At 56.3% G+C, this 113,165-nt stretch carries 109 protein-coding genes, 3 pseudogenes and 1 riboswitch (1 of these 113 only partly in view); of the genes and pseudogenes, 34 read left to right on the top strand and 78 right to left on the bottom strand.

The features are described 5' to 3' along the window. The 22 genes from tssH to ACOTXF_RS00955 form a co-directional block, all read right to left on the bottom strand. Positions 1-2,335, bottom strand: partial view of a type VI secretion system ATPase TssH gene (gene tssH / locus ACOTXF_RS00850; RefSeq protein ID WP_232926595.1) — the 5' portion only. The gene continues 281 nt to the left of window position 1, outside the view; the window shows 2,335 of its 2,616 coding nt (coding positions 1-2,335); the start codon lies at positions 2,333-2,335; the stop codon falls past the left edge of the window. Between the two features lie 38 nt (positions 2,336-2,373). Next, positions 2,374-3,417 (bottom strand): type VI secretion system baseplate subunit TssG, encoded by a 1,044-nt coding sequence (gene tssG, locus ACOTXF_RS00855; protein WP_047747416.1) that lies wholly within the window; start codon positions 3,415-3,417, stop codon positions 2,374-2,376. After that, on the bottom strand, positions 3,414-5,285 hold the full coding sequence (gene tssF / locus ACOTXF_RS00860) for a type VI secretion system baseplate subunit TssF (protein WP_032663308.1): 1,872 nt from the start codon (positions 5,283-5,285) through the stop codon (positions 3,414-3,416). The genes tssG and tssF overlap by 4 nt, the downstream gene beginning before the upstream one ends. A 2-nt stretch (positions 5,286-5,287) precedes the next feature. Continuing rightward, positions 5,288-5,851, bottom strand: coding sequence for a type VI secretion system baseplate subunit TssE (gene tssE / locus ACOTXF_RS00865; protein ID WP_024909842.1), 564 nt, complete (start codon positions 5,849-5,851; stop codon positions 5,288-5,290). Beyond that, positions 5,844-6,656: a type VI secretion system accessory protein TagJ gene (locus ACOTXF_RS00870; RefSeq protein ID WP_008502635.1), complete on the bottom strand. Its 813-nt coding sequence runs from the start codon at positions 6,654-6,656 to the stop codon at positions 5,844-5,846. Before ACOTXF_RS00870 ends, tssE begins: the two co-directional genes overlap by 8 nt. A 9-nt stretch (positions 6,657-6,665) precedes the next feature. Then, on the bottom strand, positions 6,666-7,664 hold the full coding sequence (locus ACOTXF_RS00875; protein ID WP_047747415.1) for a hypothetical protein: 999 nt from the start codon (positions 7,662-7,664) through the stop codon (positions 6,666-6,668). A 16-nt stretch (positions 7,665-7,680) separates the two neighbouring features. Continuing rightward, positions 7,681-8,478 carry a PP2C family protein-serine/threonine phosphatase gene (locus ACOTXF_RS00880; protein ID WP_232926593.1) on the bottom strand — a complete coding sequence of 266 codons (798 nt, stop codon included), beginning with the start codon at positions 8,476-8,478 and terminating at the stop codon, positions 7,681-7,683. After that, complete coding sequence (gene tagH, locus ACOTXF_RS00885; protein ID WP_008502638.1) at positions 8,475-10,235, bottom strand: type VI secretion system-associated FHA domain protein TagH; 1,761 nt, start codon at positions 10,233-10,235, stop codon at positions 8,475-8,477. Before tagH ends, ACOTXF_RS00880 begins: the two co-directional genes overlap by 4 nt. Positions 10,236-10,316: 81 nt before the next feature. Further along, the gene (locus ACOTXF_RS00890; protein WP_008502639.1) at positions 10,317-10,724 is read right to left on the bottom strand and encodes a putative T6SS immunity periplasmic lipoprotein; all 408 of its coding nucleotides are present in this window, start codon (positions 10,722-10,724) and stop codon (positions 10,317-10,319) included. A gap of 67 nt (positions 10,725-10,791) precedes the next feature. Continuing rightward, on the bottom strand, positions 10,792-11,274 hold the full coding sequence (locus tag ACOTXF_RS00895; protein ID WP_008502640.1) for an Hcp family type VI secretion system effector: 483 nt from the start codon (positions 11,272-11,274) through the stop codon (positions 10,792-10,794). A 180-nt stretch (positions 11,275-11,454) separates the two neighbouring features. After that, entirely contained in the window at positions 11,455-11,904 is a 450-nt protein-coding gene (locus ACOTXF_RS00900) for a T6SS amidase immunity protein Tai4 family protein (protein WP_232926590.1), read from the bottom strand. After that, entirely contained in the window at positions 11,889-12,383 is a 495-nt protein-coding gene (locus tag ACOTXF_RS00905; protein WP_021240383.1) for a T6SS effector amidase Tae4 family protein, read from the bottom strand. The genes ACOTXF_RS00900 and ACOTXF_RS00905 overlap by 16 nt, the downstream gene beginning before the upstream one ends. Continuing rightward, a complete protein-coding gene (locus ACOTXF_RS00910) occupies positions 12,380-12,811 on the bottom strand; it encodes a Rap1a/Tai family immunity protein (RefSeq protein ID WP_021240384.1) in 432 nt (143 codons plus the stop codon). The genes ACOTXF_RS00905 and ACOTXF_RS00910 overlap by 4 nt, the downstream gene beginning before the upstream one ends. Positions 12,812-12,891: 80 nt before the next feature. Next, a complete protein-coding gene (gene tssC, locus ACOTXF_RS00915; RefSeq protein ID WP_021240385.1) occupies positions 12,892-14,391 on the bottom strand; it encodes a type VI secretion system contractile sheath large subunit in 1,500 nt (499 codons plus the stop codon). A gap of 3 nt (positions 14,392-14,394) precedes the next feature. Continuing rightward, a complete protein-coding gene (tssB, locus tag ACOTXF_RS00920; protein ID WP_008502644.1) occupies positions 14,395-14,919 on the bottom strand; it encodes a type VI secretion system contractile sheath small subunit in 525 nt (174 codons plus the stop codon). A 75-nt stretch (positions 14,920-14,994) separates the two neighbouring features. Continuing rightward, complete coding sequence (tssA, locus tag ACOTXF_RS00925) at positions 14,995-16,011, bottom strand: type VI secretion system protein TssA (protein ID WP_047747414.1); 1,017 nt, start codon at positions 16,009-16,011, stop codon at positions 14,995-14,997. An 11-nt stretch (positions 16,012-16,022) separates the two neighbouring features. Further along, entirely contained in the window at positions 16,023-16,739 is a 717-nt protein-coding gene (tagF, locus tag ACOTXF_RS00930; protein WP_232926588.1) for a type VI secretion system-associated protein TagF, read from the bottom strand. 16 nt (positions 16,740-16,755) lie between these two features. After that, a complete protein-coding gene (tssM, locus tag ACOTXF_RS00935) occupies positions 16,756-20,376 on the bottom strand; it encodes a type VI secretion system membrane subunit TssM (protein ID WP_048962844.1) in 3,621 nt (1,206 codons plus the stop codon). A 3-nt stretch (positions 20,377-20,379) separates the two neighbouring features. Then, positions 20,380-21,618 carry a DotU family type VI secretion system protein gene (locus ACOTXF_RS00940; RefSeq protein ID WP_008502648.1) on the bottom strand — a complete coding sequence of 413 codons (1,239 nt, stop codon included), beginning with the start codon at positions 21,616-21,618 and terminating at the stop codon, positions 20,380-20,382. Between the two features lie 17 nt (positions 21,619-21,635). Continuing rightward, positions 21,636-22,979, bottom strand: coding sequence for a type VI secretion system baseplate subunit TssK (gene tssK / locus ACOTXF_RS00945; RefSeq protein WP_047747412.1), 1,344 nt, complete (start codon positions 22,977-22,979; stop codon positions 21,636-21,638). 28 nt (positions 22,980-23,007) lie between these two features. Next, positions 23,008-23,511: a type VI secretion system lipoprotein TssJ gene (gene tssJ / locus ACOTXF_RS00950; protein WP_023344389.1), complete on the bottom strand. Its 504-nt coding sequence runs from the start codon at positions 23,509-23,511 to the stop codon at positions 23,008-23,010. Between the two features lie 23 nt (positions 23,512-23,534). Beyond that, positions 23,535-24,029: a hypothetical protein gene (locus ACOTXF_RS00955; protein WP_039266581.1), complete on the bottom strand. Its 495-nt coding sequence runs from the start codon at positions 24,027-24,029 to the stop codon at positions 23,535-23,537. 1,004 nt (positions 24,030-25,033) lie between these two features. Between ACOTXF_RS00955 and ACOTXF_RS00960 the strand changes: the two genes are divergently transcribed. Further along, on the top strand, positions 25,034-27,322 hold the full coding sequence (locus ACOTXF_RS00960) for an FdhF/YdeP family oxidoreductase (RefSeq protein WP_048962843.1): 2,289 nt from the start codon (positions 25,034-25,036) through the stop codon (positions 27,320-27,322). 21 nt (positions 27,323-27,343) lie between these two features. Beyond that, positions 27,344-28,240, top strand: coding sequence for a LysR family transcriptional regulator (locus tag ACOTXF_RS00965; protein WP_023294033.1), 897 nt, complete (start codon positions 27,344-27,346; stop codon positions 28,238-28,240). Here the strand turns inward: ACOTXF_RS00965 and ACOTXF_RS00970 are convergent. Together ACOTXF_RS00970 and ACOTXF_RS00975 are read right to left on the bottom strand one after the other, a co-directional pair. Then, entirely contained in the window at positions 28,219-28,977 is a 759-nt protein-coding gene (locus ACOTXF_RS00970) for a phosphate/phosphite/phosphonate ABC transporter substrate-binding protein (protein ID WP_232926586.1), read from the bottom strand. The genes ACOTXF_RS00965 and ACOTXF_RS00970 overlap by 22 nt on opposite strands. Continuing rightward, positions 28,970-29,941, bottom strand: a complete 972-nt coding sequence (locus ACOTXF_RS00975; protein WP_232926585.1) for a fatty acid desaturase — start codon at positions 29,939-29,941, stop codon at positions 28,970-28,972. Before ACOTXF_RS00975 ends, ACOTXF_RS00970 begins: the two co-directional genes overlap by 8 nt. 148 nt (positions 29,942-30,089) lie before the next feature. Between ACOTXF_RS00975 and ACOTXF_RS00980 the strand changes: the two genes are divergently transcribed. Together ACOTXF_RS00980 and gap are read left to right on the top strand one after the other, a co-directional pair. Then, a complete protein-coding gene (locus ACOTXF_RS00980; protein ID WP_232926584.1) occupies positions 30,090-31,070 on the top strand; it encodes a GlxA family transcriptional regulator in 981 nt (326 codons plus the stop codon). Between the two features lie 78 nt (positions 31,071-31,148). Further along, positions 31,149-32,159, top strand: coding sequence for a type I glyceraldehyde-3-phosphate dehydrogenase (gene gap / locus ACOTXF_RS00985; protein ID WP_021240396.1), 1,011 nt, complete (start codon positions 31,149-31,151; stop codon positions 32,157-32,159). 41 nt (positions 32,160-32,200) lie between these two features. On the opposite strand, the gene ACOTXF_RS00990 is transcribed toward gap, so the two are convergent. Beyond that, the gene (locus tag ACOTXF_RS00990) at positions 32,201-33,388 is read right to left on the bottom strand and encodes an MFS transporter (protein WP_023325486.1); all 1,188 of its coding nucleotides are present in this window, start codon (positions 33,386-33,388) and stop codon (positions 32,201-32,203) included. 115 nt (positions 33,389-33,503) lie between these two features. On the opposite strand from ACOTXF_RS00990, the gene ACOTXF_RS00995 reads away from it, so the two are divergent. Together ACOTXF_RS00995 and ACOTXF_RS01000 are read left to right on the top strand one after the other, a co-directional pair. Beyond that, a complete protein-coding gene (locus ACOTXF_RS00995; protein WP_047747407.1) occupies positions 33,504-34,460 on the top strand; it encodes an AraC family transcriptional regulator in 957 nt (318 codons plus the stop codon). A 102-nt stretch (positions 34,461-34,562) separates the two neighbouring features. Then, a complete protein-coding gene (locus ACOTXF_RS01000) occupies positions 34,563-36,248 on the top strand; it encodes an alpha,alpha-trehalase (protein WP_021240398.1) in 1,686 nt (561 codons plus the stop codon). Positions 36,249-36,312: 64 nt separating this feature from the next. On the opposite strand, the gene ACOTXF_RS01005 is transcribed toward ACOTXF_RS01000, so the two are convergent. Then, entirely contained in the window at positions 36,313-38,409 is a 2,097-nt protein-coding gene (locus tag ACOTXF_RS01005) for a TonB-dependent siderophore receptor (RefSeq protein WP_232926582.1), read from the bottom strand. A 112-nt stretch (positions 38,410-38,521) separates the two neighbouring features. Next, positions 38,522-38,776, bottom strand: coding sequence for a GlsB/YeaQ/YmgE family stress response membrane protein (locus ACOTXF_RS01010; RefSeq protein ID WP_008502662.1), 255 nt, complete (start codon positions 38,774-38,776; stop codon positions 38,522-38,524). A 208-nt stretch (positions 38,777-38,984) separates the two neighbouring features. Here ACOTXF_RS01010 and ycgR point away from each other — a divergent pair, with 208 nt between their 5' ends. Continuing rightward, positions 38,985-39,716, top strand: coding sequence for a flagellar brake protein YcgR (gene ycgR / locus ACOTXF_RS01015; protein WP_234115188.1), 732 nt, complete (start codon positions 38,985-38,987; stop codon positions 39,714-39,716). A gap of 38 nt (positions 39,717-39,754) precedes the next feature. Here the strand turns inward: ycgR and emtA are convergent, their stop codons facing one another. After that, positions 39,755-40,366, bottom strand: a complete 612-nt coding sequence (emtA, locus tag ACOTXF_RS01020) for a membrane-bound lytic murein transglycosylase EmtA (RefSeq protein WP_008502664.1) — start codon at positions 40,364-40,366, stop codon at positions 39,755-39,757. Between the two features lie 107 nt (positions 40,367-40,473). Between emtA and ldcA the strand changes: the two genes are divergently transcribed. Together ldcA and ACOTXF_RS01030 are read left to right on the top strand one after the other, a co-directional pair. Further along, the gene (gene ldcA, locus ACOTXF_RS01025; protein ID WP_047747404.1) at positions 40,474-41,388 is read left to right on the top strand and encodes a muramoyltetrapeptide carboxypeptidase; all 915 of its coding nucleotides are present in this window, start codon (positions 40,474-40,476) and stop codon (positions 41,386-41,388) included. A 97-nt stretch (positions 41,389-41,485) separates the two neighbouring features. After that, positions 41,486-43,219, top strand: coding sequence for a potassium/proton antiporter (locus ACOTXF_RS01030; RefSeq protein WP_032675016.1), 1,734 nt, complete (start codon positions 41,486-41,488; stop codon positions 43,217-43,219). Here the strand turns inward: ACOTXF_RS01030 and ACOTXF_RS01035 are convergent. From ACOTXF_RS01035 to ACOTXF_RS01045, 3 genes and pseudogenes are all read right to left on the bottom strand, one after another. After that, positions 43,160-43,354: pseudogene (locus tag ACOTXF_RS01035) on the bottom strand (hypothetical protein); the annotation flags it as partial. The gene ACOTXF_RS01030 and the pseudogene ACOTXF_RS01035 overlap by 60 nt on opposite strands. Next, complete coding sequence (dadX, locus tag ACOTXF_RS01040) at positions 43,315-44,385, bottom strand: catabolic alanine racemase DadX (RefSeq protein WP_008500515.1); 1,071 nt, start codon at positions 44,383-44,385, stop codon at positions 43,315-43,317. The pseudogene ACOTXF_RS01035 and the gene dadX, both read right to left, overlap by 40 nt. Positions 44,386-44,394: 9 nt before the next feature. Next, the gene (locus ACOTXF_RS01045; protein ID WP_008500514.1) at positions 44,395-45,693 is read right to left on the bottom strand and encodes a D-amino acid dehydrogenase; all 1,299 of its coding nucleotides are present in this window, start codon (positions 45,691-45,693) and stop codon (positions 44,395-44,397) included. A gap of 321 nt (positions 45,694-46,014) precedes the next feature. Between ACOTXF_RS01045 and ACOTXF_RS01050 the strand changes: the two genes are divergently transcribed. Continuing rightward, complete coding sequence (locus tag ACOTXF_RS01050; RefSeq protein ID WP_023293929.1) at positions 46,015-47,547, top strand: SpoVR family protein; 1,533 nt, start codon at positions 46,015-46,017, stop codon at positions 47,545-47,547. A gap of 109 nt (positions 47,548-47,656) precedes the next feature. Here the strand turns inward: ACOTXF_RS01050 and fadR are convergent, their stop codons facing one another. Further along, positions 47,657-48,376, bottom strand: coding sequence for a fatty acid metabolism transcriptional regulator FadR (fadR, locus tag ACOTXF_RS01055; protein WP_008500512.1), 720 nt, complete (start codon positions 48,374-48,376; stop codon positions 47,657-47,659). Positions 48,377-48,577: 201 nt separating this feature from the next. On the opposite strand from fadR, the gene nhaB reads away from it, so the two are divergent. Beyond that, a complete protein-coding gene (gene nhaB / locus ACOTXF_RS01060) occupies positions 48,578-50,116 on the top strand; it encodes a Na(+)/H(+) antiporter NhaB (protein ID WP_047747401.1) in 1,539 nt (512 codons plus the stop codon). A 143-nt stretch (positions 50,117-50,259) separates the two neighbouring features. Continuing rightward, a complete protein-coding gene (gene dsbB, locus ACOTXF_RS01065; protein ID WP_028015880.1) occupies positions 50,260-50,790 on the top strand; it encodes a disulfide bond formation protein DsbB in 531 nt (176 codons plus the stop codon). A 116-nt stretch (positions 50,791-50,906) separates the two neighbouring features. Here the strand turns inward: dsbB and ACOTXF_RS01070 are convergent, their stop codons facing one another. The 3 genes from ACOTXF_RS01070 to ACOTXF_RS01080 all read right to left on the bottom strand — a co-directional run bounded on the left by ACOTXF_RS01070 (position 50,907) and on the right by ACOTXF_RS01080 (position 52,423). Continuing rightward, on the bottom strand, positions 50,907-51,347 hold the full coding sequence (locus ACOTXF_RS01070; protein ID WP_008500509.1) for a YcgN family cysteine cluster protein: 441 nt from the start codon (positions 51,345-51,347) through the stop codon (positions 50,907-50,909). A 93-nt stretch (positions 51,348-51,440) separates the two neighbouring features. After that, positions 51,441-52,100 carry a fumarylacetoacetate hydrolase family protein gene (locus ACOTXF_RS01075; RefSeq protein ID WP_008500508.1) on the bottom strand — a complete coding sequence of 220 codons (660 nt, stop codon included), beginning with the start codon at positions 52,098-52,100 and terminating at the stop codon, positions 51,441-51,443. A 47-nt stretch (positions 52,101-52,147) separates the two neighbouring features. Next, on the bottom strand, positions 52,148-52,423 hold the full coding sequence (locus tag ACOTXF_RS01080; RefSeq protein WP_008500507.1) for a YcgL domain-containing protein: 276 nt from the start codon (positions 52,421-52,423) through the stop codon (positions 52,148-52,150). A 123-nt stretch (positions 52,424-52,546) separates the two neighbouring features. Between ACOTXF_RS01080 and minC the strand changes: the two genes are divergently transcribed. The 3 genes from minC to minE are packed head-to-tail and all read left to right on the top strand — an operon-like array spanning position 52,547 to position 54,363. Next, positions 52,547-53,254, top strand: coding sequence for a septum site-determining protein MinC (minC, locus tag ACOTXF_RS01085; RefSeq protein ID WP_008500506.1), 708 nt, complete (start codon positions 52,547-52,549; stop codon positions 53,252-53,254). 23 nt (positions 53,255-53,277) lie between these two features. Beyond that, complete coding sequence (gene minD / locus ACOTXF_RS01090) at positions 53,278-54,090, top strand: septum site-determining protein MinD (protein WP_008500505.1); 813 nt, start codon at positions 53,278-53,280, stop codon at positions 54,088-54,090. Between the two features lie 3 nt (positions 54,091-54,093). Further along, entirely contained in the window at positions 54,094-54,363 is a 270-nt protein-coding gene (minE, locus tag ACOTXF_RS01095) for a cell division topological specificity factor MinE (protein ID WP_008500504.1), read from the top strand. A 74-nt stretch (positions 54,364-54,437) separates the two neighbouring features. Here the strand turns inward: minE and rnd are convergent, their stop codons facing one another. From rnd to ACOTXF_RS01120, 5 genes are all read right to left on the bottom strand, one after another. Next, positions 54,438-55,553 carry a ribonuclease D gene (gene rnd, locus ACOTXF_RS01100; RefSeq protein ID WP_232926616.1) on the bottom strand — a complete coding sequence of 372 codons (1,116 nt, stop codon included), beginning with the start codon at positions 55,551-55,553 and terminating at the stop codon, positions 54,438-54,440. 83 nt (positions 55,554-55,636) lie between these two features. Then, positions 55,637-57,322 carry a long-chain-fatty-acid--CoA ligase FadD gene (gene fadD, locus ACOTXF_RS01105; protein WP_014884268.1) on the bottom strand — a complete coding sequence of 562 codons (1,686 nt, stop codon included), beginning with the start codon at positions 57,320-57,322 and terminating at the stop codon, positions 55,637-55,639. Between the two features lie 203 nt (positions 57,323-57,525). Further along, the gene (locus ACOTXF_RS01110) at positions 57,526-58,107 is read right to left on the bottom strand and encodes a Slp family lipoprotein (protein ID WP_023293933.1); all 582 of its coding nucleotides are present in this window, start codon (positions 58,105-58,107) and stop codon (positions 57,526-57,528) included. A 37-nt stretch (positions 58,108-58,144) separates the two neighbouring features. Next, on the bottom strand, positions 58,145-58,840 hold the full coding sequence (gene tsaB / locus ACOTXF_RS01115) for a tRNA (adenosine(37)-N6)-threonylcarbamoyltransferase complex dimerization subunit type 1 TsaB (RefSeq protein WP_045418951.1): 696 nt from the start codon (positions 58,838-58,840) through the stop codon (positions 58,145-58,147). 66 nt (positions 58,841-58,906) lie between these two features. Continuing rightward, positions 58,907-60,817, bottom strand: coding sequence for an ATP-dependent DNA helicase (locus tag ACOTXF_RS01120; protein WP_023325496.1), 1,911 nt, complete (start codon positions 60,815-60,817; stop codon positions 58,907-58,909). Positions 60,818-60,950: 133 nt separating this feature from the next. Here ACOTXF_RS01120 and ACOTXF_RS01125 point away from each other — a divergent pair, with 133 nt between their 5' ends. After that, on the top strand, positions 60,951-61,295 hold the full coding sequence (locus tag ACOTXF_RS01125; protein ID WP_008500498.1) for a RidA family protein: 345 nt from the start codon (positions 60,951-60,953) through the stop codon (positions 61,293-61,295). 6 nt (positions 61,296-61,301) lie between these two features. Here the strand turns inward: ACOTXF_RS01125 and ACOTXF_RS01130 are convergent, their stop codons facing one another. Then, positions 61,302-61,484, bottom strand: a complete 183-nt coding sequence (locus ACOTXF_RS01130; protein ID WP_008500497.1) for a YoaH family protein — start codon at positions 61,482-61,484, stop codon at positions 61,302-61,304. A gap of 61 nt (positions 61,485-61,545) precedes the next feature. Here ACOTXF_RS01130 and pabB point away from each other — a divergent pair, with 61 nt between their 5' ends. The 4 genes from pabB to ACOTXF_RS01150 all read left to right on the top strand — a co-directional run bounded on the left by pabB (position 61,546) and on the right by ACOTXF_RS01150 (position 66,735). Continuing rightward, positions 61,546-62,871 carry an aminodeoxychorismate synthase component 1 gene (gene pabB / locus ACOTXF_RS01135; protein ID WP_047747399.1) on the top strand — a complete coding sequence of 442 codons (1,326 nt, stop codon included), beginning with the start codon at positions 61,546-61,548 and terminating at the stop codon, positions 62,869-62,871. A 6-nt stretch (positions 62,872-62,877) separates the two neighbouring features. After that, positions 62,878-63,456 (top strand): CoA pyrophosphatase, encoded by a 579-nt coding sequence (locus ACOTXF_RS01140; protein ID WP_008500495.1) that lies wholly within the window; start codon positions 62,878-62,880, stop codon positions 63,454-63,456. A gap of 185 nt (positions 63,457-63,641) precedes the next feature. Further along, complete coding sequence (sdaA, locus tag ACOTXF_RS01145; RefSeq protein WP_008500494.1) at positions 63,642-65,006, top strand: L-serine ammonia-lyase; 1,365 nt, start codon at positions 63,642-63,644, stop codon at positions 65,004-65,006. Positions 65,007-65,136: 130 nt separating this feature from the next. Then, positions 65,137-66,735, top strand: coding sequence for an EAL domain-containing protein (locus ACOTXF_RS01150; protein WP_047747398.1), 1,599 nt, complete (start codon positions 65,137-65,139; stop codon positions 66,733-66,735). 6 nt (positions 66,736-66,741) lie between these two features. On the opposite strand, the gene yoaE is transcribed toward ACOTXF_RS01150, so the two are convergent. Together yoaE and ACOTXF_RS01160 are read right to left on the bottom strand one after the other, a co-directional pair. Further along, positions 66,742-68,301 carry a CNNM family cation transport protein YoaE gene (yoaE, locus tag ACOTXF_RS01155; RefSeq protein ID WP_008500492.1) on the bottom strand — a complete coding sequence of 520 codons (1,560 nt, stop codon included), beginning with the start codon at positions 68,299-68,301 and terminating at the stop codon, positions 66,742-66,744. After that, a complete protein-coding gene (locus tag ACOTXF_RS01160; RefSeq protein WP_376712294.1) occupies positions 68,289-68,498 on the bottom strand; it encodes a protein YoaL in 210 nt (69 codons plus the stop codon). The genes yoaE and ACOTXF_RS01160 overlap by 13 nt, the downstream gene beginning before the upstream one ends. A 265-nt stretch (positions 68,499-68,763) precedes the next feature. On the opposite strand from ACOTXF_RS01160, the gene manX reads away from it, so the two are divergent. From manX to mntP, 5 genes are all read left to right on the top strand, one after another. Continuing rightward, positions 68,764-69,729: a PTS mannose transporter subunit IIAB gene (manX, locus tag ACOTXF_RS01165; protein ID WP_008500491.1), complete on the top strand. Its 966-nt coding sequence runs from the start codon at positions 68,764-68,766 to the stop codon at positions 69,727-69,729. A gap of 46 nt (positions 69,730-69,775) precedes the next feature. Continuing rightward, positions 69,776-70,576 (top strand): PTS mannose transporter subunit IIC, encoded by an 801-nt coding sequence (gene manY / locus ACOTXF_RS01170; RefSeq protein WP_008500490.1) that lies wholly within the window; start codon positions 69,776-69,778, stop codon positions 70,574-70,576. Positions 70,577-70,588: 12 nt separating this feature from the next. Further along, on the top strand, positions 70,589-71,440 hold the full coding sequence (locus ACOTXF_RS01175) for a PTS mannose transporter subunit IID (protein WP_006810994.1): 852 nt from the start codon (positions 70,589-70,591) through the stop codon (positions 71,438-71,440). A gap of 55 nt (positions 71,441-71,495) precedes the next feature. Next, the gene (locus ACOTXF_RS01180; protein ID WP_047747397.1) at positions 71,496-71,954 is read left to right on the top strand and encodes a DUF986 family protein; all 459 of its coding nucleotides are present in this window, start codon (positions 71,496-71,498) and stop codon (positions 71,952-71,954) included. 198 nt (positions 71,955-72,152) lie between these two features. Then, positions 72,153-72,343: riboswitch (yybP-ykoY riboswitch) on the top strand. A 9-nt stretch (positions 72,344-72,352) separates the two neighbouring features. Next, positions 72,353-72,919, top strand: coding sequence for a manganese efflux pump MntP (gene mntP, locus ACOTXF_RS01185; RefSeq protein WP_039266936.1), 567 nt, complete (start codon positions 72,353-72,355; stop codon positions 72,917-72,919). On the opposite strand, the gene rlmA is transcribed toward mntP, so the two are convergent. The 7 genes and pseudogenes from rlmA to mgrB form a co-directional block, all read right to left on the bottom strand. Continuing rightward, the gene (rlmA, locus tag ACOTXF_RS01190) at positions 72,916-73,731 is read right to left on the bottom strand and encodes a 23S rRNA (guanine(745)-N(1))-methyltransferase (RefSeq protein ID WP_232926581.1); all 816 of its coding nucleotides are present in this window, start codon (positions 73,729-73,731) and stop codon (positions 72,916-72,918) included. The genes mntP and rlmA overlap by 4 nt on opposite strands. A gap of 65 nt (positions 73,732-73,796) precedes the next feature. Continuing rightward, entirely contained in the window at positions 73,797-75,515 is a 1,719-nt protein-coding gene (ftsI, locus tag ACOTXF_RS01195) for a peptidoglycan glycosyltransferase FtsI (protein ID WP_047747396.1), read from the bottom strand. 219 nt (positions 75,516-75,734) lie between these two features. Next, positions 75,735-75,944, bottom strand: a complete 210-nt coding sequence (gene cspE / locus ACOTXF_RS01200) for a transcription antiterminator/RNA stability regulator CspE (protein ID WP_001062678.1) — start codon at positions 75,942-75,944, stop codon at positions 75,735-75,737. Between the two features lie 13 nt (positions 75,945-75,957). After that, positions 75,958-76,102 (bottom strand): annotated as a pseudogene (locus ACOTXF_RS01205) (DUF2627 domain-containing protein). Positions 76,103-76,627: 525 nt separating this feature from the next. Further along, the gene (locus tag ACOTXF_RS01210) at positions 76,628-77,617 is read right to left on the bottom strand and encodes an MBL fold metallo-hydrolase (protein ID WP_074172801.1); all 990 of its coding nucleotides are present in this window, start codon (positions 77,615-77,617) and stop codon (positions 76,628-76,630) included. A 24-nt stretch (positions 77,618-77,641) separates the two neighbouring features. After that, complete coding sequence (locus ACOTXF_RS01215; protein WP_008500484.1) at positions 77,642-77,932, bottom strand: YebO family protein; 291 nt, start codon at positions 77,930-77,932, stop codon at positions 77,642-77,644. Positions 77,933-78,006: 74 nt separating this feature from the next. Beyond that, positions 78,007-78,150: a PhoP/PhoQ regulator MgrB gene (mgrB, locus tag ACOTXF_RS01220; protein WP_006175995.1), complete on the bottom strand. Its 144-nt coding sequence runs from the start codon at positions 78,148-78,150 to the stop codon at positions 78,007-78,009. 159 nt (positions 78,151-78,309) lie between these two features. Between mgrB and ACOTXF_RS01225 the strand changes: the two genes are divergently transcribed. After that, positions 78,310-78,549, top strand: a complete 240-nt coding sequence (locus ACOTXF_RS01225) for a YobH family protein (RefSeq protein ID WP_008500483.1) — start codon at positions 78,310-78,312, stop codon at positions 78,547-78,549. Positions 78,550-78,615: 66 nt separating this feature from the next. Here ACOTXF_RS01225 and kdgR read toward each other — a convergent pair whose 3' ends face one another. After that, entirely contained in the window at positions 78,616-79,407 is a 792-nt protein-coding gene (gene kdgR / locus ACOTXF_RS01230) for a DNA-binding transcriptional regulator KdgR (protein ID WP_008500482.1), read from the bottom strand. A 178-nt stretch (positions 79,408-79,585) separates the two neighbouring features. Between kdgR and ACOTXF_RS01235 the strand changes: the two genes are divergently transcribed. Then, positions 79,586-80,959 (top strand): MFS transporter, encoded by a 1,374-nt coding sequence (locus ACOTXF_RS01235; RefSeq protein WP_023293945.1) that lies wholly within the window; start codon positions 79,586-79,588, stop codon positions 80,957-80,959. 50 nt (positions 80,960-81,009) lie between these two features. On the opposite strand, the gene htpX is transcribed toward ACOTXF_RS01235, so the two are convergent. The 4 genes from htpX to ACOTXF_RS01255 form a co-directional block, all read right to left on the bottom strand. Then, positions 81,010-81,891 (bottom strand): protease HtpX, encoded by an 882-nt coding sequence (htpX, locus tag ACOTXF_RS01240; protein ID WP_014884290.1) that lies wholly within the window; start codon positions 81,889-81,891, stop codon positions 81,010-81,012. Between the two features lie 193 nt (positions 81,892-82,084). After that, on the bottom strand, positions 82,085-84,133 hold the full coding sequence (prc, locus tag ACOTXF_RS01245; RefSeq protein WP_047747393.1) for a carboxy terminal-processing peptidase: 2,049 nt from the start codon (positions 84,131-84,133) through the stop codon (positions 82,085-82,087). Between the two features lie 19 nt (positions 84,134-84,152). Further along, the gene (gene proQ / locus ACOTXF_RS01250) at positions 84,153-84,839 is read right to left on the bottom strand and encodes an RNA chaperone ProQ (protein WP_014884292.1); all 687 of its coding nucleotides are present in this window, start codon (positions 84,837-84,839) and stop codon (positions 84,153-84,155) included. A 96-nt stretch (positions 84,840-84,935) separates the two neighbouring features. Further along, a complete protein-coding gene (locus ACOTXF_RS01255) occupies positions 84,936-85,433 on the bottom strand; it encodes a GAF domain-containing protein (RefSeq protein ID WP_008500476.1) in 498 nt (165 codons plus the stop codon). 132 nt (positions 85,434-85,565) lie between these two features. Here ACOTXF_RS01255 and yebS point away from each other — a divergent pair, with 132 nt between their 5' ends. From yebS to ACOTXF_RS01275, 4 genes are all read left to right on the top strand, one after another. Continuing rightward, positions 85,566-86,849 (top strand): membrane integrity lipid transport subunit YebS, encoded by a 1,284-nt coding sequence (yebS, locus tag ACOTXF_RS01260; RefSeq protein WP_021240425.1) that lies wholly within the window; start codon positions 85,566-85,568, stop codon positions 86,847-86,849. After that, a complete protein-coding gene (locus ACOTXF_RS01265; RefSeq protein WP_232926580.1) occupies positions 86,818-89,451 on the top strand; it encodes a PqiB family protein in 2,634 nt (877 codons plus the stop codon). The genes yebS and ACOTXF_RS01265 overlap by 32 nt, the downstream gene beginning before the upstream one ends. 77 nt (positions 89,452-89,528) lie before the next feature. Continuing rightward, on the top strand, positions 89,529-90,971 hold the full coding sequence (gene rsmF, locus ACOTXF_RS01270) for a 16S rRNA (cytosine(1407)-C(5))-methyltransferase RsmF (RefSeq protein WP_150319309.1): 1,443 nt from the start codon (positions 89,529-89,531) through the stop codon (positions 90,969-90,971). A gap of 105 nt (positions 90,972-91,076) precedes the next feature. Then, positions 91,077-91,316 carry a YebV family protein gene (locus tag ACOTXF_RS01275; RefSeq protein ID WP_008500472.1) on the top strand — a complete coding sequence of 80 codons (240 nt, stop codon included), beginning with the start codon at positions 91,077-91,079 and terminating at the stop codon, positions 91,314-91,316. A gap of 34 nt (positions 91,317-91,350) precedes the next feature. Here ACOTXF_RS01275 and pphA read toward each other — a convergent pair whose 3' ends face one another. After that, positions 91,351-91,995, bottom strand: coding sequence for a protein-serine/threonine phosphatase (pphA, locus tag ACOTXF_RS01280; RefSeq protein ID WP_023344417.1), 645 nt, complete (start codon positions 91,993-91,995; stop codon positions 91,351-91,353). Between the two features lie 176 nt (positions 91,996-92,171). Between pphA and ACOTXF_RS01285 the strand changes: the two genes are divergently transcribed. Continuing rightward, on the top strand, positions 92,172-93,113 hold the full coding sequence (locus ACOTXF_RS01285) for a VirK/YbjX family protein (protein WP_316937056.1): 942 nt from the start codon (positions 92,172-92,174) through the stop codon (positions 93,111-93,113). 561 nt (positions 93,114-93,674) lie between these two features. Here the strand turns inward: ACOTXF_RS01285 and ACOTXF_RS01290 are convergent. From ACOTXF_RS01290 to ACOTXF_RS01300, 3 genes are all read right to left on the bottom strand, one after another. Next, the gene (locus tag ACOTXF_RS01290; RefSeq protein WP_421635244.1) at positions 93,675-94,418 is read right to left on the bottom strand and encodes a hypothetical protein; all 744 of its coding nucleotides are present in this window, start codon (positions 94,416-94,418) and stop codon (positions 93,675-93,677) included. 82 nt (positions 94,419-94,500) lie between these two features. Beyond that, on the bottom strand, positions 94,501-95,169 hold the full coding sequence (locus ACOTXF_RS01295) for a BRO-N domain-containing protein (RefSeq protein ID WP_395314707.1): 669 nt from the start codon (positions 95,167-95,169) through the stop codon (positions 94,501-94,503). Then, positions 95,159-95,332, bottom strand: coding sequence for an Arc family DNA-binding protein (locus tag ACOTXF_RS01300; protein ID WP_150182695.1), 174 nt, complete (start codon positions 95,330-95,332; stop codon positions 95,159-95,161). Before ACOTXF_RS01300 ends, ACOTXF_RS01295 begins: the two co-directional genes overlap by 11 nt. A 113-nt stretch (positions 95,333-95,445) precedes the next feature. On the opposite strand from ACOTXF_RS01300, the gene ACOTXF_RS01305 reads away from it, so the two are divergent. Both ACOTXF_RS01305 and ACOTXF_RS01310 read left to right on the top strand, forming a co-directional pair. Continuing rightward, positions 95,446-95,808 (top strand): Arc family DNA-binding protein, encoded by a 363-nt coding sequence (locus tag ACOTXF_RS01305; protein WP_252072956.1) that lies wholly within the window; start codon positions 95,446-95,448, stop codon positions 95,806-95,808. Positions 95,809-95,972: 164 nt separating this feature from the next. Beyond that, positions 95,973-96,050 (top strand): annotated as a pseudogene (locus ACOTXF_RS01310) (DinI family protein); the annotation flags it as partial. A gap of 93 nt (positions 96,051-96,143) precedes the next feature. Here the strand turns inward: ACOTXF_RS01310 and ACOTXF_RS01315 are convergent. From ACOTXF_RS01315 to ACOTXF_RS01405, 19 genes are all read right to left on the bottom strand, one after another. Beyond that, on the bottom strand, positions 96,144-97,478 hold the full coding sequence (locus ACOTXF_RS01315; protein WP_421635245.1) for a phage tail protein: 1,335 nt from the start codon (positions 97,476-97,478) through the stop codon (positions 96,144-96,146). Positions 97,479-97,540: 62 nt separating this feature from the next. Beyond that, a complete protein-coding gene (gene cor / locus ACOTXF_RS01320) occupies positions 97,541-97,774 on the bottom strand; it encodes a phage exclusion lipoprotein Cor (protein WP_045409817.1) in 234 nt (77 codons plus the stop codon). A 107-nt stretch (positions 97,775-97,881) separates the two neighbouring features. After that, a complete protein-coding gene (locus tag ACOTXF_RS01325) occupies positions 97,882-98,553 on the bottom strand; it encodes a hypothetical protein (protein WP_421635246.1) in 672 nt (223 codons plus the stop codon). Between the two features lie 357 nt (positions 98,554-98,910). Beyond that, positions 98,911-102,123, bottom strand: coding sequence for a host specificity protein J (locus ACOTXF_RS01330; RefSeq protein ID WP_421635247.1), 3,213 nt, complete (start codon positions 102,121-102,123; stop codon positions 98,911-98,913). 55 nt (positions 102,124-102,178) lie between these two features. Continuing rightward, a complete protein-coding gene (locus tag ACOTXF_RS01335) occupies positions 102,179-102,772 on the bottom strand; it encodes a tail assembly protein (protein WP_045418842.1) in 594 nt (197 codons plus the stop codon). Then, positions 102,760-103,491, bottom strand: a complete 732-nt coding sequence (locus ACOTXF_RS01340) for a C40 family peptidase (protein ID WP_213801928.1) — start codon at positions 103,489-103,491, stop codon at positions 102,760-102,762. The genes ACOTXF_RS01335 and ACOTXF_RS01340 overlap by 13 nt, the downstream gene beginning before the upstream one ends. Positions 103,492-103,503: 12 nt before the next feature. Then, on the bottom strand, positions 103,504-104,274 hold the full coding sequence (locus ACOTXF_RS01345) for a phage minor tail protein L (protein ID WP_421635248.1): 771 nt from the start codon (positions 104,272-104,274) through the stop codon (positions 103,504-103,506). Further along, positions 104,274-104,624, bottom strand: a complete 351-nt coding sequence (locus ACOTXF_RS01350) for a phage tail protein (protein WP_027272713.1) — start codon at positions 104,622-104,624, stop codon at positions 104,274-104,276. Before ACOTXF_RS01350 ends, ACOTXF_RS01345 begins: the two co-directional genes overlap by 1 nt. A gap of 84 nt (positions 104,625-104,708) precedes the next feature. Then, positions 104,709-105,095 carry a hypothetical protein gene (locus tag ACOTXF_RS01355; RefSeq protein ID WP_045892369.1) on the bottom strand — a complete coding sequence of 129 codons (387 nt, stop codon included), beginning with the start codon at positions 105,093-105,095 and terminating at the stop codon, positions 104,709-104,711. A 112-nt stretch (positions 105,096-105,207) separates the two neighbouring features. Beyond that, a complete protein-coding gene (locus ACOTXF_RS01360) occupies positions 105,208-106,170 on the bottom strand; it encodes a hypothetical protein (RefSeq protein WP_211997014.1) in 963 nt (320 codons plus the stop codon). A 55-nt stretch (positions 106,171-106,225) separates the two neighbouring features. Beyond that, a complete protein-coding gene (locus ACOTXF_RS01365; protein ID WP_421635249.1) occupies positions 106,226-109,381 on the bottom strand; it encodes a phage tail tape measure protein in 3,156 nt (1,051 codons plus the stop codon). Beyond that, a complete protein-coding gene (locus tag ACOTXF_RS01370; RefSeq protein ID WP_016247126.1) occupies positions 109,381-109,668 on the bottom strand; it encodes a DUF1799 domain-containing protein in 288 nt (95 codons plus the stop codon). Before ACOTXF_RS01370 ends, ACOTXF_RS01365 begins: the two co-directional genes overlap by 1 nt. 17 nt (positions 109,669-109,685) lie before the next feature. Beyond that, entirely contained in the window at positions 109,686-110,024 is a 339-nt protein-coding gene (locus tag ACOTXF_RS01375; protein WP_421635250.1) for a phage tail assembly chaperone, read from the bottom strand. A gap of 65 nt (positions 110,025-110,089) precedes the next feature. Further along, positions 110,090-111,022, bottom strand: coding sequence for a phage tail tube protein (locus tag ACOTXF_RS01380; protein WP_045418834.1), 933 nt, complete (start codon positions 111,020-111,022; stop codon positions 110,090-110,092). Between the two features lie 46 nt (positions 111,023-111,068). Beyond that, on the bottom strand, positions 111,069-111,518 hold the full coding sequence (locus ACOTXF_RS01385; protein WP_211997012.1) for a phage tail terminator-like protein: 450 nt from the start codon (positions 111,516-111,518) through the stop codon (positions 111,069-111,071). After that, entirely contained in the window at positions 111,508-112,107 is a 600-nt protein-coding gene (locus tag ACOTXF_RS01390; RefSeq protein WP_063616270.1) for a hypothetical protein, read from the bottom strand. The genes ACOTXF_RS01385 and ACOTXF_RS01390 overlap by 11 nt, the downstream gene beginning before the upstream one ends. Before the next feature lies 1 nt (position 112,108). After that, a complete protein-coding gene (locus ACOTXF_RS01395) occupies positions 112,109-112,462 on the bottom strand; it encodes a hypothetical protein (RefSeq protein WP_213801924.1) in 354 nt (117 codons plus the stop codon). Between the two features lies 1 nt (position 112,463). Next, positions 112,464-112,946 carry a DnaT-like ssDNA-binding protein gene (locus tag ACOTXF_RS01400; protein ID WP_249577502.1) on the bottom strand — a complete coding sequence of 161 codons (483 nt, stop codon included), beginning with the start codon at positions 112,944-112,946 and terminating at the stop codon, positions 112,464-112,466. Positions 112,947-112,948: 2 nt separating this feature from the next. Beyond that, positions 112,949-113,165: hypothetical protein (locus ACOTXF_RS01405; protein WP_421635251.1), on the bottom strand; the 217-nt coding region annotated here is incomplete at its 5' end.

Below are 113,165 nucleotides of genomic sequence, written 5' to 3' on the forward strand. Positions count from 1 at the left end.
TCTCGTCGCTGAGCGGGTAGTAAGGCACCACCAGCAGGCGACCCAGCAGCGCGGGCGGGAAGACCTCCAGCAGCGGCTGGCGCAGCGCGCCGCTTAACGCCTCAGGCTCCGGCATCAGGTCCGGATCGGCGCACATGGCGCTAATCAGCTCGGTGCCGACGTTGGAGGTCAGAATAATAATGGTGTTGCGGAAATCAATGTGGCGCCCCTCGCCGTCTTCCATCCAGCCTTTGTCGAAGACCTGGAAGAAGATCTCGTGGACGTCCGGGTGCGCTTTCTCAATTTCGTCCAGCAGCACGACGCTGTATGGGCGGCGGCGGACGGCCTCGGTTAATACCCCGCCTTCACCATACCCTACGTACCCCGGAGGCGCACCTTTTAAGGTGGAGACGGTGTGCGCTTCCTGGAACTCGCTCATGTTGATGGTGATGACGTTCTGCTCGCCGCCGTACAGGGATTCGGCGAGCGCCAGCGCGGTTTCGGTTTTACCGACGCCGGACGGACCGCACAGCATAAAGACGCCCACCGGCTTGTTCGGGTCGTCCAGCTTCGCCCGGGAGGTTTTCACGCGGCGGGCAATCAGGTCCAGACCGTGACGCTGGCCGATAACGCGCTGGTTCAGCGTGTCGGCAAGGTTGAGTACCGCGTCGATCTCGTTTTTCACCATCCGGCCCAGCGGGATCCCGGTCCAGTCAGAGACGACCGCGGCGACCACGTTTTCATCCACCGCGGCAAACAGCAGCGGCTCGTCTCCCTGTAAGGCGTTCAGCGCCTGCTGCTGCTCCGCCAGCTGGCCGCGCAGCTCGGCGGTATCTTCTTCGCCCGCCGCGAACAGCGCGGCGCGCAGGCGGATAATCTCCTGCACCAGGCTGCGCTCTTCTTCCCAGCGCCGGGCCAGGGCTTCGCGTTTTGTCTCATACGCGTCGCGTTCGGCGCGTAATGCCGTGACGCGCTCGGCATCACCCGCCCCCACGCGCGCTTCGCGTTCTGCGATCTCAATTTCCACGTCAAGCGCAGCAAGGTGGCGCAGGCAGTCTTCCAGTTGCGCAGGCGGCGCGCTCTGGCTCACCGCGACGCGGGCGCAGGCGGTGTCGAGCAGGGCCACGGCTTTGTCCGGCAGCTGACGCGCCGGGATGTAGCGGTGGGACAGCTTCACCGCCGCGCTGACCGCTTCGTCGAGCAGCAACACCTGGTGGTGCGTCTCCAGCGGCGACACGGTGCTGCGCAGCATCAGAATGGCTTTCGCTTCGTCCGGCTCGTGAACCTGCACCGTCTGGAAACGACGGGTCAGCGCCGGGTCTTTCTCAATGTACTTTTTGTATTCTGCCCAGGTGGTGGCGCCGATGGTGCGCAGCTGGCCGCGCGCCAGGGCTGGCTTCAGCAGGTTCGCCGCATCGCCGGTCCCCTGCTGGCCGCCTGCGCCAATCAGGGTGTGGATCTCATCGATAAACAAAATGATCGGCGTGGCGCTGGACTGGACTTCGTTAATGAGCGCCTGCAGACGGGCTTCAAACTCGCCTTTCATGCCTGCACCGGCCTGCAGCATGCCGATATCCAGCAGCCACAGCTGAATGTTCTGCAGCGGCTCCGGCACGTCGCCGTCGGCGATACGCAGCGCCAGCCCTTCCACCACCGCCGTTTTCCCGACTCCGGCCTCCCCGGTCAGCAGCGGGTTGTTCTGACGACGGCGCATCAGGATATCGACCATCTGGCGGATCTCCTCGTCGCGCCCGACGACCGGGTCAATCTTCCCTTCGCGGGCGCGGGCGGTCAGGTCCTGACCGTACTGGGCCAGCGTCCCCTGAGCAGCCTGAACCGCGCCCGCCGGTGCGTCGACGGCGGCAGCGGCCTGCTGCGTCTCTTTGCTGTTGGCGCAGATGGTATCGAACTGCTCAATCAATACCTCGACGTTAAGGCGGGTGAACTGCGCCGAAATGCTTTTCAGCACGTTGGCCAGGTTCCAGGTTTTGAGTATGCCGATCAGCAAATGGCCGCCGCGAATGCGGCTGACGCCAAACTTCAGCGAGCCGAAGACCCAGGCGCGCTCCACGGCGCTGTCGATATGCTCGGAGAGATCGGAAACGGAACTCGCCCCGCGCGGAAGCACATCCAGCGCGGCAACGATATCGCTCGTCAGCTGCTGCTCGTCGAGGGCAAAGTGGCGGATGACCTGCTGCAGATCGCCATCCTGCTGCTGCATCAGCTGATGCAGCCAGTGCACCAGCTCAACATAGGGGTTGCCGCGCAGCTTGCAGAACGCAGTGGCGCTTTCCAGAGAGGTAAATAACAGCGTATCCAGTTTGCCGAAAAGCACGGCACGGCTAATTTCTGACATGTTAGTTTCCATTAACAATGATTCGGTATACGGAAGGATTACCGCTCTGCGCGATACACCAGATCGCCGCGCGGGACAGGCTGCGGCTGAAGGCCCAGCCAGGTGTTATAGCCTAATCGCCCATGACTGCCGAGCGTGGCGCCCTGCACCGCGTCTGCGCGCAGGATCACCCGCGTTTCCCATTCAAACTCCACGCCGGCGTACTGACGCACCCAGTCGCGCAGCTCGGTGACCCACGCTTCACCCGGCAGAAAGCGGTTGTACTCCTCCGCGCTCAGCGGGCCAATCTCGATGCGAAACTTATGCTGCACGTCGCGGACGGCGACGCCGAGAAAGGCGGACTCACCCATGCGCGGCATACGGCGTCCTGCTCCCAGCTGCGCCTGCTCGCGCGTGGAGAGCGGCATCCACTGCGGCACGTTGCTGACCAGTTTGACCGGCGCCTTAAAATAGCTGCGCAGGATCTTCTCCAGCCCCTCCGGATCCCGCCCGTGACGGGTCAGGTGCCCGGCGTGGGTAAAGCGCGCGTGCGCGCTCAGGCTGCCGTTGTCCATCTGACCCGGCTGGCCCATGCCAATCAGCGACGCCAGATAGCCCTCAAAGCGCTTGTTATCGGCGCGGTCCAGCGAGACGGTAGGCTGCGCATCCGCCCACGCGCGGTAAAACAGCAGCGCCAGACGATGGTGGAACAGATCGGCAAACGCGCTCAGGCTGGTGTCCTGATGATGATAAATACGCTCGCGGGCGTACTCGGTCATGTGGACCGGCAGCGGGCCGTTCGGGCCAAACAGGCCGAAGCTGAGGATAGAGACCTCATGCAGCCCGCTCTCTTCCCGCTGACGCACCCTGGCCAGCGTCGACGGGGCAAAACTCATCGACGGCTGCTGGCCGATGCGCAGCGGTTCAAATTTTGGCAGCGGCGCGCGGCCCAGCGGATAGCGCTCGCCGCCCTGGGCATCAATGCGCCTTAACAGCTGAATCAGATCGTAGCGCCAGGGCGTCTCACGGACGCCGTGCCAGAACGCATCCGGCAGCTTCGTCAGGCGATGCACGCGCAGCGGTGCAGTGGCGGCGTCACTCATATCAGCGCCCTTTTACCCATGCGCGGCGCCCAGTAGCCAATCTCGCCGCGCTGCTGACTCTTCAGGGTGAACTCGGTGAAGCTGTTGATAGAGACCAGGCGGGCAAAGAGGCGCTCCATCACGCTGCCGAAGAGCCACGGACTGGCCCCCGAAAAGGCTCGCTCATCCACCGTCAGCGTAATGCCGATCCCGCGGGCGAACACCACCGGGCCGGGTTCAGGCACGCGGCGGTGAACCGGCTCCAGCACGCAGTGGCGCACCCCCTCCACCTGACGCGCAACGGGCGTTTCGGCCAGGTTGGCGTACAGCCCTAACAGCTGGCGCAGCGCGGCAGCCCCCTCCTCATTGTCACTGTCCATCAGGCTGAGGTAGTTCATCTGCAGCTGGCTGATAAGCCGCCAGGTGCTGAACCCTTCCGCCAGCGCCGGACGCGGCGGCGTCGGCCCTTTACGCAGGGTGAGGGATTTCACCGGCATGGAGTCAGCCATAATGAACTCCCCGAGCTCCTGCTGCAGCATCAGCGGCAGGTCACGGCTGGTGCAGAGCACCTCCGCAGAGATATAGCGCAGGTTTTCCTGCCACGGCGCGTGCTGTTCATCCACCAGCGAGACGAAGACCTCCGAGCCGATATAGCCGGTACGGGTGCCGTAGCGCAGGGCGTGCTCGGACAGCACGCGCTGCTCGCGTCGCAGGGAAAAATAGGCCCCGTAGTTGCCCGCATCGCCGCTCCAGGTGCTCCAGAACGGACGAAACGTCTGGTCATCACGCTGGCCGTCCGCGCTGCCATAGATTTTTTTCACGGCGTAGATTTCATAATCCAGCGGACGGATGTTATCGACCACCAGATGGTATTCATGCTGACCGTCATTAAGCTTCTGCCGCGCCGCAACTTTCGGGAACAGGTTGATGACCGGGGTGCAGTGCAGCGCCAGATGGCTGGCATCGACCACGCGCTCCAGCTGTTCATCCGACTTATCCAGCAGGATGAAAATGTCGAAGGCTTTTTCACCTTCACAGCGCTGGATGAGCGTGCTCAGGCCGCTGAGGCTAATGAAGCGGAAACGGGCCGGAAACGCGAAATACTCCTGCAGCAGGCGATAGCCGTCAAAGTTGCGCAGATCGTCCGGAAGCAGCGCCTGGTCAGGCTCAAAACCCTCCTGGCGCAGCGCATCCGTTGCCAGCAGCTGTCGCTGCGGCTGCGGGCTGACCGTCTGACAGACGATCCCGGCGTGGTGCTCCATCACCAGCTCCAGCAGCTTCAGCGCCTCGATATCCGGACCGGCGAGGAAAAATTCCAGACGGTCGAAGTCCAGGTGCCCGAGATGTTGCGGGCCGTCGCAGGCGATGCGGATCCGCAGGGCGCTGCCGATCCCCCGCTGGCTCAGACCCAGCTGTGCGAGCGGCAAATCGGCGGGGACTCCGCCCAGCTCGACCTTGTCGATTTTCAGCGGCAGCAGGTTGACCTCGTGCGCCGTGGTATAGCTGCAGGTCACGCCGGTTTTTTTCAGCGCCAGGCTGTCCATCATGGTACCGCGCGGCACGACGAAGCCCTTGCTCAGGTCGCCCCGGCTGCTGTCGGGCAGAATCTCCGCAATCGCCATCGACGGCGTGGGCGCAAGATAGTTCGGCGCAATCATCTCCAGCAGACGCTGGGAGAAGCGCGGAAACTCCGCGTCCATTTTCATCTGCACGCGGGAGGTCAGGAAGGCGAACCCTTCCATCAGACGTTCGGTATACGGGTCCGCCACGTCGATGCCGCGCATGCCCAGCCGTCCGGCGACTTTAGGGTAGCGTTCGGCAAACTCGGCCCCCATTTCGCGCAGGTAGGCCAGCTCACGGTTGTAGTATTCGAGCAGTTTACTTTCCATGATTACCCCGCATCTTTCAGTTCAAAATGGCCGTTTTCCAGATCGACATCGGTGCGAAACAGAAACTCCAGCGGGTACGGCACGCACCATAAACGCCCTTTGATCTCGATGGAGAGCACGTTGTGCAGATCCAGCGAGGAGGTATCTGACACGCAGCGGACCTGCAGCCCCTGCGGCAAAATGCGTGGTTCAAAATTGATGATGGCCTCGGTGAGCTTGCGCTGAATGTCGTGCCATTCGATGTCCGACATTCTTTTCCCGGCCAGGGGCGCGACGCCGAAGTTAACCACCGAGCGGCTCACGTGCGGTAGCGCGCTTAAATCGCCGGAGGCATCGTGGTTGATGGTATTAAACAGCCACTGCAAATCGCGCAGCACATTGCGGCGCAGGGCGGCGTGGGTGATCAGATTGCTGTTGGCCGACTCACGCTTTTTTTCCGGGTCGTTATCGGTGAGGCGATCGAGCAGCGAGGGCTGCATTTTGTCGCGCGCCCCCACCTTCTCCTGCTTGCTGCGGGCTTGCCAGCCGCTGCGCAGCAGATCGCCTTCGCCAGCGGGATTACTCATCGGCTCCATCCGTCGCAAACGTCACGAGGCTTAAGGACAGCAGCGGGCTTTCGCTTTGCTCGCTCAGCCAGGCCTTCTGGCCCTGGCCTTCATAGAGCGTGCCGTCAGTATCGAGCGGGTGCCAGTCGGTGGTCCGCCCGAGTTTAACCGCGTCAGAGGCATCGGCCGCAAACGGGTAACGCGCCGGGATCTGGCACACCTGCTCCGTCCCGTCCGTCAGGCGCACCAGCGCGTGACGCCAGACCAGGTCGGTCACGCTGGCAGGCGCCTGGAAACGGATCTCCGCGATAGCGTTAAACGGCAGCCAGAAATAGCGCCCGTTGACGATGGTTTCGCACACCGGGCCGAGACGGGCATCGCCGTCCATCAGCCAGTCAAAGGCCTGCGTCTCCTCGTTTTCGAGGGTAATCTGGCCGGGGGTGGCCTGCGCCTGTTCAAGGGCTTCCAGACGCAGCGCCTGCGCGCGCTCGCCCTCCTCGCTCAGCGCCGCCGCAAGGGTGGTTAGCCACGGCCACTGGGTTTCAGGCATCGCCGGACGCGCCTGTCCCGCCATCACCTGCGCGCGCTGCAGCTCGCCCTGAATGGACTGCTCCAGCAGCGTGACGGTAGGTTTCGCCTGCGGCTTCAGCGCCAGCCAGCTTTTCAGCTGGGTCAGGGCGCGCGTCCAGTTGCCGCTAAGGGTTAAAAACTGCACGAACGCGGCGCGGAGGTCGGCATCCGCCGGACGGGCTTTGATTTCTGCTTCCAGACGCGCAAGCGCGTCGTTGAGCGACTCACCCGCCAGGTGTTGATAGAGCGTATTCATCGCCATTCCTTAATTTGCCGCGCGCCAGGCGCCAACGGCCGGATCGCGCAGCTGAGGACGCAGGGTGTCAATCAGCACGATATTCAGCGGGGTGCCGGGTGCCACCCAGGCGCTCCAGGTTTTTTTCACCGCCGCGATACGCGCCTGCAGTTTTGCATCGTCGCTGGCGGTTTCACGGGAGATCTCCACCGCGATGGTGCCGTTGCTCTTCCAGCTGTTCAGGGCGCTGTCGTAAGGCAGGATCATCCAGCTCTGGTCGCTGTTTGGGGTGCTGAATACCATGCGCTCTTTGTTGACGGAGGTGATCAGCGCGTTTTCCGGGTCGGCGCTCTGATTCAGCCCGGTGACCGGGAAGCCATGAATGTACGTTACCGCCATCTCTTTCTGCCCGCCGTTGCGGGACTGCGACACAACGGTGTGTCCGCTCAGCCAGCTGCCATTCCCGCAGCGGGTGGTGTCAGAATCCGGAATGAAGAGCGCCGGTGCAGAGGCGCCCCCTTCCCAGAAGGTGCGCAGGTGGCAGCCGTCCTGCAGGGTAAACTCCTGCCACGGCGTACGGTCGGCGGCAACGGTGCGGGAAGCCACGTTCTGATCGGGCGGCAGTAACGCGCCGCTGGCTGGGGTGGCGGTGACGGTCGCAGCAGGCGCGGCCTGCTCCTGTTTCACCACCAGCGCCCAGTCCTGCGCTTTGCCAGCCGTGCCCTGCGCCAGCGTGGTTCCCGCCGGATCGTTGAGCGTCCAGCTGAGTTTATTGACTTTACTGCACTGGTGTTCCAGCAGCGCGCCAAGACGCGGCACAAAGTTCTCCAGCACGGAGACGTCTTTCTTGCCGTTCGCCACAATGCGCAGCGCCACCTCAGGCTTACACCAGCTCTGCGGCGTGTTGTCTTTGATGTTGTCGATCCAGATATCCAGCTTCTGCGCAGGAGACTGCACGATGCGGAAATTTTCAGCCTGCGCGGTAGAAGTCGCCGCCAGAAGTGCCAAACCCGATAGCCAAAGTTTCATATCGTTCCTTGTGTGTCTAATCAGTTCCGCAGGGAAGAAATTGTGCTGCGTCAGAGAGGGTGTGCAGCAAAGTGGTGTCCTGAGGGTTGCCCATCCATACCGCCAGGGCAGTATAGTTATCCTGGGCATTCCCCTCCTGTTCGCCATTCTTTTGAATGATTTGGTTCATTAAGGTCAGCCACTCCTGCGGCGTATTCACCATATGCAGCGACTGCTTCATTTGCTCTTCGCTGACGCCGTGCCAGAACCCGTCGGTGCAGAGTAAAAAGGCATCGCCGTCTTCAACCTGCACCACGTCGCTGTAGCTCGCTTCCGGCCCGCCGTTTTCAATTCCCAGCGCCAGATAGAGCAGATTGCTGTTCAGGTTGTCGGTCTGGTGCCCGGCATCTTTCATCTGCTGCACCAGGCTGTGGTCGGTGGTCACATGCCACAGCCATCCCCGGCGGAACAGGTACAGGCGGCTGTCTCCGGCATGGGCCCAGTAGGCCAGCCCGTAATCACGGTCAATGAACAGGCTAACCAGCGTCGTGCTCATCCGGCGATAGTCCTGAACGGCCTGCTGTTCGCTGAGAATAGTGCGATTCGCCGTCTGCACGTAGTCGCGAATATGCTGCGCATTAAGATGTTTGTCGCCATCAAAGCGGGAGATAATGCTGTTGCGGGCCAGCGCGGCGGCCACTTCGCCGCCCGGCAGCCCCGCGATGCCGTCGCAGACGACAAAGCAGGCTGAACGTTCCCCAATGGTTTCTCCCGTCTGATCCTGGTTGCTGGCGCGCGTCCCCTGGCGGGAGAGAGAAGCCGTTGCGATATTCATTTGTCTTCCGATCCGCTCTGTGAGTCTTTGTACTGATTCACCTCCATGTCATACGCATGAAGGAAGGCCTCGCCGAACAGGGTGTGGAAGTCGTCCTCAATCTCGCCCGCCGTCTCGCCATAGCTGCGAACAAAGTAGTCCCACAGGGCGGCTTTGCGGCTGCCCGGCAGCGCCAGACGCGAGGTCATGCCGTTCTGCTTCGCCTGCTCTTCCAGCTGTTCCGGGTTAAAGGACTGCAGCATCGCGGCAATAATGGCGCGGATGCCGGAGATCATGCCCAGCTGGTGCGCCTGCAGGTCGATCAGCGCGTCGCGCACGGATTTGGTTGGCGGCATAAAGCCCGGCATCGGGGTGCCGAACATCTGGATTAACACGGTTTTGCCGGTCGGCAACAGCTTGAACGGGTTGTTGGCATCGTCCAGCACCATGGTCATGTCGGCTTTTACGCCGCGCTTGAGAATGGAGCGCGAGGAGAGCAGCGCCACGGTCCCCTGAGAGAACATGCCGAGGATCTGCCCCAGCTGACGCATATTTTCACGGTCAAACTGCGGAACGGGCTGCATTTCGCTGAGTCCCATCCCCTCCAGCAGCGCCTCCAGCAGCTCGCCCTGCAGCACTTCGCCCTTCTCACCGCTGTTTGCCGTGGCGGCTGGGGCGGCGGCGTTATTGACCGGATCGATGCGCAGGCGGCCCTTCGGGGCCTGAGCGCTGCTGCGCGCAACGGCCTGTGGCGTCGGCATCGTGAAGCCAGCGTAATCCGGTCGCGCGGGTTCTTCTTCAGCACGCGGTTCCTCCTGCGGCTCAGGGGCGAACAGCGGAGAATCGGCCAGCGCGTCCTCTTCCTGCTCAGGTTCCGGCACGGGGGCTGGCTTCTCGTTAATCACGTCATCCGGATGGGTTAACGGCGCGCCGCCCATCAGCCCGAGCGGGTCGTCATTACGCGCGGCTGGCGCGCTGGACTTACCGCCAAACAGGGCCAGCGGATCGAGCTCATCCGTCCCCTCTTCGTTCGGGGCTGGCTGGGTCTCAACCGGTGGCACCAGCGTGGAAGGCGTAACGTCGTCAAAAATGCTCTCTTTTTTAAACAGCGCTTCGTCGCTGAACAGCGAGTCCGGATCGACATGCTTACGTTCGAGCGTGGGATCGCTGTCGTTGAACATCGCCAGCGGATCTTCGGCGTTACGCTCCGGGGCTGCAGGCTGGGAGAACGGATCGTGCGATGCCGCAGGCTGCGGTTTTGTACGGTTGCTGGAGATGCTGTCGGAGATGGAAAACTCCTGCATCAGGCTATCCCAGATCTCCGTTGGCACGGCGGTCGGCTCGGCTTTCCCACGGGGTGCGGCACTCGCCGGTTTCGGCTGCTGCGCAGGCGCAGGAGCCACGGTCGGACGCGCCTGCTGGTGCAGGCTGGCCGCCATGCGGCTCACGGGCTGGGTATCGTGGATCAGCTCGGTCACTTCGATACGGTAGTCATCAATACCGAGAATGTCGCCATCCTGCAGCTCAACCTGACGCCCTCGCTCCAGCGGAATGTCATTTAATACCACACGGGTAACGCTGCCGCGGTTGGTGACGCGGCATTCGCCCTGAGCGTCCACGTGAACAATGGCCTGCAGACGAGAGATGGTGCGGTCATTGTCCGGCAATACCAGATTGTTATCCGTACCGCGCCCAATGGTGCCGCCCGGGGCGTAAAAATCACAGCTGCTTTGCGGCGGCTGATGACCGGGTTTCGTAGAAATAATCGTGAATCGCATGGCGTATTCCTGCTGGTATGATTAGCGCTCAAACGCTGCCGCTCTCGGGGCGAGAACGGCGGCGTTTGGGGTTAACACATTCTATTCAGTCTGCGTAAGCTTAAACTGGCCTGAGGGACCTTCTTGTAAGGTGAAGCGGGCCGCATAGCGAATAGAATCGTTTTTCCCTGACACCTTCAGGGCAACATCATATTCTCCGGCTTGCCACGCAATCCCCTGCCACTGGTGACACTGTTGGGTCGTTAACGTCACTTCAGGGCTAAACGTTGACGGCGGCGATACCGCTTTCCATTCATTTCCCGCGCGTTTCATAATGGTGGGTGAATGGCTGGTGACCGGCGCTTCTAACCCGGAATTAGCAGGGATAGCAAAGCAGGGTTCATTATTTTTCAGCGTTACCGAAAGCGACTGATATTGTTCTGGATGAGACAAACAGGCGCTGACCATTAACGTGACTGCAAACACACCGAATAACTTTTGCATAATCATGCCCGCCAATCCTGAGGGCTCTTGAGGTTGATAATGACCGGGGAAAACTCCCCGGCCACATGCGCAATTACGCTTCTTTGTTCTCTTTGATGTTCCAGCCAGCGCTGCTTTCAGCACCTTTACCACCCGACGTGGTCTGCTCCCAGTACTGCTGTTTCACTTTCGCAGCCTGGAATGCATAGGTCACACCAACGGTATCGCCATTGTCAGCACCGGTATACTGAACAGAGGTCACCAGCACATCTTCCAGCGTGATGCGGGAGTATTCCACCTGCTGGCCGCCCGCTTTACAAACGGACAGCTCAACTTTAGTCAGGTGTTTACCGCTTGCGCAGTGTTTCAGGATAGCGGTGGTGGATTTGTCGATCAGCGCGTTAACGTGCAGGTCGTTAAAGTTAACTTTACCGGCACCGCCGCCACCGCCAACGCTCATATTACCTGGCTGGGAAGCGCCCCAGGAGAAGGAGGTAATATCAGTCCAGCCGGTGTGGTTAGAATCTTTCGATTCGCCCGTAACACCCTCGACCTTCAGAAACATATCAATAGCCATAATATCTACTCTTCGTGGATGAACAATATTGCTTTCGAAAAAGCACTTATATGGCAAACAGGAAAGCATGGGGCTGAATAAAACCGTCCATATTTTACCTCTGCCTCATATCAAATGACCCGTGTCATTTGACAGTCTTACATTCCCCCGGAATAAATGGAAAGAATGTGAAGTCTTTTACTACTTCGGGTTATCCTGAATCCAGGTGCGGTCAGGATTTCCGATGATTAATTGAGGAACAAGTTTATTAAGTTCGTCACTATGATAAAGACGCAGACAATTTAACGTGACACCTTTTACGTCGGGCTTTCGCTCAGCATGAAACCCGTTAATGTGATCTTTATATTTTCCAATGAGCGCATCCATTTTCTCAGTGCCATTTTCAGCATCAAAAGGTATCCACTCAATGAATGCACTCGCAGTGCGAGCGGCGTCAGTAGAAAACTGGCTGCCTTTATCTACCACCTGCGCAAGGCAGCGCGCAAGGACAAAATCTTTAACTACCTGCCGGTATGTTTGCTGCTGATAAAAATCAACGTATGGGTTATCGCCGCGAGCAGAAAAACATAAGCAAGCGAGCAAAAGAAATGCTGTCTTTAGCTGCCTGGATGAAATTATTTTAATTCCCAAAACCAGATTTCCTGACAGTACGGAAAGCAATCGGAGTTACATATAAACGAATTATTACTCAGAGGCTCGATAAGGTCGATATGACCACCGCCATACCCATCAATTTTATTGAAGAAAACAACGCCTTTTCGGCCCAACATCGATCGCGCACCCGCCTCACGATCGGTAAAGATTTCTGCCTTGCCAAACACATGGGATTTATAAAGTTGATCCGCAAGTAATTTTGCGCCGGGTTCGATTGTTTTTCCTTTATAGGGGCCCGACTTTATGGGTAAACGCCCTGTGAATTCAACATTACATTTTAACAATGCCAGACTCATTCTTACCGCACAGGTATTTTCGTATGCCGGTTGCTGCTTGATAATCGTTGAATAATCATAGCCAATTTCTGAGAAGACCTGTTCACCCGAGGCAAAACCCGCGCGGGTATGATTTGAAGAGTAATGCTGACGTTTTAGTTGTTCGTATAATGGTCTCATTTGTCACTCTCCTTTTTGCACGGGCGTAATTCTTTCATTCCGTCAATGATGATTTTTGAAGCGCGTTCCTCGCCTTGCTGTTTCGATAAGTTCGCAAAACGAGAATAGAGAAACTCATGTAGCGTATTTGGCAAAAAAGGCCTGCCCTTGCACCATGCAGTGCCCTCAGACGCGTCGACTACGCCGAGAAGATACATATTTGCCTTGATGCGTTCACGTTCATTCGTTTTCGACAGCCAGGCTTTAGCGAAACGATCTGCACTCAAATTTAAATCGTATCCCGTTAACAACGTCGGATCGCGTTGAAAGTTTGATGTGTCATCCTGAGGCAATGCTTCCGCTTGAGGGTATTTATAATTTCCGGCGTCCGCGCTTGCCAGAGTAGAAACTGCCAGCAAACTGGTTGCGATCAAAAGTCTATGTTTCACCGTATATCCTTATTCACTGACAGAAATTAGCTAAGCTCTTTACGTTCAAATGGCCGGCCCCTGCGGGCCGGCAATCATCATCACGCGTCTTTCGTCTTCAGCGACGGCAGTTTAGAAACCAGGCGCAGAGAAACGGTCAGACCTTCCAGCTGGTAGTGAGGACGCAGGAAGAACTTCGCGGCGTAGTAGCCCGGGTTGTCCTCAATCTCCTGCACCTGCACTTCCGCAGCCGCCAGCGGTTTGCGGGACTTGGTCTCCTGGGAGGAGTTCGCCGGGTCACCGTCGACGTAGTTCATGACCCAGTCGTTCAGCCAGCGCTCCATCTCTTCGCGCTCGCGGAAGGAGCCGATTTTGTCGCGCACGATGCACTTCAGGTAGTGGGCAAAACGACAGCAGGCGAACAGGTACGGCAGGCGAGAGGCCAGACGCGCGTTGGCGGTGGCATCCGGGTCGTGGTACTCGGCCGGTTTTTGCAGGGACTGCGCGCCGATGAAGGCAGCAAAGTCGGAGTTTTTGCGGTGAACCAGCGGCATAAAGCCGTTTTTCGCCAGCTCGGCTTCACGACGATCGCTGATGGCGATCTCGGTCGGGCACTTCATGTCCACGCCGCCGTCATCGCTCGGGAAGGTGTGGCACGGCAGGTTTTCCACCGCCCCGCCGGACTCCACGCCGCGAATCGAGGTGCACCAGCCGTACTCTTTGAAGGAGCGATTGATGTTGGCGGCCATCGCGTACGCGGCGTTCGCCCAGGAATAGCTGTTGTGGTTCGCGCCGTCGGTCTGCTCTTCAAAGTCAAAGCTGTCGACCGGGTTGGTGCGAATGCCGTACGGCAGGCGCGACAGGAAGCGCGGCATCACCAGGCCCAGATAGCGGGCATCTTCGGATTCACGCAGTGAACGCCAGGCGGCGTATTCGGTGTTCTGGAAGATCTTGGTCAGGTCGCGCGGGTTGGCCAGCTCCTGCCAGGACTCCATCTGCATCACGCCCGGTGCGGTACCGGTAATGAACGGACAGTGCGCCGCAGAACCGATGCGCGCCATTTCCCCCAGCAGCTCAACGTCCTGCGGGCTGTGGTCGAAGTAGTAGTCGCCGACGATGCAGCCAAACGGCTCGCCGCCGAACTGACCGTACTCCTGCTCGTAGATTTTTTTGAAGATCGGGCTCTGGTCCCAGCCCACGCCCTTGTAGCGCTTCAGGGTGCGGCCCAGCTCCTGCTTGGAGATGCTCATAAAGCGGATCTTCAGCATCTCGTCGGTTTCAGTGTTGTTCACCAGGTAGCTCAGACCGCGCCAGGCGCTCTCCAGCTTCTGAAATTCTTCGTGGTGAATGATCTGGTTCACCTGCTGCGACAGCTGCTCGTCAATACCGGCAATCAGGTTCTGAATGGTGCGGTAGGTATCGTTCGAGAAGGTGACGGTATTTTCCAGCGCCTGCTGCGCCAGGGTTTTGACCGCGCTTTCGACGGCGGAACGCGCCTGGTCGGTTTTCGGGCGGAACTCTTTGTTCAGCAGCGCGCTGAATTCATCCTGGCTGAACGCCTGACCCGCCTGCTGCTCGTGTTGTTGAGTCTGGTTGCTCATCGATTATTCCTCGCTACCTTTCGCGCTTTCGTCATTTTTCGGCAACTGGCTCAGGGATTTGAGCAGCGTCGGATCCTGCAGAATTTTTGCGATCAGCTCTTCCGCACCGTTTTTACCGTCCATATAGGTCAGCAGGTTGGAGAGCTGGGTGCGCGCTTCCAGCAGCTTGTTCAGCGGCTCAACCTTGCGGGCCACCGCGTCCGGCAGGAAGTCGTCCATGCTGTCGAAGGTCAGATCCACGTTGAGCTTACCTTCGCCGGTCAGGGTGTTGTCCACCTGGAACGCCACGCGCGGCTTCAGCGCCTTCATGCGTTCGTCAAAGTTGTCGATGTCAATTTCGAGGAATTTACGCTCGTCGACGGCCGGCAGGTTTTCCACCGGTTTGCCGACCAGATCGGCCATAACGCCCATCACAAACGGCAGCTGAATTTTACGTTCTGCACCGTAGATCTCTACGTCATACTCGATCTGCACGCGGGGGGCACGGTTACGTGCGATGAATTTCTGCCCACTGTTACTCATTGCCATGATGTTCTCCATCAAAGATGCGCGGTGAAGGTGAAACGACAGGCTCCATGCCTGACGTCATAATGCCTGGACGCGCTATTCGCGGCGCCCAAAGATGTTTTCCAGTTGGTTAACGCCGTCTGGCGCCAGGTCGCGAATAATGTCCATAAAGTTAAGTTCTGACAGCCGCTGCACCCGTTCAATCATCAGCGGTGCGGGGTGGCTCGGTTCGTACTGCGCAAAATACTGCTTCGCTTTTTCCAGCATCAGCTGGGCGTCGGCGCGGCTGGTGACCTGCACGCTGCGCCAGTCGGTCACCGGCTGAACGGGCTGCGTTGCCGTCGGCTGCTGCTCAGTCTGGGGTTCAGCCTGCGCCTCACGGTTCGGCAGCAGCTTGCTGATGTCGGTCACCTGACAGGCGCTGGCCACCAGCCCCACGGTTTTCAGCAGTTGCTCCATCTCAGGTACGCCGCTTTCATCGAGATGCCCGATGAGCAGCTCGCGAATGGCCAGCAGACGTTCGTTAATGACGATGACCGCGGCGGTCCCCGGCTGGTCGCCGCGAGCCAGCTCGTCAATCAGCCGCGGGCGCCCGCCGGGATAGTCCGGACATTCGGTTTTACTGCCGTCCAGCAGCGCCTGGGCATCCCGCAGCGAAATTTCATCGCCGTTTGAACGCAGCAGCGAGGCGTTGCGTACCGCGACCGTCAGGTCGGATTTATCACTCAGCCCGGCGAGAGCGTTGATGCGGTAGAACGGGTCGGTTTCGCCATACTCTTCGAGCAGCGGATAGAGCGGCTCCCAGTAGCGGGCGATCGCCTCCTGCACCAGCAGTAATCCGTCCGCGTAGCCCGCCAGCCCGCGACGGCGGGTCCAGGCATGGGTTAACGCCAGCAGGACGCGAAGATCTTTGGTGCGGGTCAGCAGGCTGGTGGCGTATTTTTCGACCGTGTTCCAGTCAGCAGGCTCCGCCGGGATGATGGTGTCGCCAAACTGCTGTTCCGCTTTCCCAAGGCTTGCCTGGTTCATCGCCTGGAAGTCAGCGTCGTACTCCAGGTTTTCGCCGCAGGGGTTGTCAGGGCTTATGGGCGCGAGAAATTCTTCGATATTCATGAGATCCCTGCTTATTCAAACATAGGCGGATAGAGACCATGACGGCCCGGACGGGCGCCCCCTGCCGGATCGAACAGCAGGGTGAAAAGCTGCCCGGTAAAGTTACCGCTGTGCACGTGGGTGTAGAGCGGGTATCCGTCGCAGCGGTTGGTCCACCAGTAGCTGGTCTGACGCAGCGGGTCAAAGCACTCTGCCGCCTGAGGCCAGCCCAGCGTGCTCTGGCCGTCCTCGTCGTAGCCAATCACATCCAGGATGTCGGAGCGCTTTTGCGGCTCGACCGGCTGCGGCGCCGGAATGGACATCAGCATCTCGTCGAGCTGCGAGGCGGAAAAACTGTTGCGCACCGCGTGCAGCCCCAGGCGTCCAATCTGCTGATACCAGCTTTCGGCCTGGCTGAGCAGGCTGGTCGACCACTCTGACGGGGCGAAGCTCAGCTGAATGCAAACCGGGTATTGTCGGCCGACGCTGTCGCGCCCGGGCAGCAGACAGCCCATCTGGATCATCTGGCTGCCCAGCATGGGCGGTACCACAAAATTCCAGACGGGTGCTTTCTGAAACGGGCGCTCGCCGCTGCGCTGCTCTTCCTGCTGCCAGGTCAGCAGACCAACCTGGAACCAGTGCGACCACTGGCGCTGTAAGGTGTCAGGAAAGCGGCGCTGCAAAAAATCTCCGGCGCTGGGTAACTTGCCATACCAGCTGTAGCGGTTCATCGCAGGGGTATTCGTCATACGGCTGTCCTTGCGGTTATGGGCATGAGAAACGGGGAAGCTGGAACGGGTTGCGAATGCTGTTTGGCGCAAACTCCAGCGTGACCTGATGTCCGTCGACGTTGAAGGTGGCCTGACGGCTGAGGCTACCCGCCCCCGGGCTGGTGCTCGCTTTATCAAAGAAGCGGTTCAGCGCCCAGGAACCGTTGGTCACCAGCGTCGCCGTGCTGCCGTTCGCCAGACCCAGCTGCATGCGGACCTGGTTGGTGCCGCCCGGCCCAGGCCAGTTCATGATCTGCACCGCCTGCGGCCCGTGACTGTAGCGCAGCAACTGACCGTCAACGTCCAGGGTCAGGTTCAGAATGGTGTTATCCATTCGCACGGTGCGAACCGTCACCTTGAAGGACGGCGTGGTTGCGCCGTTAGCAAAGAAGGCGTCGCGAATCGACTGGGCCTGCTGGAACGGTCTCAGCAGCCCTTCGCTTCCCGGCAGCGTTTTCCCGTCGATGCCCGGCATAAAGCGCCAGTTGGCCTGGGTGGTGTCCACTTTGCTGGTCAGGTTATCGCGAAAGAAGGTATCCATCAGCCCGGTCCCCGGCGCAAACATGCGCGCGAGATCGTCAGGGGTGACCTCGGTGCTGGCGCTGCGCACCAGCGGGTAGCGACCGGCAATCGCCTGACGGCAGAACCCGCCCACCTCAACGTTAATGCGCTTACGCACGTTTTCCAGGTCACGGCGCTGGGTGTCGCTGCTGGCGCCCACCGCCATGTTGCTGAACATGGTTTGCAGCCCGCCCGGCAGACGACCGGCGCTGGCCTGCAGGCGGCTGATCGCCTCCCCGCCCGGCGCCGGCATACCGCTGTTGGCCGCGTCCTGAACCGCGGTCAGGTAGCGATACAGCTCATCCACCTGCTTGAGAAAATCGTCAAACACGATGGTCTTCCCGCCCTTCTCCTGCGGCTGGGCCAGCTCAATCATCGGCGCGTAATGGTCGGTCACCAGCTGCTCCGGCGCCTGGGTAACCGCGGCGGCCTGCGTTGGCGCATTGTCATTATTGCTGAACAGCGCTTCCAGCGTGCGGGTAGCGCGGCTGCTTTGCGCCTGCGCTTTACCCGCATCTTCCGGCGCTGGCGTATCGCGGGAGAGCGTCAGGACCTGGCTCAGGTTCTGCACCAGGCGGCGCAGCGGCGAGTTGGCGCCGGAAAGCAGGCGCGCGGTATTGATGCGCTGGGAAAGGTCGGCGCTGTTATTCAGCTGAATGTCAGCGAGAAAGCGATCCCAGTTAGCGATAAAGTCGCGCATATAGAGCTGGCGCACGGCGTTATCGATCTGCTGTTTATCTTCCTGCGCCGTGGCGGCCCCCAGCACCCAGGCGTCGTCCTCGTGCAGGGCGGTGGTAACGCTGTCAATCTGGCCGTTAAAGCTTTTCCAGTAGCCGTCCGGCGTATACAGACCCGGAACGCCTTCGCTCACCGGCTTGCCGCTTTTGCGGGAAAATACCAGCTCGCTCTGCGGTCCGCCCAGGTCGGAAAGGGAGACCGGCTTCAGGTTGTCGTCATGTTCCAGCAGGCGCTTCAGGCGGCCGTAGACGCGGGTTGAAAGCGGCTGCTGGCCGATCATCGCTCTTTCGCGCGCCACCAGGGACTCGTCCTGCGCGTACGGCGAGGCCTGAATTTTCGGCTCCAGCAGCTGCGTCAGGTGCCATTCAAGCTGCTGCAGCTGTGCCTTCGTGACGTTCTGCGGCAGGTTACGCTGCAGGTTGAGCATTACCCACGAATGCAGGAATTTGCCGTCGTAGTGCTTCGGCTGATAGAGCATCTGATAGGCTTTCAGCGCCTCGTAGCTGTATTCCACATCGCTGCCGTTGTCGTTGCGAAGCCAGGTGGTGATGTGCATGGCGACGGCAGGGAGCAGCATCTGATCCAGCGCTTTCTGATACAGGGACTGAGAGGCGTCGCTAACGTCATCCCCGCGATAAAGCCCCATACGGCGGGAGACCGGCGGATCGTTCACATCAAACGCGTCGCTTTTCGGCAGATCCACCAGGCTATTCAGCAGCGGCAGCAGTTCGAACAAATCACGCTGGGTCTGGTTCTGTAAGGCCTTGCTCTGCTGGTCGAGCAGCGGAACCTTCGCATCCACTTCTTCCAGGTAGGCCTTGTTTTTGGCATAGCTGGTGAGCCACAGTCCACCCAGGATCACCAGCAGGGCCAGCAGCGCCGCATAGCCAGACCAGATCACGGCCCGGTTGCGCAGCTCCCACCAGCGGTTTTCTCCGGCGATCCCGGCTTCCTGGAAGATGACGTTTTGCAGCAGGTTCTTGATGAAGAAACTCTGGCCTTTTGCGCCCGGGATTGGCGATTCTTTGCTGACCGAATCCCAGTTATCGCTCTCTGCCCCTTCCGGCAGCGACAGCGCGCGGTTCAGTTCGCCCATCACGCGGTCGAACGGCATGCCTTCCTGCGTCCCGCTGGCGAAGTAGATCCCGCGCGGAGAGAACTCGGTTTCGAAGTTCGAGCGGGCGAAGACCGTGCTGAGGTAATCCGCCAGCAGCGGACGCAGCGCGGCGAACTCCTGCGGGAAAAGATACGCTTCGGCGCGGGTCTTCGCGTCATGCTCTTTGAGCATGGTTTCCGGCAGCCCGGCGTCGAGGCGCTGCTGCAGCAGAGAAAACTCCTGCTGGAAATTGCCCATCAGGTCGTAATCGGCGTGTTTGGTTTGTTCCCACGGCAGCGTGAAGCCCCAGATCTGGTCGCGCTGCGCTTTATCGTAGTCGGCAAACCAGGCGCGGAAGCCTTTAAGCAGGTCGGCCTTGGTCACCATCACGTAGACCGGGAAGCGAATCCCCAGCTGTTCATGCAGCTCGGACAGACGCTGGCGCAGGTTCACCGCCTGCTGGCGGGATGCCTCGGCTGACTGGGTGAGCAGGTCAGAAATGCTGATGGTGACGATCACACCGTTGATCGGCTGGCGGCGGCGATACTTGCGCAGTAACCCCATGAACTGCAGCCATTCCCCGGCGTCCTGCACCTGCTCGCTCTCCTGGGTGGTATAGCGACCCGCGGTGTCCAGCAGCACCGCCTCGTTGGTAAACCACCAGTCGCAGTTGCGCGTGCCGCCAATGCCGCGCAGGGCGGTCTTACCGAAACGGTCGGCCAGCGGGAACTGCAGCCCGGAGTTGACCAGCGCCGTGGTTTTACCGGAACCCGGCGCGCCGATAATGACGTACCACGGCAGCTGATAGAGGTATTGTGTGCTGAAGCGCTGCGTCCACTGAGCGCCCTGTCCCGCCTTGCTGAAGTGCGCTTTTTTCAGCATCTGCGCGGCTTCATCAAAACGGCTGGCGAGGATCTGCTCCTCGTTGTTCAGTCGCTTCTGCGGATCCGCCGCTTCCGGGCTTGTGGTGTTCTCATTGAGCTTGTCCATCAGCTTGCGGTTCAGCCAGGCGTTATAAAGACGCGGCAGAATGTGGCCCTGCGCCCACAGCAGATAGACCACGGCGATACTGATGATGCGGTTCTGTTCAGATTCAAGCGGCCGGGTGTCCACGATGGACAACAGCGGGCCAATCATCCAGATCACCGCCGCCAGCGCCGTGACGCCGAGGAAGCTCCACAGAATGCGGTTAGTCAGTATGGAAAGAAGAGTCGTCAGCATTCCTTAGTTTCCTTGCGGCAATCCGTTCAGCTCGGCCTGGGTATTTTCAGGCGACACCAGCAGAGTAATTTCCACACGGCGGTTACGGGCGCGGTTTTCAGGCGTCGTGTTCGGCGCTACCGGGTTAATCTCGCCCCGCCCTTCCGCTTTCACGCGGCCAGGCTGAGAGAGGCTTCCCTGCAGCATTTTCTGTACCGAGCGGGCGCGTTCCAGAGAGAGTTCATAGTTAGAGGCAAAGCGCGCGCTGCGGATCGGCACGTTGTCGCTGTAGCCCACCACCAGAATTTTGCCGCTCACGTTATTCATTGCCTGCGCAATGCGGTGGATGACCGGCTCATAGCGGTCGCGCACGACGGTAGAGGCAGAAGCAAACAGCCCGTCGCCTTTCAGGATAACGACGCTGCGATCCGCTTCGTCTTTCACCGCGACCAGGCCAGCCTCGATCTCCGGCTTCAGGAAGCCGCGCAGGTTCAGCACTGCCGGAAGCTGACGCGCCGGTTGCTGAATAGTGGTTTCCGGAAGCTGGGACTGGTAAATCTTCGCCAGCACCGGGTTGGTGCTGTCGCCAAGACGCCAGTTGAGCACGATATAAAACAGACAGGCGATAAATCCGGCCAGCGCCACGCAGGCCCAGAGAGGAACCATCGGCCGCCAGAGCTTGCGCAGCACCGGGCGATCTTCCGGATGGGGAGAAAGCGGCGCCGGATAGCTGCCGCGCACGCCGCGGATCATCTGCCACAGCCGCTGCTTGATGGTCTCAAGCTGGGTGCGGCCATTGTCCAGCACCCGATAGCGTCCTTCGAAGCCGAGCAGCAGGCAGTAGTTGATCATCTCCAGCAGCAGAATATGCTCGCGCGGGTTTTGCGACAGGCGCGCCAGCAGCTGGAAGAACTTCTCGCCGCCCCAGGTTTCGTTATGGAACGTCACCAGCAGGCCGTTGCTTGACCAGACCCCGCTGCTGCCCCAGGGGGTGAGCGCGGCGGCTTCATCAAGCGCCGTACAGAGGCAGTAGCGTGCCCCGACGATCACTTCGTAGGGCAGCCCCGCCTGCTGACAGCGGACTTCGAAACGGCGAATTTCATCGATCAGGCGCTGGCGTAACGCCACCTGATCGTCGTGCGATACCGAATGACGGATCTGCGGAATCGCATTGAGCAGCGGATTGGCGGCCGCCACCAGCTGATTGTTGCTACTGGCCCCGGTGAACGCGGCATCGCTGCCGGTATCCTGTCGTTCCTGCATATTAAGCGCTCGCTTTATTATTCTGTCGGGCTACGGATGGCCCAAAACTCCATATCCAGCCCCGGGAACTCCCCCGCAAGGTGCAGGGCGAATGCGCCGGACTTATCCATCTCGTGCCACAGCTCGCTGCCCTTTTCGAGCTCAAAGTAGCTGTAGCCGGCATGCCACGGGATCTGCGGCGGTGCAACCGGCATGGCGCGCAGCATAATGCCCGGCAGCTGAAGCTGAACCAGATCGCGGATTTTCGACACCGGTGCGACCTTCATCTGCGCCGGGAAATGGGTTTGCAGGTGTTCGCCCGGCACGTTGGCTTTGACCGCCAGCACGAAGCCGAACTCACGCACCATGCTGGTTTCAGGCACCGTGGCGATGTTGAGGCCGTGAGAGCGCTCGTTAAGCGGCAGCTGGATAGCGTGGTCTTCCATCACCAGCGACAGCCCCTGACGCAGCATCAGCATCAGCTTGCTGAAGCAGTTCTCCAGATCGTCATGATCGTAAATCGGCAGCACGCTTTCGGCGGTCCGCTGCGACGTCCAGGTGGCGAGCTCGGTGGCAAACGGCAGCCAGCTGCGCCAGAGGGTTTCCGGGTGCAGCAGCGGGAGGGTTTTTAAATGAGACACCTCGCCCAGATGACGATTAACCAGCGACAGCAGCGTAAACTCGATCATTTCAGAGGTGTTAAAGCGGCCGGGCTGGCGCAAACGGCCGCCAATCTGCTGGCTGCGCTGCACCAGTAAGCCGTGCAGATCGTTGATCATGCTGTAGATCTGCGGGCTGTTATTGGCATTGAGCATCGGCGGGATGTAGCTGTTGTCGAGCCGCACGTGGTTGTCGTTACGCTTCTCGGTCACAAACGCCACGCCGATGGCGGTCCACTCCGCCGTGAGGTCTTTTTCGAGCATCAGGGTCAGACGCAGGCGGCCAAACTGGACGGTAGCATCCCCCACCGACATGGCGTTATCGTCCTCCACCTCCTGCTCGAACGCGATAAAGCGCGCCAGCGAGGATGGCTCTTCGCTGAAAATCACCTCTTCTCTCTCGCCACGACGAACCGGCAGTGCGAGCACCACCTTTTCGTTGGTGAGATTGTCAGGAATTTTCAGCGGTACAGGACCGTTGCGCCCGTTGCGCACCTGGAAAAAGGTGCCGTCCGGCAGCAGCCCACTGCAGTAGCTCAGGGCAATGCATCCCTGACGAAGCATCGCTTCATCCAGTTCAACGTCGAGAAAGCCCCAGAGATACGATCGCTGCAGCGCGCCCCATTCACGAACATGGTTGAGCAGATAGCTTTCAGTCCGCTGAAAATGGTGTGGACGCAGGAACATGCCTTCGGTCCAGACGACCTTTTCTGCTTTCGTCATGATGATGTGTTTCCTGTTTAGAAGCGCGTTACTGGCTGATGACCCGAATGCCGTTCACGTCGAGAAAAACGTTGGCCTGAAGTTCATCGGCGGACCATTTCCAGAACTGGTAGATATGATTTTCGCCAGGCACGGGCAGAGGGAGTGAAACGCGCCATTTTTTGCCATCCAGCACCTGGTACTCCGCCATCACGCCGATGTAGCGAGCCTCCGGCGAGCTTTGCCCGCTGAGAGTTTTTGACAGCTGTCCCGGCATCAGGAAGAACACATCGCTGTTCAGCAGATTCGCGCCAAGCGTGGCTGACGCGTTGTTCTGCAGGGAGTAGAAGTCGCTGGACATGAAATCCGCATCGGATTTCAGCAACAACACCCGAACCTTAAGCGGCGCAGATTCATTGATTTGTGGATGAGCCTGAAACTGCAGATTGTAGCGGGAGGGGTCGCTGTGTGAAGACGACGAACAACCACCGATCAGCGCGAAAATCATCGCGTAAAAGAATAACCACAGCCTATGAAAATTTTTATTATTCATAAAAATGCGCTCATGAAAGCCGTTTAGTTCAGGATCCAGGTACCGTTAGCGCTGTCTTTGCAGGCTTTGCTGTTGCCGTCGACATCGACACAGGTCGCTTTTTTACGCGTCTTATGGCGAATGGCCTGTTTACGCACGGCGGCATCGTACTGGTCGGCCTTGATAACGGCGCGCATCGGAACGTAACCAATCAGCTGCTCGTTGCCTTCATCGGCAAGCGCCATCCAGTAGTGTTCAACCTGACCCAGCACCACGTACGTTTTTCCGGTATCAAGAGTGCGGATAACTTTACCGCCGAAGTCAGGACGGCTCATCAGAGAGGCCGGATACATGGCACGATACGGCTCGTTAACCGGCGTGAACTCCGTCGGCGGCGTCACAGCGTGACGGTGGGTTAAGGTGACGCCGTTGACCTGGCTGGTCTCGATCGTATCGTCGTTAATCACAGGTTTCTGCGGTGCTTTACAGCCCGCCACCGCCATTACAAACAGAAGTGAAAACAGTACGCGCATTTTCATATGCTTTTCCGTAGCGATATTTCGATGATGGAGATAAGGGGATGAAGTTTGACTTAAGTGCTATTGTTAAAATAGCCAGGATATTTTCGGGGCGTTACTACTTTAAGGGCATAGCTACCGCACGAGCCTTTCAGAATAAGGCCCAGTGTCTTCCTGACATATTTTGACAAACGGTAAACAAGTTTACATGAGCTTCGTATCAATTCAATATTTACCGCCGCGTAACTGTTGGTAAATGAAGCAGTCGGAAAATTATAGGATTAATCCTATGATAAAAAACGATATGGCCCATCCTTTCTTATTTCTCTACCACAAAACCACATAACACCATGTTTTATAGACTAAAAAACACAAAAGAGAACCACTTTCATTAACGCAATCACGTTATTATCGCCACTACCATAATTAGTAGAATTCGCGTTTTTTTGATGTCAAAGGAATACATCTCTGATGAATTATTTGTTGCACTAACAGGGTATCTTTAATATTGAAGACGCTTCATCGCCTGGGTGAGAATATTTCACTTATGCAGCAAGATGTTAATTTCATGCCGCAAAAAAAGCGTATATTTTCGGCCGTAATAATTCCACTGTCAGGTATACCTTATATCTATTATTCATTAAGCGTGAGTAAACCTTCCTGCCATTCTCTCAATTGAAAAATGCCTCCAGCAGCCCACCAGCCGCGAATCGCGGCGATATCTCCAGCACATCAGCTTCATTCGAAGTTTTACTGCCGCTACATACTTTCCTGCTCACCGCCATCTATTTCACCTACCGGACGATAGATAAGATTTATTATTAAAATGATAAATATTCGTTATAATTTCTTTAAATATTTAAACACCAGACCAGATAAATTACTGTAATAAAAAGAGTTTGCGTTAAGGCATTTTCCCGTTCCGTATGTGCGTTACCATCCGGCCGTCATTGCTTTCACCTATTGCTCTCGTCAGTGATTTTTTGAGCTCAGGCGTTGTGTGATCGAACAAATCAGGAGTGGGTATGAACAAGAAAAGACGCTCGGTGCCAGGCATCAGACACTATGACGGCCCTGCCGGCGGCTGGGGCGCACTGAAAGCAACGGCGATTGCGGTACGCACCCAAATGGATACCTTTGACGCCCCGGCGACGCTGCTGCGCACCAACCAGCCTGACGGCTTTGACTGCCCGGGCTGCGCGTGGCCTGATAAAGAACACAAATCGACGTTCCAGTTCTGCGAGAACGGCGCCAAAGCGGTGACCTGGGAAGCGACCAGCAAACGCGTCACCCCCGCGTTTCTGACCGCAAACAGCGTCTCCTCGCTGCTGGCAAAATCGGACTTTGAGCTGGAAGGCTACGGTCGACTCACGCACCCCCTGCGCTATGATCGGGCGAGTGACACCTTCCGCCCCGTCGACTGGGACGCGGCGTTTCAACGCATCGGCGAAGTACTGCGCGGGCTCGAGCCGGACCAGGTCGAGTTCTATACCTCCGGACGCGCCTCTAACGAAGCGGCGTATCTGTTCCAGCTGTTCGCCCGCGAATACGGCACCAACAACTTCCCCGACTGCTCAAATATGTGTCACGAGGCCACCAGCGTCGGTTTGCCCCGTTCGATTGGCATCGGGAAAGGGACCGTCTCGCTGGACGACTTCGACAAGACGGAGCTGGTGATCTCCATCGGCCATAACCCCGGTACGAACCATCCGCGAATGATGGGGACCCTCCATGAGCTGGCCCGTCGCAACGTGCCGATTATCGTCTTTAACCCGCTGCGCGAGCGCGCACTGGAACGTTTTGCGGACCCGCAAAGCGTGATTGAAATGGCGACCTACGGCTCCACGGATATCGCTTCGACCTATTTCCAGGTGAAGGCCGGAGGCGATGCCGCCGCGCTGAAAGGGATTGCCAAACACCTGCTGGAAATGGAGGCCGAACGCGGGGACGTGCTCGATCGCGCGTTTATTGCCGAACATACTCAGGGCTTTGAGGACTTTGCCGCCGATATCGCGCAAACCCGCTGGGACGACATTGAGCGCGAGTCAGGTCTCAGCCAGGCGGCGCTCAAAAAGGTGGCAGAGGCGTATGCGAAATCGAATGCCACCATCATTACTTACGGGATGGGCATTACCCAGCATAATAAAGGGACGGCCAACGTCCGCCTGATTGCGGACCTGCTGCTGATGCGCGGGAATATCGGCAAGCCCGGCGCGGGAATATGCCCGCTGCGCGGCCACTCAAACGTGCAAGGGAACCGTACCGTCGGGATTAGCGAGAAACCCACGCCGGCCTTCCTGAACCGTCTGAAGGAGGTTTTCGGCTTTGAGCCACCGTCTCACCACGGCCATGACGCGGTGCAGGCCACCCAGGCGATGATCGACGGCCGCGCGAAGGCGCTCATCTGCCTCGGCGGTAATTTTGCGGTGGCGATGCCCGATCATGAACGCGGCTTTCCGGCGATGGGATCCCTGGATTTGAGCGTCCACGTCGGCACCAAGCTCAACCGTACCCATCTGCTGGTGGGCAAAGAGACCTTTATTTTCCCATGTCTTGGCCGTACCGAGCTGGATGTTCAGGCCACCGGCCGCCAGTCCATTACCGTTGAAGACTCGATGTCGATGGTGCATGCCTCATCCGGCAAGCTCAAACCCGCCTCCCCGTTGCTTCGGTCAGAACCCGCTATCGTCGCGGGCATGGCGAAAGCCACCCTGCCGGATACCCGCGTGGACTGGATGACGCTGGTTGAGGATTACGACCGCATCCGCGATCTGATCGAGCAGACCATTCCGGGGTTTGAGAACTATAACGCGCGGATCCGCGTTCCCGGCGGCTTCCGTATGCCGCTGCCGCCAACGCAACGTCTCTGGCCAACGGCGACGGGAAAAGCGATGTTCTCGGTCTTCGACGGCGTACACGAGAACGCCAGCGGTGAAGGTGAGCACGTCCTGCGCCTGATCACGCTGCGCAGCCACGACCAGTACAACACCACCATTTACGCGCTGGACGACCGCTACCGCGGCGTGTTTGGCCGCCGCGACGTGCTGTTTATGAACGAAGAGGATATGGCGCAGTCAGGGCTGGAACACGGCGACCGCGTGGATATCGAAACCGCCCTGCCCGGCAACGGGCAGCGTCTGGAAGACATTACCGTGGTGGCGTACAACATCGCGCCGGGGACCGTCGGGGCCTATTATCCGGAGGCCAACGTGCTGGTCCCGCTTGATTATCTGGATAAGGACAGCGGTACGCCGTCGTATAAATCCGTTCCGGTTCGCATCACCCTGCGCTCAAAAGAGATCCGCATGCTGTAAGCCGATCGCGCAGAGAAAAAGATGGATATTAAACAGTTAAAATATTTAATCGCGCTCGACGAGACCCGCCATTTTGGCAAGGCGGCCTCGCAGTGCAACATCACTCAGCCGACCCTTTCCATGCGCATCCGCAGCCTGGAAGAGGAGCTTGGGCTGGTACTGATTGTGCGCGGGCAGCGCTTTGAAGGGTTTACGCCGGAGGGTGAACGCATCCTCGCGTGGGCCCGCGCGCTGCTGGCTGCACATGACGGGCTACAGGCGGAAGCCGCGCTGTGCAAAGGTCAGGTGGTGGGCGAACTCCGTCTGGGGATGGTGCCGCTGGCGAGTGTGGATCCGATGATCTTTATTCGCCTGCTGACGGAAAAATACCCGGAGCTGACCTACAGCCTCTATTCCATGTCCTCCGCGCAGATTGCCGACGGCGTCAGCCGCAATCAGCTTGAGCTGGGGATTTGCTATCTCAACAGCATCGACACCAGCCTGTTCGATATTATCCAGCTTCCCAAAACGAAGATGGGCCTGCTGCACGACGTCCGCCATTTCCAGCTCGGCCAGGAGACATTGACCTGGCGCGATCTGACGGATTTTCCGCTGGGGTTCCTGACCAAAGGGATGCATTACCGGGCGCATATGGAGGCCAGCTTTAAGTCTGCTGGCATTGAACCGAGGTCCGTTTTCGAGAGCGACTCCACGTTCCAGATCATCCAGGCGGTGCAAAGCGGCGTGTGCTGTGCCGTGATGCCGCTGAACAACGGGCTGGAAGAGTTGAACAGCCATTTCAGGATTGTCCCCATCGCCGATGCGGATATCGAGGCCCCTGTCGGCCTGATTATGCGCCGACAGAAACCCGTCTCCTCGCTGGCGCTGCGCTGTTTTACCGACGCGCAGGAGATCTATCACGCCAGCAATGAGGCGTAGGCCTGACGCGTCACCACGCTAAAATCGCGGATCAGCACCGCGTCGCAAACGGCCCGGTGCTCCGGCGAACTCACCAGCGCGTGGAGCGCATCGCGAAGGGCGTTCAGGGTCTCAGGCGAGGTGCGGGGCGAGGTAATGAGCGGCAGCCCCGGCGTCAGCGGGGTACGGTCAATGACCGCCAGACTCGTCAGGCTTTCCGGTTCGTGACGCTGCAGCAGTGCCCAGGTGACACAGTCGATGGCCGCGATATCCCCTGCCCCGCGTTTGACATCAATCAGCGACTGGCGATGGCTGCCGCTAAAGGACGTTTGCGCGAAAAACGGCTCCTGAGCCACCAGAGGCGCCACTTTTTTTCGCAGCGCATTGTAGCCGGACTGCGAGTCCGCAGAGTTACAGACCGCCCGTCGGCCGCGAAAATCCGCCAGCGTGAGGTGGCGATCCTCCTCGCGCACCACCAGAAAGCTGCGGTAGTCGAACCCTTCGCAGCCCGGGGCCGCGTAGTGAAAACAGCCGACGACCTGCACGTCCGGAAGCTGCGTGACGAGCGGATAACCGCAGGCCTGGCTGAGGACAAGCCCAGGCTGTCGCCAGTGGGTCAGCAGATCGGACTCCGGCCCGTCGGGAACATCTTCGACGGGCACACCGCGAGCGGCCAGCAGCCCCTTTACCGCCAGCCAGAGCGCGCGGGTGTCGGCGCGATCCACCGCATACATGGGAAACGCCAGCGGGTTACTCATATCCCTCTTCCTGTTGTTTTCCGGGGTGAACGGTGACGTCGACGGGCCTGGCCCAGAACTGGCGCAGCCATTCACCGTAGCCCCTGACGAGAAAACCGCGGTTTCGCTCCCGGTACGCCTCCCGGTTTTGCTGGTAGATCGCCTTCAGCCCGTACCACGGCACCCCCGGTAAATCATGGTGTACTGAATGGTAGTTGAGATTTAAAAACAGTATCCGCCAGAACAGCCCGGCCTCGTTAATGACGGAGCGTGCCAGGGGATCGTCCGCTGCGCGATGTTCGAGAAACGATCGCACCTTGGTCAGCGCCAGCGCCGGATAGCTGACCGCCAGCACGAACCAGACGGGGGAAAAACCGACGTGCGTCATCCAGGCGAAAAGCGCCACCAGCAGCGTGATGTGAACCAGCCACATTGTCATCGCCCGCAGGTGAAAATGACGAAACGCCGCCCCGGCGCTGCCCAGCGTCTGGACGATATCCAGCAGCGGCGCCAGCAGAAGCCGCCCGGCAAAGGTATTCCGGGCCCGGATCAGGCGCTTCTGCCAGGGGGAAAAGCGCGCCCAGTTCGCCTCGGTAAAATAATACGACTCCGGGTCATCCACCGGATGGGTCAGGCTATCGTACCGATGGTGAGCCAGATGGGAATCCCGGTAGAGGCCATACGGATACCAGACCGCCAGCGGGAGCGTGCCGAACAGCTGGTTAAGCCAGGCAAAACGGGTGGGATGCCCGTGGATAAGCTCATGCTGCAGGGACATATACCAGGCGGTAAACCCGATCAGTAGCAGCGTGGCGGGCAGCAGGCCGAGCGTTTGCCAGAAAGCCAGCGTGGCAAACCAGCCCGCATAAATCGTGAACATTACCAGCCAGGTGGGCAGTTCGCTTCGCCATAAGAAACCCGACGCGAGGCGGTGAATTTGATTGCGTTGTTGCGGATGTAAATAGAGGGAGCTTCGTTTACCCATTCCTTCAGACGCCGTTTCGCCAGAGACAGTGCCCTGACGATCGGGGATTACGCCTGAAATCACAAACAACTTAAATCGCTTTGCTTTGCCAGAAACGTGAAGTGCGGGCACGCTTGACTTATTCTGTATTAAAGGTACTTTTCAGGACATGAAGAAGATCCTGATCATCGTTCCCGACGGCGGCATGCTGTTTGAAGCCGCCGGTATCGCCGACATTCTGATGCAGGCCAATCGGCTGCATCCGGAAGGGCTGGCGCATCCCCGCTACCGGATTATCATCGCCACCACGCAGCCTCACCAGGTGATCCACGGCCAGTCCGGTCTGAACCTGCTGGCGGACTATCGCCTGCCGGAGCTGGATCCGCGTGAACCGCTGGACACCATTATCATCACCGGACGCGGCATGAACGAGCAGGAGAGCACGGCGGTGGTGGACTGGCTGCACCTCGCTGCGCCGCACGCCCGGCGGGTAGCCTCTATCTGCGGCGGCGCGATGCTGCTGGCCCAGACCGGCTTGCTGGACGGTCGGCGCGCCACCACCCACTGGCGGCTGCTGGAGACCCTGCAAGCCCAGTACCCGTCAATCCGGGTCGAAGGCGGCCCGCTGTACATTCAGGATGGCCCCATCTGGACCTCCGGCGGCGTGAGTTCCGGGTTCGACCTGACCCTGGCGCTGGTGGAGGACGACTACGGATTTACCCTCGCCCGCGACGTGGCGCAGGATATGGTGATGTACCTGCGACGTCCCGGCGGACAGCTGCAGTTCAGCCGCTACAGCCTGCAGCAGCCGGGCACAGCAGGGCCGATAGGCGAAGTGCAAAGCTGGATCCTGCAGAACCTCACCGCCGATCTGTGCGTAGAGAATCTGGCCGATAAAGCGGCGATGAGCCCGCGTAACTTCACACGCGTGTTTACCCGCGTGGCCGGGGTCTCGCCTGCCCGCTACGTGACCGAAGCGCGACTGGCCGCCGCCCGCCAGCTGCTTGAGCAAACCCGCGATCCCCTTGAGCGCGTTGCGGAGCAAAGCGGGTTTGGCACCAGCATTAACTTGCGCCGCATCTTTGAGAAACAGCTTCACCTCACGCCCGGCGAATACCGCCAGCGCTTTCACTGCCGCAAGATGGCGTAATCTGATCCTTTTTTGTCGTTTACGCCAAACGGCCCGACGCCTACAGTGACTCCAGACAACAGAGATAAGGAGTGCACCATGGTTAAGGTCGGTATTAACGGTTTCGGCCGTATCGGACGTAATGTCCTGCGCGCGGCGCTGGGCAACCCGGATCTGCAGATTGTGGCGATTAACGATCTGACGGACAGTAAAACCCTCGCCCATCTGCTGAAGCATGATTCCCTTCTGGGCAAACTGCCCGCGCCCGTTGAAGCGGGTGACGGTGCGTTGCAGGTAGACGGCCAGCGGATCGTGGTATTTAGCGAACGCGACCCGGCGAATATCCCGTGGCGTGATGCCGGGGTAGACGTGGTGATTGAGGCCACCGGCTTCTTTACCGAGCGGGAGAAAGCGGCGGTGCATATCACCCACGGCGGCGCTAAGCGCGTCATCATTTCCGCCCCCGGGAAGAACGACGACCTGACGATTGTGATGGGCGTCAACCATGACCAGTACGATCCCGCCCGGCACGCGGTGGTGAGCAACGGGAGCTGCACCACCAACGGTCTGGCACCGGCCGCTCAGGTGCTGCATCAGCAGTTCGGGATTGAGCATGGCCTGATGAACACGACGCACGCCTACACCAACAGCCAGGCGCTGCACGATCAGCCGGAGAAAGATCTGCGCGGCGCCCGCGCGGCGGCGCTGTCGATTGTGCCCTACTCCAGCGGCGCGGCGAAAGCGCTGGGGAAAGTGATCCCCTCCCTGGACGGCAAGCTGACCGGGTACTCCCTGCGCGTGCCGGTGCCGGTGGTGTCGATTGTCGATTTAACCGTGACGCTGAGCCGCAACGTGACCGCCGAAGAGGTGAATGACGCGTTCCGCAACGCGGCCGCCAGCGGGCCTCTGAAAGGCATTCTGGGGTATAGCGATGAACCGCTGGTCTCCAGCGATTACCAGGGTGACCCGCGCTCCTCGATTATCGACGGGCTTTCCACGCTGGTGATTGGCGGGAATATGGTGAAGATCCTGGCGTGGTATGACAACGAATGGGGCTTCTCTAACCGCCTGGTGGATCTGGCGGTATTGATGGATAAGAAAGGGCTGTAAACCTGAGGCCGGGTGGCACGAACGCACACCCGGCTAAAAAATCACTCCGCTTTCACTTTCACACCCATAAACACAATCACCATCGCCGTCACCAGCAGCAAACCGCTGCCCGCGAACACGCCGCTGGCACCGTTAAGATCAAATACCGCCCCACCTCCGGCCGCACCGGCGCTTATCGCCAGCTGGATTGAGGCCACCAGCAGCCCCCCTGCACTTTCGGCTTCATCCGGAACGGTGGTCGCAAGCCAGGTTGACCAGCCCACCGGAACCAGACCAAATGCAAAGCCCCACAGCGCGACCAGCAGCCCGTCCAGCATGGCCAGATGACCAAAGGCGACCATCATGAGCGCGAGAACGCCCATCGCAAACGGCACCAGCGCCAGCGTCAGGCGCAGATTGCGTGCCAGCAGATGCCCGGCCACGGAGGTGCCCACAAAGTTGGCGATACCAAAGCCCAGCAGGATCAATGAAATGGTTTCCACGCTCGCCTGTCCTACCGTCTCCAGGAACGGACGCAGGTAGGTAAAGAAAGCGAAATGGCCGCTGAAGATCAGAATGGTCGCCAGCATGCCGCCGATCATCCCTGGACGACGCAGCACGCGGAACAGCGTACTCAGGCTACCGCTGCTCTCCGGCTTCATGGACGGCAGCACCCAGAGCTGCCACAGCAGCGCCAGCATGCTCGGCAGAATGCAGAGTACAAAGACGTTGCGCCAGCCGATCAGGCTGCCCAGATAGCTGCCCAGCGGGGCCGCGACCACCGTGGCAATTGATACGCTGGAGAAGATTACCGCCAGCGCTTTCGGCACTTTATCCGCCGGAACCAGACGCATCGTTGTCGCCGTCGACATGGCCCAGAATCCCCCGATGGCTATCCCCAGCAGCAGACGCCCCATGAGCAGGACGTGCAGGTTGGGCGCAAAGGCCACCAGCAGGCTGGAGATAATTTGCAGCACCGAGAAAAACATCAGTACCCAGCGGCGGTCGATACTCTTGGTCGCCGGGGTGATCAACAACCCGGTGACCAGCGCCACCAGCGCGGTGGCGGTGACAGCCTGTCCGGCCATCCCCTCGGTCACGCCCAGGCTCGCGGCCATGGGTGTTAACAAGCTGGCGGGCAGAAATTCTGCCGTAATCAAACCAAATACCCCCAGCCCCAGTGAATAGACGGCCCGCCAGGCGGGTTTTGCAGGCGCTACCGCCTCGCTCGCCGCGACACATGAACTCATCTGTTGATCTCCCGTTATAAAAATGTGACTACTGTCGCAAAAGAATAGAAGGTTCACCCTGGACGATCTATGACATATAATCTCCACTTATTGATTATTCGTCCGGAGTTGCACCATGACCGTACAGTCACCCGATTTGATCAGCGAACTTTTACGGGGCATGCGCCTGTCAGGCGTGAAATACCGGCGGATTGAAGCCAGCGCGCCCTTTGGCGTCGCGTTTCATCAGGCTCCCGGCCGGGCACAGTTCCATTTTGTGAGCCACGGTAGCGCCCTGCTGCGCATGGAGAGCGGCGCAACGTTCGAACTGAGCGGTGGCGACGCCCTCTTTATTCCCGGCGGGAATTCCCACGCTTTGCTCTCTGACGAGCAGGCCACCCTTACCCCGGTCAACGCCTTCCCGAGCGAGCCTATCTGCAGCTCGGTCTGCGCCATTACCTGCGAGCCCTGCCCGGAGAGCGAGAACACCCTCATTTTTAGCGGGTACATGGATTTTGAGCTGGGCGGGATGCAGCCGCTGATCAAGGCGATGCCGGAAGTGATGATGGTTAGCCGGCTGATGTCCACCTGGCCGGAAATTCATCCGCTGCTGGCGGCGATGGAGCGGGAATCCGCGGCGCGTCAGGCCGGGTATGCCGGGATCCTTGCGCGGCTGGCCGACGTGGTGGCGGCGTTAATTGTGCGGGGCTGGGTTGAAGGCGGCTGTGGCAAAGCCACCGGCTGGGTGCAGGTGCTGCGCGATCCGCGCCTGAGCCGGGCCATTTACGCCATGCACCAGCAGCCAGGCCTGAACTGGAGCGTGGCGGATCTGGCAAAAGAAGCCGGGACTTCCCGATCCGTTTTCGCGGAACGGTTTCTCGCGGCGACGGGAACCACCCCGGCAAAATATCTCAGCGAGCTGAGAATGCGGCTGGCCATTCAGTATATTCGTCATGAAAACCAGCCCATTGAAACGGTCGCGCTGCGGCTGGGATATGGCTCTCTGGCGGCATTTAGCCGGGCGTTTAAGCGCATCATTGGCCATGCGCCGGGCACGCTGCGGGAAGCCAGCCAGACCGCGGAAGAGGTCTGAAAGCGCGGCAATATTTAACGCGAAGCGGGCAATATTCGTCTAAGGTTTTCAGGTGATTGACAACAGCGGTCACGCTGTTTAGTGAAGACAGGAGACGAACTGATGATAAGACCTCGTACACTACGCCCCGCGTTTTTGCCCCTTGCGTTAGGCGGCGCGCTGCTCGGCGTAACGACACTGGGCTATGCCGACGATAACCCCGCAACCCAGACAACCTCACCCGATATTTTACTTGGCCCTCTGTTTAACGATGTGCAGAGCGCCAAACTGTTTCCCGATCAGAAAACCTTTGCGGATGCCGTCCCCAAAAGCGACCCGCTGATGATTCTGGCGGACTACCGGATGCAGCATACGCAGTCCAGCTTTGACTTACGCCACTTTGTCGAGATGAACTTTACGCTCCCTGCGGAAGGGGAAAAATACGTTCCGCCTGCTGGACAAAGTTTACGTGAACACATTGACGATCTCTGGCCCGTACTGACGCGCACTACCGATAAAGCCAGCAACAAATGGGATTCCCTTCTCCCGTTACCGAAGCCCTACGTTGTGCCCGGCGGACGTTTCCGCGAGGTCTACTACTGGGACAGCTATTTCACCATGCTGGGACTGGCAGAGAGCGATCATTGGGACAAAATCAGCGACATGGTGGATAACTTTGCGTATGAGATCGACACCTTCGGCCACATTCCCAACGGCAACCGCAGCTATTACCTGAGCCGTTCCCAGCCGCCGTTTTTCTCACTGATGGTTGAACTGTTGGCGACCCATGACAGCGACGCGCTGAAGAAATATCGTCCGCAGATGGAGAAAGAGTATGCCTACTGGATGGACGGCGTCGATGCCCTGCAGCCGGGCCAGGCCAACAAACGCGTGGTGAAACTGGATGACGGCGCTGTCCTCAACCGCTACTGGGACGATCGCGATACGCCGCGCCCGGAGTCCTGGCTTGACGATGTGAACACCGCGAAAAGTAACCCAAACCGACCGGCAACCGAGATCTACCGTGATTTGCGTTCCGCCGCGGCTTCGGGCTGGGACTTTAGCTCCCGCTGGATGGACGATCCGCAAAAACTCGGCACCATCCGGACCACCAGCATTGTGCCCGTGGACCTGAACGCCCTGATGTTCAAGATGGAAAAACTGCTGGCCCGGGCAAGCCAGGAGAGCGGCGATGCCGCCAGCGCAAGCAAGTATGAGACGCTGGCCACCGCGCGCCAGAAAGCCATCGAGAGCCACCTGTGGAATGATAAAGAGGGCTGGTACGCCGATTACGACCTGAAGAGCAAGAAGGTACGCAATCAGCTCACGGCGGCGGCCCTGTTCCCGCTTTACGTCAAGGCGGCGGCGCAGGATCGTGCCGAAAAAGTCGCCGCGGCAACGTCCTCTCGTCTGTTGAAGCCGGGCGGGATAGCGACCACCACCGTCAACAGCGGCCAGCAGTGGGATGCGCCAAACGGCTGGGCTCCGCTGCAATGGGTGGCCGCGGAAGGGTTGCAGAATTACGGGCAAGAGAAGGTCTCGATGGATGTGACCTGGCGCTTCCTGAAAAACGTTCAGCATACCTATGACCGGGAAAAGAAACTGGTCGAGAAGTATGACGTGTCGACCACCGGTACCGGCGGCGGCGGCGGTGAGTATCCGCTGCAGGACGGCTTCGGCTGGAGCAACGGCGTGACCCTGAAGATGCTGGACCGGGTCTGCCCGAAAGAGAAACCGTGCGACAGCGTGCCGGAGAATCGGCCTGCGGCGAATGATGAGGTGGCGCCGGTGAAAGCATCTGCGCAGTAAGGGAGTATTGCCGGGTGGCGGCTACGCCTTACCCGGCCTACTTTTTGCCCTCACAGGGCCTTGTTCAGAAACTGTAACTTGCCCCAAGCTGATACGTTCTGTCCCGCCCAACCCAGCAGTTGGTCGCGTCGTAGCAGGTCAGCGTCTCTTTGTTGGTGATGTTCTGCGCGCTGGCTTTAAGCGTCAGCCCGGCCAGCGAAGGCAGAATTTCACCCATCCGGTAGGATGCCGACAAATCGTACTGCGTGCTGCCCCCCAGTTTACCCGCATCGTTAGCCGGAGAGATTTCCATCGGGCCGGTGTAGCGTGCGCCCGCGCCCAGCATCAGCCCTTTCAGCGGTGTGTTTTCAAAGGTGTATTCCCCCCAAAGGTTGAAGGCATTCTCCGGCACCTGCGTTGGACGTTTACCTTTGTACTTGTCATCTTCCGTGTTGATCGCGTGGGTGTAGGCATAGTTGGCAATCAGCGTCAGGTTGTCCGTCGGGCGGCTGATGGCTGACAGTTCCGCCCCTTTGGATTCCACTTCCCCGGTCTGACGATAGTTCAGGAAGCCCGGATCGGAGGTGACGACATTTTTCTGGCGGATGTTAAACACCGAGGCGGTAAAGGTGGTGGCATAATCCGCCAGCAGATATTTTACCCCACCTTCCACCTGCTTGCTGGTGGTCGGTTTGACGTCTTTCGCCACGAGCGTGCCCTGCGGCGACACCGGCGCAAAACCTTCGGAATAGCTGATAAACGGCGAAATCCCGTTATCAAAGGCGTAAAGCGCGCCCAGACGTTTGGTGACGCGATCCTGCGATACCCAGGCCTTATCACCGTTTTGCAGATAATTGGTGGTGACGGAGCGATAATCATCGTAACGCAGGCTGCCCAGCAGATTTAACCCGCCAAACTCCAACTGATCCTGCAGGTAATAGCCGTTCTGCTGATAGCTCAGACGGTTTTTCTGAGCGGTATACAGCCCTAATGCGCTTTCGCTGATTTGCGAATAATGACGCATATCCATGCCCGGCGTGGTCGACGCGTAACGGTAGTGGAAATGGGAGTTCAGCTTCTGATAGTCAAACCCGGCCAGCAGATGGTGTTGCCAGTCGCCCAGCGCCACGGTTTTGGTGACCTGGTTATCGATGTTGAAGCTCTGCAGATCTTCATCGGTGGTGTAGGCAAAACGGTTGAGCTGATAAACCTCGCTTCCCGTGCCCGTTGCATAGACGCTGCGCTGGTGCGTGTCGACGTCGAAATAGCGCGCCTTCTGGTTAAAGCCCCAGCCGCTGTCAAACTCATGCTCAAAGCTGTAGCCCAGCATCCACTGACGCTGCTTAAACCCGCTCCACTCATCACCGGCGTAATCGCGCTTGCCCGCGTATGTCGAGCGCAGGTAGGCGATCGGAAGCGGGTTAGACGGCGTCAGGCTCGGGGAGTTCTGCGCCAGCGCGTCCAGGGTGAGGCGGGTTTTGCTGTCGGGTTGCCAGGTGACGGACGGGGCAACCAGGTAGTTTTCATACCGGGTGGTGTGCGGCTGATCGTCATTTTCCGTCGCTTTACCCAGCAGGCGGTAGTTCCAGTCGCTGTTGGCAATCTGCCCGGTTGAGTCGAGATAGCCCTCTTTCAGGTTGCGGTTGCCGGTGTTAAAACCGAATTCGGTTCGCGCTTCCCGCTGCGGCTTTTTACTCTGGATATTCACCAGCCCGCCCGGCGAGCCGCCGCCGTAGAGAACCGATGAGGGGCCTTTCAGGATATCAACGCTGTCAATCAACAGCGGATCGATGCGCGCTTTGGTATTGCCGGTGACGTTATAGGGTAACTGCAGCCCGTTGTAGAACTCCTGGTCGACGGTAAAGCCACGAATTTTATATTCGCTCATGTAGGAGGTATTTCCCCGCACTTCGGTTGAAACGCCCGACGCATAGCGGAGGATTTCATTCACGGAATTCGCATGGCGCTTGTCAATTTCCGGCGCAGAGAGGGTCGTGATGACCTGCGGCGTTTTACTTTCAGCTACGGCCGATTTCGTGGCGCTGTTCGTCCAGGCCGGCAGCGCGCTGCCCTGCTCTGCGCCCGTGACGACGATAGTGGATTCTTCGGCGAATGCCGGAGCGTGCAGTGCGAGCGTGATGGCGCCTGCCAGGGCGCAAAGCGTAAAACGAGAGGGAGTCATAATGTCGTCTTGTTGTTAGATGCAATACGGAACGACAATTATTATCATTTACATTAACAAATCAATACTCAGGTAAAAAAACGGCCCTCCGCAGAGAGCCGTTTACGTTATCTTATGCTCGTCGCAGTAACCTGAATATGCCCAGCACCACAATGGCGCCCACGACAGCGACCAGAAAACTGTGCAGGTCAAAACCACTTATGTTGCCTCCGAAGCCAAACATCGTCGCCAGCCAGCCGCCCACAACCGCACCAACGACCCCGAGTACGCAGGTCAAAATAAAGCCGCCGCCATCGTTTCCCGGCATGATCAATTTCGCGATAGCGCCAGCAATAAGACCAAAGATAATCCAGGCGATGATACCCATAGCGATGCCCTCTTGCAGGTTTAACGCATGTGCAGAAAACCTTCTGCACAGCTAACTTAAGTATAGGTCATCGCCGGAAAATCATTTTCTTGTCACCGACTTATCTTTGCCTGAACAGGCAAAAAAAACTCACCGGTTTGTATTAAGTTTCATTGCAGATTGCCGATAACGCTAAGACAGTCTGTCATCTATCAAGGAGCCATCCGGCGTGAGTCATTACAGTGAGCAGTTCCTCAAGCAAAATCCGCTGGCTGTATTAGGGGTATTACGCGACCTGCAAAAAGGTGAAGTGCCGCTGCGCATCAGCTGGTCGAATAATCAGTTCATCAGTAAGATCCTTGACGCCTCGCAGGAGCGGCTGGTGATTGATTTAGGCAGTCAGGAGTATGAAAACCGCGCGGCGCTGAAGGCGGAGAATATCGCCGTGATGGCCGAAACGCAGGGCGCCAAAGTGGAGTTTGTCCTGTCGCGACTGGAACTGAGCGAATACCAGGGGCTACCGGCCTTTATGACCCCGCTTCCCACTAATCTTTGGTTTGTCCAGCGTCGTGAATATTTCCGCATCAGCGCCCCGCTTCACCCCGCCTACTTCTGCAAGGCCAAAATGCCGGACAAAAAAGAGATTCGCTTCCGTCTCTTCGATCTGTCGCTGGGCGGTATGGGCGCGCTGATGGATACGCCGAAGCCTGACGGACTGGTAGAGGGCATGCGGTTCACGCAAATCGAGCTGGATATGGGGGGCTGGGGGCGGTTTTATTTCGATGCACAGCTGATTGCCATCAGCGAACGCACCGTCGTGGACAGCAAAAATGAAACGATCACCACGCCGCGTCTGAGCTTCCGTTTCCTCAACGTCGGACCTGGCGCTGAGCGCGAACTGCAGCGCATTATCTACTCCCTGGAGCGGGAGGCGCGCGAACGCGCAAATAAAGTTCTGTAAAAAACATCGGGCAGCGTGACCGCCGCCCGTCTGCGGCATTACATGGCATCCATCGCTTTCTGCACTTTCCAGATATAACGAGGCGCCTGTGGTGCCGGGTGATTTTTCACCACATGCTCAAAGAATTCGTCTTTGTCCATGCCGTTAATCTCTTCTATCGCCTCTTTGCGGTCAGAGGAGAAGGTTCTCAGCAACGCGCCGGCGCCGTTAACGTAAGACACCACCAGCGCGTACTGCATGACCTCCGGATCCTGAATCCCCTTCAGCACGCCATGCTCCATGATGCTCAGATAGGCCGTGCCCATTGAAATGTTGCGCTCCGGGTTCTTCAGCTCGCTGGTCGACGGCTGGCCGCTCCAGCCCATGTAGCGGTATACCTCTCTCCCCGCCGTTGACGCTTTAAGCTGCATCAGCCCCACCGCGTTGGACTTGCTGACAAGCGTGGGGTTACCGCCGGACTCCACCGCAATGATCGCCGTGATGAGGCGCGGACTGACGCCCCAGGCTTTCCCGGCTTGTTCACTGATCGGCATCCACTGCATCGCCCGCTTCACCGGCACTTCCGGGTTCCAGGGCGGGTTTTGATAATCATGTTTTGAACTACAGCCAGCGAGCAACACAATCAAAAAAGCAAACCATCTCAATTTCACGTCATCTATCCTTATAGCCGGTCATCGCGGTGCGCCGCCCCTTGAAGCAGGCGGCGTATACGCGGCATGATATAGACAATTAGTTTCTCATTCAGCAAGGAATTGCCATGTCTCAGATTCATCTCATCGCGCCGTCGGGCTACTGCATTAACCAGGACGCGGCGCAGCGGGGCGTTCAGCGTTTGCTGGAATCGGGCCACCAGGTAGAAAATCAGACGATTATCCCCCGCCGCCAGCAGCGTTTTGCCGGTACCGAAGCGCAGCGGCTGAATGATATCAACAGCCTGGTGAACCTGAAGGGTGAAAACCGGATAGTGCTGGCGGTGCGCGGCGGATATGGCGCGAGCCGGCTGCTGGAGAGCATTGACTGGCAGGGCCTGGCGGAGCGTCAGCAGCAGGATCCGCTGCTGATATGCGGCCACAGCGATTTCACCGTCATCCAGCTTGGGCTGCTGGCGCTGCATAACGTCATCACCTTCAGCGGCCCGATGCTGGCCGGTAACTTCGGCGCGCCGGAGCTGGAAGCGTTCACCGTGGAACATTTCTGGCGCGCGCTGCGTAATCCCACCTACAGCGTGGAGTGGCAGGGGAATGGACCGCACTGGGAATGCGAAGGTCAGCTCTGGGGCGGTAACCTGGCGATGCTGGTTTCGCTCATCGGTACGCCGTGGATGCCGCAAATCAAGGACGGCATTCTGGTGCTGGAAGATATCAACGAACATCCGTTCCGCGTCGAACGGATGCTGTTGCAGCTCTATCATGCCGGTATTCTTGAGCGCCAGTCCGCGATTGTGCTGGGCAGCTTCAGCGGCGCTGCCCCGAATGACTATGACGCGGGTTACTCCCTGGAAACCATGGTTGAGTTCATTCGCTCGCGGCTGGATATTCCGGTGATCGCCGGTCTGGACTTCGGTCATGAGCAGCGCACCGTGACTCTGGCGTTGGGGGCGCACGCCTCCCTGCTCCATAATGATTCCGGCTCCCGGCTGACCATCAGCGGCCATCCTGTCATAAAGGCATAAAAAAGCCGTTATACCCCCTTAATAAAACGCCGTTGCCGTCGTTAATATGTTAGGGTTTTAGTAACAGCGTTAACATTGAGGTGGGAGTAAGAGAACATTGGATGCCGCAGCGATAATCAGCCTTTTCATTCTGGGTTCGGTCCTTGTAACCAGCAGTATTTTATTAAGTTCATTTTCATCGCGTCTCGGCATACCTATTCTTGTTATTTTCCTCGCCATCGGCATGCTGGCCGGCATTGATGGCATTGGCGGTATCCCATTCGATAACTACCCTTTCGCCTACATGGTGAGTAACCTGGCGCTGGCGGTGATCCTGCTGGACGGCGGCATGCGCACCCAGGCGAGCTCCTTCCGCGTGGCCTTAGGGCCCGCGCTGTCGCTCGCGACGGTCGGCGTGTTGATTACCTCCGGCCTCACCGGAATGATGGCCGCGTGGCTTTTCCATCTGAATATCATGGAAGGGTTGCTGATAGGCGCCATCGTGGGCTCAACCGATGCGGCAGCGGTGTTTTCCCTGCTCGGCGGTAAAGGGCTTAACGAACGCGTTGGCTCCACGCTTGAGATTGAATCCGGCAGCAACGATCCGATGGCGGTGTTTCTCACCATCACGCTGATTGAGATGATCCAGCAGCACGAGACGGGCCTCAGCTGGATGTTTGCGTGGCATATCCTGCAGCAGTTCGGGCTGGGGATTGTTATTGGCCTGGCGGGGGGATATCTCTTGCAGCAGATGATCAACCGCATCTCGCTGCCCTCGGGGCTTTACCCGCTGCTGGCCTTGAGCGGCGGCATTCTCATTTTTGCCGTTACCACGGCGCTGGACGGCAGCGGCATTCTCGCCGTCTACCTCTGCGGGTTCCTGATGGGCAACCGCCCTATTCGCAACCGCCATGCCATTTTGCAGAACTTCGACGGCCTGGCATGGCTGGCGCAGATCGGCATGTTCCTGGTGCTCGGTCTTCTGGTTACCCCATCGGACCTGCTGCCCATCGCCGTTCCGGCGCTGCTGTTGTCTGCGTGGATGATATTCTTCGCCCGTCCGCTGTCGGTATTTGCTGGCCTGCTGCCGTTTCGCGGCTTCAACCTGCGCGAGCGCGTCTTTATCAGCTGGGTGGGTCTGCGCGGCGCGGTGCCGATTATTCTTGCGGTCTTTCCGATGATGGCCGGTCTGGATAACGCCCGGCTGTTCTTTAACGTGGCCTTCTTCGTGGTGCTGATTTCGCTGCTGTTCCAGGGAACGTCCCTCGGGTGGGCGGCAAAAAAAGCCAAAGTCGTGGTCCCTCCCGTGGGCTGGCCGGTTTCCCGCGTGGGGCTCGACATTCATCCGGAAAACCCGTGGGAGCAGTTCGTCTATCAGCTGAGCGCCGACAAATGGTGCGTGGGCGCTTCGCTGCGCGATTTGCACATGCCGGCCGAAACGCGCATTGCCGCCCTGTTCCGCGACAATGTCCTGTTGCACCCTACCGGCAGCACACGCCTGCGCGAAGGGGATATTCTGTGCGTGATTGGCCGCGAGCGTGACCTGCCCGCGCTGGGCAAGTTGTTCAGCCAGTCGCCGCCGGTAGCGCTGGACCAGCGTTTCTTCGGCGATTTTATTCTGGAAGCCAGCGCCAGGTTTGCCGATGTGGCGCTGATTTACGGCCTGGATGAAGGTGCTGAAGACGGAGATAGCCAGCAAACGCTGGGCGAAATCATCCAGCAGCGGCTTGGCGCAGCCCCAGTCGTGGGCGATCAGGTAGAGTTTGCCGGGATGATCTGGACGGTAGCAGAGAAAGAAGATAACGCGGTAAGGAAAGTCGGTTTGAGGCCGATGGAAGAGGAAGCGGAGTAGCGGTTTTTTTGCCGGGTGGCGGCTTCGCCTTACCCGGCCTACAAAACCCTCGAACGTAGGCCGGGTAAGCGTTAGCGCCACCCGGCGAACATACGTTACACCGTCACAACCGGCACCCTCGGTGCCAGGGCACACATCAGTTCATACCCTACCGTGCCCGCCGCGGCCGCCACGTCATCAATTTTGATTTCGTTACCCCACAGCTCGACCGGGGAACCGATACCCGCCTGCGGGCAGGGCGTCAGGTCAACGGCCAGCATATCCATTGATACGGTGCCTACCGTTCCCGTGCGGACTCCATCTACCCACACAGGCGTACCGGTTGGCGCAATGCGCGGGTAGCCGTCGGCATAGCCGCCCGCCACGATACCAATCCGCTGCTCGCCCTTTGCCCGATAGCGGCTACCGTAGCCCACCGTGTCGCCAGCTTTCAGGGTCTGCACGCCAATGATTTCACTGCGCAGGGTCATTACCGGCTTCAGGCCGCTGTTGGCGATATCCTGCCACTGCCCCGAGGGCGACGCACCGTACAGAACGATCCCCGGACGCACCCAGTTGTAATGCGCCTCGGGATGCCACAGCGTGGCCGCCGAGTTGGACAGCGAGCGCGGGCAGTCCAGCCCTTCTGCCGCCTGCTCAATGCGGACCATGGCATCGGCGATACCGTCCGGTTTTTCCGCGTCGGCAAAGTGCGCCATCAGCGTCATTTCACCCACGTTCTTCAGGGCGCGCAGCTGCTGCCAGACCGTATGCACCCGCTCAGGCTGGAAGCCCAGGCGGTTCATGCCGCTGTTGACCTTGAGATAGATATCCAGCGGCGCGTGGAGCTTCGCATCCTGAATCGCTTTGATCTGCCAGTTGCTGTGAACGCTGGTGGTCAGCCGGTACTTATCCAGCAGCGGCAGATCGTCGGCGTGGAAGAACCCCTCCAGCAGCAGTATGGGCCCTTTCCAGCCGCGCTCGCGCAGCAGAATGGCCTCTTCCAGATTGAGTAACGCAAAGCCATCGGTGGCGCTCAGCGCGCTCCAGATACGGTCAATGCCGTGGCCGTAGGCATTCGCTTTCACCACCGACCACACGCGTGCGCCAGGTGCCGCCCGGCGAACAATCTGCAGGTTATCCTTCAGGGCCTGCAGGTTCAGCTGAGCCAGAACAGGACGGGACATGACAACTCCTTAGTTATGTGCGCCGTGCAGGTGCTGTGGACGCGACGGCGTAAACCCCGATTGATAGCGCGCGACACTGAGATCGTCAAACGGAATGGCCGGCGTGCGTCCGGAAATCAGGTCGCTCAGCAGCTGCCCGGAGCCGCAGGCCATCGTCCAGCCAAGCGTACCGTGCCCGGTATTGGTCCACAGGTTTTTGAACGGCGTGCGCCCGACAATCGGCGTGCCGTCCGGCGTCATCGGACGCAGGCCGGTCCAGAAGGTCGCCTGCTCGACAAAGCCACCGCGCGGGAAGAGGTCCCCCACCACCATCTCCAGCGTTTCACGACGCGGTTTCAGCAATTCGGTGTTGAAGCCGACGATCTCCGCCATGCCGCCTACGCGGATGCGGTTATCGAAGCGGGTAATGGCGATTTTGTAGGTTTCATCCAGAATGGTAGAAACCGGTGCGCCGCTCTCCTCTTTTACCGGAATGGTCAGCGAGTAGCCTTTTAGCGGGTAGACCGGAATATCGAGAATGCCCTTCAGCATCGCGGTGGAGTACGAACCAAACGCCATGACGTAGGCATCCGCTTTGATCACCTCTTCGCCACACTTCACGCCGTAAATTTTTTCCCCTTCCGACAGCAGCTTGTCGACAGAGGTGTTGTACCGGAATTTCACCCCTGCCTGCTCGCACATCTGCGCCAGACGCTGCGTAAAGAGCTGGCAGTCGCCGGTTTCGTCATTCGGCAGGCGCAGGCCGCCCGTCAGCTTATGCGCCACTTCCGCCAGCGCAGGTTCAACCTGACCAAGCTGGCTGGCTTCCAGCAGCTGATACGGTACGCCAGCATCTTCCAGCACGGCGATATCGCGGGTGGCGTTTTCATACTGTTGTTCGGTGCGGAACAGTTGGAGCGTTCCGCCCTGACGGCCTTCGTACTCAATCCCGGTTGAGGCGCGCAGCGCTTTCAGACAGTCGCGGCTGTATTCCGCCAGGCGCACCATGCGCCCTTTGTTCTCCATGTAGTGGCGTGTGTCGCAGTTGCGCAGCATCTGCCACATCCATTTCAGCTGGAACTGCGTGCCGTCAAGGCTGATGGCCAGCGGCGCGTGGCGCTGGAACATCCATTTAATCGCTTTCAGCGGAACGCCCGGTGCTGCCCACGGTGCCGCATAGCCCGGAGAGATTTGCCCGGCGTTCGCCGCGCTGGTTTCCAGCGCGGGGCCTGACTCACGATCGATAACGGTGACGTCATGTCCCGCCTGACTTAAATACCAGGCGCTGGTTACCCCAACGACACCACTTCCCAGTATGACAACACGCATAACCACTCCATTATGTGCAAAAGAACAATCTTCTAATTACAGATTGATAACCTAGTTGAAAATATTATTCAACATACGACTTTTTTATGGTGACTTACCTCACACATCCCCCAGCATCAGGGGATAGCTCTAATTTGGGATCTCCTGCTGCGCGTTATTTTTAACCAGCATAAAATGCTGAGGGACGCCCTTTTTTTGCCGTATCAAAAACGCGAAATCGCAAAGAAAAAATTTCTGCCTCAGCACGCTTTTTAACACGTTGATCTATGCTTGAAAGGAGGCTCTCCAGACAGAGAGAGCACCCACAACGAGGGCGCGCTAATGGCTACTATTGATTCCCTGAACAAGGACAACACACGTCTGAGCGATGGACCCGACTGGACCTTCGAACTGCTGGATGTTTACCTCGCCGAAATCGACCGGGTTGCAAAACTGTATCGCCTGGATACCTATCCCCATCAGATTGAAGTCATTACGTCCGAACAGATGATGGACGCCTACTCCAGCGTCGGGATGCCGATTAACTATCCGCACTGGTCGTTTGGTAAGAAATTTATCGAAACGGAGCGGCTGTATAAGCACGGGCAGCAGGGTCTGGCGTATGAGATCGTCATTAACTCCAATCCGTGTATCGCCTATTTAATGGAAGAGAACACCATTACCATGCAGGCGCTGGTGATGGCGCACGCCTGCTACGGGCATAACTCCTTTTTCAAGAATAACTATCTGTTCCGCAGCTGGACGGATGCCAGCTCCATCGTCGATTACCTGATCTTCGCCCGTAAATACATTACCGACTGCGAAGAGCGCTACGGCGTGGACGAAGTGGAAAAACTGCTCGACTCCTGTCACGCGCTGATGAACTACGGCGTTGACCGCTACAAACGTCCGCAGAAAATCTCCCTGCAGGAGGAGAAGGCCCGGCAGAAAAGCCGCGAAGAGTATCTGCAAAGCCAGGTGAACATGCTGTGGCGCACCCTGCCGAAGCGTGAGGAAGAAAAAACGATCGCCGAAGCGCGGCGTTATCCGTCCGAGCCACAGGAAAACCTGCTCTATTTTATGGAGAAGAACGCCCCGCTGCTGGAGCCGTGGCAGCGTGAGATCCTGCGCATCGTGCGCAAGGTGAGCCAGTATTTCTACCCGCAAAAACAGACGCAGGTGATGAACGAAGGCTGGGCGACCTTCTGGCACTACACCATTCTCAACCACCTGTACGACGAGGGGAAAGTCACCGAGCGGTTCATGATGGAGTTCCTCCACAGCCATACCAACGTGGTGTTCCAGCCGCCCTATAACAGCCCGTGGTACAGCGGGATTAACCCGTATGCCCTTGGCTTCGCCATGTTCCAGGACATTAAGCGTATCTGTCAGTCGCCGACGGAAGAAGACAAGTACTGGTTCCCGGATATCGCCGGATCTGACTGGCTGGAAACGCTGCACTTTGCGATGCGCGACTTTAAGGATGAGAGCTTCATCAGCCAGTTTATGTCGCCGAAGATCATGCGTGACTTCCGCTTCTTCACCGTGCTGGACGACGACCGCAACAACTATCTGGAGATCTCCGCAATCCACAACGAGGAGGGATACCGTGAGATCCGCTCTCGCCTCTCTTCCCAGTACAACCTGAGCAATCTTGAACCCAACATTCAGGTGTGGAACGTGGATTTGCGCGGTGACCGCTCCCTGACGCTGCGCTATATCCCGCACAATCGCGCGCCGCTGGATAAAGGGCGTAAAGAGGTGCTGAAGCATGTGCATCGCCTGTGGGGCTTTGACGTGCAACTGGAGCAGCAGAATGAAGACGGGAGCGTCGAGCTGCTTGAACGCTGCCCGGCGCGGTTGAATACGCTGTAGTTTTTTGCCGGGTGGCGGCTACGCCTTACCCGGCCTACGGGTTTTGTAGGCCCGGTAAGCGAAGCCCCACCGGGCGAAAAAAAACCTCTCACACGAGAGGTTTTTTATTTCAGCGGCTCTGAATCGCCAAATCACCCGGCAGCGTTTTCTGCATACGGTGCCAGATTTCACCGGAATCGTGACCGTAGCGGCGCACTGTCTCATACACCTGATCGTGCAGACCTTCGGAGCACAGCTTGCTCAGCTTATGGTAAAAGCCCAGCGCCAGGCTGCGGGCTTCGGGATTGGCAAAGTAGTGGCGGCCAATGCGGGTGTAGAGTCCCTTCATACCGTTGAGGATCAGACCGTACACCGGGTTGCCGGAGGCAAACGCCAGGCCACGGAAGACGTTGTAATCGAGGGTGGCAAACGCGTCGGCGTGATCTTCCACCTCGTTGGCACTGGCCAGCACCGCAAGCGCATCTTCCGGATGCTGACGGAAAGCCGTACGAATAAAGATCGTCGCGATGTTGGTGCGAACGGAGAGCAGATTATCAATGAGCTGCGGCACGCTTTCATGATCGAGACGCGCCAGCGTTTCAAGAATGTTCAGCCCGGAGGTTTCCCAGAAGTTGTTCACTTTTGTTGGCTTGCCGTGCTGGATCGTCAACCAGCCATCGCGCGCCAGTCGCTGAAGCACTTCACGCAGCGTGGTGCGAGTGACGCCAATCAGTTCAGAGAGTTCGCGTTCAGCCGGAAGAATGGACCCCGCAGGGAAACGATTATTCCAGATGCTTTCAATGATGTACTCTTCCGCGAAACCCGCCGGGCTCTGCGCCTTAATGACCATAGTGAGATTTCCATTACACAGCTTTAGCAAATTGGACTCATCATACCAGAGGCGTGCAGTGGCAGGTAGCGCGGCAAAGAGAGAAAAGAGGGATCGCCGTTTCATTTTTATGAAATTTACAATGCGGTCTTATCCGCGTCTGGACCGTAATTTTTGCGTATACTGATGTTTTGTCTTACTTGACGGGGAAGGACGTCTGTCGTGGAAATTTCTTTTGGGCGCGCGCTGCGGCGCAATTTTTTAGGCCAGTCTCCTGACTGGTACAAACTGATACTGCTGGTGTTCCTGGTCGTTAACCCTCTCCTCTTTTACGTGAACCCGTTCGTTGCCGGGTGGCTGCTGGTCGCGGAGTTTATCTTCACCCTGGCGATGGCGCTGAAATGTTATCCCCTGTTGCCGGGCGGATTGCTGGCGTTTGAAGCGGTAGTGATTGGGATGACTTCTGCCGAGCATGTCAAAGCAGAGCTGGCTTCAAATCTTGAAGTGCTTCTGCTGCTGATGTTTATGGTGGCGGGCATCTACTTTATGAAACAGCTGCTGCTGTTTATCTTTACGCGCCTGCTGCTCAGCATTCCGTCGAAAACGGTTCTCTCGCTGGCGTTTTGCCTTGCGGCGGCCTTCCTGTCAGCCTTCCTGGACGCGCTGACGGTCGTCGCGGTGGTGATAAGCGTCGCGGTGGGGTTTTACGGTATTTATCACCGCGTGGCCTCCTCTCGTCCGGGTGAGGATCTGCAGGATGACAGCCATGTCGATGCGCATAACCGCGAGGTACTGGAACAGTTTCGCGCCTTCCTGCGCAGCCTGATGATGCATGCCGGGGTGGGTACCGCCCTGGGGGGCGTGATGACGATGGTGGGCGAGCCGCAAAACCTGATCATTGCGAAAGCGGCGGGCTGGCACTTCGGTGATTTCTTCCTGAGAATGGCCCCGGTGAGCGTGCCGGTGCTGATCTGCGGTCTGGCGACCTGTTTGCTGGTGGAGAAGTTTCGCCTCTTTGGTTACGGAGCACAACTCCCGGAGCCGGTACGTCAGGAATTGCATAAATTCGATCTGCAGAGCCGACGCCAGCGGACGCGCCAGGAGACGCTGCGCCTGATTGCACAGGGGATCATCGGCGTCTGGCTTATCGCCGCGCTGGCGTTCCATCTGGCTGAAGTGGGGCTGATTGGTCTGTCCGTGATTATTCTCGCCACTACCTTTACCGGCGTGACGGATGAGCATGCTATCGGCAAAGCCTTTACCGAAGCGCTGCCGTTTACCGCCCTGCTGGCGGTGTTCTTTGCGGTCGTGGCGGTGATAATCGACCAGCACCTGTTCGCGCCGATTATTGCCTTTGTCTTACGGGCATCGCCGGATGCTCAGCTGTCGCTGTTTTACCTGTTTAACGGCCTGCTCTCGTCAATCTCAGATAACGTCTTTGTCGGGACGGTTTACATTAACGAGGCTAAGACCGCGATGGAGCAAGGCGTGATCAGCGCCGGACAGTTTGAACTGCTGGCCGTGGCGATCAACACCGGTACCAACCTGCCGTCGGTGGCGACACCCAATGGCCAGGCCGCCTTCCTGTTCCTGCTGACCTCCGCCCTTGCGCCACTCATACGTCTTTCTTATGGAAGAATGGTCTGGATGGCCCTGCCCTATACGCTGGTGCTTACGATCGTGGGATTGCTTTGCGTCAAAATTACCCTTATTCCCTGTACGCAATGGTTGATACAAGCGGGTATACTTGCGGCGCAGTAAACACTGCAACTCGGGCAGTTCGCTGCCCGTTTGCCTTTTCGCACGATAAACATCCAATTACGTTTTATTTCGCCAGGTACAGGTGGCGCGAAAAACGAATTCGTTTACACTGCGCTTTCTAAGCATGTTCCAGGGAAATGATTATGTTGAGATTTTTAAACCAGTGCTCCCGCGGTCGCGGAGCGTGGTTGTTAATGGCCCTGACCGCCTTTGCGCTGGAAATGGTCGCGCTGTGGTTCCAGCACGTAATGGGACTCAAACCTTGCGTGCTCTGTATTTACGAACGCTGCGCGCTGTTCGGCATTATGGGGGCTGGCCTGGTCGGCGCGATTGCGCCGAAGTCGCCGCTTCGCTATGCCGGGATCGCAATCTGGCTCTACAGCGCCTGGAAAGGCATTGAACTCTCTTGGCAGCACACGATGATGCAGCTGCATCCGTCACCGTTTATGACCTGCGATTTTGCCGCCCGCTTCCCGAGCTGGCTGCCGCTGGACAAATGGCTGCCGCAGGTGTTCGTTGCCTCCGGTGACTGCTCCGTTCGCCAGTGGGAATTCCTGACGCTGGAGATGCCGCAGTGGCTGGTGGGCATTTTTGCCGCCTACTTCGTCGTGGCGCTGCTGGTGCTGATCGCTCAGCCGTTCAAACCGAAGAAACGCGATTTGTTCGGACGCTAATTCGCCCGGCGGCGCTTCGCTTGCGCGGGCCTACGGTTTTGTAGGTCGGGTAAGCGCAGCGCCACTCGACACAACAGCGCACAATAAAAAACCCGCTTTGGCGGGTTTTTTTAATCTCAACGGGTCGGGTGGTTCATGATGTGATCTTCCCAGTCCCGCACCTCGGACTCTTTTACCGCAATGTGGCGCACGGAGATACGTTCGCCGTGCATCGCCGCTTTTGAACCGGTCAGCAGGGGGTGCCAGTCAGGCAGACCTTTCCCCTCCGCCAGCAGGCGATACGCGCAGGTATGCGGCAGCCATTCAAAGGTGGGCAGATTCTCACGGGTTAATTTAATGCAGTCTGGCTCGAACTCGAAGCGGCGCTCGTAGTTGCGGCACTGGCAGGTTTTGATGTTCAGCTGCTTGCAGGCCACGTTGGTGAAGTAGATTTCGTCCGTGTCTTCATCCATCAGCTTGTGCAGGCAGCACTGACCACAGCCGTCGCATAAGGATTCCCATTCCGCGTCGGTCATGTCGTCGAGAGTTTTGCTTTGCCAGAAAGGGATGTCGTTCATCAGGATGTCCACACGTCAAAAGAAAGCGCACCTTATAACGAGTCTGGCACGTCGTTGCAAGTTTTGCCGCCCTTTTCAGGCGGCAAGAGGAGGTTACAGCACGCGGGTTTTCAGCGACAGGCCGTTAAAACCAACTTCAAGTTCATCACCGCTCGCGAGCGGACCAACGCCTTCCGGCGTGCCGGTCAGGATCACATCACCCGGCTTGAGGGTAAAGAAGCGGCTCATGTAGGCGATCAGCGGCACAATCTTATGGATCATGTCTGCCGTGGTACCCTGCTGGCGGATTTCACCGTTAACCTTCAGGCTGAGCGGCGTGTCCTGCGGATTACCGGTAAATTCGCTCACCGGCACAAACGCCGAAATTGGGCAGGAATTATCAAACCCTTTGGCTTTTTCCCACGGCTGCCCCGCTTTCTTCATTTTACCCTGCACGTCGCGTAGCGTCAGATCCAGCGCCACGCCGTATCCGGCGATCGCTTTTTGCACATGCTCTTCGGAGGCCTGACGCAGCGTTGCGCCGATCAGCACAGCGAGTTCCACTTCGTGGTGCACCGAGCCGAGCCCCTGCGGCAGGGCCAGCGGCTGGCGAATATCGCAAAGCGCCGTTTCAGGCTTAATGAACAGAACCGGCTCTTCTGGCGTCGCACTGCCCATCTCCTGAATATGTTTTGCATAGTTGCTGCCCACGCAAACCACTTTGCTAACGGGATAATCCAGTAATGCACCTTGCCAGTTATGATGTTGATACATGGTCGACCCCTAAACGGTTGATGTGTTGTGCTCAAAAACAGTTGAGACTATTTTTTACCGTTCGCCTCAAGATGCTGTTTTAATAAATTCTCGGGTGGCGGTGGAAGCTGTAAATAATAGCCCTGCTCGGCTAATGCCGTTTTCACTTTCTCCAGATCGGCATTCACCAGTTTCTTGCGACCATCAAGCGGCAGCAGCATCGCCATCTGCGGTCGGCCAAAGCTCTTCATTAATTCTTCAGGCACGCGTGAAAAATCGTCTTTCTTTTCGACATAAAGATAGGTCTGGTCACGGGTTGTACTTCTGTAGATCACACAAAACATGTTTTTACTCTGAATTAATGGGTGGTTGCTTGCCTCAATATACTCATGACTATAACATGCCTGATACTCTTCGGAATATCGCAGCGAGTGGTTGCGGTTAATAGCAAATTGAGTAAGGCCAGGATGTCAAACACGCCCATCGAGCTTAAAGGCAGTAGCTTCACCTTATCAGTGGTACATTTGCATGATGCAAAACCCGAGGTTATTCGTCAGGCGTTAGAAGACAAAATCGCCCAGGCTCCCGCCTTCCTGAAGCACGCCCCTGTTGTGATCAACGTCAGCGGTCTTGAAGCGCCGGTTAACTGGAAACGTCTCCAGCAGGCCGTCTCCTCGACCGGACTGCGTATTGTCGGCATCAGCGGCTGCAAAGATACTGAACTGAAAGCGGAAATTGACCGTGCGGGGCTGCCGCTTCTGAATGAAGGCAAAGAAAAAGCCCCGCGTGCGGCACCCGTTGCCGTCGAAACGCCCCCTCCTGCGGCGCAAAACGTTACAAACATCACAAAAACGCGAATGATTGATGTGCCGGTTCGTTCCGGTCAGCGCATTTATGCACCAAACTGTGATCTGATTGTTACAAGCCACGTCAGTGCTGGCGCTGAGCTGATTGCAGATGGCAATATTCACGTTTACGGTATGATGCGTGGACGTGCGCTCGCAGGTGCAAGTGGCGATCGGGACGCGCAAATATTTTGTACTCACCTGACGGCGGAACTGGTGTCCATCGCAGGTGAATATTGGCTGAGCGACAAGATCCCAGCCGAATTTTATGGCAAAGCGGCTCGCCTGCTTCTGGCAGACGACGCGTTGACCGTTCAACCGTTGAATTGATCCCTTTTTAACAAGGAATTTCTATGGCACGCATTATTGTTGTTACTTCGGGTAAAGGAGGCGTTGGCAAGACCACCTCCAGCGCGGCCATCGCTACTGGTTTGGCCCAGAAGGGAAAGAAAACCGTCGTTATCGACTTCGATATCGGCCTGCGTAACCTCGACCTCATCATGGGATGTGAGCGTCGCGTCGTGTATGACTTTGTGAACGTCATTCAGGGCGATGCCACGCTGAACCAGGCGCTGATTAAAGACAAGCGCACCGAGAACCTCTACATTCTCCCGGCTTCTCAGACGCGTGACAAAGACGCCCTGACCCGTGAAGGGGTAGAAAAGGTGCTCGACGAGCTGAAAAAAATGGAGTTCGACTTCATCGTCTGTGACTCACCTGCCGGTATCGAAACCGGTGCCCTGATGGCGCTCTACTTCGCTGATGAAGCGATCATCACCACCAACCCTGAAGTTTCATCCGTCCGTGACTCAGACCGCATTCTCGGGATCCTCGCCTCTAAATCCCGTCGTGCGGAAAATGGCGAAGACCCGATTAAAGAACACCTGCTGCTCACCCGCTACAACCCGGGCCGCGTGAACAAAGGTGACATGCTGAGCATGGAAGACGTGCTGGAGATCCTGCGCATTAAGCTGGTGGGCGTTATCCCGGAAGATCAGTCCGTGTTACGCGCCTCTAACCAGGGCGAGCCAGTGATCCTTGATACAATGGCAGATGCAGGTAAAGCTTACGCCGATACCGTTGACCGTCTGCTGGGAGAAGAACGTCCTTTCCGCTTCATTGAAGAAGAGAAGAAAGGTTTCCTCAAACGCCTGTTCGGAGGATAAGTTATGGCATTACTGGACTTTTTTCTCTCGCGGAAAAAGAACACCGCCAACATCGCAAAAGAACGTCTGCAAATTATCGTTGCGGAGCGTCGTCGTAGCGACGCCGAGCCTCACTACCTGCCGCAGCTGCGCAAGGACATCCTGGAAGTGATCTGTAAGTACGTGCAGATTGACCCGGAGATGGTGACGGTGCAGCTGGAACAAAAAGACGGGGATATTTCGATTCTGGAGCTGAACGTGACGCTCCCGGAAGCGGAAGAGTCGCGTCCGTAGGTTTGTGATTTCGTCGCCCCGGTAAGCGCAGCGCCACCGGGGGAATATGCCGGGTTTATCACCCGGCATATTTTTTATCGCGGATAACCTTCCAGCAGCGTATTCAGGCGATCGGCCATCAATTCCCCGCGCCATCCCGCCATCATCTCCGTCATGCCATTCTGCGGCTTCAGCTTCCAGTGCCAGTTAAGCAGCTGGTTAATCTGACGGCGTGAAGCGAGCAGCTCCGCGCTCAGCTTGCTTTCCGTAGCCACCGCCTGCACGAGCGCTTTGATGTCCTTAAACGCTTTGCGATAGCCCGGCATATCCATCAGGTTCAGCAGCGGTTCCGGCAGCGCCTCTTCCGGCAACGCCTGCGCTTTTGCGACCAGCGCCAGCAGGGTTTTGCCGTGGAAACGGATTTCGCTGCCCGAAATCCCAATGCTGTCCAGCTCGCCGAGGCTGCCCGGCATATAGCGCGCAACCGCCCAGAGATGCTCTTCGCGAACCACAAAGTTAACGGCCAGATCGCGCTCGCGCGCTTTACGCAAGCGCCAGTCTGCCAGCAGCTGCAGGCACGCCAGCTGACGCGTACGCAGCTGCCAGGCGTTGCTGATGTCGCGCCAGGCCTCTTTCGGATCCACCACTTCCTGACGACGCAGCTGGGTCATACGGCACTCGTCCAGCGCGGCGGACAGCCAGCCGGATGCCTCGGCTTCTTTCATCAGCTGTCCGGCGATCGGCAGCAGGTAAAACACGTCAGCCGCCGCATACTCCAGCTGGCGCTCGGTAAGCGGACGCGCCAGCCAGTCGGTACGGGATTCGCTTTTATCCAGCGTCAGGCCCGTATACTCCTCCACCATGGCGGCAAAGCCCCAGGAGAGCGGTCGCCCGCTGAACGCCGCAAGGATCTGCGTATCAATCAGCGGCTGAGGCATGATGCCAAAGGTGTTCAGAAAGACTTCCAGATCTTCACTGCCTGCGTGCAGGTATTTCGTGACGGCGGTATCGAGCAGCAGATCGCGCATCGGCGTCCAGTCGGTAATGCCGAGAGGGTCGATCAGCGACACGTGTTTACCGTCGTACATCTGAATCAACCCCAGCTGCGGATAGTACGTCCGGGTACGGACAAACTCGGTATCCAGGGCAATGGCAGGAAAGTCGCGCGTCACCTCGCACAGCGAAGCCAGCTCGTCGTTGGTCGTGATCATCTGGTAATTCAAATCGGATTCTCTTTTGTTTGCGCCCATAAAAAACGCCGGCTTAACCGGCGTCTGGACGATTAACGTGAAGCTCAGGCCTTATTGTCTACTTTGGCACGGGCTTCGTCACGTAATTCTCGTCGTAATATCTTCCCGACGTTGGATTTCGGCAGCTCGTCGCGGAATTCCACCAGCTTCGGCACTTTATAGCCCGTCAGCTGACGACGACAAAACGTTATCAGCGCTTCCTCGGTGAGAGAAGGATCCTTCTTGACCACAAATATCTTCACTGCTTCACCGCTGCTGCCGGAAGGCACGCCGACCGCTGCCACTTCGAGTACGCCGCTGTGCTGCATGACCACGTCTTCGATCTCATTCGGATAGACGTTGAAGCCGGAGACCAGGATCATATCTTTCTTGCGATCGACAATGCGCAGGAAGCCCTCGTCATCCATCACCGCGATATCCCCGGTATGCAGCCAGCCGTCTTTGATGATTTCGTCGGTGGCGTCGGGACGCTGCCAGTAGCCCAGCATGACCTGCGGACCTTTGACGCACAGCTCACCCGGCTCACCCGGCGCGACTTCGTTATCGTTATCATCGACCAGTTTCGCTTCAGTGGAAGGAACGGGCAGGCCAATGCTTCCGCTGTGGTAGTCGATGTCATGCGGGTTAACGCTGACCAGCGGCGCGCACTCCGTCAGGCCATAGCCCTCCAGCAGATACTGGCCGGTAAGCTTCACCCAGCGCTCGGCCACCGCCTGCTGAACCGGCATGCCGCCGCCCGCAGAGAGATGGAGCGTGGAGAAGTCCAGCTGCTGGAACTCTTTGTTATTAAGCAGCGCGTTAAACAGGGTATTTACCCCGGTCATGGCGGTGAACGGGTATTTTGCCAGCTCTTTCACCAGCCCCGGGATATCACGCGGGTTAGTAATCAGCACGTTTTGCCCGCCCAGCTCAATAAACAGCAGGCAGTTCATGGTCAGTGCGAAAATGTGGTACAGCGGCAGCGCCGTAATGACCAGCTCTTTGCCGGGATGCAGCAGCGGCCCGTAGGTTGCATTGACCTGCTCAAGGTTCGCCAGCATGTTGCGGTGGGTCAGCATTGCGCCTTTCGCCACGCCGGTGGTACCGCCGGTATACTGCAGGAACGCGAGATCTTCTGAGACCACTTCCGGCTTAACGTACTGCATACGATAGCCCGCATGCAGCGCGCGGCGGAAGGAGATAGCGTCCGGCAGATGGTATTTTGGCACCAGACGTTTGACGTATTTGACGACAAAGTTAACCAGCGTGCCTTTGGCGGTGGAGAGCTGGTCCCCCATGCGCGTCAGGATGACGTGTTTCACCTGGGTTTTGTCGACCACTTTTTCCAGCGTATGGGCAAAGTTGGACACAATGACAATCGCGACTGCGCCGCTGTCGTTAAGCTGATGCTCCAGCTCGCGCGGGGTGTACAGCGGGTTGACGTTAACGACAATCATCCCGGCACGCAGGATACCGAACAGCGCCACCGGGTATTGCAGCAGGTTCGGCATCATCAGCGCGACGCGGTCCCCTTTTTGCAGCCCCAGCCCTTCCTGAAGATATGCCGCAAACGCCCGGCTGCGCTCCTCCAGCTTACGGAACGTCATCACCTCGCCCATATTCACAAATGCGGGCTGGTCCGCGTAGCGCCTTACCGAGTGTTCAAATAATTCCACCAGGGATTGATAACGGTCAGGATTGATCTCAGCAGGAACGTCTGCGGGATAACGGTTAAGCCAAACCTTCTTCAATGCATCACCTCTGAAATGAGTGTTCGTCGTCATCACAACCCCGATAATAAACAGTTTGTTAACATTATATTAACTCAGCGTACCAGTTTATTAATTGTTCAGATTTAAGGTTGCGAAGCGCGTCACTCTTTTTTTTCGTTTTATCCGTAAAAAAACAGAGACAGCGGCTGAGCCGCTGTCTCTTTTCTAACAATAACAGTAAGTTACTCAGTAACGATCGTTTGCACCTGTGCAGGCCCCGGGTTATACCAGCCCCAGCCCGGGTAGCCGTAACGATAAGGATGTGGACCCCACATCCACGGATCGATCGGCTGAGGCGGCATGATCACCTGCTGTGCCAGCCGCCAGCGCTTGTAGCCGTTCACCTGCATGGTCATAAATTTATACGGCGTGCTGCCGATTTTGCCCTGTACGGCGCCGGTAATCGGCCCGACAACGGTCACCAGCTGTCCGCGAAAATCAACCGGGTCCAGGAACCCGCTGACGTCCGCATAGATACGTCCCCGGGAGGCCTCGCCCAGTACAGGCCGAGCGCCGCTGTCGAGCGGTACCGTGGCGATCTCCAGACGGGTTTTCCCCTGCTGGTTCTGCACGTCGATCACTTTCCCACCGAAGCGGGCTTCCTGGCCGACGTACAGCTCAGGTGCATTCATCACCCGAACCAGATCCTGCTGTGGCGTCGGGCTGCTGCCCTTAATCGCATCAGGAACGGAAACGCATCCGCTCAGTGCTATGGCAACCGCGCCTGCCATAATAAGGCGTACTACTTTAGTCTGAACCGCCATGATGCGACTCCTTTTTCTCAGTTCCTGTTACTGAGATTCACTCGCGGCCCGGAAGTTTCTTCCACGCGACGGTGTTTCGCAAATAAACCGGTTCCGCGTGTTCAACGACCACGGTTTTGCCTGCTGCGAGCAGCTGGCTGGCAATCGGAAGCATATCTTCCGCAGCCGGCAGAAGCATGTTGCCGTCCACCAGCGTCAGCCCGGTGCCGTTCGCCATCTCAGGCCACGCCTGCCAGCCCGTACCGACGGTCGCCCACTCGCCGGACAGCTGCTTCAGCCGTTCCGTCACCGCTTCCGGCTTAAGCACGGCTTCCGTCTCTTCACCGTGCCACACGCCCTGCTCGTCGCGGGTGTATTCGGCCCAGTAGACTTCGCCCATGCGGGCATCAATCGCTGCCAGGACGCGCGTTGCCCCGGTCATACGCCATGCGCCCTGTGCCATGGTGGCGAGGGTAGAGACGCCGATCATCGGCAGTTCGGCGCCCAGCGCCAGCCCTTGCGCAATGCCAATCCCGATGCGTACGCCCGTAAAGCTGCCGGGGCCGCGGCCAAAGGCCAGCGCGTCGAGGTCGGTTAAGGAGGTGTTGCCCTGGGTTAAAATGGCTTTTACCAGGGGGAGAATGCGTTGGGTGTGTTCCCGTGGGCACTCTTCGAAATGGGCAGAAACAGCACCGTCGTTCAACAGAGCAACAGAGCAAGCCTCTGTCGCGGTATCAATAGCCAGAATTCGCATCAGTCGTCGCGCTCTCGCAAGGGTCAGTCACAAAATGGCGCGCATCTTAGCACACTCCGGGGTAAATTACTCCGCCGTTGGGTTTGCCAGGAAACGCACCGCGCGTTTTATGTCCCGCGTCCGCGGTGCGGGCGGCAGGCTTGCAAGGAAGGTTGCCCCGTAAGGACGCATCACCAGCCGGTTATCGCAGATGACCAGCACGCCGCGATCGGTGACGTCACGGATTAAGCGCCCTACCCCTTGCTTAAGCGTAATGACCGCATCCGGCAGCTGAACCTCGTCAAACGGATCGCCGCCGCGCAGGCGGCAGTCTTCCATCCGCGCCTTCAGCAGCGGATCGTCCGGGGAGGTAAACGGCAGCTTATCAATGATCACCAGTGAAAGCGTGTCGCCGCGCACGTCCACCCCTTCCCAGAAGCTGCTGGTTGCGACCAGCAGGGCGTTACCGGCGCTAACGAACTGCTGCAGCAGCTGGCCTTTGCTGGTTTCGCCCTGCAGCAGCACCGGTAGCGTCATGGTGGCGCGGAACTGCTCGGCGAGGTCGCGCATCATGGCGTGGGAGGTGCAGAGCATAAAGCAGCGGCCGTTATTGGCCTCGATCATCGGCTTCAGCATCGCCGCCAGCAGCCGGGCCGCACCCGGCTGGTTGGGAAGCGGCAGATTGCGCGGCACGCAGAGCAGCGCCTGCTTTTCGTAATCGAACGGGCTGGGCAGAAGCAGCGATTCCGCCTGCTCGATGCCGAGGCGCTCGGTGAAGTGGTGCAGGTCGTCATTCACCGACAGGGTTGCCGACGTGAAGATCCAGCTGCCCGGCTTTTGCGCCATCACCTCTTTAAATTTATCCGCCACCGTCAGCGGCGTAAGCGCAAGGGTAAAGTGGCGCGAGGTGCATTCATACCAGTAGCTGTAACCCGGCTGGTTAATCTCTTTCAGCCGTTTCAGCCGCCCGCGATAGAGCGTGGCGCGTTCGAAGGCCGCATCCAGCAGCGCGGAACGGCCGAGCGACAGTTTCGCTACGTCGTAGCAGAGCTCAAGCGCATCATCAAGCAGCAGCAGCGCGCGCTGGATGTTTTTGTCCGCCAGCAGCTCGCGCAGGTTTCCGCGATAGCCCGGCTCGCCAAGCTGTAAACGAAAATCCTGCGCGCTCTGCGCCAGACGGTCGGCGCACTTCTGCAGCTGCTGGGTATCTTTGAGTTCGGTCCGGTAAGCAATGGTGAAATCTTTCGCCAGATCCTGCAGCTGGCGGCTGGAGAGCGACTGCCCAAAATACTGGCTGGCGATGTCCGGCAGCTGGTGGGCTTCGTCGAAGATCATCACGTCCGCTTCCGGGATCAGCTCACCAAAGCCGCTGTCCTTGACGACCATATCCGCGAGAAACAGATGGTGGTTCACCACAACCACATCCGCATCCATCGCCGTTTTGCGCGCTTTCACCACGAAGCAGTCTTTATACAGCGGGCAGTCGCTGCCGAGGCAGTTGTCGTTGGTGCTGGTCACCAGCGGCCAGGCGGGAGAGTCTTCCGGCACGCTCGCGCAGGTGCTGATGTCGCCCTCTTCCGTCTGGTTCGCCCAGGCGCGAAGGATAATGACGTCGCTCAGGGTTTGCACCGGCAGGTCACCGCCCGCCAGCGCCTGCTGCTCAAGGCGTTCCAGGCAGAGATAGTTGGAGCGCCCCTTCAGCAGGGCCAGACGGCCTTTGTATTTCAGCGCCTTTGCCACCGTGGGCAAATCGCGGCTGTAGAGCTGGTCCTGCAGCGCTTTCGAACCGGTGGAGATAATCACCTTTTTTTTCGCCCGCAGCGCTGGCGCAAGGTAAGCATAGGTTTTACCCGTGCCGGTACCCGCTTCGACCACCAGCGGCTGAGCCTTATCGATGGCGCGTGCAACGGCGTGCGCCATCTGTCGCTGAGGCTCACGGGGTTTGAAGCCGGGGATAGCCTGCGCTAATTGACCTTCTGGGGAAAAATCGTCTGCCACGGTGTTCTCTCACTGTATTTTTGCACAGGGATTATGTCAGCCCATCCTCTCCTGTGCCACCCCAAATAGTGACGACACGAGAACAATATGGCAGTCTTGCCGCCTGACGACGAAAAATAACGAGGAAACGTTTATGACAATTGTGCGCATTGATGCCGAAGCCCGCTGGTCTGATGTGGTGATCCACAACCAGACGCTCTACTACACCGGCGTCCCGGCGAACCTTGACGCGGATGCGTTCGAGCAGACGGCCAATACCCTGGCGCAGATTGACGCGGTGCTGGAAAAACAGGGCAGCGACAAATCCCGCATTCTGGATGCGACGATTTTCCTGGCGAACAAAGATGACTTCGCGGCAATGAACAAAGCCTGGGATGCGTGGGTGGTGGCGGGTCACGCGCCTGTACGCTGCACCGTACAGGCCACGCTGATGAAGCCGGAATACAAGGTTGAGATTAAGATTATCGCGGCGGTTTAAGCCCGATTACTCTTCATCTTCATCCTCGAAACGCGCCACGATCCGCTCGCCGGTATGCGTGGCGCGCAGTTCTTCCGCCACCTGGGAAATCGCCTGTCCGCTGCTCATCCCCTGGGACATCAGTTCCTGAATTCGCTCAACCGCTTTCTGCTGCTGTTCATGGCTCAGAGAAGGTAAACCTGCAAACATCGTCAACTCCTGCTAAATTATTCGCGCTAATTATTTCACGCTGCCCGGTAGTATGCCACACATGAACATGCGCTTCCCCACTGTTATTACCCTGCCCTGGCGGACAGACGCCGCTGAATACTGGTTTTCCCGCCTGAGCCATCTTCCGTTTGCGATGCTGCTGCACTCCGGCCATGCGGACCATCCCTACAGCCGCTTTGATATTCTGGTCGCCGATCCGCTGAAGACGCTGACAACCGATGACCTGTCGCTGACGGACGATCCGCTGGTGCAGCTTCAGCACGATATTAACGCGCTGGGCTTATCCGCTACGCCAAACCCGGACCTTCCCTTTCAGGGAGGCGCGCTGGGCCTGTTTGGCTATGATTTGGGCCGCCGTTTCGAAACGCTGCCCGAGCATGCGCAGGCTGATATTTCCCTGCCAGATATGGCCGTGGGGCTGTATGACTGGGCGTTAATCGTCGATCACCAGAAAAAAACGGTTTCCCTGCTGAGCCATCGTGACGTCCAGGCGCGTCTGGACTGGCTTGAGGCGCAGCAGCCTGCACCGGCACAGACGTTCACGCTGACCTCCGGCTGGCGCTCCAACATGAGCGCTGCGGAATATGCCGAAAAATTCGCGCGCGTTCAGGCGTATCTGCAAAGCGGCGACTGCTACCAGGTTAACCTCGCTCAGCGCTTCCAGGCGACCTATCGGGGAGATGAATGGCAGGCGTTTACCCGCCTAAATGCCAGCAACAAGGCACCGTTTAGCGCGTTTGTTCGTCTGGACCAGGGGGCGATCCTCAGCCTGTCGCCCGAACGCTTTATTCATCTGGCGGAGGGGACCATTCAAACCCGCCCGATTAAAGGCACCTTGCCGCGTCTTGCCGATCCCGACGCCGACCGTCAGCAGGCGGAAAAGCTGGCCGCCTCGCCAAAAGACCGCGCCGAAAACCTGATGATTGTCGATCTGATGCGTAACGACATTGGCCGGGTGGCCGTGCCGGGCAGCGTCCGCGTGCCGGAACTGTTTGTCGTTGAACCTTTCCCGGCGGTGCATCATCTGGTCAGCACCATTACCGCGCGGCTGCCTGACTCGCGCACGGCCTGCGACCTGCTGCGCGCCGCGTTCCCGGGTGGCTCCATCACCGGTGCGCCGAAGGTGCGGGCAATGGAGATCATTGATGAGCTGGAGCCCCACCGGCGCAATGCCTGGTGCGGCAGCATCGGCTATATCAGCCTGTGCGGCACGCTGGATACCAGCATTACCATCCGCACGCTGACCGCCTGCAACGGAAACCTTTACTGTTCGGCCGGGGGCGGGATTGTTGCCGATAGTGAGGTCGATGCGGAATATCAGGAAACCTTTGATAAAGTTAACCGTATCCTGAAACTACTGGAGTAATCACGGGTGGAAAAAGAGAACCTGACGCTGGATGACTTTTTATCGCGTTTTCAGCTACTAAGACCGCAGGTCAACCGCGAAGCGCTGAATCAGCGTCAGGCGGCCGTGCTGATCCCGGTCGTGCGTCGCGCGAAGCCGGGCCTGCTGCTCACCCAGCGTTCCGCCCATTTACGTAAGCATGCCGGTCAGGTCGCTTTTCCGGGGGGCGCGGTAGACAGCTCCGACGCTTCGCTGATTGCCGCCGCGCTGCGCGAAGCGCAGGAAGAGGTGGCCATTCCGCCGGAGGCCGTTGAGATCATCGGCGTGCTGCCGCCCGTCGACAGCGTTACCGGTTTCCAGGTCACGCCGGTGGTGGGCATTATCCCGCCGGGTCTGCAGTATCACGCCAGCGTCGATGAAGTCTCTGCGGTGTTTGAAATGCCGCTGGATGAAGCCCTTCGACTGAGTCGTTACCACCCGCTGGATATTCAGCGTCGTGGGCATGACCATCGGGTCTGGTTGTCCTGGTATCAGCATTATTTTGTCTGGGGCATGACGGCGGGCATCATTCGTGAACTGGCGCTGCAGATCGGCCTGAAACCTTGACTATACTTTACATTCCGCCCTCTTCTGCCAGGTTTGCGATCTGCGTCGCGCTATTAGCAAAACCCATCGTTAACCATTAGTTTAATTCATGTGAATAGTTAAGCCGAGGTCGGTGTTCCCTCTTACACTATGCGCAGTTATAACATCGTTACTGGAACCCCGGTAACCCTGTCAGGAGTGTGAAAGTGATTAGTATATTCGACATGTTCAAAGTGGGAATTGGCCCTTCGTCTTCCCATACTGTTGGCCCGATGAAGGCCGGTAAACAGTTCGTCGATGATCTGGTCGAAAAAGGATTACTGGAAAGCGTTACCCGTGTCGCCGTGGATGTTTACGGCTCGCTGTCATTAACGGGTAAAGGCCACCACACCGATATCGCCATTATTATGGGTCTGGCAGGCAATATGCCGGATACCGTTGATATTGATGCCATTCCGGCATTCATCCGCGACGTGGAAACACGCGGCCGCCTGCTGCTGGCAAACGGCCAGCAGGAAGTCGATTTCCCGCAGGATGACGGCATGCGTTTTCGCAGCGACAACCTGCCGCTGCATGAAAACGGCATGACCATTCACGCTTATAGCGGTGAAAAAGAGATCTACAGCAAAACGTACTACTCCATCGGCGGTGGTTTCATCGTGGATGAAGAGCATTTTGGCAAAGACAGCGTCGGCGACGTCAGCGTGCCGTACCCGTTCAAATCGGCGACCGAGATGCTGGGCTACTGCAAACAGACCGGTCTTTCCCTCTCCGGCATGGTGATGCAGAACGAACTGGCCCTGCACAGCAAACAAGAGATTGAAGACTATTTTGCCAACGTCTGGCAAACCATGCGTGCCTGTATCGATCGCGGGATGAACACCGAAGGCGTTCTGCCGGGCCCACTGCGCGTGCCGCGTCGTGCCTCTGCTCTGCGCCGTATGCTGGTAACCACGGACAAATTCTCCAACGACCCGATGAACGTGGTCGACTGGGTGAATATGTTTGCGCTTGCGGTTAACGAAGAGAACGCCGCCGGGGGCCGCGTCGTGACGGCGCCAACCAACGGCGCGTGCGGCATTGTTCCTGCGGTGCTGGCGTATTACGACCACTTTATTGAGCCCGTGACGCCGGACATCTATATCCGTTACTTCCTGGCGGCAGGTGCCATCGGCGCGCTGTACAAGATGAATGCCTCCATCTCCGGTGCGGAAGTGGGCTGTCAGGGTGAAGTCGGCGTAGCCTGCTCCATGGCGGCGGCGGGTCTGGCAGAGCTGTTGGGTGCAAGCCCTGAGCAGGTCTGCGTGGCGGCTGAAATCGGTATGGAACATAACCTCGGTCTGACCTGCGACCCGGTCGCGGGCCAGGTGCAGGTGCCGTGCATTGAGCGTAACGCGATTGCCTCGGTGAAAGCCATCAACGCCTCTCGTATGGCGATGCGCCGTACCAGCGAACCTCGCGTATCGCTGGATAAGGTGATTGAAACCATGTACGAAACGGGCAAAGACATGAACGCGAAATACCGCGAGACGTCCCGTGGTGGCCTGGCCATTAAGGTGCAGTGCGACTAATACTGCCTTTCGCCCATCTGCAACGGATGGGCGAATTTCCCTCTTCTTCCTCGTCTCCTTCTGCTTTCCCCACTACACTTTGACTGTTGCGTCCGGCTTTTGTGGCTGGTGTCTTACCAGGCGACCGTTCATGCAAACTGCACAAACGATCATTAAAAATTATCGCCGAAAACGCGTTATCGTCTGCGTGACGGTTGCGCTCCTCACGCTCATCCTGACGCTAGGCATTCGCTTTATCTCCCAGCGCAACGTTAACCAACAGCGGATCCTCGATTTTACCAGCCATACCGTTCGCGCCCTTGATAACGTTCTGCTTTCCCTGGAAAACCACCGCAACGTGCTGCAGCCGCTGGTGGGGCAGCCCTGCCTGCAGGTGCAACTGGCGCTGCGGCAGCAGGCAGCCATTTTGCAGACGGTACGCTCCATTGCCCTGATCGAAGACGGTATCCTGTACTGTTCGAGTATTTTCGGCAGCCGCAGCGAGCCTGTGCGTGACGTCCTTCAGGAGCTCCCTGCCAGCACGGCGAAGCTGATTTTATCGACCGACCAGTGGCTGCTTAAGGGCAGCCCTGTTTTGATCCAGTGGTATCCCGTCTCTCAGGACGGTGAAGATGGCGTCGTCGAGATTATCAATATCGACCTGATCGCCAGAATGATCCTTGAGCCCCAGCGTCCGCTCATCAATGACGTGGTGCTGACAGTCGGCAATCGCTTTTTACGCTACGGTCAACGCGTCACCGACAGCCTGACGTTTGATGAGGAGAGCGCCCTTTTCCAGCAGTCTTCAACCCAAAATCCTTTCACGATTACGGTCGGCGGACCTGGCCCCGGAGAGTTAGCCTTAAAAAGCCTGCCCGCCCAGCTGCCGCTGGGACTGATGCTCAGCCTGCTGCTGGGCTATCTCGCCTGGCTGGCGACGGCAAACCGGATGAGCTTTACGTGGGAGATCGATATGGGCATTGCGGCGCGGGAATTTGAGCTTTTCTGCCAGCCGCTGGTGAATGCCCGCACCCAGGCGTGCACTGGCGTGGAGATCCTGCTGCGCTGGAATAACCCCCGTCAGGGTTGGATCACCCCGGAGGTGTTTATCCCTCTGGCAGAAGAACATAACCAGATTGTCCCCCTGACCCGCTACGTCATCGCCGAAACGGTGCGCCAGATAGGCTACTTCCCGTCCAGCCCCGGTTTTCACATCGGCATTAACGTCGCCGCCAGCCATTTCCGCAACGCAGTATTGATACAGGATCTGAACCGTCTCTGGTTCAGCGCCAATCCGCGCCAACAGCTGGTAATTGAACTCACGGAACGGGATGCGCTGCTGGACGCGGATTATCGCATCGTGCGTGAACTGCATCGCAAAGGCGTGAAGCTTGCTATCGACGATTTCGGCACCGGGAACAGCTCCCTCTCCTGGCTTGAAAAGCTGCACCCGGACGTCCTGAAGATTGACCAGTCTTTTACGACCGCCATCGGCACCGATGCCGTGAACTCAACGGTGACGGACATGATCATTGCGCTGGGCCAGCGGCTGAATATCGAGCTGGTGGCGGAAGGGGTTGAGACTGAGGAGCAGGCGCGCTATTTACGCCGTCACGGCGTACCTGTGCTGCAGGGATTTTTCTATGCGCGGCCGATGCCGCTGCGGGACTTTCCAGACTGGCTGGCGGGAAGTGCTCCCCCGCCAGCGCGTCATAACGGGCACATCGTGCCCTTAATGCCGCTGCGTTAAGCAGACTTACTCATCTTCATCGTGGGCAGATTGTTCTTTAACAATGCGGACCATATCAACACGATAGTCGTTGGCTTCGACAATGGTAATGTGCAGCGGCGGCAGCTCAATCACATCGCCGACGCGCGGGATCTGCCCGTTCACGGCGATAACCAGACCGGCAACGGTCGCGATGTCTTCTTCATCGTTGACCACGTTTTCCAGCCCCAGCGTGTGCGAGAGCGCGTGCAGGTCGGTCGTACCTTTAACCAGCCAGCCTTCGCCGTCGGCAACAATTTCCGGCGTTTCGTCTTCATCCGGGAATTCACCGGCAATCGCTTCCAGCACGTCCAGCGGCGTCACCAGCCCCTGCACCACGCCAAACTCGTTGGTGACGATAACAAAGCTACCGCGCGCGCGGCGCAGCACACCGAGCAGGTTGATCGGATCCAGCGTTTCCGGCACCACAATCGCAGGCGATGCGGCAGCAACGGCTTCGACGTTAACGCCTTCTTCCAGAGCGACCAGCATCTCTTTTGCCCTGACCACGCCGATGATCTCATCCAGCTCGCCGCGACACACCGGGAACAGGCTGTGCGGTGAAGAGAGCAGCTGCTGGCGAATTTCATCCACGCTCAGGTTAGCATCGACCCAGCTGATCTCCCCGCGCGGCGTCATGATGCCGCGCAGCGAACGGGAGGCCAGAGAGAGCACGCCGTTAATCATGTAGCGTTCCTGTTCCACAAACGCCCCTTCCGGCACCGGAACCGGGTTGTGGTTTTCGGAATCAGACTGAACGTTCACCTGACGACGACCGCCCATCAAACGCAGAATGGCATCCGCGGTACGGGCGCGCAGCGGCTGATTTGACTGCTGCTTAATAAAGTTACGACGCGCAATCTGGTTGAACAGCTCGATCAGGATCGAGAAGCCAATCGCAGCGTACAGGTAGCCTTTCGGAATATGGAAGCCAAAGCCTTCCGCCACCAGGCTCAGACCAATCATCAGCAGGAAGCTCAGACACAGCACCACCACCGTCGGATGCTGGTTCACGAAACGCGTCAGCGGTTTCGACGCCAGCAGCATGACCGCCATCGCAATAACCACAGCCGCCATCATGACCGGCAGATGGTTCACCATGCCGACCGCCGTGATCACCGCATCCAGCGAGAAGACCGCATCCAGCACCACGATCTGCAGCACCACTACCCAGAAGCTGGCATAGCCTTTACCGTGACCATCATCGTGCTGCCGGTTTTCCAGCCGCTCATGGAGCTCTGTCGTCGCTTTGAAGAGCAGGAATATCCCCCCGATCAGCATGATCAAATCACGGCCGGAGAAGGTGTAATCCATGACGGAGAACAACGGTTTGGTCAGCGTGACCATCCACGAGATAACGGAGAGCAGACCCAGTCGCATGACCAGCGCCAGCGAGAGACCAATCAGACGCGCTTTATCACGCTGTTTTGGGGGCAGCTTATCCGCAAGGATGGCGATAAACACCAGGTTATCGATGCCGAGAACAATCTCCAGCACCACCAGCGTGAGCAATCCTACCCAGATTGACGGGTCCATTAAGAATTCCATGACAAGCTCCTGCTAAAGGAATGACGAAACGGTACCTCACTCAACGTGGGCAAAACAGAGGCAGACAGAGTCGATACGTGGCGAGGATCGCCGGTGAAAAAGGCGCGAAATGGCCTGAAAGATGACTGACGTCGGTGACGGTCCATATAGTGGGCTGTAGCCCTATACTCCTGAACAATTAAACGGAGGCTAAACATATCAGACACAATGCATTTTTAGCAAAGATTTACGTTCCTTTGCAAAGATCTGTAACACAGTGGCTGTACCCTTAAGATAAATCTGTCGCGCGTGGCTAAATTACGGATCTTCATCACATAAATTATTTTTTCACTATCTAAAATAATTCGCGGAAGTCTTAGTTTTTTGAACTCTAACCCTTATCTGAATCGATTCGGTTCGCCAATACGATTCTCAGTACGACTGCCCGGCAGGCGTATTAATGATAATAAAAGGAGGTAGCAAGTGACCATTGCTATTGTCATAGGCACACATGGTTGGGCTGCTGAGCAGCTACTCAAAACGGCAGAGATGCTGTTGGGCGAGCAGGAAAACGTCGGCTGGATCGATTTCGTTCCCGGTGAAAACGCCGAGACGCTGATTGAGAAGTACAACGCTCAACTCGCGAAGCTGGATACCAGCAAGGGCGTGCTGTTTCTCGTTGATACATGGGGCGGCAGCCCGTTCAATGCTGCCAGCCGCATTGTCGTCGATAAAGAGCACTATGAAGTTGTCGCCGGGGTCAATATCCCCATGCTGGTGGAAACCTTCATGGCGCGCGACGACAATCCGTCTTTCGACGAGCTGGTGGCCCTGGCCGTTGAAACGGGCCGTGAAGGGGTGAAAGCCCTGAAAGCACAGCCGGTGGAAAAACCTGCCCCTGCGCCCGCAGCGGCACCGAAAGCGGCAGCGCCTGCAAAACCGATGGGTCCGAATGATTACATGGTGATTGGCCTTGCGCGTATTGATGACCGCCTCATCCACGGTCAGGTTGCCACGCGCTGGACCAAAGAGACCAACGTTCAACGTATTATCGTAGTCAGCGACGAAGTGGCCGCCGACACCGTTCGTAAAACCCTTCTGACTCAGGTTGCTCCGCCTGGCGTTACCGCGCACGTCGTGGATGTCGCCAAGATGATCCGCGTTTACAACAACCCGAAATATGCGGGCGAACGCGTAATGCTCCTGTTCACTAACCCGACAGACGTTGAGCGCATTGTTGAAGGCGGCGTGAAAATCACCTCCGTTAACATTGGTGGTATGGCCTTCCGTCAGGGCAAAACGCAGGTCAACAACGCCATTTCAGTCGATGCGAAAGATATCGAGGCATTCAACAAGCTGAATGCGCGCGGTATTGAGCTGGAAGCCCGTAAGGTTTCCACGGATCAAAAACTGAAAATGATGGATTTGATCGGCAAAGTTGGGAAATAAGCCCGCGCCGGTTCTCACATAAAGTTTATGTAATAGGAGAAGTGCAATGGAGATTACCACTCTTCAGATTGTACTGGTGTTCGTCGTCGCATGTATTGCGGGTATGGAATCCGTACTTGATGAATTTCAGTTCCACCGCCCTCTGGTGGCCTGTACGCTGATTGGGGCCGTTCTGGGTGACATGAAAACCGGTATCATCATCGGTGGTACCCTGGAAATGATCGCCCTGGGCTGGATGAACATCGGTGCGGCAGTTGCGCCTGATGCCGCGCTGGCCTCTATCATTTCGACCGTTCTGGTTATTGCCGGTCACCAGAGTATTGGTGCAGGTATCGCCCTGGCGATCCCGCTGGCTGCCGCAGGCCAGGTTCTGACCATCATTGTTCGTACTATCACCGTAGCCTTCCAGCACGCAGCGGATAAGGCCGCCGAAAACGGCAACCTCACGGCACTGTCGTGGATCCACGTTTCTTCCCTGTTCCTGCAGGCGATGCGTATCGCGATCCCGGCGGTTATCGTGGCGATCTCCGTCGGTACCAGTGAAGTCCAGAGCATGCTGAACGCCATTCCTGAAGTGGTCACCGGCGGTCTGAACATCGCGGGCGGCATGATCGTGGTCGTTGGTTATGCGATGGTCATCAACATGATGCGCGCAGGCTACCTGATGCCGTTCTTCTACCTCGGCTTCGTGACCGCGGCATTCACCAACTTCAACCTGGTTGCACTGGGTGTGATTGGTGCGGTAATGGCGATTCTCTACATCCAGCTCAGCCCGAAATATAACCGCGTCGCGGGTGCCCCAGCGCAGGCTGCTGGTAACAACGATCTCGATAACGAACTGGACTAACAGGTGAGCGACATGGTTGATATGACAAAAACTACCACCGAGAAAAAACTCACTCCGGGTGATATTCGTGGCGTGTTCATCCGTTCTAACCTGTTTCAGGGTTCATGGAACTTCGAACGTATGCAGGCGCTGGGTTTCTGCTTCTCCATGGTTCCGGCGATCAAACGCCTGTATCCGGAAAACAACGAAGCGCGCCGTCAGGCCATCAAGCGTCACCTGGAATTCTTTAACACCCATCCTTACGTTGCGGCTCCCGTTCTGGGCGTAACGCTGGCGATGGAAGAGCAGCGTGCGAACGGTGCAGAGATTGACGACGGTGCCATCAACGGTATCAAAGTCGGCCTGATGGGCCCGCTGGCCGGCGTCGGTGACCCGATCTTCTGGGGTACCGTGCGTCCGGTGTTCGCGGCGCTGGGTGCCGGTATCGCGATGAGCGGCAGCCTGCTTGGCCCTCTGCTGTTCTTCATCCTGTTCAACGCCGTGCGTCTGCTGACCCGTTACTACGGCGTGGCCTACGGCTACCGTAAAGGGGTGGACATCGTTAAGGACATGGGCGGCGGCTTCCTGCAGAAACTGACTGAGGGGGCGTCAATCCTCGGCCTGTTTGTCATGGGGGCACTGGTTAACAAGTGGACGCACGTGAACATCCCGCTGGTGGTATCCACCATCACCGGACAGGATGGTCAGACCCGCGTCACCACCGTGCAGACGATTCTGGACCAGCTGATGCCGGGCCTGGTCCCGCTGCTGTTGACCTTCGCCTGTATGTGGCTGCTGCGTAAGAAAGTAAACCCGCTGTGGATTATCGTTGGCTTCTTCGTCATCGGTATCGCGGGCTACGCCGTCGGCCTGCTGGGTCTGTAAGTATCAATGCTATAGGCCGGGGGCTTGCCCCCGGTTTTTTTTATCTGGAGGATGAATGACTGCCACGGACATCGTACTGGTTTTATTTATTATTGCCCTTCTGGCTTATGCGATCTATGACGAGTTCATCATGCCGCGCCGTCACGGCGAGACGCTGCTCTCCCTTCCCCTGCTACGACGCGGGCGCGTGGATGCCTTTATCTTCGTGGGCCTCATCGCCATTCTTATTTACAATAACGTCACCAGCCATGGTGCATTATTAACCACATGGTTATTATGTGCGCTGGCATTAATGGCGATTTATCTGTTCTGGATCCGCATACCAAAAATCATTTTTAAATCCCACGGATTCTTCTTCGCCAATGTATGGATAGAATATAACCGTATTAAAGAGATGAATTTATCCGAGGACGGCGTGCTGGTGATGCAATTAGAACAACGCCGCCTGCTTATTCGGGTGAAGAATATTGATGACCTGGAAAAGATATACAATTTACTTGTTAAAAATCAATGAGTTAGTTATATAGCAATGGCTATAAGTTGTGTTTATTTTGCGCAAGCAATATAGCCAAAGCTATATCCCCACCGTTAATTTGAACGCTATTTGTTAACGATATTTTCACGCTTAAAGACAAATGAAAATCGTTATCAACAAACGATTTAAATAATGCCTCTTCATTGTTGTTTTATATTCCCAAAATATGTTAAGGTTGCGCCCGTCGTTGGGGAGTAGCCGATTTCCTGTTCGCAGGAAATGTACGTGTCAACATACTCGTTGAAAAACGTGGCACGTACGGATCGCTTACCGCATGTCTTATGTGCGTTGCGATCAGGCGAGACCATAGATACATCAACTGCTGTTTACTGGGGGCAGTGATGTGTCATATGGATATCCCCGGTCTGGACGCTGTTATGAATATCTCCGCTACGATCCTTCTCGCTTTTGGCATGTCCATGGACGCATTCGCTGCTTCCATCGGGAAAGGCGCCACGCTACACAAACCTAAATTCTCAGAAGCCCTGCGTACCGGCCTGATTTTCGGCGCTATCGAAACGCTGACTCCGCTTCTCGGCTGGGGACTCGGCATGCTCGCCAGCCAGTTCGTGCTGGAGTGGAACCACTGGATTGCCTTCGTCCTGCTGGTGTTTCTCGGTGGCCGAATGGTCATTGAAGGTTTTCGCGGCGGCGATGATGAAAACGAGGAGCCGCAGCACCGCCACGGCTTCTGGCTGCTGGTCACCACGGCCATTGCCACCAGCCTTGATGCGATGGCCGTCGGCGTCGGTCTGGCATTTTTGCAGGTCAATATTATCGCCACCGCGCTGGCTATTGGCTGTGCAACCCTGATTATGTCCACGCTGGGCATGATGGTCGGACGGTTTATCGGCCCGCTGCTGGGTAAACGCGCCGAGATCCTCGGGGGGATTGTGCTGATTGGCATTGGTGCCCAGATCCTCTGGGCACACTTCGCCGGTTAATCTTCGCGTTGCCAGACGTGGATGCTGAAGTCCGTCTGGCAGCGAAATGTTGAGTGTGCCGCTAACGTTTCCCATACCTCAGGTTTTGCCCGCCACGCGAACGGCGTCATCTGCAATAACGCGACGGGCTCTTCCCCTTTCAGCATCATTTCGTACGCCACCGATTCCGCCTGCTTCAGGGTAAAACCGGCCAGCTGTTCAGAATGAGGGGCATGGAGACGCACTTCGTCGTAGATCAGCCCTTTCAGCTCCATCAGATGACGCGGACCTGGCGTCACGGTGACCACCCATCCGCCCGGTTTCACGACGCGCGCCAGCTCCTCCGCCTTACACGGCGCGTAGATGCGGATAACCGCGTCCATGCTGGCATCGTCAAACGGCAGCCGGTGGCTGGACGCCACGCAGAACGTCACGTCAGTATAACGTCTTGCCGCCGCGCGAATGGCCACTTTCGACACGTCCAGACCGAATGTCTGTGCGCCCTTCTCACGAGCAACCTCCGCAAACCGTGCGGTGTAGTACCCTTCCCCACAGCCGATATCGAGCATGGCGGTGGCGGAAGCAGGCAGAATGTCATTCAGCCTCTGCGCGACGGTCTCCCGCAGCGGCAGATAGTGCCCGGCATCGAGAAACGCGCGGCGCGCCCGCATCATCTCTGCACTGTCGCCAGGATCGCGCGAGCGCTTATGCTGTACCGGCAGAAGATTCACGTAGCCTTCTTTTGCCTGGTCAAACTGATGCCCCTGCGGACAGGTATAACGTTTATCTGAGTACGTCAGGGGGGCGTGACAAAGGGGACAGCTGAAGGACATGGCTACTCCGGAGCATAATCAAAGGGCGAAGTGTACCGCTATTCGCCCCTGTTATAAACGCCCGGTTAGCGCATGACGATAAGGTGTTCGGACCCCGCCGGTAATCCGTCAGGTTTGATATTCTCCAGACGCAGCACGTTACCCATAATCTCGCTGAAGACAGGCGCGGAGACGGCACCGCCGTAGTAGGCCCCGTTTTGCGGATCGTTAATCACCACCACCAGAGCAAAACGCGGATTGCTGGCAGGCGCAACACCCGCGGTGTAGGCGACGTATTTATCGACATACTTCCCGCTATCGTCAATTTTCTTCGCCGTGCCGGTTTTCACCGCCACCCGGTAATCACGCACGGCAGCCTTAACGCCCCCGCCGCCCGGCAGCGCAACGCTCTCCATCATGTGCTCCACTTCGTGCGCAATCTCTTCCGGCATGACGCGGTGCCCGATAACGGGGGGATCGATGCGGGTGATGGAGAGAGGACGCTCAAGCCCGAACCCGCCAATCGTGGCGTAGACGTGGGCCAGCTGGAGCGGCGTGACCATCAGCCCGTAGCCGAAGGCAAAAGTCGCGCGATCGAGCTGGCTCCAGTATTTACGCTGTGGCAACAGCCCTGAACTTTCCCCCGTTAAGCCAAGCCCCGTATTGGTGCCAAAACCAAAGTTTCGATAGGTATCAATAAGGTGCTGAACGGGCATCGCCAGAGAAAGTCGGGACACGCCGGTGTCGCTCGATTTTTGTAGGATCCCGGTCATCGTCAGCTCAGGGTAATAGCCCACGTCGCGAATGCGATGCCCGTCAAGGGTATACGGATGGGTGTCAATCACGCTGTCCGGCTGGACCAGGCCCTGCTGCAGGGCCGTCATCAGCACCAGCGGCTTGACGGTCGAACCGGGTTCGAACGTATCGCTGATCGCGCGGTTGCGGAAATCATTTATCGTCGCGCCTTCCCGATTATTGGGATTGAAATCCGGATAGCTCGCCATCGCGAGTATTTCCCCGGTTGGGATATTAATTAATACCGATGCCCCCGACTCGGCCTTGTTCCAGGCCACGGCATTGTCGAGCGCATCTTCGGTGATGGTTTGCAGCCGCTCGTCAATACTTAACTGAATGTTATGCGCCGGTGAGGGCGCGATTTCAGTCAGGTTTTCAACCACGCGCCCGTAGCGATCTTCCCTCACCTGACGCACGCCCGGCTTGCCGGTGAGTTGGGCGTTGAAGCTCTTTTCCACACCTTCAATGCCCTGCCCGTCAATATTGGTGAAACCAATCAGGTTCGCTGCCACATGGCCAGCAGGATAAAAACGGCGGGACTCGTCGCGTAAATTGATGCCGGGCAGATTCAGTTTATCGATCCACTTTGCCTGTGCCGGATCGACCTGGCGGGCAAGGTAAATAAAACGCCCCTGCGGGTTGGCGTTGATGCGTGCCGAGAGCGTGCCGAGGGAGAGATGCAGCGCGCTGGCCAGCGCCTGCCAGCGCTCATCAAGGTTGACGCCCCCTTTTGCCAGCACCGTCTTAGGATCGGCCCAGACGGCCTGGACAGGCACGCTCACCGCCAGAGGGCGGCCCTCGCGATCCATTATCATGCCGCGCGGCGCATCAATCGCCAGCTGGCGGAGGGATCGCATATCTTCCTGCTTCACCAGATTGTCAGGCTTAATGATTTGCAGCCAGGCAACGCGGCCCAGCAGAAAAGCCAGACTACAAAAAATAGCTAAACAGAGCAGCACAAAACGCGCCAGCGTGAAATTTCCGACGGTCGCTATCGATTTCTTCTTCACCTGAACCCCATGGCTGTAAAACAACGCACTGATTTAACGGGAAAAGATGGGTTTAGGGTGGCAAAACAGTGCTACTAACCTCGCAGCTTTGCAACAAGTTACTAACAAGACCGTGGATGGTAATATTTTGAAAGATAAGGGACATAAAAAAGCCCCGCGACAGGCGAGGCTTTATGTCTGAGAGTGAAGTGCCGGGCACTTCAGTCAGCAGCGGTTCGATCAGATAGCAGTTACGTTAACTGCAGCTGGGCCTTTCTGGCCGTCCTGAATTTCGAACTCAACGTTCTGGCCTTCAGCCAGAGTTTTGAAGCCGTTACCCTGGATTGCAGAGAAGTGTACGAACACGTCTTTGCTGCCGTCAGCAGGAGTAATGAAACCAAAACCTTTAGACTCGTTGAACCACTTAACTTGACCTTTAATCTTTGCCATTTTGCAAAATTCCTTAGAGTGTTTTCTTAGCCCGCAGGCATTAACTGAGATAAAACTGAGACATTACTGCATGAGGCACTAATATAAGGTTCGGCAGAGAAGCGGTATTCAACGACAACGTGTTTACTCAGGACTTCTTTACTGAAAATGCCACACATAAACAGAACTGTACCTCGTTTGACCCAAAACGTGTTATCACACACTATGTTTAATATGGCAAGCCATTTTTAAACATGTCTCGATCCGCCGCACAAATTCGAACAGTGCCTGTCAGGTTTTGCACAATTATGCGCATCGCGTACAGACAGCCCTGCTGCGTAACAAAGACCCAGCATTGCTTGCACAACCGCTGTAATCTAAGACTTTTTTAACATAGCTCATTCATTACGAACCGTCCAGCAACCAGGAAAAGAAATCTTTCCTCCTGATTGAGTTAGAACAATTTGTGAAAAGTTATGCTTAAATCATTGTAACGCGACCAAATTGTTTCAGAGAAAAAACACTGTTAAAAACCCGCTTCCATCTGTATTAAAATGCACCAGCGAATAAACAGCGTTATGCACCAAAATAATGAAATTTTTATGACTCTGCATCAAAAGAAGGCAAGCAAAACGTTTCGATAAAAATAAAACATTCCCAGGCGCGTTTACATCAAGAATATATGCAACAATTTATCGCTTCGTTTAGAAGGATAAATATTCACCAATTTTCAGTATCCTGAAAGAATGATTAACTGGTGCTAAATTATCGAGCGCGTCAGTTAACTCCTGCACAGGTTCATCTAAAGCTTCATCTGCCAGTTCAAACACGCCCCAGTGAATGGGAAACGCCAGAGGGCAACCCAACTGCTGCCACAATGCCACCGCTGATTGCGGATCCATATGATGAACAGCCATGAACCATCGTGGGGCATAGGCACCAATCGGCAACGCGGCGGCATCTATCTGGCCCAGGCGTTCAGGAATCAACAACAGCTCAGGCGAATAGCCGGTATCACCGCTGAACCAGAAACGGTGATGCCGTCCTTCCATCACCCAGCCGCACCATAAGGAACGATTGCGGTTCCATGGCGTGCGCATGCTCCAGTGCTGTGCCGGCACGGCGGTCAGCGTCATCCCCTGCCAGGTGAAACTCTGCCACCAGTCGAGTTCGACCACGCGTTTTGCTCCCCGGCGACGAAACCAGTCGGCCAGGCCCAACGGAACGAAACAACAGACGTCGGGAAAGCGCTTGAGGATTTTGCGAATGGTTGCGTCATCAAGATGATCGTAATGATTATGGGAGATGACAACCGCATCAAGCTGATGAAGTTGCTCGACAGACAGTACGGGAGGCGTTTTGCGCTGGGGTCCCAGGAAAGGCAGCGGAGAAGCACGTCGTGAAAACACCGGATCGGTAAGGATGATATTGCCGTCCAGCTGCAGCAACACGCTCGCGTGTCCGAGCCACCACACCCCATCTTCATGAGATTGCGCCAGCTCGACGGGTTGCCACCACTGGCGGATGAAATCGTCATAACCCAGCGCGGGCGGCTTCGGTAAACCGGCCTCTTTGCGCGCTTTACGCCAACGGTCAAGGTCACCGGGTTGATGTCCGACAGGAAGGGTATTACGAAAACCGTTCGGGGTATGATGTTTCAGGGAGGGGTCATACCAGGGATTTTTCCAGACCACAGCCACCTCCCAGGACAAAAAAGATTAACGCTCAGCCACCAGGCGGATAAAGTCGTCTTCGTCTTTGTTATCTTCAGCGACCGCGTCTTTCGGCGCGTCTTTCTCTTCCGGTTCGTTAGCCTCGCAAAGACGGCGTAGCAATGCATTCTGGCGTTTTTGCTGATCGAGCAGCGCTTCCAGCAGTTCGATCTGCTCATTTGTACGCGAACTGGCCCGATTCACGAAAAACCAGATGACCAGCCCCACAAGCAGAACCACCAAAGAAATCATCAGGGATGCCATATTCAGCAGCCCTGAATTCAGTAACTCACCCATTTCACCACCTCAATAAAAACGTCTATTTTACCACTGGCGTGAAGGAAGGAAATCACGTTGAGAAAAAATGTGTATTACCACGGAATAAATTTGTTGATTGCGCAAACGCCGCTAAAAAACTGTACATCCTGATCGCACATCACATTGATCGTCTGCGTCCATAACACCACGCACGCTATCAGTACGATAATCAGAATTACCCAGCGTATTTTTTTCACTCCACACTCCGTCTAAGGACCTGATGTAACGAGATTATCACGCTTATCTTAAACAAGGGCTAACTGCGCCTCCATCGCGGTTTTTAAGAATGCTGCACTTGTTTCATTGCGTAAACACGTTACGCTAGCATTACGATAACAACGATAAAAGAGGTAATAATGCGATTCATCATTCGAACAATTATTGCACTGGCCCTTGTCTGGATTGGCCTTCTGTTAACGGGCTATGGTGTGCTTGTGGGGAGCACAGAAAACGCAGCCGGGTTAGGCATTCAGTGTAAATACCTAACCGCACAAGGAATGAGCACCGCCCAGTATCTGCATACTGACAGCGGGATCATTGGCTTAACCCAATGTCCTGTACTGCGTAAAACATCCGTCGTGATTGATAACGGCTAATCAGCCAGGTTCATGGGACATAAAAAACGCCGCATCAGATGCGGCGTTTTTTCATTTCAGCAGGGATTAAAACGGGTAGTCGTGATAGCCCATCTGTTCAGAAATTTTACGTGCGGCAGTGTGCAGAATAGTCACATACTCATGCAGACGCTCTTCGGAGAAGCGTAAGGTTGGGAAAGAGATGCTTAAGCCCGCAATCACCACCCCAAAGCGGTCAAATACCGGGACGCCGATACAGCGCAGCCCCTCTTCCTGCTCTTCGTTATCTTCGCCATACCCTTGCTCGCGCACGCGGTCGAGCACCGTCAGCAGCGCTTCCGTACTGGTAATGGTTCGTTCCGTGCTGCGCTTGTATTCCACGCCTTCGAGGATCTGCTCCACTTCCTCGCGATCGCGCCACGCCAGCAGAACCTTACCAATCGCGGTACTGTAGAGCGGGTTGCGGCGCCCAATGCGCGAATACATGCGCAGATTGTACATGGAGTCGATTTTATGGATGTAAACGATGCTGTCTTCATCCAGCGCACCGAGATGAATGGTCTCTTTGGTCAGGCGAGAGATTTCACGCATCTGAATGTCCGCGCTGCGGATCAGGTCAACATTTTGTAGCGCACGCGCACCTAATTCAAACAGCTTCAGCGTCAGAGAATATTTTTCAGATTCGCCTTCCTGCGCAACGTAACCCAATGACTTCATGGTTTGCAAAAAGCGATAAACGGTGCTTTTTGACATCATCACGCGCTGTGACAGCTCTGTAATACCTATTTCACGCTCTTCTCCAAGCGCCTGTAAGATGCCAAACACCTTCAGCACGGAAGAAACAGAATCTGGTTGTTTATCCAAATCCGCAATAGCCATTTACCACCTCATAGCGAGTGTTTTATAAAAATCAGAACTGGTTTTTATTATAAGTTCCCGTCATGTCAGCTGCAATCAATCCGCGTTTACTTCGTTACAAATCTGCGACATATCGCGGCTGTAACAATGCTAAAATAGTTACCCTGAGAATAATTTCACGCTGAGCTTTTTACTCCTGATGGAAAAGAATCTTTCCGATGGCCTGCCATTACCCCAGCGGTATGGCGCAATAGCGACCATCATTATCGGTATCTCCATGGCCGTCCTTGACGGCGCGATTGCGAACGTTGCCCTGCCAACCATCGCCAGCGACCTGCATGCCTCACCCGCCAGTTCGATTTGGATTGTTAACGCCTACCAGATTGCGATTGTGGTTTCACTGCTCTCGTTCTCTTTCCTGGGCGATATGTTCGGCTATCGCCGGGTGTATCAGTGTGGCCTGGTGGTTTTCACGTTTACCTCCCTGTTCTGCGCCCTTTCAGATTCACTGCATACCCTGACGCTTGCGCGTATCGCGCAGGGTTTTGGCGGCGCGGCGTTGATGAGCGTAAACACGGCGCTGATCCGCTTGATTTATCCCCAGCGCCATCTGGGGCGCGGGATGGGGATAAACTCGTTTATTGTGGCCGTCTCTTCAGCCGCCGGGCCAACCATTGCGGCGGCGATCCTTTCCGTCGCGTCATGGCAATGGCTGTTCGCCATTAACGTGCCGCTGGGTATCGTCGCTATCTTCTTTGCCCTGCGCTTTCTTCCCGCTAACGGCCCCAAAAGCAGCATGCCGCGCTTCGACGTGGCGAGCGCGGTGATGAATGCCCTGACCTTCGGCCTGCTGATTACGGCGCTGAGCGGCTTTGCGCAGGGACAATCGCTGATGCTTACCGGCGCTGAGCTCATCGCCCTGCTGGCGATCGGCTTCTTCTTTGTTCGCCGCCAGCTCACCCTCCCCGCGCCTTTGCTGCCCGTTGATCTGCTGCGTATTCCTCTCTTTTCACTCTCCATTTGCACGTCCGTCTGCTCGTTTTGCGCCCAGATGCTGGCTCTGGTCTCTCTGCCCTTCTTTCTGCAGAGCGTGGTAGGCCGGTCAGAAGTGGAGACCGGACTGCTGCTCACCCCCTGGCCGCTGGCGACCATGGTGATGGCCCCGCTGGCAGGGTACTTAATTGAACGCGTTCACGCCGGTTTACTCGGGGCGCTGGGGCTGGCGGTAATGGCGACAGGCCTTTTCGCACTGGCATTGCTGCCTTCGTCGCCTTCCGATCTGGACATCATCTGGCGCATGATCCTCTGCGGCGCGGGGTTTGGGCTTTTCCAGTCCCCCAATAACCACACCATTATCACCTCAGCACCGCGCCATCGTAGCGGAGGGGCCAGCGGCATGTTGGGAACCGCGCGTCTGCTTGGGCAAAGCACCGGTGCAGCGCTGGTCGCCCTGATGTTTAACCTCGCAGGCCAGAACGGCAACCATGTTGCCCTCCTCACCGCCGGTGTACTTGCCACCCTCGCGGCTATCGTCAGCGGCCTGCGGGTGACCCAGCCCAGGGTTCAGGCATAAAAAAAGCCGGGCGGAGTGTTCTCCTGCCCGGCTTATTGTGTTTTGTTGCGTTACTTCAGGTATTCCCCACTGCGCAGCGCTTCAATACGTTTATCCAGCGGCGGGTGAGACATAAACAGCTCGCTCAGCGATTTGGATTTACCGTTAATGCAGAAGGCCATCATGCTGTTCGCTTCCTGCGGCTCGTAGGAGGTTTTCAGACGCTGCAGCGCGGCAATCATCTTCTCGCGACCAACCAGCTTCGCAGAACCGGCATCCGCGTGGAATTCACGGTGGCGGGAGAACCACATCGTGATGATGCTCGCCAGAATACCGAATACCAGTTCCAGCACCATCGACACGGCAAAATAGATCAGCGGGTTGCCGTTGCTCTCTTCGCCTTCGTCACGGTTGCCGCCCATGAAGCCAGCGGCAATCTGCGCCAGAATGCGGGAGATAAAGATCACGAAGGTGTTTACCACGCCCTGAATCAGGGTCATGGTCACCATGTCACCGTTTGCGATATGGCTGATTTCGTGGGCGATAACCGCTTCGGCTTCGTCACGGCTCATGTTCTGCAGCAGTCCGGTGCTAACAGCGACCAGTGACGCATCGCGGCGGGCACCCGTGGCGAACGCGTTGATGTCCGGAGCATGGTAAATGGCCACCTGCGGCATGGCGATCCCGGCCTGACGGGACTGCTGAGCCACCGTATTCATCAGCCACTGTTCCATATCGTTACGCGGCTGTTCAATAACCTCACCCCCTACCGATTTCAATGCCATCCACTTCGACATCAGCAGGGAGATGAACGAGCCACCAAAACCAAACAGCAGCGCCATAATCAACAGACCCTGAACGCTGCTCGACTGAATTCCTGTCAGGCTTAGCACGAGCCCGAAAACCACCATCACCGCCAGGTTGGTGAGCAGGAAGAGCGCGATTCGCATCATAATTTTCTTTTTACCTCAGTTTAACAAAACGCACTATGCGATTACCCACATCGTATGGGTATTGCGGCTATTTTCAAGCATCCGGCGGGCGTAAGTCACCAGAAAGACACAACTTTACACAATTGAAAATCTGGCTGACGGAAGGATGAAGAACAAAAAGAAACAGGCACAATCTCTTGTGCCTGTTGGGAGGTTATTTTGCCGGAGCGGGCTGTACGGCAGGTTTCTCTTTTTCCTGATTCGCCAGGTCGAGCGCGATATGCACCGTCTCGTCGAGATACGGATCCGGCTCCTGGTAATCTTTTGGCAGATCGTCCAGTTTCTTGAGCAGAGGTTTACCTTCACGCTTGAAGCGATCGTTGATACGCGCCAGGCGGGTTGCATCGTCTTCGTTGTTCTCTTTTTCACGTTGAGCGTAGTTCAGAGAAACGATATTCCGTTTATCTTTCAGGGCATTGAATCGGGCAATATCCTTCAGGATGTACTGGAACTCCGGATCTTTCGCGATGCGGTCGTTATGCGCCTTCAGCAGCTCAGGGCCAAATTGCGTCATATCACCCGCTTTCACGTAGGTCGCGGCATTGATGCTGTCCCACGGCAACGCGTTATCTTCAAACTTCTCGCCAGTTTCCGTCTCCTGGGTGCCTGTCGGCATGATGATGTCCGGCGTGACACCCTTACGCTGCGTACTGCCGCCGTTTACGCGGTAGAATTTCTGAATGGTGTACTGAACCGAGCCCAGTGCAGGCCATTCCGGACGCAGCATTTGATCGTAAATACGATTCAGAGATCGGTACTGCTGAACGGTGCCTTTACCGAAGGTTGGCTCACCGACGATCAGCGCGCGGCCGTAGTCCTGCATGGCAGCGGCGAAGATCTCAGATGCAGATGCACTGAAGCGGTCAACCAGAACCACCAGCGGGCCTTTGTAGTAGACCACACCGTCATTGTCCGCATCTTCTCGCACTTTACCGTTGTTATCGCGCACCTGAACCACCGGGCCAGATGGGATGAACAGGCCAGAGAGTGAAACCGCTTCCGTCAGCGCCCCGCCGCCGTTACTGCGCAGGTCGATGATGATGCTGCTGACGTTCTGCTTTTCAAGTTTCTGCAGCTGAACTTTCACGTCGTCAGTCAACCCGACGTAGAAGCCAGGAATATCCAGGACACCCACCTTCTCTTTACCCACGGTTTTCACCGACATTTTCACCGCGCGATCTTCCAGACGGATACGCTCACGGGTCAGGGTAACGATACGGGTTTTGGTGCCTTTTCCGGCTGGCAGAATTTCCAGACGAACCTTACTGCCCTTCGGACCTTTGATCAGCGCAACCACGTCATCAAGACGCCAGCCGATCACATCGACCATGTTCTGGCCGGTTTGTCCCACACCCACAATGCGATCGCCTACGCTAATGGCTTTGCTTTTGGATGCCGGACCACCCGCGACCATCGAATTGATCACCGTATAATCATCGTCCATCTGCAGCACCGCGCCGATACCTTCCAGAGACAGGCTCATTTCGGTATTAAACTGCTCGGTGTTGCGAGGTGAGAGATAGTTGGTGTGCGGATCGATTTCATGCGCAAAGGCCGTCATGGCCAGTGAGAAAACATCCTCACTGTTGGTCTGTGCCAGGCGACGAATGGCAAATTTGTAACGACGCGTCAGCGTGTCACGGATCTCTTTTTCGTCTTTGCCGGTGAGCTTAAGGCTCAGCTCGTCGTATTTCACTTTGCCGTCCCACAGCGCATTCAACTCGGCTTCATCTTTTGGCCAGGGCGCTTTGCTGCGGTCCAGATTGAAGGTGTCGTTGCCGGTGAAGTCCATCGGACGTTCCAGCACTTTCAGCGCGTACTGATAGCGTTCGAAGCGGCGCTTTTGCGACAGGTTGTAGAGATCGTAGAAGAGATCCAGCTTGCCTGAACGCAACTCGTCACCCACCTCGGATTTCCGCTTAGCGAACTGCTCGACATCGCTGGCGAGCAAAACGTTATGGCTGTAATCCAGCAAGTTCAGATAGCGGTCAAAGATTTTGGCCGAAAAGGCCTGATCGAGATCGAACTGACGATAGTGCGAACGGGTGAAACGTGAGGTCACGCGCTCGCTCACCGTCGCGTGCTGCATCTCTTCCTTGAGTACCGGAATTTGATCAACACGCGTGATATCGTCCACTGCAAAGGCGTGACCTGTTATAGCAAACAGGCCCGCCAGCGCGGTGAGCTTAAAAAAAGTGTTCATGCCAGGCTTGGCCTCCGTTTCAGAACAACAAGTGTTCTGCGCGTACAATCATTGACATACCAGAAGTCAGCTGTACACGAACGCCATCTTTGGTGATTTCCAGTACGGTGGCGTCCATAGCATTGTTACCCGCTTTTACCTTCAGTGCCTGACCCACGCTCAGGGCGTTGATGTCAGAAACCGGCGTATGGCGCGGCTCTTCACGAGGGGCACGCGGGGCTTTTGCTGCTGGTTTGTCTGCACGCGGTTTGCGATCGTTATTATCGTGACGACGCGGCGCAGGGCGTGGTTTACGCTCACGACGAGGCGCTTCTTCCTGGCCGTTTGCCGCGGCGGCTTCGCGTTTTTTCGCTTGCTGTTCTGCACGTTGTGCCTGAACGCGTGCTTTGGCTTCTTCCAGCTGCTTGCGCGCGTGCTCAACGTGCTGCTCGTCCAGCTCACCGCAAGGGTTGCCGTCGAGATCCACGCGGGTCGCGCCAGGTTTGATACCGTACAGGTAACGCCAGCTCGAAGTATAAAGACGTAAGGCGGAACGCAGCTGAGTTTTGCTGAGGTTCATTTCCCCTTCAACACGCGCCACCAGATCCTGAAAAATACCGACTTTCAGGGGACGAGCTTCGCCTTCCGCGCTGAAGCACTGCGGGAAACGCTCGGCCAGAAATGCGATAACTTCTTTACTGCTATTCAACTTAGGTTGATTTTCCATGAAATTTCCTGATTACAACGGACGTTGCCAACAAGCGCAGGCATGAACAGGCGTCATTATAATGACGCTATCAGTAAATGCTACGTTATCCGTTGATTATCCTGCGACGCTCGCAAAGAATTTTTGATAATCGGTTGCTGCGAGTACGTTTTCCAGATTCGCCACCAGCTCGCGCAGCCCCTGTTCGTCCTCGGTTGTAAAGCGACTGAAGACCGTACTGTCGATGTCCAGAACGCCAATAATCTGATTTTTGACCACCAGCGGCAGAACGATTTCAGAATTACTGGCAGCATCACAGGCAATGTGTCCGTCAAACGCATGAACGTCTTCCACACGCTGGACCTGATTCTCGGCCACCGCCGTGCCGCATACGCCACGCCCTACCGGAATACGCACGCAGGCCAGTTTGCCCTGGAACGGACCGAGCACCAGCGTTTCACCTTCCAGAAGGTAAAAGCCAGCCCAGTTCACGTCAGAGAGACGTTCAAACAGCAATGCGCTAGTATTTGCCAGAGTGGCTAAGAAGCTGGTCTCACCCGCCATCAATGCCTTAAAATCGCGGTTCAGATCCGCGTAGAATTCTGTTTTGTTCATTATTCAATCACTTAGTTGTCTTACAAAATTACCGCATAGCCTATTAAAATAAGCATTAAATGCGCTCATGCTCAAGATGAATCCGTTCATGAGTTATTATAACTTTCAACAATACTTATTTGTGCGCAGCTGATGGCCTTAAAAACAACCAAAATTACGCCGACAAGAAAGATAACTGTCCATACGGTAAGCGAAGCTTTGCCTCGTGCACATTATCAGCGTTGCCCCCAGTGCGATACGCTTTTTATGTTGCCGAAGATGAAATCGCACCAAAGTGCCTTCTGTCCCCGCTGTGACGCCAAAATTCGCGATGGCCGCGACTGGTCGTTGACCCGCCTCGCCGCCATGGCCGTCACCATGCTGCTGCTGATGCCCTTCGCCTGGAGTGAGCCGCTGCTAAAACTCTACCTGCTCGGCGTGCGCATTGACGCCAACGTGCTGCAGGGCATCTGGCAGATGACCCGTCAGGGCGATCCCATCACCGCCGCGATGGTGCTGTTCTGCACCGTCGGCGCACCCCTGGTGCTGGTTGCCGCCATTGCCTACCTCTGGTTTGGCAACATTCTTGGCATGAACCTTCGCCCGGTGCTGCTGATGCTGGATAAGCTCAAAGAGTGGGTCATGCTGGATATTTATCTGGTGGGCGTGGGGGTTGCGTCAATAAAGGTGCAGGACTACGCCTTTTTGCAGCCCGGCGTCGGACTCTTTGCCTTCATCTGTCTGGTATTGCTGAGCATCCTGACGCTGATCCACCTGAACGTTGAGCAACTCTGGGAGCGATTCTACCCTCAGCGCCCCGCCACGCGTCCCGATGAAAATCTGCGCGTCTGTCTGGGTTGCCACTATACCGGGTTGCCCGACACGCGCGGACGCTGCCCGCGGTGCCACATTCCGTTGAGACTGCGGCGCAATAACAGCCTGCAAAAATGCTGGGCGGCGCTGATCGCCTCCCTGGTGTTTCTGATCCCCGCCAATATGCTGCCGATTTCCATCATTTACGTGAATGGTGGACGTCAGGAGGATACTATCCTCTCCGGGATTATCTCCCTTGCGCACAGCAATGTCGGGGTGGCGGCGATCGTCTTTATTGCCAGTATCCTGGTTCCCTTTACCAAAGTGGTGGTGATGATTACCCTGCTCATCAGCATTCACTTAAAGTGTGAACAAGGTTTACGGACCCGCATTTTGCTTCTGCGATTCGTCACCTGGATTGGCCGCTGGTCAATGTTAGATCTGTTCGTGATTTCGCTGATGATGTCGCTCATCAATCGCGATCAGTTACTTGCTTTTACAATGGGACCCGCGGCTTTTTATTTCGGCTCTGCGGTGATATTGACTATTCTTGCTGTGGAATGGCTGGATAGCCGCTTACTTTGGGATGCACATGAGTCAGGAAACCCCCGCTTCGCCGACTGAAGCGAGAATTAAAACAAAACGCCGCATTTCGCCATTCTGGTTGCTGCCCGTCATCGCCCTGATGATTGCAGGCTGGCTTATCTGGACAAGCTATGAGGATCGCGGCAGTACCGTCACCATTGATTTCCAGACCGCCGACGGCATCGTCGCCGGGCGAACCCCCGTTCGCTTCCAGGGGGTTGAAGTGGGTACGGTTCAGGATATCTCCCTTGGAAAAGGGCTGAACAAGATTCAGGTGCGGGTCAGCATTAAATCTGACATGCAGGATGCCCTGCGCAGCGAAACGCAGTTCTGGCTGGTGACGCCAAAAGCCTCGCTGGCCGGTGTTTCCGGTCTGGATGCGCTCGTCGGCGGTAACTATATCGGCATGATGCCCGGCAAAGGCGAACCGCAGGATCACTTTGTTGCTCTGGATACGCAGCCCAAATACCGCCTCAATAACGGCGATTTGATGATTCATCTCCAGGCGCCGGACCTCGGTTCCTTGAACAGCGGCTCCCTGGTCTATTTCCGTAAGATCCCGGTTGGCCGCGTGTATGACTACGCGATTAACCCGAATAAACAGGGCGTCACGATTGATGTGCTGATCGAACGTCGCTTCACCAATCTGGTGAAAAAAGGCAGCCGCTTCTGGAACGTGTCCGGCGTGGATGCCGACCTCAGCCTGAGCGGTGCAAAAGTGAAGCTGGAGAGTCTGGCCGCACTGGTGAACGGCGCCATCGCCTTTGACTCCCCGGAAAACTCAAGCCCTGCCACCGCTGATGACACGTTCGGATTGTACGCTGATCTGGCGCACAGCCAGCGCGGCGTGATCGTCAAACTCGCCCTTCCCGATGCTAAAGGACTAAAAGCGGGTTCAACGCCACTGATGTATCAGGGTCTGCAGGTCGGCCAGCTCACCAAAATGACGCTCAACCCGGGCGGATCGGTCACCGGCGAAATGACGGTCGATCCGAGCGTGGTCGATCTCCTGCGCGAGAAAACGCGCATCGAAATGCGCAGTCCAAAGCTCTCTCTTAACGATGCCAGCCTCAGCACGCTGCTGACCGGCAATACCTTTGAGCTGATCCCCGGGGAAGGTCAGCCCAGCAATAGCTTCGTGATTGCCCCGGCGGATAAAGCCCTGCTGCAAAAGCCGGGCGTCGTGACGGTTACGCTCAATGCGCCAGAAAGCTATGGCATTGAAGCCGGTCAGCCGTTGATTTTACACGGCGTGCAGGTGGGACAGGTGCTGGAGCGCAAGCTCTCCGCGGATGGGGTGCAATTCTCCGTTGCCATCGACCCGCAATACAGACACCTGGTACATGGCGACAGTAAATTCGTGGTGAACAGTCGCGTCGACGTGAAGGTAGGACTGGACGGCGTGGAGTTTCTCGGCGCCAGCGCCAGCGAATGGGTGAACGGCGGCATCCGTATTTTGCCGGGGGATAAAGGTCCCGTGCGCGACAGCTACCCGCTGTATGCCAACCTTGAGAAAGCGATTGAAAACAGCCTGAGCGATCTTCCTACCACCACGCTGACGTTAAGCGCCGAGACCCTGCCGGACGTTCAGGCGGGCTCCGTGGTGCTGTATCGCAAGTTTGAGGTCGGGGAAGTGATCGCCGTTCGCCCGCGTGCCGACGCCTTTGATATCGAACTGCACATCAAGCCGGAGTACCGCAAGCTGCTGACGCCGAACAGCGTCTTCTGGGCTGAAGGCGGCGCGAAAGTGCAGCTGAACGGTAATGGACTGACCGTACAGGCCTCTCCGCTGTCACGCGCGCTGCGCGGGGCGATTAGCTTCGATAACCTCAGCGGAGCGGGCGCGAACCTGCGTAAAGGCGATAAGCGAATTCTCTTCCCGTCCGAGACCGCCGCACGCGCCGTGGGCGGGCAGATTACCCTGCACGCGTTTGATGCCGGTAAGCTGGCGGAAGGCATGCCCATCCGCTACCTGGGCATTGATATCGGGCAGATCCAGAAGCTGACGCTGATCACCTCGCGTAACGAGGTGCAGGCTACCGCCGTGCTCTACCCGGAATATGTGCAGACCTTTGCGCGCGCGGGTTCGCGCTTCTCGGTGGTGACACCGCAGATCTCGGCCGCAGGCGTTGAGCATCTCGACACCATTTTGCAGCCGTACATCAACGTTGAGCCCGGCCAGGGCAATGCCCGTCGTGATTTCGAGCTGCAGGAAGCCACGATCACCGACTCGCGCTACCTTGGCGGCCTGAGCATCGTGGTGGAAGTGCCGGAAGCCGGCTCGCTGAGCATCGGCACGCCGGTCCTGTTCCGCGGCATTGAGGTCGGTACGGTCACGGGCCTGACGCTCGGAACCCTCTCCGACCGCGTGATGGTGGCGCTACGCATCAGCGAACGCTACCAGCACCTGGTGCGTAATAACTCGGTGTTCTGGCTGGCATCCGGCTACTCGCTGGACTTCGGCCTGACGGGAGGCGTGGTGAAAACCGGGACCTTCAACCAGTTCATTCGCGGCGGTATTGCCTTTGCCACACCGCCGGGGACGCCGCTGGCGCCGAAAGCGCAGCCGGGTAAACATTTCCTGCTGCTCGAAAGCGAACCGAAAGAGTGGCGCGAATGGGGAACCGCCCTGCCGCGTTAATCTCCAAGGCTCCGGTGTCAACGCACCGGAGCCTTTATGTTACACTGCGCACCTGAACTTTTCCCTGTGGTGTGCCCGTGGCTCAAAACTCCGTATTTCTTCCTGAACAATTCCTGGCGCAGATGCGCGAGGCGCTTCCTTCTCACCTGTCGTTAGACGATTTTATCGCCGCCTGCCAGCGTCCGTTACGCCGCAGTATTCGCGTCAACACGCTGAAAATCAGCGTCGAGGATTTTCTGGCGCTGGTCGCGCCCTACAGCTGGCAGCTTACGCCGGTACCGTGGTGCGCTGAGGGGTTCTGGATCGAGCGCGATGACGAAGACGCCGTGCCGCTGGGAAGCACCGCTGAACATCTGAGCGGCCTGTTCTATATCCAGGAAGCCAGCTCGATGCTGCCGGTGGCAGCCCTGTTCGCCGATGGCAATGCGCCCGAGCGCGTGATGGATGTGGCCGCGGCGCCCGGCTCAAAAACCACGCAGATTGCCGCCCGTATGGGTAACCGGGGCGCGATCCTCGCCAACGAGTTTTCCGCCAGCCGCGTGAAGGTATTGCATGCCAACATCAGCCGCTGCGGTATTCATAACGTTGCCCTGACGCACTTCGACGGCCGCGTGTTTGGCGCTGCCCTGCCGGAAGCCTTCGACGCCATTCTGCTGGACGCTCCCTGCTCCGGCGAAGGGGTGGTGCGTAAAGATCCCGATGCGTTAAAGAACTGGTCCGTGGAAAGCAACCTTGAGATCGCCGCCACGCAGCGGGAGCTGATCGAGAGCGCATTCCATGCCCTTCGCCCAGGCGGCACGCTGGTCTATTCAACGTGCACCTTAAACCGCGATGAAAACGAAGACGTCTGCCTGTGGCTGAAAGCGCAATACCCGGATGCGGTCGAATTCCTGCCGCTTAACGATCTGTTTGTCTCAGCACAGGAGGCGATTACGCCGGAGGGTTTCCTCCACGTATTCCCGCAGATTTACGACTGCGAAGGCTTCTTTGTGGCACGTCTGCGTAAAACGCAGACGGTTGCTCCCCTGCCCGCCCCCAAATTCAAGGTCGGCAACTTCCCGTTTGCCCCCCTCAAAGGTCGCGATGCAGCACAGCTTGTCGCCGCCGCCGAAAAAATTGGCCTGGTCTGGGATGAGAGCCTGCACCTCTGGATCCGTGATAAAGAGGTATGGCTGTTCCCGGCTGAGATCGAGCCGCTCATCGGAAAGGTCCGTTTTTCCCGAATCGGGATCCGCCTGGCGGAAGTGCATAATAAAGGCTATCGCTGGCAGCATGAGGCCGTCATCGCCCTTGCCGGGCATGAGAATGCCTTTGCCCTGACGCATCAGGAAGCCGAAGAGTGGTACCGTGGTCGCGATGTCTATCCTGACAGCACGCCATCAGGCGATGAAGTGATCGTGACGTATCAGGGATACCCGCTCGGGCTGGCAAAAAAAGTCGGTTCACGACTGAAAAACAGCTATCCGCGCGAGCTGGTCCGGGATGGACGACTGTTTACCGGTAACGATCGCACGGCCTGAAAAAAGCGCATTTTTTTACTGGCGATTTTGCTCTCCTTGTCTACGATCAAAAATGGGTGGCCGCACTGGTCATACCAGATTTTGACAACCGACCCGGAGAGAACTATGACGAAAACCAGCGTGCGTATTGGCGCTTTTGAGATCGACGACGCAGAACTGCGCGGCGAAGCGCAAGGCGATCGAACGTTAAGTATTCCCTGCAAATCCGACCCGGATTTGTGCATGCAGCTCGATGCATGGGATGCAGACACCAGCGTCCCGGCAATACTTGATGGCGAACATTCTGTTCTTTACCGTGAGCATTACGATAGTAAAACCGATGCCTGGGTCATGCGTCTTGCCTGACCTAAAGAGAACCCGCCCGAAGGCGGGTTATTTATTACTGCAGCTGCGCCAGCGTAAAGTAACCGTCAAATACGGCGCCCGTATCAATGTAGTGGAGATTGTCAAAATCATACCTTCTGTCGACGGGCGTATGTCCGAACCAGAAATGATCCGCACCGCTGATGCCCTGCCCTTTACCCACCATAAACCCCGTCAACCGATCGCGATCCCATAAAACGCGCTGGGCGCTCACCGGTTTTTGCCAGCGGTATTCCGCTGCCGGATAATCCGCATGGGCAATCACGTTCAGACCGTTCGCACAGGTTATCTCGATGATATGCGGTAAATCGTGACAGGCCTCGAGCAACGATAGCGCAAGCTGTTGCTGGTCCCGTTCAAGTTGCCTGAACCATATTCCGCCATTCATTGTCCAGAGTGAAAAATCGTTATTATCCAGACTGTCGAGCGCCATTTGCTCATGGTTGCCCCGGACGGCACGAAACCATTTTTCATTGATAAGTTGTAATGATTTAACGCTGTCCGGACCGCGATCGATCATATCCCCAACGGAAATAAGCAAATCCTCATACGGATTAAAATGACGGCGTTTAAGCTCATCCATAAGCCGCTGATAACAGCCATGTATATCGCTGACAACCCAGACGTGACGCCACTTTCGACCATCTATTCGCTCATACATAGAACCTCCCACAAGAGAGTGTAGCTGCAGCTAGCATATGCGCAGGGAAGCTCCGCTGGAGCGCTTTTCATAAAGTTAAACAAACAGTAAACTAAGGATAAATAAATATTTCACCAGTATTAATACAGTTTTGCATGCCCCTAAAATATGCATTGCATAAACTTTGAGGTCTTTCCGTGTCAAATAAGCGCCTGCAAGAAGATGCGCCACATTCGCATCGTACCCATATCATTTCCGAACTGGTGAAAGGTAAACTCGTTCCAGGTCCTATCTGGCAAAAACGCGAGTACCGTCTCAAATTTCTGTTACGTTCACTGCTGTTCTGGTCTTCCACGCATCGCATGCTCGATGCACTGGCTCGCCGCAACGATTTCGACCAGCTGCTGGCTTCGCAAATCACCCTGCCGAGCAAAACGCATCGCCAGTATCTCATGCGGGGGATGAATGCCAACGCACGGGCCAATGCCATCATCACCCATTATCAGTGGATTGACTCCCTGAGAGATGCCGGGCTAATCGCCGCCTTAACCGGGCCGCAAGAACAATCCATTGTTGAGTTTCATGCTAAAGATGGCGTGAGCTATAACGTTAATGCCATGAACGCCAGTAAAGCAGAGCGTGAGGGCGAGTGTACGCTGTGGCTGCGTGATAACGAAAATACCCTGCTTGCGAGCGTGACGTTTTGCGTTACGCGTGAAAACGGAGAATATGCGCTGGTGATTGGGGGTCTTCAGGGCCCGCGCCGCAGCGTATCCCTCGATGTGATCAAACAGGCGACCCGTGCCTGCCATGGTCTTTTCCCGAAACGCGTGTTGATGGAAGTGCTTTTCCAGCTTGCAACCCTCTCCGGCATGAAAGCCATTTACGCAGTCAGCGATGAAGGGCATATCTTCCGCGCGCTGCGCTATCGTCTGAGTAAAGGTCGTCATTTCCATGCCAGCTACGACGAGTTTTGGGCTTCTATTGACGGTCAAAAACGCTCGACCTTCAGTTGGCAGCTCCCGCTGCATATGGAGCGCAAATCCCTTGAAGAAATTGCCAGTAAAAAACGCGCTGAATACCGCCGTCGCTTTGAGCTGCTTGATGAAATCGAGGCGTCGGTTAGGTCGTACTTTTAGACCCCGCACGCGCTTTACTGAATTGCACACGAAAATTTAACAAAACAGGCAAAAAGGGCTGGACTACAGCATGCCGTAGTGTGTTATGTTTTAACCAGACGTACAGGACGTGCGCTGCAGAAGTGAGACAACGAAAGGATTAGTCTTTTACTTTCATGCAGATAAAAAGAGACCGAATACGATTCCTGTTTCCGCCACAACCAGCCTTTTTTGATTTAATTCAAACGCTTACGCTTCAGAAACCCGTTAAATTCGGGTTTCAATGCTTACCAATACATCCATTCAAGATCAAACCGTTGCCATCTTTTTCGTGTGGTCGACGAGTGAACTTCGGGATCGCTTCGATCCGAAATCTCCCAAACTTTGCGTAGCTCCTTCCAGTTTCGCAACTTGCCGCTTTACGCCTTCCCATACCATCAGCATAATCCCCACCGATCCGTTTGTAAGACTTATCAGGTGCTCACTTATTCTTACATCACAGGACAATCATCGAACTCGCCAGAGCGAGCATCGTTGATGCTGTAGGTACAACAAAAAACCCGCCGGAGCGGGTTGGAGTTATCAAGCTGCCTTTGGGTCGTTAATAAGGTGTCTAAGTGCCTCAATTCCTGCCTGGTTGTATCGGAAGGCCTCAACCTGCTTGCTGGAGTGAGCCGACTTGTCCAGGAAGAACTTGCCGTGAAGCTCCGTTTTGAGGTTATTGGCATTGGCAATGCGCCCGATCTTCTGAGCAGACACCCCAAGCATCTCGCCAACCTCGCCAGCCGTATGGTAATGCTCCTCAATGACCGGAAGCGGAATGGCGTCATAACCGATCAGCGGATTAATCAGCGAGGCCGCCAGCGTCTGATGCGCCATTGGGTCAAGGCGCGGCAGCAGAGACATAATCTCACGGGCGTTGGCGATGTTCTTTTCCAGGGCCTGCGCTTTCAGCTGATCAGCTTTTGCCAGGCGGTACTCGGTGATGCCCGATTGGCTTTTCGGCATTGCCGGGATCGCCTGCATATCTTCCAGCTTATCGACCAGAGAGCGGCGAACAGCTTTAGATTCGCGCGCGGCCACGCGAAGAGCCTGCTTAATGGACATCGTAATGACTTCAATATCCTGACCATTCTTACGACCTACACTTTTTGTGTAGGTCTCGCCCTCAAGTTCATCAATCACCTTTTCAATGAACTTGTTATTACGGACAGCTGGTTCCCCACACTGCTTACGAGCGGCATTGACCATCTCCAGAAGATACTGGCTTTCAATAGTTTTTTCGGTGACAACAGAACCGTTAACTGCTAAATTAATCTTAGTCATAGACGTTCCTACACGTTGTTAGACCTCAGTGAACCGCCAGTCCTACCTGGCGGTTTTTCTTTTGCGCCATCCCATGCGCCCATCAGTGGATACTTCCATTTTTATTCCCGGCTGCCCGTAACAGGCCACCGCGAATACTGTAAGAAATCGACTTTGCTTCTATGATTCGGCCAACAATTTTGGTCGCAACAGGTGATGCCAGACTGCGAAGAGCTGGCTCAAGCTCGTCATGAAATATGTCCCAGACCTGATCAAGCATGGCGCAGGCTGCATTTGCATTCTGAGCATACATTTCAAAGTCAAATTTCACCGGCACCGTTCCTTTTGCAACCTCTCTGTCCAAAATGTCCAAGACCCAGCGGCGGAATTCTTTGGCCTTCTGCGTGGAGGAAAACATAGCAATCAGGTGAGCGCCTCGCAGTGAGAAAACTCGGACCGGAATATCAACGACACCTGTCTTTCTAACGACCCTCATTTTGAGGGTCGTTGACATATTATCAGTGAATTCATCATGATAACGGCTAAAGATTTGCGTAACTGCGTCTGACTTCTTATAACCTAGCGCAGCTGCTAGCTCTGATGAAGTTAGCCAAATCTCCCCCTTGTGAGAAACAGGATGGAAAGCAGTCTGCTGGAAAGTCAAATCTTTGTTCTGTACACTATTCATGTCATCAATCCTACGGTGGTTTGTTGGCACAGAAACCCGGTTCGTGTCCCCACACAGCCGGGTTTCGTCTTTTTTACTGACCATTAGCGCGATCCTCACGCAAGCTTTTAGCCAGGCGCTGCACAATCGCTGAGTTGATTGAAATTCCGTCCATCTCAGCCATTTTGCGGATCTCTTCTTTCATCTGTCCCGGCAGACGAAGCTGAAAACTTTCACTTTTACGACCAGCGTAATTAGCGGTTTGCATAGTAAAACCCTCATCAATAATACCAACTTGGTACTACAACCAATTTAACACCATTTATGATGATGTCAAGTAGGTGCTATCATGATACAAATTTGTATCAGCGAGTCTTGATAATGAGTAAATTCCCTAGCCAAGAGATGGACCGTTTCAACGTGAGACTGCCGGCAGGAATGCGTGACGCAATAGCAGATCGCGCTAAGGCGAACGGCAGGTCTATGAACTCTGAGATAGTTCAGATACTTCAAGAGGCGTTAGATACCGAAAGGATTCTTTCCGAAAGCGACCTTGTTGACTTCGACTCAACTCAAGCTGCTTTTAATGCCGCAGCGACAGCGGAAGAGAAAGAGGAATTCCTTAAGTCTCTTTCAAAGAAAGACCCGTTCACGGCTGAAATATTGCGTGAGGGTGAAGAGCACGCGAGAAGGCTTGCGGCAATACTTGGCCGTCGTATGGGGTATTTGGATGATGAGAAGTAACCCCCCCCCGCCTAACTGTTAAAGAGCACCTACTGGCGTGATTAAAGCGCCTGTTGGTGCCGAAAGATAGGGTGGCATATCCAGAAATTACCTCTCAGGTAATTTGAATAGATATGAACATTTCTTGACAGCACAAAATGCAAAAGCATCTTTACTGGTGCTGCATGCTGGAGGAAATGTTTGAAGAGTCCGATATGTGGTTTGTCTCAGAGTTCCCGACCGTTCGTCAGGTTGGCCTTTAAAACTTGTTCAGGTAATATTCCCTACGTTTGTTTGGGCATGAACTCTCAGCAATCAACCGCCGCTCATTCTTACGAAAAATGACGGCGGTTTTTTTACGAGCCCTGTTCCTGCTTTAAAGCCTCTTCCGTTTGTTTCTGATTCCAGATGCTGTCAACTGGCATTTCTACACGAACGCTGACGAACTGGTGAGCCGGGATGTCAACCGGCTCGCCATCTGCCAATCCATCACGCTCATTCCTGGCAAATGCTGGCGCAGAAGGATGTTCGCGGTGATAGGTTTTTACCAGCACAGAGCCGTCTGCGTTAACCTCGTAGTCCAGCCATATAAGCGGTTGCTTATTCCTGTCTGTGGGAATCTCAAACCCTCCGTCGATACCTCCCCATGCAGCGTCTGAATTGAGTGCTTTACAGCCTTCAATAAGATATTGCCCGACATCCAGACGAGTGACCGTGACGCCTTCTGATTCGTCGTTAGTTTCATACTTACCATCAGTGAAGATTTTGACGACCGGGGATGCCTGCTTTATAAAGCCATTGCTATCCACGACTGTGTTTTTATCATCGTATAATATCCTGCTGTGATTCCAACCTGATCCTGCAGCGCCACCAAAAATACGTACTTTTCCAGATGACTGAAAAGGCATTGAAAAAAGGCTATACGTATCACCTGTACGGGCAAATATTGTCGGTGAATAGTTCCATATATTCCATGGCTCTGGTATCTGTGCATTATTTCGAAGAACCGTAAGCCCATACCCTGTCAATCCAACAAGAAGATCATCCTGGCTCGTTGTGTTGAATATTAATGCCCCATCCGGACGACCAAGCCCAAACATGCCTGGCTGCATGACATCATTGCTCGTTGTTCCTGTGTTTTTCGTTGCAGAAGTTCCCAGACCGAGGTTTGTGCGAGCGCCAGTTGCGGTTTTCGAACCAGTACCACCCTGCTCCAGAGACAGCGCTGTAGTGAGTCCGCTTAGCGAGGTAATGTCATCGTTTGCACCTTTTGCCGCCTTGCCTGAGAGAGTAGTGATAATGCTATTCCATGCTGGTCCCGTCCATTTCGTCCCATCCGGCAAAGTTACTGTTACATTGCCGTTTCCAGAAAAAATACTTTGCCAGTTCTGTTTGTCGTAATTCAGTCCACGCAGCGCTTCTGCACTTTGTGCCACCAGCGCGGCAGTTACCATGTTCAGTGCCACACGGGGGACGGCTGACCAGGCAGCGCCGGATTGCGTTGGCCCGGTAAAGTTGCTGACCAGCGTCACCTGGGTATTACTGTCGACCGTTTTCACCGGTAGCGTGTAGGGCACACCGCCCACAGCCGAAACAATGAAATCACCTGCGGCGAGTTCGGTTGCGAATGAGGTTCCGGAACCGCCAACAACAGCGGACCCGTTTGTCAGGGTGATAGTTCCTGCAGACATATGCGCTCCTTTCGGGCAATAAAAAACCCCGCCAGAGCGAGGTTTATTCAAAAATGTTTGAGTTAATGGCAGGTGGTACTACTGAACGTGTTTGCGCTGACCCATGACCAGTTAAATGGGTAACCGGCGCGGTACTGGGTCTGGTTACTTTGCTTGCGTACTCCGTAAATCTGGACGATGTTTTCCTGTCCGCCGATCAGGGCCGTTCCGGTACATATGGGTTGCTGCTTCTGAAGAACGCCAGCGCAACCGGAGAGCAATACAGCCACCGCCAGGCAAAGAATCATGTTTTTCATCGTGGTTATATCCCAGGATATTAACGAAGCTAAACAATAACAAGATGAATCAAATGGATATAGTTGATTTTGTAGATCAATAACACATAATTGATCGCCGAAAACGATCAATCGTAGTTGACGCAGTTGATGGCCATAATCACGTTTCTCAGATTCGAATACGCGACGTTCTGAAGGCTTCCGCTGGGCGTTGTTTGTGGTCTGGCGAATATTCGCGTGTTGCCTCCCTCAAGTTTCGCCATGCTCTTGTATATCGCCGAGTAGGGCTGCGGCTGGCCGCCAGCCGATATCACTCCAGTAATCAAACCAAGCATGGCAGGCATACAGGCCCATTTCCCCGCCAGCGTGGTATTGATGTTATAGCCTGAACTTGCATCTATCCCGGCAGTACCGAGGGTTACCACATCACTGAGTGTCCGCGTTTCGTTTGTCAAAATAAGCGTCCCTGACGCATCCCAGACGGCCAGCCCGTAGTCTGGCTTTGTCTGTGGGAAAATAGAGAAAAAATAAACGTACGCTGTGCCGGTTGCATTTGGTCTGAGGAAATCAACAGTGATGGTGTTCCCGCTTATCGTCTGGGTGATTTCCACCTCAACCGTGCAATGAACAAAGGCGACAACGGGCTGACCTGAGGGAAATGTGTGCGTCACTTTGGTATTGAAACCCGATGTCCCCTGAAGTTCTGCTGTCTTCCGTGCCTGCAACGAAATAGGCGAACTGTTAGCGGTGACCCATACTTCTCCGGCCGTCGTCGTCAGTAAAACGCCATACTGCGCCATTTATGCCCTCTCTATCTGGAAAATGAGATACGCCGCGGCCGCAGGCTCAGTCCCTGCAGAGTAGTCGGTATCGCCTACTGCCGATACCATTGCGGTCCCACCTGAAATAGTGATCTTCCTCCGACTCGTTCCCCACTGATCGCCGTTCATGATCTGAAAATAAGTAAGCTTACACCCCGGTGGAAGCACTACGGAGTAAGAGCCTGTTTTTTCATTCTGGGCCAACTGTAGGTAGCCGCTTACACTGACAGGCTTAATTCCATAGTTGTTCACCCTGCCTGAGGCGTCCCAGGTTTCAACACCGTAATGAGCCATCGCTGTTCATCCTAAAAAAGGGCCCCACCTCAGGCCCAATGTTTACCATGTTCCCGTGATTCTCCCGATCTGCACCCGCAACACATTGTTGGCGTCACGCACACTGATTGTCTGGTTTGTCTGTTTCATGGCTCCCTCTCCAGTTGTCGAACCGTAGTTCTCAAATGTTCCTGATTTATCCAGCCTCCACCCGACAGACCCTGCAACATAATTGTTGGACTGGATAAAGTTACCGATTTTGGCATTGGTGATCGTGCCATCCTGAATAAACGCTGAGCTGATAAAGACCTGTCCATTAACCACAGCGAACGGCGAATACTGGGTATCGCCACTGCCACTCATCAGTACGAACTGGTTAGCGTTGAAACCTACTCGGGTAACAATCGGCTGCCCTGCCTGCGCCAGAACGGCAATCGACATCCCGGCGTTATACATGATGCCGTTTATCCTCACGCCCGTTTTGAGGGTGTAGATAGCCGAAGCGCCGGAGGCATCAACGACGGCGGTAAGCTTGTCTTCCAGGGAAGCGGTAACATCCTCAATCTGCGCCTGCACCTGCGTCGAAAGTTCGGCCATTGCCTTATCAACTTCAGCAATGGTCGTTTTAACAACCAGGATATCGGCGCGCACTTCCCCGTATTGTGCCCACTGGTGCTCAACTGTTCCGTGGTTCGCCAGCGCATTCTGCATTGCGGCTTCAAGACTGGTATCAATGTCACCAGTGAGGCGCTCCCCATCAGCAGATGTAAGAAAATCGTCTGCGATATCACCCAGATAATCATCGGCGTTATCATTTGACATGCCGCGAACCCAGTCGGTCCAATCACTCTGATTACCAATGCGGTCAACCAGGCGGGCCCGGTACCAAAATTCAACACCGGCCTTTAAGCCCAGTTGGGTATAGGTGTGTTGTGGATAAGGAACTCCGGCAAGCAACAGAGGGTTATCACCGTTGCCGTTTACCGAATACTGCAACTCGGTCTGGAGCGTGTCACCTGTATCAATCGGGAAGGACCAGTCAATCTGTATACCCCAGTTGATTGCAGTGGTACGAAGTCCAATCGGTTTTGGGACTTCACCGGTGCGGCCGGTAAGATGGGTCAACGCAGAGGTGGCCCAAAGGCTGGACGCTCCCCCAGAATTAATCGCACGGACGCGCACAAGGTAATCGCCCTCGAAAATGCCAGGCACTTCGATATTTCGCAACCCGGTTTCAGGTACGTTTACCCACTCGTTATTTCCGCGCTTCCACTGTGCCCGGTACGCTATGACGTCCGACTGCAGTTTGCCGTCTTTATCAACTGGTGCATCCCATGAGGCGGTTAGCGTGGCCACGCGCTGCCCCTGGCGAACCGCATCATAGCTCGATACCACGATGTTGGTCGGCTGGTTAACTAGCCCGGTCGGAATCAGGCTTATCGGAGGAGTATCGAGGCGAGCGTTGTTATCAACGGCGTCGTATTTCGACGCGTTATACTCCGCACCGGTAATGGTGAAGGTGTTTTCCTCATCATCAAATTTTAGGTTCGTTACCCGGTAATACTGCAGGCGCAACTGACCAGCATCAATGACGAATACGGCATTAGGTAATGGCGCCGCCGTGAACGGCGTGGACAGGATCAGCTGCGTGCCATTTACAGCCTGTATCACCCGGCTTTCAACGGTACCGCCCTGGGTGCGAATCATCAGCGTATCGCCCGCCACCGCACTGGTGCCCCGGTCAGTGGTCACGGCCTTAAGACCAGCGTTATACCCGGTGATACGCCCGCCGTAAACGCGCCCTGACAGGCGTTCATCTGCAAACGCAAATACGGTGCCCGGCACGAATACAAAGCCATCAAGTCCAGTCTGAAGCGTGATAATGCGGTCAAGGGAGTTGGAATACACCGCCCACCCGCCACGCCGCTGCGCCTCGCTCTCACGCGTACAACCGATCGCAGTGATTTGTGTCTGCTTAAACTTGAACTGCCTCACCAGTTCCGGAAACATCACTGCCGTGGTGCGGTCCTGGTAGTGGTTATCCGGATCGCTGAAGTTAATCAGCGCGCTGGAGAATCGGTTTTTCTCACTGCCACTCGAGTACACCGGCTTACCCACCACTGATGCGCGAGTGAGGATCTGCAACTTCGTAGTGTCCGCCGGCATGTCAGAGACAACATTGAACATGTTGTTGCCCCAGAAAGTCATTCCGTTGAAGCCCGCGGCAATATCTTTAATCACCTGCCAGGCATCAGCCTGGGACTGGATGTAAACGTCAAACATGAAGCGTGGCTCGGTACCGCTTCCGCCTTTCCCGTCGGGTACCTTCTGGTCACAGCGCTGGGCGATGCGATAGAGCTCCCACTTATCGAGCATTTCTGGCGTCACGCGGCGCCCAAGGCCGAAGCGCGGCTCAGTCAGAACATCGAACCAAATCCACGCCGGGTTATTCGTCCAGCCCCATTTAAACGTCCCGTCCCATGTTCCGCTATAAGTCCGCGCTATTGGATCATAGTTCGAAGGGATTCGGATGATGCGCCCCTTCGGCATGCAGGAAATCTTAGGGATGTTGTTGAATGACTTTGCGTTAAAGGACACGTACAGCAGCGCTGTGTGTGGATATCGCAGGCGAGCATCGATCACCTCAGTAATCGCTTGCACCTGCGTTTTGTTCTGCAGCATCTGGCTGGTGCTGTCATCGGTGTCACGCACCACTCGAATTTGCCAGCCAGTGCTGGCTTTGGGAAGATTAATACGGTGGGTTAGTTCATAGAGCGAGCTGAGCTTCTCTGTGACGGTTTTAGTCATGACTGTCGAGTAAGCGCCACCGTCCACCGCCAGATCAATATGGTACTGAACCGTAGTGCCGACAATATCCCCATCGTTTTCCTGCTGCTGTAACCCAGGGATGCCAATACGAACCAGCACCGCGTCAATCTGGGTGTTACTCAGTGCGCGGGTCCATGGTGTGGCCTTTGTCAGCGATACCCCAACCGTAGTTTCATTCTCGACTGCAGGGAATCCCGGTATTGGTGTCTGGGTCTGTGTGCCAGGCCGGAAATCCCATGACACATTTTCAAAATTCATCGTTCCGTCGGGGTTTCCCAACGGCGTACCGTCCAGGAATATCCGGGTCGCATCCAGGCCACCAGCAAACTCCCCCTCCCCGAGCGCCAGCAGCATGCGGCAGCGCGCCATTGACTGAGCCGAATCGGGCTGTTCTACAGGTGTGTGCTGCTTCTGGCTGCCACCCTTTGCACCAGTGATCGCTTCCATATTACATCCATAAAAAAAGCACCCAATTGGGTGCTTGATATTCAGAAAGGAGTTTTCAGATGTCTTCTGCGACTATGCCGGCACTGATGATGGCGCCGCCAATCTCGCGCTCACCATAAAGAAGTGCGACCGGGTTACCCATCGCAAGAGTATTCACCGAGCCACCGAAGGCATATGAGGGTTTATTGTCAGGATCGTCTCGCCCCTGTAGTCCTTTGGGCTGGGGCGAAAGCATCTGGTAAATTCCACCAGCCATCATTCCGATACCAGCGGAGACCATTCCCGCGCCAATGACACCTGCTGAACCGAACGTCATGCCCGTGACGACGATGCCCGCCACAACCATGACAGCACCCAATATCGTCTGGAACAAACCAGCTTTTTTTGCCCCTTCCATCACTGGTGCTATGCGAATATCGGTGCTTCCGGCCAGGTTCTTAAAATCATCCGCGCCAATGTTGCGCCTGCCGCGAAACACCGCGAACGTCATGCCATTCTTTTTGGCGTTCAGAAGATAGCTTTCCAGCCCGTCCAGGTTGATGCAAAGCGCCTTTACCGCCTCAGCTGATGTCTGCACCGCCAGCCTGTGAACACGGCCAAACCGGGCTCCCAGCACACCGTACAATCGAATCGTGGTTAAACGCGCCATGGCTGAATCTCCTGCGGTAGCTCTTTGTGACGGACGCAGATCATCGTCCTGTCTTTGAAATAACCGCGCGCATATGGCGTGATGCAAGACGGCTGCCCGTACAGATGGTGAAGCAGCTCACCTTCCTCGGTAATGATCCCCGCGTGGTTCCACTTACTGGATTCAACCTGCATGATGACCATACAGCCTGGTGACGGGTCGCATTCGACAAACCCTTCCCGCTCCCAGTTGTCGAAATACAGGTTGTCCGGGTACTGGCTTTCCCACCATGGGTAATCGACGCGGAAATCGTTAAGCTTCACGCCTTGGGTGGCATGCCAATCCATTACCAGTCCCCAGCAGTCATTTGAGCCCAGGATAAACGGACGCCCGATAAGGGGTACCGCCTCCGGCATTATCTCAGCGTATTCGTCGCTATCCGGCGCGTAAATACCCCAGACCACGCCGGAGTTGTTGCATTGTTGGCGGTCCAGATCGGATGGAATCGGCCTTGCTCCATCGCCAGGATGGGAATGGATGACGCGCACAATCGTCCCGATATCTTCGGCGTTCGCCCAATGCTCGCCATCTATGCGGAAATGCTCTGTTGGATTTTCGTGAGAATTTGGTACAGGAATATAGCGCTGGCGACGGCCAGACTGAATAACGAATCCGCAGCTCTCGCGCGGGGATTCTTCCAGCGCATGAGCACGGATAGCTGCCAATATGGTTTTATTCATTGCTATGTCCGGTTATCGGGTGAAGAGAACGGTTGCCGGAAAGCCGCCAAAGTCGAGAATTGCCGCGTTAGGATCTGCCAGGCCGGCGCCAAATCGTTTACGGCAGTCACTGAAGCAACCACCACATACATCAAGGGCAGGATCTGAAACCTGATTCCCCATCGCGTCGAAATATGCCGTACCGTTATAGGTGCATCCATCGCCGCTCCGGTACTGCCCGCGTAGCGCCCATTCACAGAGCGAGGTGATTTGTCGGGTTGGGATAACAAGCCCCTGCAAGTCTGCGGGGCTACTGAGTGCCCATGAAACCACTTCGTCGTCTTCGGAGGTTTTCGTGTCAAGCCAGAAGGTCTGAAGCGTGAACATCGACGGGTCAGCGGTCGGGTTCATCCCACCGGGGTAATTCACGGCATCGAGGTAAACCGAATAGGTGTCGATAATGCTCACTTTGGCATTAACCATGTCTTTAAATTGCAGGCATAGCGCCGTGATATGACCGTCGAGGTTGGAAACGCTGAGTGTCGGCTCTGCGGCCTGGTCTGTTGAAAGCTCCAGGCCTGATACCTGAAACGGCCAAAAATCGTAGGTATTGCCACCGAATACGATTGGCTTTGGTCCGAGCTTTTCTTCATCACCATTGGCAGCGTCGATCTCTTCCGGTGTATGGGGGAAAGGGGCGTAGTGGAAACGGTGAATACCGCCACTGAACTCTGAGGCGTCAACTTCAACCAGGCGTACTCTGCCACCCGGTGCCAGCATCGCCGCCTGATCGACTAATGCCATTATGCATACACTCCGTAAGCCCGTTTGATGGTGAACGTCAACTCAGCATATTTGCTGCTGATCTGCGTTTTACGAACCGAATCGGCTACGACGCGGTAAAGCCCCTTTTCTTCACCTGGCGGCGTAATGATGAAAGCCTTCACGGTATGAGCAAGGAGGAAATCACGAATCCTGTCCACTTCCGATTCTGCGCCTGTGTGCTTCATAGGGATCTGAATAGCCGTGCTGTTAATACCGTTATCAGCAACCTGCTCATAGCCATCACCGAACTGCGCTGCGCGTACCGCCTGGCTATATTCAATCGCGCCAGCACCGAGCTGAGAGCGCCAGCTATATGTTTCAACTGCCATATATACTCCATAAAAAAAGCCCCGCATTTGCGAGGCTTAATCTGGTTGAAAGTATGGGAGGGAAGGTTATCAGACCATTTTGATTTAACTACCATTCATTTCTACGAGCCGGTAATCAGTCTTCCCATCCTTGTCTTCAATACATTCGGCCCTGAATTTCTGTTCAAGACCAAATTTATTTTTGGCGCTAAACTCCTGCGTGACGTAAAACTTACCGTCGTCACCGAGCCATCTGTTCGAGCCAAACACCGACATATCCAGAGTGCTTTTGTTAATGACTGACATCCTTACGTATGATTCACAGGCATCGCGAAGCTCATCCAGTTTTTTATCCGTAAGTTCCTTGGCTTCTTTTTGCTTCTTTTCTTGCTCAGTTGGTTTATTAACCAACGCAGCGACAATAATCACAACAACAAGAAGAAGTAACATACCTATTGTCTTTAAGGTTTTTCTTAGCATCTTTTTAAGCATTATCATATCCTTTGCGGTGTGTTGTATAGGTCGCAGCAGCCTTACAAAAAACAAATTGGCGACTATACCCAAATAAGTATGCCAGCACTCTTAAATGAGTTAGCAAGCAGCCCTATAAAACATCAACCCAAAACCCTTTTTCAACCTTGCGAATAATAATTCCGCAATCCTTCGCCATAGCATCAAGAACATCAGAAATTAACTCCATTTCTCTGACTGACTCCCACTTTCCGTAGTTATCAAAAATTTTCCGACAGACTTCATTTAGGCTTTCAATATATGGATGCAACCAGATGATTTCATTTCCTTTCAGCGCTTCATTGTTAGCATAATTAATCCCTTTGGCCTCACAATCCCCCAAGAAATAGGCTGCAAATTTTAGCGACGTTGAAATTAAATCATAAACCTCTTTCAAAACCTTATCTACATTATGATGAAACCTATATTCAAATTTTGCGTTGAAAATATTAGTGCGTAATTTTTCAGCGCTACCAATGAACGTTTCTTCATATAGCTTGTTATTATCAAAACCAATTGTGCCGGTAATCCTTGTGGCACAATACTCTTCAATGACTGACAACCAACATTCACCACGAAGATTTTCATGGATATCAGAATATCTATGATTTAGGGCTCTACCAGGAAATGACCTATCTAGCGCGCCACAATTGGAGACATGACCGCACTCATGAGCAATGATGGCAAGGGCTTGCTGAAATGCATCACCACGAAGGTCATTGTCAAGAATGCCCTCGATAAAAGCCGCATTAAGAACAATATGACTTTTTACCGTTCCGTTGCGCAAAACCATTGGCGTCATTGCAACACCAACAACTTCCCCCGATGAAGGTTGCAACTTAGTATCGGTTTCAATGCCGCGATCCAAGGAAAGAAGAGCATTTTCGTAAAAATAGCTTATGGTGACACCATCAAGATAGCTAAGATCAATGAACTTAGATAATGCTCTTATAATTTCTCCAACATTATCCCCAACCTTTCTTGCATCTTCCTCCTTGTTATAACCAGAAATGCTTAGGTTAAATGGACCAAGCTCTTCCCACCCATTGCGTTCCATGACAACCTCCATAAATATATGACTTTGCCATCATATCTAAGGGGTAGGTAAATCGCTACCGTCCTTTATTGAAGTTGTAAATTATGCCACCAGGCTTAAGTTGCTTCTGTATTACTTGCAACGCAGCGTTTTGCATTTCATTAGCAAGTGCGCGCCCCATAGCATCTCCAGAACTGGATGTTTGGGTTGTTACGGAACCACCAGCATCGACGTTAACCGTGGTGTTGATAACCGGGGCCATACTGCCTCCGCCTTGGGCACGTACACCCAACCGCCCGGCAGAATCCCGAGTTAGCGGCATGATAGCTTCTTCACCAGCCTCTGCGAAAACACCGCCTTTCGCAAACTTCGATGCGCCCTGGAAGGTGAAATACTGAGGCGTATCGTAAACACCGTTAACATATTTACTGAGACCTGGGGAATCATAGACGCCACCTTTAGCGTTGAAGGTTACCCCAGCAGCGGCGTTTGCATATGCACCACCAGGCGTACTGCCACCACCACTGCCACCGCTTATCCAGCCCATCGCAGCCTGCACCGCATAGGCAACCATCAGTCGGTTTGTCACCTCGATAATCATCTTAAGCATCGATTTGCCGAATTCTTTTATTGAGGCTTTTCCCGTCGTCATTAGGCTGGTTAGCATGTCAGATAGGCCTGTCAGCGTGGAGCTAGCCACGTTCTTCACTGCGTCATAGGTGTTGGTAGCGGCATCCAAATATTCATTCCATCCAGCAACAGCCCCAGCTTTCCAATCGCCGCGCAGCTTATCCTCTTCAGCGTAATAATTTCTGAGGGCTACCAGTTCTTTCTCATAGCCAGCATCATCAAGCTTACCACCACCGTTGAGCCAGCCTTGGCGGAGTTGAGCCTCTTCCATCATGCGCTGGCTCTGACGACTGCTTAGGCCAGCACTGCCACGCAACGCTTCTGTCTTTTCCGACATCTGCGTGACGTATTTATTCGCCTGCTGCGCCAGGCCGTTAATCTTCTGCTGCGCCTCTACTTCCTTGTTCTTCTGATCCACCACCTTGGCGGCGTTGAGGATGGCCTCACGGTTCGATAGAAGAGATTTCTCCTGTGCAGTCAGCGCGCGGTTTTTGGCAGACTCATCCAATTCAGCAAACCGTGATTGCTGTTTGCTGAACTCGGTATTTTTAGCGTGCAGATCGCCGGTCTGGCGTAGGGTTTCGAGCGTTTCCGTAAGGGTCCTTGCCTGGGCGCGGTAGTTTTCCAGTGTGCGATCGCCTGCATCCAGCGTGGCTTTTGCCTCTTTGGTCTTTTTGGCTGAGTCTTGTGCAAGCTTAGAGACTTCATCTCTCGATTCTCGACTTGTTCCGCCATCGCCTTTTACGTTGGCCCCTCGCGCTTCAGCCTCATAGTTTGCCTGTGCGTTAGGCGCAGTGACGCGCTTCCAAAGCTCGTTATAGCGTTTTTTGTTCGCCTCAATCTCTTTGTCCGCTTCCGCTCCAGCCTTTTTCATTGCCTCAACGTCCATGCCGAGGAAATTAGCCAGCGCACCGCCACCCGGGATTTTGTCTGCCCAGCCAGCGATGGTGCTGGTGAACTTGGCGCCCAGAGAGGTGATATTGAGGAACAAGTCTTTGATCGAGGACTTAACCAGTTCGAAGATATCGATGATCTGGTTTCCCCAAGCGCGCACGGTAACCCCGATTTGACCGAAAATGTCGGAGGAGAAAGCTTTAAGCCCGTTCCAGGCCTGCCCGATATTATCGGTGGCCTCTACAATTTTATTACTGCGGTCCTCCATGGTGTCGGCAAACAGCGTTATCGCTTCGTTTGCCGCTGCTGTTTTACCCTTCGTTTTCTCCAGGGTAATGATGTGCTTCATCATGGCTTCATCAACAAAGCCATATTGCTGGTTCAGGCTTGCCAGCGCTTTAACGGGATCACTTACCAGGCGTGAAAAATCCGCCAGCGCGGCCTTCGTATCCAACCCTGCATCGCCCATAGCCATAATGGATTTGGCGATTTTCGTCATTTGGTCGGCTGTGTACTTCCCGGTGTCATTAAGTTGCACGAGAGTATCAACAGAGTCAGCCAGGGAGGCGCCGGCGTTATCTGCAACATCTTGTGCGGCATCGTTCAGTTGCTGCATAGAGGAGAACCCAGCTCCGCCCATCAAAATGAGCGATCTGGCAACGTTGTCGAACTGCTGAGACGAGCTATAAGCAGCCCCGGCCAGAATAGCCAGCAAACCTACAGTGCCTGCAATAGCGAGGTTAAAGCCATTCAACAGGCCTCCCGCCCGCCCCAACTTTTCTGCTGCCTCACTGGTGTTATTTAGCCCTTCAGCAGCTTCGCTGATGCCTCCTGCCGACTCCGCTGTCTCTCTACTCTCTTCGTTAAACCCAAACAATGCGTCCCTCAAAGCCTGGAGCATTGGACCTAATCCACCAAAAGAATCCTTAATTTGCCCGCCTTGCTGGAGCAAGATCAGGAAAGGGGATTGTCCTCCAGCCAGCTGTGTCGCGATATCGGTGAACTGCGCCGGCAGAGTGCGCAGCGCAGCGCTGTACTGGCCAACGGAAATTCCAGCACGCCGGGCAGCAGCTTCCTGCCGGGATAGCGCCTCTGGCAGTACGTCAGCCACGCCAGAGAGGCGTTCACGCGTCTGGTTAAGGATTGTGTTGAAATGCTCAAACTGAGCGCCGTTGATACGCCCGGCTTCGAAATGGGCCACCAGCTGTGCGTGTTGTTCATCCAATGAATTAAACGCACGAATCGTCGGGTCGATTGAGCCCAGGAGATTCTTTAACGCGGCAGACTGCTTCTCGGCGGCCTGAGTGGCTGCCAGTTCTGCCTGGGCCCGCGCCGCTGCCTCGCCGGTGTCGGTCAGCTTAAGCCGGGTATCGTCCAGGATTTTTTGATAATGAGTAAACTCCTCAGTATCGAGTAACCCCTTGCTATGAATTGTCCGCAGTTTTTGCTGCTGATCATCAAGCTTACCTAAGGCTGCGAGAGTTGGATCTATGCTTTCAAGCAGCCCCTTGAAGGATTTTTGTTGCTCCCATAAAGCCGCTGCGCTCTGCTTGCCGGCATCGGCCCCAGCGCGAAACACGCTATTCAGATCATCTGCTTTATCTACAGCACCGGCCGCCGCCTGGCCGAGTTTATCCAGTTCGTTGCTGGCTGTTTTCAGGTCAGAAACATCGGCCCGCAAAGTAATCGAGGCGATTTGGTCAGTCATTATTTCGTCTCCTTATGCATTACCTTGAGAGCCTCGCTTTCCATAATTTGAAGGTCGGCCATGCAGGCCGCCGCATCCTCAACCCCGTGTAACTCGAACATCCAGGGGAGAACGTTGTAATCAAGGCCGGTCGCCCCGCTCGCGCCGACTCGCCACTGGGTCGCCAGGGAAGAGAAGATGGTGAAGGACCTCCACACTGAGGGCAGTATCCCCACCTCTTCCTCCACGTCCTCAGGCGTCAAACCAAAAGCGCTCAGCTCCGCGAGCGTCGGTCCCGGCGTATACAATGCTGCGGCGACCTGCCTCAGTTTTTTTCGCGGATACCCATCAGCTCTTTGGTGTATGCCAGACCGATGCTGTCGAACGCGCGTGGATAGTTCCGCAGAAGGACAATAACGTTTTCGCGGTTGAACTCATCGGGAAGCGCCCACCCATCAACAATTTCCATGAGGTAGCCGGCCTGCGGCTCGATAACATCCTTTTTACCTTCGGCGGCCTTTTGCAGCTTCTCGTCCATGGAGCGCAGCTCTTCCAGCGTCTTATGGCGGAAAGTAAACGTCAGCTTGCCGTCTTCGGCGCCAGCGCGCGGAATGCTCGCGGTCACAGAAAAAGTTGGGTTGGGGATCAGGGAAAATTTGGTCATTTCGATTCCTAAGAAAGACTTTGGTTTCAGTAGCGAAGAAAGCCCGGCGTACCGGGCTCGAGTGGTTAGCTGACCGTGACGGCGCAAGCAGCAGAGGTGATAGTTTTGCCCGCCGCGTCAGTGACTTCGCAGGTGTAAGAGCCAGCATCTCCGGATGCCACAGATGGAATGTTGAACGTCGAGGCGGTTTTGCCTGGAATGGCGGAGCTTCCTTTCTTCCACACGTAGGTGTAAGGAGCGGAGCCGCCTTGCATAACGACGGCTAAATCGAGCGCATTTCCAACACTAACTGATTTGGTTGATGGCAGATCAGTCAGGAACGCCAGCGGCGTAACGGATGAATCGGCGATCGGGTAAATCTGCATATCCGATTCGAAGTTCATGCGCGCTTCGTTGCTTTCCACGGCGTTGATTTCGGTCTTAGGCACCTTCTGGAAAGACACTTTGGCAGAGTAATAACGGTCCGCTTTTCCGCGCGGGTTATGGAACCACACAGCAGTGGTGTCGCTGGATTCGTCAAGTTCACTCAGACGCTTGTAAATTGCCAGCAGCGGATCGTGTGCAAAGGTGTAGACCTGCACCACGGCGTTTTTGAAGGTCGGGATGGTACGGGCCTTATCGTCTTCCAGGAACTGCACGCTGATGGTCTGCTGATCACCACCCTCAGTGGATAGGGTCATCACCTGCGGCATCGTGATCCACGTGTCGATTTTACGCAGCGTGCCCGCGCCAGTGCCTGCCGGGAATTTGGTGGTGTCAGAGGTATCGAACGAATCCAGAACGATTTTGGTACCGGCTACGGATTTAACGCGCAGCACCATATTATCGAGTTTTAGCCAGCCGGAGCTCACCTGCACTACATCGCCCGCCAGGATGCCAGCGGCAGATGCAACAGTCAGTTCGCATTCAGTAGCGTTAGAGGCTGCGGTAAAGGTGATGGGAGCCTGATAGGCCTTGGCCACGTTCACACGCGAGCCGTTAGGGATTGCGAATGCCATAGCACTCTCCTGAATTTAGGTAATAAAAAACCCGCCGGGCGGCGGGTCAGTAATCAGCGCGGTACTGCATGCTGACAGGGGTGGTGTAGGTGATAGAGCCGGTACTACCGTTGGGTGATGATGTGGGGCGATCCTGTATAGGTTGGCGCACCTGCGGCGGGCCATTGATGTAAACGGTCAGATCACCATCCACCAGCGGCAGCCCTTCGGGAAAAGCATCTGCGACAGACTTTGTCAGCCCTCTGGCCAGAGTCACGCCGCTACCTGCTGGTGCAATGATATTGAGCTGGAGAATGCCCTGGTATGTACGCAACTGACCTTCCAGGTCCTGCCCCACGGTTTGCGCTGGTAAGACATAAACGCGCCCATAAGGGGCATCATCAGGCGGGGTAAAAGCGATGTTAGGCCAGGCGATCGTCAATCCGAGCGACTCAGCGATAATCGCCACCCGGCTCTCCAGCAATTCAGCAATTCGCATGGACTGGTCACCGGCCATTGCGCACCTCGTTCATTGCCTCGCGGAAGTATTGGGCTGCATCCAATGCGGTCAATCCGACCATACCGCCGGGCGCCTGGTTTGAATGTCCGTTCTCCAGTGCCTGGGCATATGGCAGGTTGTTAGTGAAGTAAATCGTGCTCACTTGCCCTACTCTGAACACCTCAAGCACCGCCAGACCGCGGGAGTTTGACCCCTGCCCCGAAGCGTCCGGGGTATCGTTCGTCTCTGTTGGCTGGCTATCGAACCCGACATACCAGTTGTTCTTGAACCGACCACCGACATAGCCCTCAGGCTTTTTAATGTCCATCGAGTCGTTTACACGCAAACCGCGCTTAAGTCGTCCCGATTTGGTCAGGTTGGCAGGATCATCGCGAAGGGCAGCATTGTGTTCACGCACTGCAGTGTTATAAGCAGAGGCCGTTTGGTTCACTTGCCAGGTCTCCGGCTGCCCGACTGGTGACATCTCCACCAATCTCCCCAGGATTTTGATACCCGTCCGGCGCACCGCCTCGTCAATCTCCTGCTTTGAGCCATCAACGAACAGCTGAATAGCAGCCAGGAACGGCTGATTTACGGAACTGGTCATATCAGGTCCTTAGCTGGATGTTATAGGAGATCAACACGTCTGCCGGCTTAACCGGATTCGGCTGTACCACGCGCCACTTTTGGCCGTCGATATCAATGATGTCACCGATGCGCACCTCAGTTTCAAACGTGGCCGCCAGCTTCTTATCGCCTGTAGCAATCAGAGAGCCGTCGATTTCACGAGTTGAGTATTCAGTGATAACGCCGGTAACGGTCGCGATAACAGGCTCGGTGGTAATCTCTTTCCCGTACTGATCGCGGGTGGTGCTACCGCCTCGGGTCAGTTGGTAGGATTTGCCGTTATCCTTCAGGAGCCGCGTTGCCGTAGCGCGCATGCGGCGATAGTCGATTGCCATGCTACCCCCTTTCGACCCGGACCTGGTTGCCGCCCACTACAAGCCCGCGCAGTGCGGAATAGAACCATGGGAATGACGGAGCAGCTCTATTCGTTCCCGGCTCATACTGGACTGTTACCGCACCCTCGACGCGCTCCATCGTCACCGCCCCACCGCCAGCGACCGACGGGGTGAGGTCAATATCCTGCGATTCGATGGCCAGGCGACATTGAGCATCAATCAGGCACAGTGGAATCGCATCATTCGACAGGTCAACACCATCGAAGCGCACGCCGGAACGCGGCCAGGATAGAGGCTGTGATGCACTGGAACGCTGACCGCGCCAGGCCTTCCCTTCCAGAAAGTCCATTGCCTGCATCAGCATCTGACCGCACTCACCATCATCTGCAGGAATGCTATATCCGCGCCCGGCGGCAAATGCCCGCAGGTCTGACACGCTGGCGTAGCTGTTGAAGCCTGGAGAGTTGGGATCGGCAACCAGCATGGTTATTCCTCCAGACGCCAGTCCAGCGCCAGCCAGTTATCCACTTCATCAGGATGAACATCTGCGTGCAGCGGGCCGCCAGGGAATTCTGGGGTGTCACGTACCATGACCACCAGCTCAATACCCTGCTGTTCCTGCTGTTCCTGCTGTTCCTGCTGTTCCTGCTGTTCCTGCTGTTCCTGCTGTTCCTGCTGTTCCTGCTGTTCCTGCTGTTCCTGC

The sequence above is a fragment of the Enterobacter cloacae complex sp. IR53041 genome (genome assembly GCF_049238285.1).
GTDB classification, from domain to species: domain Bacteria; phylum Pseudomonadota; class Gammaproteobacteria; order Enterobacterales; family Enterobacteriaceae; genus Enterobacter; species Enterobacter roggenkampii.

What these genes read in the sequence shown, in the direction of transcription:
- tssG (WP_047747416.1), bottom strand. Translation starts at nt 3,417, where the DNA reads ATGAGTGACGCCGCCACTGCACCGCTGCGCGTGCATCGCCTGACGAAG.
- tssF (WP_032663308.1), bottom strand. Translation starts at nt 5,285, where the DNA reads ATGGAAAGTAAACTGCTCGAATACTACAACCGTGAGCTGGCCTACCTG.
- tssE (WP_024909842.1), bottom strand. Translation starts at nt 5,851, where the DNA reads ATGAGTAATCCCGCTGGCGAAGGCGATCTGCTGCGCAGCGGCTGGCAA.
- ACOTXF_RS00870 (WP_008502635.1), bottom strand. Translation starts at nt 6,656, where the DNA reads ATGAATACGCTCTATCAACACCTGGCGGGTGAGTCGCTCAACGACGCG.
- ACOTXF_RS00875 (WP_047747415.1), bottom strand. Translation starts at nt 7,664, where the DNA reads ATGAAACTTTGGCTATCGGGTTTGGCACTTCTGGCGGCGACTTCTACC.
- ACOTXF_RS00880 (WP_232926593.1), bottom strand. Translation starts at nt 8,478, where the DNA reads ATGAATATCGCAACGGCTTCTCTCTCCCGCCAGGGGACGCGCGCCAGC.
- tagH (WP_008502638.1), bottom strand. Translation starts at nt 10,235, where the DNA reads ATGCGATTCACGATTATTTCTACGAAACCCGGTCATCAGCCGCCGCAA.
- ACOTXF_RS00890 (WP_008502639.1), bottom strand. Translation starts at nt 10,724, where the DNA reads ATGATTATGCAAAAGTTATTCGGTGTGTTTGCAGTCACGTTAATGGTC.
- ACOTXF_RS00895 (WP_008502640.1), bottom strand. Translation starts at nt 11,274, where the DNA reads ATGGCTATTGATATGTTTCTGAAGGTCGAGGGTGTTACGGGCGAATCG.
- ACOTXF_RS00905 (WP_021240383.1), bottom strand. Translation starts at nt 12,383, where the DNA reads ATGAGACCATTATACGAACAACTAAAACGTCAGCATTACTCTTCAAAT.
- tssC (WP_021240385.1), bottom strand. Translation starts at nt 14,391, where the DNA reads ATGAGCAACCAGACTCAACAACACGAGCAGCAGGCGGGTCAGGCGTTC.
- tssB (WP_008502644.1), bottom strand. Translation starts at nt 14,919, where the DNA reads ATGGCAATGAGTAACAGTGGGCAGAAATTCATCGCACGTAACCGTGCC.
- tssA (WP_047747414.1), bottom strand. Translation starts at nt 16,011, where the DNA reads ATGAATATCGAAGAATTTCTCGCGCCCATAAGCCCTGACAACCCCTGC.
- tagF (WP_232926588.1), bottom strand. Translation starts at nt 16,739, where the DNA reads ATGACGAATACCCCTGCGATGAACCGCTACAGCTGGTATGGCAAGTTA.
- tssM (WP_048962844.1), bottom strand. Translation starts at nt 20,376, where the DNA reads ATGCTGACGACTCTTCTTTCCATACTGACTAACCGCATTCTGTGGAGC.
- ACOTXF_RS00940 (WP_008502648.1), bottom strand. Translation starts at nt 21,618, where the DNA reads ATGCAGGAACGACAGGATACCGGCAGCGATGCCGCGTTCACCGGGGCC.
- tssK (WP_047747412.1), bottom strand. Translation starts at nt 22,979, where the DNA reads ATGACGAAAGCAGAAAAGGTCGTCTGGACCGAAGGCATGTTCCTGCGT.
- tssJ (WP_023344389.1), bottom strand. Translation starts at nt 23,511, where the DNA reads ATGAATAATAAAAATTTTCATAGGCTGTGGTTATTCTTTTACGCGATG.
- ACOTXF_RS00955 (WP_039266581.1), bottom strand. Translation starts at nt 24,029, where the DNA reads ATGAAAATGCGCGTACTGTTTTCACTTCTGTTTGTAATGGCGGTGGCG.
- ACOTXF_RS00960 (WP_048962843.1), top strand. Translation starts at nt 25,034, where the DNA reads ATGAACAAGAAAAGACGCTCGGTGCCAGGCATCAGACACTATGACGGC.
- ACOTXF_RS00965 (WP_023294033.1), top strand. Translation starts at nt 27,344, where the DNA reads ATGGATATTAAACAGTTAAAATATTTAATCGCGCTCGACGAGACCCGC.
- ACOTXF_RS00970 (WP_232926586.1), bottom strand. Translation starts at nt 28,977, where the DNA reads ATGAGTAACCCGCTGGCGTTTCCCATGTATGCGGTGGATCGCGCCGAC.
- ACOTXF_RS00975 (WP_232926585.1), bottom strand. Translation starts at nt 29,941, where the DNA reads ATGGGTAAACGAAGCTCCCTCTATTTACATCCGCAACAACGCAATCAA.
- ACOTXF_RS00980 (WP_232926584.1), top strand. Translation starts at nt 30,090, where the DNA reads ATGAAGAAGATCCTGATCATCGTTCCCGACGGCGGCATGCTGTTTGAA.
- gap (WP_021240396.1), top strand. Translation starts at nt 31,149, where the DNA reads ATGGTTAAGGTCGGTATTAACGGTTTCGGCCGTATCGGACGTAATGTC.
- ACOTXF_RS00990 (WP_023325486.1), bottom strand. Translation starts at nt 33,388, where the DNA reads ATGAGTTCATGTGTCGCGGCGAGCGAGGCGGTAGCGCCTGCAAAACCC.
- ACOTXF_RS00995 (WP_047747407.1), top strand. Translation starts at nt 33,504, where the DNA reads ATGACCGTACAGTCACCCGATTTGATCAGCGAACTTTTACGGGGCATG.
- ACOTXF_RS01000 (WP_021240398.1), top strand. Translation starts at nt 34,563, where the DNA reads ATGATAAGACCTCGTACACTACGCCCCGCGTTTTTGCCCCTTGCGTTA.
- ACOTXF_RS01005 (WP_232926582.1), bottom strand. Translation starts at nt 38,409, where the DNA reads ATGACTCCCTCTCGTTTTACGCTTTGCGCCCTGGCAGGCGCCATCACG.
- ACOTXF_RS01010 (WP_008502662.1), bottom strand. Translation starts at nt 38,776, where the DNA reads ATGGGTATCATCGCCTGGATTATCTTTGGTCTTATTGCTGGCGCTATC.
- ldcA (WP_047747404.1), top strand. Translation starts at nt 40,474, where the DNA reads ATGTCTCAGATTCATCTCATCGCGCCGTCGGGCTACTGCATTAACCAG.
- dadX (WP_008500515.1), bottom strand. Translation starts at nt 44,385, where the DNA reads ATGTCCCGTCCTGTTCTGGCTCAGCTGAACCTGCAGGCCCTGAAGGAT.
- ACOTXF_RS01045 (WP_008500514.1), bottom strand. Translation starts at nt 45,693, where the DNA reads ATGCGTGTTGTCATACTGGGAAGTGGTGTCGTTGGGGTAACCAGCGCC.
- ACOTXF_RS01050 (WP_023293929.1), top strand. Translation starts at nt 46,015, where the DNA reads ATGGCTACTATTGATTCCCTGAACAAGGACAACACACGTCTGAGCGAT.
- fadR (WP_008500512.1), bottom strand. Translation starts at nt 48,376, where the DNA reads ATGGTCATTAAGGCGCAGAGCCCGGCGGGTTTCGCGGAAGAGTACATC.
- dsbB (WP_028015880.1), top strand. Translation starts at nt 50,260, where the DNA reads ATGTTGAGATTTTTAAACCAGTGCTCCCGCGGTCGCGGAGCGTGGTTG.
- ACOTXF_RS01070 (WP_008500509.1), bottom strand. Translation starts at nt 51,347, where the DNA reads ATGAACGACATCCCTTTCTGGCAAAGCAAAACTCTCGACGACATGACC.
- ACOTXF_RS01075 (WP_008500508.1), bottom strand. Translation starts at nt 52,100, where the DNA reads ATGTATCAACATCATAACTGGCAAGGTGCATTACTGGATTATCCCGTT.
- ACOTXF_RS01080 (WP_008500507.1), bottom strand. Translation starts at nt 52,423, where the DNA reads ATGTTTTGTGTGATCTACAGAAGTACAACCCGTGACCAGACCTATCTT.
- minC (WP_008500506.1), top strand. Translation starts at nt 52,547, where the DNA reads ATGTCAAACACGCCCATCGAGCTTAAAGGCAGTAGCTTCACCTTATCA.
- minD (WP_008500505.1), top strand. Translation starts at nt 53,278, where the DNA reads ATGGCACGCATTATTGTTGTTACTTCGGGTAAAGGAGGCGTTGGCAAG.
- minE (WP_008500504.1), top strand. Translation starts at nt 54,094, where the DNA reads ATGGCATTACTGGACTTTTTTCTCTCGCGGAAAAAGAACACCGCCAAC.
- rnd (WP_232926616.1), bottom strand. Translation starts at nt 55,553, where the DNA reads ATGATCACGACCAACGACGAGCTGGCTTCGCTGTGCGAGGTGACGCGC.
- ACOTXF_RS01110 (WP_023293933.1), bottom strand. Translation starts at nt 58,107, where the DNA reads ATGGCGGTTCAGACTAAAGTAGTACGCCTTATTATGGCAGGCGCGGTT.
- tsaB (WP_045418951.1), bottom strand. Translation starts at nt 58,840, where the DNA reads ATGCGAATTCTGGCTATTGATACCGCGACAGAGGCTTGCTCTGTTGCT.
- ACOTXF_RS01125 (WP_008500498.1), top strand. Translation starts at nt 60,951, where the DNA reads ATGACAATTGTGCGCATTGATGCCGAAGCCCGCTGGTCTGATGTGGTG.
- ACOTXF_RS01130 (WP_008500497.1), bottom strand. Translation starts at nt 61,484, where the DNA reads ATGTTTGCAGGTTTACCTTCTCTGAGCCATGAACAGCAGCAGAAAGCG.
- pabB (WP_047747399.1), top strand. Translation starts at nt 61,546, where the DNA reads ATGAACATGCGCTTCCCCACTGTTATTACCCTGCCCTGGCGGACAGAC.
- ACOTXF_RS01150 (WP_047747398.1), top strand. Translation starts at nt 65,137, where the DNA reads ATGCAAACTGCACAAACGATCATTAAAAATTATCGCCGAAAACGCGTT.
- yoaE (WP_008500492.1), bottom strand. Translation starts at nt 68,301, where the DNA reads ATGGAATTCTTAATGGACCCGTCAATCTGGGTAGGATTGCTCACGCTG.
- ACOTXF_RS01160 (WP_376712294.1), bottom strand. Translation starts at nt 68,498, where the DNA reads ATGTTTAGCCTCCGTTTAATTGTTCAGGAGTATAGGGCTACAGCCCAC.
- manY (WP_008500490.1), top strand. Translation starts at nt 69,776, where the DNA reads ATGGAGATTACCACTCTTCAGATTGTACTGGTGTTCGTCGTCGCATGT.
- ACOTXF_RS01175 (WP_006810994.1), top strand. Translation starts at nt 70,589, where the DNA reads ATGGTTGATATGACAAAAACTACCACCGAGAAAAAACTCACTCCGGGT.
- ACOTXF_RS01180 (WP_047747397.1), top strand. Translation starts at nt 71,496, where the DNA reads ATGACTGCCACGGACATCGTACTGGTTTTATTTATTATTGCCCTTCTG.
- mntP (WP_039266936.1), top strand. Translation starts at nt 72,353, where the DNA reads ATGAATATCTCCGCTACGATCCTTCTCGCTTTTGGCATGTCCATGGAC.
- rlmA (WP_232926581.1), bottom strand. Translation starts at nt 73,731, where the DNA reads ATGTCCTTCAGCTGTCCCCTTTGTCACGCCCCCCTGACGTACTCAGAT.
- cspE (WP_001062678.1), bottom strand. Translation starts at nt 75,944, where the DNA reads ATGGCAAAGATTAAAGGTCAAGTTAAGTGGTTCAACGAGTCTAAAGGT.
- ACOTXF_RS01215 (WP_008500484.1), bottom strand. Translation starts at nt 77,932, where the DNA reads ATGGGTGAGTTACTGAATTCAGGGCTGCTGAATATGGCATCCCTGATG.
- ACOTXF_RS01225 (WP_008500483.1), top strand. Translation starts at nt 78,310, where the DNA reads ATGCGATTCATCATTCGAACAATTATTGCACTGGCCCTTGTCTGGATT.
- kdgR (WP_008500482.1), bottom strand. Translation starts at nt 79,407, where the DNA reads ATGGCTATTGCGGATTTGGATAAACAACCAGATTCTGTTTCTTCCGTG.
- ACOTXF_RS01235 (WP_023293945.1), top strand. Translation starts at nt 79,586, where the DNA reads ATGGAAAAGAATCTTTCCGATGGCCTGCCATTACCCCAGCGGTATGGC.
- htpX (WP_014884290.1), bottom strand. Translation starts at nt 81,891, where the DNA reads ATGATGCGAATCGCGCTCTTCCTGCTCACCAACCTGGCGGTGATGGTG.
- prc (WP_047747393.1), bottom strand. Translation starts at nt 84,133, where the DNA reads ATGAACACTTTTTTTAAGCTCACCGCGCTGGCGGGCCTGTTTGCTATA.
- proQ (WP_014884292.1), bottom strand. Translation starts at nt 84,839, where the DNA reads ATGGAAAATCAACCTAAGTTGAATAGCAGTAAAGAAGTTATCGCATTT.
- ACOTXF_RS01255 (WP_008500476.1), bottom strand. Translation starts at nt 85,433, where the DNA reads ATGAACAAAACAGAATTCTACGCGGATCTGAACCGCGATTTTAAGGCA.
- yebS (WP_021240425.1), top strand. Translation starts at nt 85,566, where the DNA reads ATGGCCTTAAAAACAACCAAAATTACGCCGACAAGAAAGATAACTGTC.
- ACOTXF_RS01265 (WP_232926580.1), top strand. Translation starts at nt 86,818, where the DNA reads ATGAGTCAGGAAACCCCCGCTTCGCCGACTGAAGCGAGAATTAAAACA.
- ACOTXF_RS01275 (WP_008500472.1), top strand. Translation starts at nt 91,077, where the DNA reads ATGACGAAAACCAGCGTGCGTATTGGCGCTTTTGAGATCGACGACGCA.
- pphA (WP_023344417.1), bottom strand. Translation starts at nt 91,995, where the DNA reads ATGTATGAGCGAATAGATGGTCGAAAGTGGCGTCACGTCTGGGTTGTC.
- ACOTXF_RS01290 (WP_421635244.1), bottom strand. Translation starts at nt 94,418, where the DNA reads ATGACTAAGATTAATTTAGCAGTTAACGGTTCTGTTGTCACCGAAAAA.
- ACOTXF_RS01295 (WP_395314707.1), bottom strand. Translation starts at nt 95,169, where the DNA reads ATGGTCAGTAAAAAAGACGAAACCCGGCTGTGTGGGGACACGAACCGG.
- ACOTXF_RS01300 (WP_150182695.1), bottom strand. Translation starts at nt 95,332, where the DNA reads ATGCAAACCGCTAATTACGCTGGTCGTAAAAGTGAAAGTTTTCAGCTT.
- ACOTXF_RS01305 (WP_252072956.1), top strand. Translation starts at nt 95,446, where the DNA reads ATGAGTAAATTCCCTAGCCAAGAGATGGACCGTTTCAACGTGAGACTG.
- ACOTXF_RS01315 (WP_421635245.1), bottom strand. Translation starts at nt 97,478, where the DNA reads ATGTCTGCAGGAACTATCACCCTGACAAACGGGTCCGCTGTTGTTGGC.
- cor (WP_045409817.1), bottom strand. Translation starts at nt 97,774, where the DNA reads ATGAAAAACATGATTCTTTGCCTGGCGGTGGCTGTATTGCTCTCCGGT.
- ACOTXF_RS01325 (WP_421635246.1), bottom strand. Translation starts at nt 98,553, where the DNA reads ATGGCGCAGTATGGCGTTTTACTGACGACGACGGCCGGAGAAGTATGG.
- ACOTXF_RS01330 (WP_421635247.1), bottom strand. Translation starts at nt 102,123, where the DNA reads ATGGAAGCGATCACTGGTGCAAAGGGTGGCAGCCAGAAGCAGCACACA.
- ACOTXF_RS01335 (WP_045418842.1), bottom strand. Translation starts at nt 102,772, where the DNA reads ATGGCGCGTTTAACCACGATTCGATTGTACGGTGTGCTGGGAGCCCGG.
- ACOTXF_RS01340 (WP_213801928.1), bottom strand. Translation starts at nt 103,491, where the DNA reads ATGAATAAAACCATATTGGCAGCTATCCGTGCTCATGCGCTGGAAGAA.
- ACOTXF_RS01345 (WP_421635248.1), bottom strand. Translation starts at nt 104,274, where the DNA reads ATGGCATTAGTCGATCAGGCGGCGATGCTGGCACCGGGTGGCAGAGTA.
- ACOTXF_RS01350 (WP_027272713.1), bottom strand. Translation starts at nt 104,624, where the DNA reads ATGGCAGTTGAAACATATAGCTGGCGCTCTCAGCTCGGTGCTGGCGCG.
- ACOTXF_RS01355 (WP_045892369.1), bottom strand. Translation starts at nt 105,095, where the DNA reads ATGCTTAAAAAGATGCTAAGAAAAACCTTAAAGACAATAGGTATGTTA.
- ACOTXF_RS01360 (WP_211997014.1), bottom strand. Translation starts at nt 106,170, where the DNA reads ATGGAACGCAATGGGTGGGAAGAGCTTGGTCCATTTAACCTAAGCATT.
- ACOTXF_RS01365 (WP_421635249.1), bottom strand. Translation starts at nt 109,381, where the DNA reads ATGACTGACCAAATCGCCTCGATTACTTTGCGGGCCGATGTTTCTGAC.
- ACOTXF_RS01375 (WP_421635250.1), bottom strand. Translation starts at nt 110,024, where the DNA reads ATGACCAAATTTTCCCTGATCCCCAACCCAACTTTTTCTGTGACCGCG.
- ACOTXF_RS01380 (WP_045418834.1), bottom strand. Translation starts at nt 111,022, where the DNA reads ATGGCATTCGCAATCCCTAACGGCTCGCGTGTGAACGTGGCCAAGGCC.
- ACOTXF_RS01385 (WP_211997012.1), bottom strand. Translation starts at nt 111,518, where the DNA reads ATGGCCGGTGACCAGTCCATGCGAATTGCTGAATTGCTGGAGAGCCGG.
- ACOTXF_RS01390 (WP_063616270.1), bottom strand. Translation starts at nt 112,107, where the DNA reads ATGACCAGTTCCGTAAATCAGCCGTTCCTGGCTGCTATTCAGCTGTTC.
- ACOTXF_RS01395 (WP_213801924.1), bottom strand. Translation starts at nt 112,462, where the DNA reads ATGGCAATCGACTATCGCCGCATGCGCGCTACGGCAACGCGGCTCCTG.
- ACOTXF_RS01400 (WP_249577502.1), bottom strand. Translation starts at nt 112,946, where the DNA reads ATGCTGGTTGCCGATCCCAACTCTCCAGGCTTCAACAGCTACGCCAGC.